The 115,343-nt window shown below is 71.0% G+C and carries 92 protein-coding genes, 2 tRNA genes, 1 pseudogene and 1 riboswitch (2 of these 96 only partly in view); of the genes and pseudogenes, 58 read left to right on the top strand and 37 right to left on the bottom strand.

What is annotated here, in order from left to right; genetic code table 11:
- On the bottom strand, positions 1-130 hold the beginning of the coding sequence (locus OHS71_RS23910; RefSeq protein WP_328481388.1) for a S41 family peptidase. Its footprint begins 3,281 nt before the window's first position; only the first 130 of its 3,411 coding nucleotides appear in the window; the start codon lies at positions 128-130; the stop codon falls past the left edge of the window.
- 182 nt (positions 131-312) lie between these two features.
- On the opposite strand from OHS71_RS23910, the gene OHS71_RS23915 reads away from it, so the two are divergent.
- The 6 genes from OHS71_RS23915 (at position 313) to OHS71_RS23940 (ending at position 6,197) form a co-directional block, all read left to right on the top strand.
- Entirely contained in the window at positions 313-918 is a 606-nt protein-coding gene (locus tag OHS71_RS23915) for a TetR/AcrR family transcriptional regulator (protein WP_328481389.1), read from the top strand.
- A 139-nt stretch (positions 919-1,057) separates the two neighbouring features.
- Positions 1,058-3,292, top strand: coding sequence for an MMPL family transporter (locus tag OHS71_RS23920; protein WP_328481390.1), 2,235 nt, complete (start codon positions 1,058-1,060; stop codon positions 3,290-3,292).
- Between the two features lie 149 nt (positions 3,293-3,441).
- Complete coding sequence (locus tag OHS71_RS23925) at positions 3,442-3,933, top strand: YbaK/EbsC family protein (protein WP_328481391.1); 492 nt, start codon at positions 3,442-3,444, stop codon at positions 3,931-3,933.
- Entirely contained in the window at positions 3,930-4,775 is an 846-nt protein-coding gene (locus tag OHS71_RS23930; protein WP_328481392.1) for an EamA family transporter, read from the top strand. Before OHS71_RS23925 ends, OHS71_RS23930 begins: the two co-directional genes overlap by 4 nt.
- Positions 4,776-4,965: 190 nt before the next feature.
- Positions 4,966-5,850, top strand: a complete 885-nt coding sequence (locus OHS71_RS23935; RefSeq protein WP_328481393.1) for an arylamine N-acetyltransferase family protein — start codon at positions 4,966-4,968, stop codon at positions 5,848-5,850.
- 74 nt (positions 5,851-5,924) lie between these two features.
- Positions 5,925-6,197 (top strand): DUF1876 domain-containing protein, encoded by a 273-nt coding sequence (locus OHS71_RS23940; RefSeq protein WP_328484620.1) that lies wholly within the window; start codon positions 5,925-5,927, stop codon positions 6,195-6,197.
- Between the two features lie 3 nt (positions 6,198-6,200).
- Here the strand turns inward: OHS71_RS23940 and OHS71_RS23945 are convergent, their stop codons facing one another.
- The 6 genes from OHS71_RS23945 to OHS71_RS23970 form a co-directional block, all read right to left on the bottom strand.
- Positions 6,201-7,433 carry a serine hydrolase domain-containing protein gene (locus OHS71_RS23945; protein ID WP_328481394.1) on the bottom strand — a complete coding sequence of 411 codons (1,233 nt, stop codon included), beginning with the start codon at positions 7,431-7,433 and terminating at the stop codon, positions 6,201-6,203.
- A gap of 88 nt (positions 7,434-7,521) precedes the next feature.
- Positions 7,522-7,977: an organic hydroperoxide resistance protein gene (locus OHS71_RS23950; protein ID WP_328481395.1), complete on the bottom strand. Its 456-nt coding sequence runs from the start codon at positions 7,975-7,977 to the stop codon at positions 7,522-7,524.
- Between the two features lie 170 nt (positions 7,978-8,147).
- Positions 8,148-8,615 (bottom strand): MarR family winged helix-turn-helix transcriptional regulator, encoded by a 468-nt coding sequence (locus OHS71_RS23955; RefSeq protein WP_328481396.1) that lies wholly within the window; start codon positions 8,613-8,615, stop codon positions 8,148-8,150.
- Positions 8,612-9,412 (bottom strand): energy-coupling factor ABC transporter ATP-binding protein, encoded by an 801-nt coding sequence (locus tag OHS71_RS23960; RefSeq protein ID WP_328481397.1) that lies wholly within the window; start codon positions 9,410-9,412, stop codon positions 8,612-8,614. Before OHS71_RS23960 ends, OHS71_RS23955 begins: the two co-directional genes overlap by 4 nt.
- A complete protein-coding gene (gene cbiQ / locus OHS71_RS23965) occupies positions 9,400-10,161 on the bottom strand; it encodes a cobalt ECF transporter T component CbiQ (RefSeq protein ID WP_328481398.1) in 762 nt (253 codons plus the stop codon). Before cbiQ ends, OHS71_RS23960 begins: the two co-directional genes overlap by 13 nt.
- A gap of 4 nt (positions 10,162-10,165) precedes the next feature.
- Positions 10,166-11,239, bottom strand: a complete 1,074-nt coding sequence (locus OHS71_RS23970) for an energy-coupling factor ABC transporter permease (protein ID WP_328481399.1) — start codon at positions 11,237-11,239, stop codon at positions 10,166-10,168.
- A 182-nt stretch (positions 11,240-11,421) separates the two neighbouring features.
- Between OHS71_RS23970 and OHS71_RS23975 the strand changes: the two genes are divergently transcribed.
- The gene (locus OHS71_RS23975; RefSeq protein ID WP_328481400.1) at positions 11,422-11,772 is read left to right on the top strand and encodes an SsgA family sporulation/cell division regulator; all 351 of its coding nucleotides are present in this window, start codon (positions 11,422-11,424) and stop codon (positions 11,770-11,772) included.
- Positions 11,773-11,881: 109 nt separating this feature from the next.
- Here OHS71_RS23975 and OHS71_RS23980 read toward each other — a convergent pair whose 3' ends face one another.
- The 3 genes from OHS71_RS23980 to OHS71_RS23990 all read right to left on the bottom strand — a co-directional run bounded on the left by OHS71_RS23980 (position 11,882) and on the right by OHS71_RS23990 (position 17,220).
- Positions 11,882-13,561 (bottom strand): penicillin-binding transpeptidase domain-containing protein, encoded by a 1,680-nt coding sequence (locus OHS71_RS23980; protein WP_328481401.1) that lies wholly within the window; start codon positions 13,559-13,561, stop codon positions 11,882-11,884.
- 144 nt (positions 13,562-13,705) lie between these two features.
- A complete protein-coding gene (locus OHS71_RS23985; protein WP_328481402.1) occupies positions 13,706-15,343 on the bottom strand; it encodes a penicillin-binding transpeptidase domain-containing protein in 1,638 nt (545 codons plus the stop codon).
- Positions 15,344-15,468: 125 nt separating this feature from the next.
- Entirely contained in the window at positions 15,469-17,220 is a 1,752-nt protein-coding gene (locus tag OHS71_RS23990) for a dolichyl-phosphate-mannose--protein mannosyltransferase (protein ID WP_328481403.1), read from the bottom strand.
- Positions 17,221-17,316: 96 nt separating this feature from the next.
- On the opposite strand from OHS71_RS23990, the gene rsmI reads away from it, so the two are divergent.
- From rsmI to OHS71_RS24050, 12 genes are all read left to right on the top strand, one after another.
- Positions 17,317-18,177, top strand: a complete 861-nt coding sequence (gene rsmI / locus OHS71_RS23995) for a 16S rRNA (cytidine(1402)-2'-O)-methyltransferase (RefSeq protein WP_328481404.1) — start codon at positions 17,317-17,319, stop codon at positions 18,175-18,177.
- A 221-nt stretch (positions 18,178-18,398) separates the two neighbouring features.
- Positions 18,399-18,818, top strand: coding sequence for a hypothetical protein (locus OHS71_RS24000; RefSeq protein ID WP_328481405.1), 420 nt, complete (start codon positions 18,399-18,401; stop codon positions 18,816-18,818).
- 109 nt (positions 18,819-18,927) lie between these two features.
- The gene (locus OHS71_RS24005) at positions 18,928-19,818 is read left to right on the top strand and encodes a TatD family hydrolase (protein ID WP_328481406.1); all 891 of its coding nucleotides are present in this window, start codon (positions 18,928-18,930) and stop codon (positions 19,816-19,818) included.
- A 112-nt stretch (positions 19,819-19,930) separates the two neighbouring features.
- Positions 19,931-21,454: a ubiquitin-like domain-containing protein gene (locus OHS71_RS24010; protein ID WP_328481407.1), complete on the top strand. Its 1,524-nt coding sequence runs from the start codon at positions 19,931-19,933 to the stop codon at positions 21,452-21,454.
- 47 nt (positions 21,455-21,501) lie between these two features.
- Positions 21,502-22,464: a 16S rRNA (adenine(1518)-N(6)/adenine(1519)-N(6))-dimethyltransferase RsmA gene (gene rsmA, locus OHS71_RS24015; protein WP_328481408.1), complete on the top strand. Its 963-nt coding sequence runs from the start codon at positions 21,502-21,504 to the stop codon at positions 22,462-22,464.
- Positions 22,461-23,354: a 4-(cytidine 5'-diphospho)-2-C-methyl-D-erythritol kinase gene (locus OHS71_RS24020; protein WP_328481409.1), complete on the top strand. Its 894-nt coding sequence runs from the start codon at positions 22,461-22,463 to the stop codon at positions 23,352-23,354. Before rsmA ends, OHS71_RS24020 begins: the two co-directional genes overlap by 4 nt.
- 167 nt (positions 23,355-23,521) lie before the next feature.
- Positions 23,522-25,330 (top strand): ABC-F family ATP-binding cassette domain-containing protein, encoded by a 1,809-nt coding sequence (locus OHS71_RS24025; protein ID WP_328481410.1) that lies wholly within the window; start codon positions 23,522-23,524, stop codon positions 25,328-25,330.
- Positions 25,331-25,520: 190 nt separating this feature from the next.
- A complete protein-coding gene (locus OHS71_RS24030) occupies positions 25,521-27,341 on the top strand; it encodes an outer membrane protein assembly factor BamB family protein (RefSeq protein ID WP_328481411.1) in 1,821 nt (606 codons plus the stop codon).
- A gap of 85 nt (positions 27,342-27,426) precedes the next feature.
- The gene (locus OHS71_RS24035; RefSeq protein ID WP_328481412.1) at positions 27,427-29,484 is read left to right on the top strand and encodes an outer membrane protein assembly factor BamB family protein; all 2,058 of its coding nucleotides are present in this window, start codon (positions 27,427-27,429) and stop codon (positions 29,482-29,484) included.
- A gap of 263 nt (positions 29,485-29,747) precedes the next feature.
- Positions 29,748-30,449, top strand: coding sequence for a helix-turn-helix transcriptional regulator (locus tag OHS71_RS24040; protein WP_328481413.1), 702 nt, complete (start codon positions 29,748-29,750; stop codon positions 30,447-30,449).
- Positions 30,446-30,901: a hypothetical protein gene (locus tag OHS71_RS24045; RefSeq protein ID WP_328481414.1), complete on the top strand. Its 456-nt coding sequence runs from the start codon at positions 30,446-30,448 to the stop codon at positions 30,899-30,901. Before OHS71_RS24040 ends, OHS71_RS24045 begins: the two co-directional genes overlap by 4 nt.
- A gap of 364 nt (positions 30,902-31,265) precedes the next feature.
- Positions 31,266-31,586 (top strand): hypothetical protein, encoded by a 321-nt coding sequence (locus OHS71_RS24050; protein WP_328481415.1) that lies wholly within the window; start codon positions 31,266-31,268, stop codon positions 31,584-31,586.
- 59 nt (positions 31,587-31,645) lie between these two features.
- Here OHS71_RS24050 and OHS71_RS24055 read toward each other — a convergent pair whose 3' ends face one another.
- Together OHS71_RS24055 and OHS71_RS24060 are read right to left on the bottom strand one after the other, a co-directional pair.
- The gene (locus OHS71_RS24055; protein WP_328481416.1) at positions 31,646-32,038 is read right to left on the bottom strand and encodes a hypothetical protein; all 393 of its coding nucleotides are present in this window, start codon (positions 32,036-32,038) and stop codon (positions 31,646-31,648) included.
- Between the two features lie 36 nt (positions 32,039-32,074).
- A complete protein-coding gene (locus tag OHS71_RS24060) occupies positions 32,075-33,766 on the bottom strand; it encodes a sodium:solute symporter family protein (protein WP_328481417.1) in 1,692 nt (563 codons plus the stop codon).
- A gap of 150 nt (positions 33,767-33,916) precedes the next feature.
- Between OHS71_RS24060 and galT the strand changes: the two genes are divergently transcribed.
- From galT to galK, 3 genes are read left to right on the top strand one after another with little or no spacing between them, the layout of a single operon-like run.
- A complete protein-coding gene (gene galT / locus OHS71_RS24065) occupies positions 33,917-34,978 on the top strand; it encodes a galactose-1-phosphate uridylyltransferase (RefSeq protein ID WP_328481418.1) in 1,062 nt (353 codons plus the stop codon).
- Positions 34,975-35,970, top strand: coding sequence for a UDP-glucose 4-epimerase GalE (galE, locus tag OHS71_RS24070; protein WP_328481419.1), 996 nt, complete (start codon positions 34,975-34,977; stop codon positions 35,968-35,970). Before galT ends, galE begins: the two co-directional genes overlap by 4 nt.
- Positions 35,970-37,127: a galactokinase gene (gene galK, locus OHS71_RS24075; protein WP_328481420.1), complete on the top strand. Its 1,158-nt coding sequence runs from the start codon at positions 35,970-35,972 to the stop codon at positions 37,125-37,127. The genes galE and galK overlap by 1 nt, the downstream gene beginning before the upstream one ends.
- Positions 37,128-37,198: 71 nt before the next feature.
- Here the strand turns inward: galK and OHS71_RS24080 are convergent, their stop codons facing one another.
- Positions 37,199-37,642, bottom strand: coding sequence for a GNAT family N-acetyltransferase (locus OHS71_RS24080; protein ID WP_328481421.1), 444 nt, complete (start codon positions 37,640-37,642; stop codon positions 37,199-37,201).
- 281 nt (positions 37,643-37,923) lie between these two features.
- Here OHS71_RS24080 and OHS71_RS24085 point away from each other — a divergent pair, with 281 nt between their 5' ends.
- Positions 37,924-38,691: a response regulator transcription factor gene (locus OHS71_RS24085; protein ID WP_328481422.1), complete on the top strand. Its 768-nt coding sequence runs from the start codon at positions 37,924-37,926 to the stop codon at positions 38,689-38,691.
- Here OHS71_RS24085 and OHS71_RS24090 read toward each other — a convergent pair.
- A complete protein-coding gene (locus OHS71_RS24090) occupies positions 38,650-39,147 on the bottom strand; it encodes a MarR family winged helix-turn-helix transcriptional regulator (RefSeq protein WP_328481423.1) in 498 nt (165 codons plus the stop codon). The two genes, OHS71_RS24085 and OHS71_RS24090, sit on opposite strands and share 42 nt — an antisense overlap.
- An 89-nt stretch (positions 39,148-39,236) precedes the next feature.
- Here OHS71_RS24090 and OHS71_RS24095 point away from each other — a divergent pair, with 89 nt between their 5' ends.
- The 3 genes from OHS71_RS24095 (at position 39,237) to OHS71_RS24105 (ending at position 40,643) form a co-directional block, all read left to right on the top strand.
- The gene (locus tag OHS71_RS24095) at positions 39,237-40,034 is read left to right on the top strand and encodes a trans-aconitate 2-methyltransferase (protein WP_328481424.1); all 798 of its coding nucleotides are present in this window, start codon (positions 39,237-39,239) and stop codon (positions 40,032-40,034) included.
- A 1-nt stretch (position 40,035) separates the two neighbouring features.
- Positions 40,036-40,404, top strand: coding sequence for a VOC family protein (locus OHS71_RS24100; protein WP_328481425.1), 369 nt, complete (start codon positions 40,036-40,038; stop codon positions 40,402-40,404).
- Positions 40,405-40,469: 65 nt separating this feature from the next.
- Positions 40,470-40,643, top strand: a complete 174-nt coding sequence (locus OHS71_RS24105; RefSeq protein WP_328481426.1) for a CsbD family protein — start codon at positions 40,470-40,472, stop codon at positions 40,641-40,643.
- 250 nt (positions 40,644-40,893) lie between these two features.
- On the opposite strand, the gene OHS71_RS24110 is transcribed toward OHS71_RS24105, so the two are convergent.
- Both OHS71_RS24110 and OHS71_RS24115 read right to left on the bottom strand, forming a co-directional pair.
- Entirely contained in the window at positions 40,894-41,580 is a 687-nt protein-coding gene (locus OHS71_RS24110) for a TetR/AcrR family transcriptional regulator (RefSeq protein WP_328481427.1), read from the bottom strand.
- Complete coding sequence (locus tag OHS71_RS24115) at positions 41,577-42,587, bottom strand: acyl-CoA desaturase (RefSeq protein WP_328481428.1); 1,011 nt, start codon at positions 42,585-42,587, stop codon at positions 41,577-41,579. Before OHS71_RS24115 ends, OHS71_RS24110 begins: the two co-directional genes overlap by 4 nt.
- A gap of 313 nt (positions 42,588-42,900) precedes the next feature.
- Between OHS71_RS24115 and ppc the strand changes: the two genes are divergently transcribed.
- A complete protein-coding gene (gene ppc / locus OHS71_RS24120) occupies positions 42,901-45,642 on the top strand; it encodes a phosphoenolpyruvate carboxylase (RefSeq protein WP_328481429.1) in 2,742 nt (913 codons plus the stop codon).
- 133 nt (positions 45,643-45,775) lie between these two features.
- Here the strand turns inward: ppc and OHS71_RS24125 are convergent, their stop codons facing one another.
- The 6 genes from OHS71_RS24125 to OHS71_RS24150 all read right to left on the bottom strand — a co-directional run bounded on the left by OHS71_RS24125 (position 45,776) and on the right by OHS71_RS24150 (position 50,724).
- A complete protein-coding gene (locus OHS71_RS24125) occupies positions 45,776-46,408 on the bottom strand; it encodes a hypothetical protein (protein WP_443047029.1) in 633 nt (210 codons plus the stop codon).
- Positions 46,409-46,450: 42 nt separating this feature from the next.
- Complete coding sequence (gene pth / locus OHS71_RS24130; RefSeq protein ID WP_328481431.1) at positions 46,451-47,053, bottom strand: aminoacyl-tRNA hydrolase; 603 nt, start codon at positions 47,051-47,053, stop codon at positions 46,451-46,453.
- A gap of 138 nt (positions 47,054-47,191) precedes the next feature.
- A complete protein-coding gene (locus tag OHS71_RS24135) occupies positions 47,192-47,776 on the bottom strand; it encodes a 50S ribosomal protein L25/general stress protein Ctc (protein WP_328481432.1) in 585 nt (194 codons plus the stop codon).
- Between the two features lie 203 nt (positions 47,777-47,979).
- The gene (locus tag OHS71_RS24140; protein ID WP_328481433.1) at positions 47,980-48,954 is read right to left on the bottom strand and encodes a ribose-phosphate diphosphokinase; all 975 of its coding nucleotides are present in this window, start codon (positions 48,952-48,954) and stop codon (positions 47,980-47,982) included.
- Positions 48,955-49,088: 134 nt separating this feature from the next.
- Positions 49,089-50,537, bottom strand: a complete 1,449-nt coding sequence (glmU, locus tag OHS71_RS24145) for a bifunctional UDP-N-acetylglucosamine diphosphorylase/glucosamine-1-phosphate N-acetyltransferase GlmU (protein WP_328481434.1) — start codon at positions 50,535-50,537, stop codon at positions 49,089-49,091.
- Positions 50,538-50,652: 115 nt separating this feature from the next.
- Positions 50,653-50,724 (bottom strand) — tRNA-Gln (locus tag OHS71_RS24150).
- A gap of 291 nt (positions 50,725-51,015) precedes the next feature.
- On the opposite strand from OHS71_RS24150, the gene OHS71_RS24155 reads away from it, so the two are divergent.
- Complete coding sequence (locus OHS71_RS24155; RefSeq protein ID WP_328481435.1) at positions 51,016-52,302, top strand: sensor histidine kinase; 1,287 nt, start codon at positions 51,016-51,018, stop codon at positions 52,300-52,302.
- A gap of 60 nt (positions 52,303-52,362) precedes the next feature.
- On the opposite strand, the gene OHS71_RS24160 is transcribed toward OHS71_RS24155, so the two are convergent.
- Together OHS71_RS24160 and OHS71_RS24165 are read right to left on the bottom strand one after the other, a co-directional pair.
- The gene (locus tag OHS71_RS24160) at positions 52,363-52,857 is read right to left on the bottom strand and encodes an SUKH-3 domain-containing protein (RefSeq protein WP_328481436.1); all 495 of its coding nucleotides are present in this window, start codon (positions 52,855-52,857) and stop codon (positions 52,363-52,365) included.
- A 113-nt stretch (positions 52,858-52,970) separates the two neighbouring features.
- The gene (locus OHS71_RS24165; protein ID WP_328481437.1) at positions 52,971-53,558 is read right to left on the bottom strand and encodes a YwqJ-related putative deaminase; all 588 of its coding nucleotides are present in this window, start codon (positions 53,556-53,558) and stop codon (positions 52,971-52,973) included.
- A 305-nt stretch (positions 53,559-53,863) separates the two neighbouring features.
- Between OHS71_RS24165 and OHS71_RS24170 the strand changes: the two genes are divergently transcribed.
- The 3 genes from OHS71_RS24170 to OHS71_RS24180 all read left to right on the top strand — a co-directional run bounded on the left by OHS71_RS24170 (position 53,864) and on the right by OHS71_RS24180 (position 58,845).
- Positions 53,864-54,871, top strand: a complete 1,008-nt coding sequence (locus tag OHS71_RS24170) for an SMI1/KNR4 family protein (protein WP_328481438.1) — start codon at positions 53,864-53,866, stop codon at positions 54,869-54,871.
- 8 nt (positions 54,872-54,879) lie between these two features.
- Entirely contained in the window at positions 54,880-57,768 is a 2,889-nt protein-coding gene (locus OHS71_RS24175; RefSeq protein ID WP_328481439.1) for an SUKH-4 family immunity protein, read from the top strand.
- A gap of 189 nt (positions 57,769-57,957) precedes the next feature.
- Positions 57,958-58,845, top strand: coding sequence for a cellulose-binding protein (locus OHS71_RS24180; protein ID WP_328481440.1), 888 nt, complete (start codon positions 57,958-57,960; stop codon positions 58,843-58,845).
- A 219-nt stretch (positions 58,846-59,064) separates the two neighbouring features.
- Here OHS71_RS24180 and OHS71_RS24185 read toward each other — a convergent pair whose 3' ends face one another.
- A complete protein-coding gene (locus tag OHS71_RS24185; RefSeq protein WP_328481441.1) occupies positions 59,065-60,084 on the bottom strand; it encodes an aldo/keto reductase in 1,020 nt (339 codons plus the stop codon).
- Between the two features lie 267 nt (positions 60,085-60,351).
- On the opposite strand from OHS71_RS24185, the gene OHS71_RS24190 reads away from it, so the two are divergent.
- Complete coding sequence (locus OHS71_RS24190; protein ID WP_328481442.1) at positions 60,352-60,948, top strand: TetR/AcrR family transcriptional regulator; 597 nt, start codon at positions 60,352-60,354, stop codon at positions 60,946-60,948.
- 138 nt (positions 60,949-61,086) lie between these two features.
- On the opposite strand, the gene OHS71_RS24195 is transcribed toward OHS71_RS24190, so the two are convergent.
- The 3 genes from OHS71_RS24195 to OHS71_RS24205 form a co-directional block, all read right to left on the bottom strand.
- Positions 61,087-62,697: a sodium/solute symporter gene (locus tag OHS71_RS24195; protein ID WP_328481443.1), complete on the bottom strand. Its 1,611-nt coding sequence runs from the start codon at positions 62,695-62,697 to the stop codon at positions 61,087-61,089.
- Positions 62,694-63,122: a DUF485 domain-containing protein gene (locus tag OHS71_RS24200; RefSeq protein ID WP_328481444.1), complete on the bottom strand. Its 429-nt coding sequence runs from the start codon at positions 63,120-63,122 to the stop codon at positions 62,694-62,696. The genes OHS71_RS24195 and OHS71_RS24200 overlap by 4 nt, the downstream gene beginning before the upstream one ends.
- A gap of 397 nt (positions 63,123-63,519) precedes the next feature.
- On the bottom strand, positions 63,520-64,998 hold the full coding sequence (locus tag OHS71_RS24205; protein ID WP_443047173.1) for an MFS transporter: 1,479 nt from the start codon (positions 64,996-64,998) through the stop codon (positions 63,520-63,522).
- 527 nt (positions 64,999-65,525) lie between these two features.
- Between OHS71_RS24205 and OHS71_RS24210 the strand changes: the two genes are divergently transcribed.
- The 3 genes from OHS71_RS24210 to mfd all read left to right on the top strand — a co-directional run bounded on the left by OHS71_RS24210 (position 65,526) and on the right by mfd (position 72,930).
- Positions 65,526-66,314 carry an ABC transporter ATP-binding protein gene (locus OHS71_RS24210; protein WP_328481446.1) on the top strand — a complete coding sequence of 263 codons (789 nt, stop codon included), beginning with the start codon at positions 65,526-65,528 and terminating at the stop codon, positions 66,312-66,314.
- Entirely contained in the window at positions 66,311-68,890 is a 2,580-nt protein-coding gene (locus OHS71_RS24215) for an ABC transporter permease (protein ID WP_328481447.1), read from the top strand. The genes OHS71_RS24210 and OHS71_RS24215 overlap by 4 nt, the downstream gene beginning before the upstream one ends.
- 506 nt (positions 68,891-69,396) lie before the next feature.
- The gene (mfd, locus tag OHS71_RS24220) at positions 69,397-72,930 is read left to right on the top strand and encodes a transcription-repair coupling factor (protein ID WP_328481448.1); all 3,534 of its coding nucleotides are present in this window, start codon (positions 69,397-69,399) and stop codon (positions 72,928-72,930) included.
- A gap of 363 nt (positions 72,931-73,293) precedes the next feature.
- On the opposite strand, the gene OHS71_RS24225 is transcribed toward mfd, so the two are convergent.
- Positions 73,294-73,857, bottom strand: a complete 564-nt coding sequence (locus OHS71_RS24225) for a TetR/AcrR family transcriptional regulator (RefSeq protein WP_328481449.1) — start codon at positions 73,855-73,857, stop codon at positions 73,294-73,296.
- 107 nt (positions 73,858-73,964) lie between these two features.
- On the opposite strand from OHS71_RS24225, the gene OHS71_RS24230 reads away from it, so the two are divergent.
- Positions 73,965-74,879, top strand: a complete 915-nt coding sequence (locus OHS71_RS24230) for an SCO6745 family protein (protein ID WP_328481450.1) — start codon at positions 73,965-73,967, stop codon at positions 74,877-74,879.
- Between the two features lie 224 nt (positions 74,880-75,103).
- On the opposite strand, the gene OHS71_RS24235 is transcribed toward OHS71_RS24230, so the two are convergent.
- The gene (locus OHS71_RS24235; protein ID WP_328481451.1) at positions 75,104-75,289 is read right to left on the bottom strand and encodes an antitoxin; all 186 of its coding nucleotides are present in this window, start codon (positions 75,287-75,289) and stop codon (positions 75,104-75,106) included.
- 190 nt (positions 75,290-75,479) lie between these two features.
- On the opposite strand from OHS71_RS24235, the gene OHS71_RS24240 reads away from it, so the two are divergent.
- The 4 genes and pseudogenes from OHS71_RS24240 to OHS71_RS24255 all read left to right on the top strand — a co-directional run bounded on the left by OHS71_RS24240 (position 75,480) and on the right by OHS71_RS24255 (position 89,280).
- Positions 75,480-76,220, top strand: a complete 741-nt coding sequence (locus OHS71_RS24240; RefSeq protein ID WP_328481452.1) for an HNH endonuclease family protein — start codon at positions 75,480-75,482, stop codon at positions 76,218-76,220.
- 495 nt (positions 76,221-76,715) lie between these two features.
- Entirely contained in the window at positions 76,716-87,671 is a 10,956-nt protein-coding gene (locus tag OHS71_RS24245) for a LamG-like jellyroll fold domain-containing protein (RefSeq protein WP_328481453.1), read from the top strand.
- A gap of 1,041 nt (positions 87,672-88,712) precedes the next feature.
- Positions 88,713-88,802, top strand: a pseudogene (locus OHS71_RS24250) (IS5/IS1182 family transposase); the annotation flags it as partial.
- 94 nt (positions 88,803-88,896) lie between these two features.
- Positions 88,897-89,280 (top strand): hypothetical protein, encoded by a 384-nt coding sequence (locus OHS71_RS24255; protein ID WP_328481454.1) that lies wholly within the window; start codon positions 88,897-88,899, stop codon positions 89,278-89,280.
- Positions 89,281-89,547: 267 nt separating this feature from the next.
- Here OHS71_RS24255 and OHS71_RS24260 read toward each other — a convergent pair whose 3' ends face one another.
- On the bottom strand, positions 89,548-90,264 hold the full coding sequence (locus OHS71_RS24260; protein ID WP_328481455.1) for a hypothetical protein: 717 nt from the start codon (positions 90,262-90,264) through the stop codon (positions 89,548-89,550).
- 194 nt (positions 90,265-90,458) lie between these two features.
- Positions 90,459-90,866 carry a hypothetical protein gene (locus tag OHS71_RS24265; protein WP_328481456.1) on the bottom strand — a complete coding sequence of 136 codons (408 nt, stop codon included), beginning with the start codon at positions 90,864-90,866 and terminating at the stop codon, positions 90,459-90,461.
- Positions 90,867-91,142: 276 nt separating this feature from the next.
- Here OHS71_RS24265 and OHS71_RS24270 point away from each other — a divergent pair, with 276 nt between their 5' ends.
- The 14 genes from OHS71_RS24270 (at position 91,143) to OHS71_RS24335 (ending at position 106,234) form a co-directional block, all read left to right on the top strand.
- Entirely contained in the window at positions 91,143-91,973 is an 831-nt protein-coding gene (locus tag OHS71_RS24270) for a glycoside hydrolase domain-containing protein (protein WP_328481457.1), read from the top strand.
- Between the two features lie 99 nt (positions 91,974-92,072).
- Positions 92,073-92,414 (top strand): hypothetical protein, encoded by a 342-nt coding sequence (locus tag OHS71_RS24275; protein WP_328481458.1) that lies wholly within the window; start codon positions 92,073-92,075, stop codon positions 92,412-92,414.
- A 21-nt stretch (positions 92,415-92,435) separates the two neighbouring features.
- Positions 92,436-93,074 (top strand): hypothetical protein, encoded by a 639-nt coding sequence (locus tag OHS71_RS24280; RefSeq protein ID WP_328481459.1) that lies wholly within the window; start codon positions 92,436-92,438, stop codon positions 93,072-93,074.
- A 156-nt stretch (positions 93,075-93,230) separates the two neighbouring features.
- Entirely contained in the window at positions 93,231-93,875 is a 645-nt protein-coding gene (locus OHS71_RS24285; RefSeq protein WP_328481460.1) for a SurA N-terminal domain-containing protein, read from the top strand.
- A gap of 165 nt (positions 93,876-94,040) precedes the next feature.
- A complete protein-coding gene (locus OHS71_RS24290; protein WP_328481461.1) occupies positions 94,041-95,072 on the top strand; it encodes a nucleoside triphosphate pyrophosphohydrolase in 1,032 nt (343 codons plus the stop codon).
- 237 nt (positions 95,073-95,309) lie between these two features.
- Complete coding sequence (locus OHS71_RS24295; RefSeq protein ID WP_328481462.1) at positions 95,310-96,605, top strand: cytochrome P450 family protein; 1,296 nt, start codon at positions 95,310-95,312, stop codon at positions 96,603-96,605.
- Between the two features lie 204 nt (positions 96,606-96,809).
- Positions 96,810-97,844, top strand: a complete 1,035-nt coding sequence (locus OHS71_RS24300; RefSeq protein ID WP_328481463.1) for a transglycosylase family protein — start codon at positions 96,810-96,812, stop codon at positions 97,842-97,844.
- A gap of 205 nt (positions 97,845-98,049) precedes the next feature.
- Positions 98,050-98,236: riboswitch (cyclic di-AMP (ydaO/yuaA leader) on the top strand.
- Positions 98,237-98,239: 3 nt separating this feature from the next.
- On the top strand, positions 98,240-98,947 hold the full coding sequence (locus tag OHS71_RS24305; protein WP_328481464.1) for a transglycosylase family protein: 708 nt from the start codon (positions 98,240-98,242) through the stop codon (positions 98,945-98,947).
- A 372-nt stretch (positions 98,948-99,319) separates the two neighbouring features.
- Positions 99,320-100,606, top strand: coding sequence for a phosphopyruvate hydratase (gene eno / locus OHS71_RS24310; RefSeq protein WP_328481465.1), 1,287 nt, complete (start codon positions 99,320-99,322; stop codon positions 100,604-100,606).
- Positions 100,607-100,718: 112 nt separating this feature from the next.
- The gene (locus OHS71_RS24315; RefSeq protein ID WP_328481466.1) at positions 100,719-101,195 is read left to right on the top strand and encodes an FtsB family cell division protein; all 477 of its coding nucleotides are present in this window, start codon (positions 100,719-100,721) and stop codon (positions 101,193-101,195) included.
- 46 nt (positions 101,196-101,241) lie between these two features.
- Positions 101,242-101,883 carry a DUF501 domain-containing protein gene (locus tag OHS71_RS24320; protein ID WP_328481467.1) on the top strand — a complete coding sequence of 214 codons (642 nt, stop codon included), beginning with the start codon at positions 101,242-101,244 and terminating at the stop codon, positions 101,881-101,883.
- Positions 101,880-102,827, top strand: coding sequence for a Ppx/GppA phosphatase family protein (locus tag OHS71_RS24325; RefSeq protein WP_328481468.1), 948 nt, complete (start codon positions 101,880-101,882; stop codon positions 102,825-102,827). Before OHS71_RS24320 ends, OHS71_RS24325 begins: the two co-directional genes overlap by 4 nt.
- A 485-nt stretch (positions 102,828-103,312) precedes the next feature.
- Positions 103,313-104,707, top strand: a complete 1,395-nt coding sequence (locus OHS71_RS24330; protein WP_328481469.1) for an NAD(P)/FAD-dependent oxidoreductase — start codon at positions 103,313-103,315, stop codon at positions 104,705-104,707.
- 204 nt (positions 104,708-104,911) lie between these two features.
- Positions 104,912-106,234 (top strand): cyclopropane-fatty-acyl-phospholipid synthase family protein, encoded by a 1,323-nt coding sequence (locus OHS71_RS24335; RefSeq protein ID WP_328481470.1) that lies wholly within the window; start codon positions 104,912-104,914, stop codon positions 106,232-106,234.
- Between the two features lie 126 nt (positions 106,235-106,360).
- Here the strand turns inward: OHS71_RS24335 and OHS71_RS24340 are convergent, their stop codons facing one another.
- Positions 106,361-108,889, bottom strand: a complete 2,529-nt coding sequence (locus tag OHS71_RS24340) for an ABC transporter permease (protein WP_328481471.1) — start codon at positions 108,887-108,889, stop codon at positions 106,361-106,363.
- An 80-nt stretch (positions 108,890-108,969) separates the two neighbouring features.
- Entirely contained in the window at positions 108,970-109,770 is an 801-nt protein-coding gene (locus OHS71_RS24345) for an ABC transporter ATP-binding protein (protein WP_328481472.1), read from the bottom strand.
- A 414-nt stretch (positions 109,771-110,184) separates the two neighbouring features.
- On the opposite strand from OHS71_RS24345, the gene OHS71_RS24350 reads away from it, so the two are divergent.
- The 3 genes from OHS71_RS24350 (at position 110,185) to OHS71_RS24360 (ending at position 112,758) form a co-directional block, all read left to right on the top strand.
- Positions 110,185-110,268, top strand: a tRNA-Leu gene (locus tag OHS71_RS24350).
- 166 nt (positions 110,269-110,434) lie between these two features.
- Positions 110,435-111,610, top strand: coding sequence for a 4-hydroxybenzoate 3-monooxygenase (locus OHS71_RS24355; protein WP_328481473.1), 1,176 nt, complete (start codon positions 110,435-110,437; stop codon positions 111,608-111,610).
- 254 nt (positions 111,611-111,864) lie between these two features.
- Entirely contained in the window at positions 111,865-112,758 is an 894-nt protein-coding gene (locus OHS71_RS24360; RefSeq protein WP_328481474.1) for a Bax inhibitor-1/YccA family protein, read from the top strand.
- Positions 112,759-112,868: 110 nt separating this feature from the next.
- On the opposite strand, the gene OHS71_RS24365 is transcribed toward OHS71_RS24360, so the two are convergent.
- Positions 112,869-113,096 (bottom strand): DUF4287 domain-containing protein, encoded by a 228-nt coding sequence (locus OHS71_RS24365; RefSeq protein WP_069768564.1) that lies wholly within the window; start codon positions 113,094-113,096, stop codon positions 112,869-112,871.
- A 104-nt stretch (positions 113,097-113,200) separates the two neighbouring features.
- Here OHS71_RS24365 and OHS71_RS24370 point away from each other — a divergent pair, with 104 nt between their 5' ends.
- Positions 113,201-113,512, top strand: coding sequence for a hypothetical protein (locus tag OHS71_RS24370; protein WP_328481475.1), 312 nt, complete (start codon positions 113,201-113,203; stop codon positions 113,510-113,512).
- Between the two features lie 3 nt (positions 113,513-113,515).
- Here OHS71_RS24370 and OHS71_RS24375 read toward each other — a convergent pair whose 3' ends face one another.
- Together OHS71_RS24375 and OHS71_RS24380 are read right to left on the bottom strand one after the other, a co-directional pair.
- Complete coding sequence (locus OHS71_RS24375) at positions 113,516-114,316, bottom strand: hypothetical protein (protein WP_328484621.1); 801 nt, start codon at positions 114,314-114,316, stop codon at positions 113,516-113,518.
- 285 nt (positions 114,317-114,601) lie between these two features.
- Positions 114,602-115,343: the 3' portion of an acetyl-CoA C-acetyltransferase gene (locus OHS71_RS24380; protein WP_328481476.1), read on the bottom strand. It continues 479 nt past the right edge of the window; the window shows 742 of its 1,221 coding nt (coding positions 480-1,221); its start codon lies off the right edge, out of view — the gene reads right to left on this strand; the stop codon is at positions 114,602-114,604.

Consider the following 115,343-nt stretch of genomic DNA (forward strand, 5'->3'; position numbering starts at 1 on the left):
CGGATCTGGTGCGGTCGACGGTGAGCCGCCAGGCGCGGCCGGGGCCGTCCAGGGGGGCCAGCCAGAGGTCGTCCTCGGCCACGAAGCACAGCAGGTCACCACTGAGGTGGGGCAGACGCAGATAGCTCACCTCCCCATGCTTTTCCGGCGAAAGGGGCCGGGCAACTCGTGCCCGACGCGCGCGTTCGCCTTATGTCCCCTTCACCTTCGTGAGCCAGCACACGTACGAAACGGTTTCGTTTCGCTGTTGTTCGGGGTATCTTCATGGTGTACGAGAAGAGTGGGCGACGACGGAGCCGGAAGGTGAGTGGCATGACTGAGATCGCGACGGCGCGTCGCAGTCGCATCACGCCCGAGCGCGAGGCCGAGCTGTACCGGGCCGTGCTGGACCTGCTCCGCGAGGTCGGCTACGACGCCCTCACCATGGACGCCGTCGCCACCCGCACCCGATCCAGCAAGGCGACGCTCTACCGCCAGTGGGGCGGCAAGGCCGAGCTGGTGGCGAAGGCGGTGCGGCACGACAAGCCGGGCCCCTCCGAGGGCGGCGTCGACACCGGGTCGCTCAGGAGCGACCTGCACGCCCTCACCCTGCGTTCGGACGACTGCGAGATGGAGCAGAACTCCGCGCTGATGCGAGGACTGGCCATGGCCATCCACGGCAATCCGGACCTCCTGAGGGCGTTCAAGGAACATCTCGTCGAGCCGGAGATGGCGGAGTTCCGCAATGTGCTCCAGCGGGCGATCGACCGGGGCGAGGTCCGTGCGGACAACCCCGCGCTCGACTACGTACCGCACATGATGATCGGCGCGTTCGCCGCCCGCACCATGCTCGACGAGCAGCCGCCGACGCAGGCCTTCCTCCTCTCGTACATCGACGCCGTGGTCCTCCCTGCCCTCGGCGTCTCCACCCCCATCTGACCGTCCCCGCGGTCCACCCCTCCTGACGTCACCGCTCACGTCGTCGGGCCGATCACCCCTGCTCTCCCCACGGGTTGGTCAACCCTGCCCCTGGGGGCCTCGAGCCCCCGCCCCACGACCTGACCGGGAGTACGCCTCCGTGGCCACGTTCCTCTACAAACTCGGCCGGCTCGCCTTCCGGCGCCGCCACTTCGTCGCCCTGATATGGGTGGCGCTGCTGACCCTCGCCGGCGTCGGCGCCGCCTCCGCGCCCGCCGCCGGATCGACCTCCTTCTCCATCCCGGGCGTCGAGGCCCAGAAGGCCTTCGACCTGCTGGAACAGCGCTTCCCCGGGGCCAGCGCCGACGGCGCGACCGGGCGCATCGTCTTCAAGGCCCCCGAGGGCCAGAAGATGACCGACGCCGCCAACCGGGCGACCGTCGAGAAGACCGTCAAGACGCTGGGCGACGGCTCCGAGGTCGTCTCCGTGACCGACCCGTTCACGACCAACGCCGTGAGCAAGGACGGAACGGTCGCCTACACGTCGGTGAAGTACGACGCCCCCGGCATGGAGCTGAAGGACCCCACCCGGGACGCCCTGGAGAAGGCCGGCGACGACGCCAGGGCCACCGGACTGACCGTCGACGTCGGCGGTGACGCCCTCCAGGCCGGCGCCGAGCCCGGCGCGGTCGGCGAGATCGTCGGTCTCGCGCTCGCCGCCGTGGTCCTCGTCATCACCCTGGGCTCACTGGTCGCGGCCGGACTACCGCTGCTGACGGCGATCATCGGCGTCGGGATCGGCGTCTCCACCATCACCGCCCTCGCCAAGGCGCTCGACCTCGGCGACACCACCTCCACCCTGGCGCTGATGATCGGTCTCGCGGTCGGCATCGACTACGCGCTGTTCATCGTCTCCCGCTACCGGAGCGAGCTGGCCGAGGGCCGCGACCGCGAGGAGGCGGTCGGCCGCGCCACCGGCACGGCCGGCTCGGCGGTCGTCTTCGCGGGACTCACGGTCGTGATCGCACTGGCGGGCCTCGCGGTCGTCAACGTGCCGATGCTGACCAAGATGGGCCTCGCGGCGGCGGGCACCGTCGTGGTGGCCGTCCTCATCGCGCTGACCATGATCCCGGCACTGCTCGGCTACGCGGGCAGGAAGATCAGGGCCACCGGCGAGAAGCGCAAGCCGGCCGACGACCAGGGCAAGCAGCAGAAGCAGGGCAAGCAGGGCAAGCCCGGACCGGGCGTCCGCTGGGCGAGCTTCGTCATCCGCCGTCCGGCCGCCGTCCTGCTGCTCGGCGTGGTCGGTCTCGGCACGATCGCCGTCCCGGCCACCCAGCTGGAGCTGGGCCTGCCCGACGACGGCTCGCAACCGACGTCCACGACCCAGCGCCGGGCCTACGACCTGCTGTCGGAGGGCTTCGGCCCCGGGTTCAACGGCCCGCTGATGATCGTGGTCGACGCCCGCGGCAGCGACGACCCCAAGGCGGCGGCCACCACGGTGACCGACGGCATCAAGAACCTCGAGGACGTCGCCACGGTCACCCCGGCGATGTTCAACAAAGCCGGCGACACCGCGACGATCACCGTGATCCCGGGCTCCAAGCCCTCCTCGGCCCGGACCGAGGACCTGGTCCACGCCATCCGCGACCAGGGCACCGACGTCAGGGCCGACACGGGCGCGCAGGTGCTGGTGACCGGCACCACCGCGATGAACATCGACTTCTCGCAGAAGCTCAACGACGCGCTGATCCCGTACCTGGGACTGGTGGTCGGCCTGGCCTTCCTGCTGCTGATCGTGGTGTTCCGCTCCATCCTCGTCCCGCTGAAGGCGGCCCTCGGCTTCCTGCTGAGCGTGCTCGCCGCGATCGGCGCCGTGGTCGCGGTCTTCCAGTGGGGCTGGCTCGGCGGCCTGATCGGCGTGGAGGAGACCGGCCCGATCATGTCGATGATGCCGATCTTCATGGTGGGCGTGGTCTTCGGTCTCGCGATGGACTACGAGGTGTTCCTCGTGACCCGTATGCGGGAGGCGTACGTCCACGGCGAGAGCCCGAGCCAGGCCATCGTCACCGGCTTCCGGCACAGCGCCAAGGTGGTGGCCGCCGCCGCGATCATCATGATGGCCGTCTTCGGCGGCTTCATCAGCTCCAGCGAGGCGATGATCAAGATGATCGGCTTCGGTCTCGCCATCGCCGTCTTCTTCGACGCGTTCATCGTGCGCATGGCGATCGTGCCGGCGGTGCTGGCCCTGCTCGGCAAGAAGGCCTGGTGGCTGCCGAAGTGGCTGGACCGCGCGCTGCCCAACGTGGACGTCGAGGGCGAGGGTCTGCGGACCCAGGACGAGGCCGCCCCGTCCGGGGACGGCGACGAGGACCGGGAACTGGTACGCGCCTGACGTACAGGTTCACCTGCTGAACCGCCGGTGAGGGCTCCGTGGGGACGGGGCGCCCTCACCGGCTTTCCTCGTCCCGGCCCCGGCGGGTGAAATCGCGGCGGGTGAAATTGCGTTCTCGCCGCGCGGGGCGGCCCGCTAGCGTGCCGTCCATGACGACGACAGCCGCGCACCCCCGTTTCGCCGAGGCCCTGGGCGACCTGGGCCTCGACCAGCTGCACAGCCGTGTCCGCCGCTTCCCCGAGGCGACCAGGACCGCCGCCGAGGCCGCCGCCGCGATCGGGTGCGAGCTGAGCCAGATCTGCAAGTCGCTGATCTTCGCGGCGGACGGGGTGCCGGTGCTCGTGCTGATGGACGGGGCGTCCCGCGTCGACGTGGAGCTGGTGCGCAAGGAACTCGGCGCGGACAAGGTGACCCGGGCCGCCGCCGACGTCGTACGGGAGACCACCGGGTACGCGATCGGTGGCGTGCCGCCCTTCGGGCACCGGACGCGGACCCGGGTGCTGGCCGACCGGAACCTGCTCGCGCACGACGTCGTGTGGGCCGCCGCCGGGAACCCGCACGTCGTCTTCCCCATGGCGCCCCAGGACCTGGTCCGGTACGCCGACGCGACCCTCGTGGACGTGCGCGAGCACACCGCGTGACCCCGCTGGTCACCGCGGCCGTCCTGGTCGCCGCGATCACCCACGCCGGCTGGAACGCCATCGCCCACCGGATCACCGACAAGCTCGTCGGGTTCACCCTGATCGCCGGCGGCGGCATGCTCATCGGGCTCGTGCTCGCCGCGTTCACCGCGTTCCCGGCGGCCCGCGCATGGCCGTACCTGCTGTCCTCGGCCGTCGTCCACATCGCCTATTACGCACTGCTGATGCGGTCGTTCCGGCTCGGCGACTTCGGGCAGGCGTACCCCCTCGCGCGCGGCTCCGCGCCGCTCGTCGTCACCGTCCTCGCCGCCGTCTTCGCGCACGAGGTGCCGGACGGCTGGGCAGCCGCCGGAGTCGCGCTGTCGTGCGCGGGGCTTACCGGTGTCGCCCTGTGGGGACTGCGCGGCCGGCGGCCGGACTGGGCGGCGATCGGCGCCGCGCTGGCGACCGGGCTCACCATCGCCGCCTACACCGTCATCGACGGGCTGGGCGTCCGCGCCTCCGGATCCTCCCTGGGGTACATCGCCTGGCTGATGGCGGTGCAGGGAGCCGTCCTCCCGGCGTACGCCGTCCACCGCTGGCGCGGGCGGACCGCCGCCGTCCTGCGCCCCTTCGCCGCCCTCGGCCTCCTCGGCTCCGCGCTGTCCGTCCTCGCGTACGCCCTCGTCCTGTGGGCCCAGACCCGGGCCGAACTCGCCCCGATCGCCGCGCTGCGTGAATCGTCGGTCATCGTCGGCGCGGCCATCGGCGCCCTGTTCTTCAAGGAACGGTTCGGCGCGCCCCGCATCATCGCGGCGGGGCTCCTGGTCGTCGGTATCGGGCTGATGCTGCACACCGGCTGACCCGCTCTCCGTGACCCGCATACCGTGACCCGCTCCTCCTTGAGCTGGGGCCTACGGGGTTGCGGGCCTGCGGCTTGCGAGCGGCGGGTGAGTGTCCCGAAAGGCCGCCGGGCCATGACCGGAATCCGGGTCAGGACCGTGACTGTGACCGAGGCCGACGCCGGGCCGGAGCGCTGGTTAGGGTGAAGTCATGTTCGAGACAACGCCGTTCGCTGCTGACGAGCTCGACTCATACTTCCGGCGGATCGGGTGGGAGGGGGACCGGCGTGCCGACGCGGAGACCCTGCGGGGCGTGCATCTGGCCCACAGCCGTGCCATCCCCTTCGAGAACCTGGACCCGCTGCGCGGCACGGTCCCCTCGCTCGCGCCCTCGGACCTGATCGCCAAGCTGGTCCGCGACGGCCGGCGCGGCGGTTACTGCTACGAGCACAACACGCTGTTCGCGGCCGTCCTGGAAGCGCTGGGCCTCGGAGTGACCCTGCTGACGGCGCGGGTCGTCGTGGGCGCGCAGCGGTTCGAGGAGCGGCCCCGCACCCATATGGCGCTCCTCGTCGAGGTCCCCGGCGAACCGCGGCCCTGTCTCGCCGACGTCGGCTTCGGCGCCCCCGGAGCCCTGCTCGAGCCCGTCCCGCTCACCGCGGACGTCGAGTTCCGCGGCGCGGGCCGCCGCCACCGCCTCGTCCACGCCCCGCACCGCGGCCCGCTGGAGCTGTGGGTGCTGGAGACGCACCTGGGGACGCGTGGGACACGTGGGGAGCAAGGGTCGTCGGGGGAAGACCGGGACGGTGACTGGCAGGCGCAGTACGCCTTCACGCTCGAACCCTTCGAACGGTCCGACTACGAGGTCATCAACTGGCACATCGCCACGAACCCGCGCTCACCGTTCGGCAGCCGCGCCTACGTCCAGCGCCTCACCCCCGACGGACACCTCCTGCTCAACGGCCCGCTCCTCACCGAGAGCCACGCCGACGGCACCGTCAAGCAGCGCGAACTCACGGACGAGGCGGAGGCGCGGCGGGTCCTCGACGAGGAGTTCGGCATCGCCGTTCCGGACGGGACGCGGTTGCTGCCCTGAGCCGACTGGGTGCGTCCGCCCGCTCACGGGAGCACTCTGGAATGAGGACTTCCGGAGGTGACCTCATGACCACTATGCACACCACTGTCGGATGGCATGTCGAGCTGGAGTTCGAGGAGGACGGTCGGCACACGCACGCGGTCGCGCTGGTACGCCTGCCCGACGGGACCGAGATCAGGACCCATGGGCATGCCACCCGGCACAACGTGGACATCGACCAGCCGCGGGTCGGCGAGGAGATAGCCGGCGCCCGTGCCCTCAACGAGATCGCCATGCAGTTGCTGACCAAGGCCCATGTGGAGATCGACGAGGACTCGGGCCGCAGATCGCACTCGATCAACGTGTGAGCGTCAGCGGCCGGCCGCCAGGGCCGTCCGCAGCGCCCGCAGCAGGGCCTGCGCGCGCGGGTCGGCCGTCACGCTCGTCCTGAAGCCGTTGGTGACGTAACCGAAGGCGACACCCGACTCGGGGTCGGCGAGGCCGAGAGCGCCGCCGCGGCCCGGGTGGCCGAAGGAGGTGGGGGAGAGCAGCGGGGACGCGGGGCCGTGCAGCATGTAGCCCAGGCCGAACCGGGTGTGCACGACGAGCACCCGGTCCGGGCCCGACGACTGCTCGCCGCGCGCCAGGGCCACCGTCTCCGGGCGCAGCAGCCTCGTTCCGCCGTCCACGTCGCCGATCAGGGAAGCGTAGAAGCGGGCCAGCCCGTCGGAGGTGGCGATGCCGTTGGAGGCGGGGAGCGCCGCGGCCCGGTAGGCCGGGTCGTTCTCGTCGGGGAGCGGGGTGATCGCGGCGAAGGCGCGGCTGGTGAGGGAGGCGGGATCGGCGTAGGCGGCGGTCACGGCGGGCTTGGGCCGGGTCCTGAGCGCCCCTGTCTGCGCGGGCGCGTCCACCTGCCCCACGCGCCCCACCCGCGCGCGCTGCGCCGGCGGCAGGCCGAGCCAGAGGTCGGCCCCGACCGGCCCGGCGATCTCGTCGGCGACCCACTCGCCGACGGTCCGCCCGGTGACCCGCCGGACCAGCTCGCCGGTGAGCCAGCTGTACGTCTGCGCGTGGTACCCGTGGTCCGTCCCGGGTTCCCAGGCCGGCGCCTGGGCCGCCACCGCCGCCGCGCCGAGGTCGGGATCGGCGGCTTCGGCGGGCGTCAGCGGCCGGTCCAGCACGGGTACGCCCGCGCGGTGCGCGAGCAGGTGCCGCACCAGCGTGCGCTCCTTGCCGGCCGCCTTGTACTGCGGCCAGTACGTCCCCACGGGCGCGTCCAGGTCGAGTTCCCCGCGCTGGTGCAGCAGCAGGAGCGCGGCGGCCGCCACGCCCTTCGTCGCCGAGCGCACGATCTGCGCGGTGCCCTGTTCCCAGGGCGCCCTGCCGTCCGCACTGCCCGTGCTGTCCGGACTGCCCGCGACGCCTGCGCTGTCCGCGCCGGCCCCGCCGTCGACGTCCCGGCTGCCGCCCCACAGGTCGACGACCTTGCGCCCGTCCCGGTAGACGGTCACGGCCGCACCCCGGTCCCCGAGCACCTCGAAGTTCCGTACGAACGCCTCCCGGACCGGCTCGAAGCCCTCGGCCACCGCACCGCTCACGTCCACGCCCGCACTCCCTCTCGGAGATCACCTTCGACTCCTGGGGGAACGCTCCCGCGGACCCCGCGATTCCTTCGCCCCGTGACGACCGCCGCTAGCCGAGGATGATCGTCACATCGATGTTGCCGCGCGTGGCGTTCGAGTACGGGCACACCTGGTGCGCCGCGTCCACCAGCTTCTCGGCGACCGCACGGTCGAGGACGGGCAGCGAGACACTGAGCGCGACGGCCAGCCCGTAGCCCTTGTGCCGGTTCGGGCCGATCCCGACCTTCGCCGCCACCGTCGAGCCCGTGAGGTCGAAGCCCGCGCGGTTGCCGACGAGGATCAGCGCGTTGTGGAAGCAGGAGCTGTAACCGGCCGCGAAAAGCTGCTCCGGGTTGGTCCCGTTGCCGTCCCCGCCCAGCGCCGGCGGCATCGCCACCTTCAGCTCGATCTGGCCGTCCTGACTGGTCACGAACCCGTCGCGGCCACCGTGCGCGGTCGCCTCGGCGACATACGTGATCTTCGTCGGACGGGTGTCGACGGCTTCGACGGCGGTGCCTTCGGTCACGGTGGGACCTCCCCCAGAATTTTGCCCAATTACATCGTGCACAAGGTACCGGCTGGTAGGTCGGCACGCGCCTACCAGGAGGTAGTAACCCCGGGTAACTCGGAGGCGGCGGGCGACGGGCGGGAACCGGACCCGCCGGGCTCAGGAACCGGGCTCGGAGAGGTCCGGCCTCAGCGGGCGCGGTCCGCCGCGTCCTGTGCCCGTTGCGCGAGCCCCCACAGGTCCTCGCGCAACCGCGCGACGTCCGCCGCCTCCAGCCCCGTCGACGCGAGCAGGTCGCCGGGCACGCGCTCCGCGCGCCCCTTCAGTTCCTCCCCGCGCCCGGTGCACGCGACGAGCACCGAGCGCTCGTCCCGCGCCGAGCGCTCCCGGCGTACCAGCCCCGCCGTCTCCAGCCGCTTCAGGAGCGGCGACATCGTGCCGTAGTCGAGGCGCAGGGCCGACGCCAGCTCCTTGACGGTCGTCTCACCGCGCTCCCACAGGACCAGCAGCACCAGGTACTGGGGGTAGGTGAGCCCCAGTTCGTCCAGGAGCGGCCGGTACGCGGCCGTCACCGCGCGTTGGGCCGCGTACAGCGCGAAGCACAGCTGCTCGTCCAGGAGCAGCGTGCCGGCGGCGGTGGGTGCCTCGTTCGTCACGCGCCCATTGTGGCCGAGCGCGGGTCGAACCCGAAGGGCAGCTCCAGGCGATGGGCGCGCATGAGGGTGTCGTCGGCGAGCAGATCGCCGGTCCGGCCGTCCGCCGCGATCACGCCCTCGCTGAGGATCAGCGCCCGCGGGCACAGCTCCAGGGCGTACGGCAGGTCGTGCGTGACCATGAGCACGGTGACGTCCAACGAGCGCAGGATGTCCGCCAGTTCGCGGCGCGAGGCGGGGTCGAGGTTGGAGGACGGCTCGTCCAGGACGAGGATCTCCGGCTCCATCGCGAGCACCGTCGCGACGGCCACCCGGCGCCGCTGGCCGAAGGACAGGTGGTGCGGCGGGCGGTCCTTGAACTCGGCCATGCCGACCTGTGCGAGCGCGTGGTCGACCCGCGCCTCCAGCGCGGCCCCCTTCAGTCCGGCGGCCGCCGGTCCGAACGCCACGTCCTCGCGGACCGTCGGCATGAACAACTGGTCGTCCGGGTCCTGGAAGACGATGCCCACCCTGCGGCGGATCTCGGCCATGTGCTGCTTGCCGACGGGCAGCCCGGCCACCGTCACCGTGCCCGCGCCGCCGGTCAGGATCCCGTTGAGGTGCAGCACGAGGGTCGTCTTGCCGGCGCCGTTGGGGCCGAGCAGCGCGACCCGCTCGCCTCGCGCGACGGCGAAGTCCACGCCGAACAGGGCCTGGTGGCCGTCGGGGTAGGCGAAGGCCAGCCCGGCCACTTCCAGGGAGGGCGCGGGCGTCACGGCGTCGGTCACGGGGTCGGTCACTGGGTCGGTCACAGGGCCCATCCCAACACGCAGACCACGAGGGCGGCGAACGGGAGGGCCAGCGCGTGCGACCACTGCGCCCGCGACGCGGTCACCTCGTCGATCACCGGCATCGAACCGGCGTACCCCCGGCTGACCATGGCCAGGTGCACGCGCTCCCCGCGTTCGTAGGAGCGGATGAACAGCGCGCCCGCCGACTTCGCGAGCACCCCCCAGTGCCGCACGCCCCGCGCCTCGAACCCCCGCGACTCCCGGGCGATCCGCATGCGCCGCATCTCGTCCGTGATGACGTCGCCGTAGCGGATCATGAAGGAGGCGATCTGCACGAGCAACGGCGGCAGCCGCAGCCGTTGCAGGCCGAGAAGCAGCTCACGCAGCTCCGTGGTGGACGCCAGCAGGACGGAGGCGGCGACACCCAGAGTGCCCTTCGCGAGGACGTTCCAGGCGCCCCACAGCCCGTTGACGCTGAGCGACAGCCCGAGGACGTCCACCCGCTCGCCCTGCGCCACGAACGGCATCAGCACCGCGAACGCGACGAACGGCACCTCGATCAGCAGCCGTTTGAGCAGGAAACCGGTGGGCACGCGCGCGTGCTGCGCGACGAGGGCCAGCAGGAGCGCGTACAGGGCGAACGCCCACATCGCCTCGCGCGGTGTCGACACCACGACCACCACGAAGGCGAAGGCGGCGGCGAGCTTGGTGTGCGGCGGCAGGCCGTGCACGGGTGAGTGCCCGTGCCGGTAGAGCCGGTGCGCGTGACCTGCGCCCACGCCGTCAGGCGCTCTCTGCGGCCGTGGGCGACACGTCGCCGGCGGTCCGGCGCCTGCGCACCGCCCAGAACACCGTGCTGCCCGCGACGACGGTCGCGCCGACGCCGATCACGCCCGCGAGGCCGCCGGACAGGCGTGCGTTCGTCACGTCCTTGACGCCGTAGTCGGCGAGCGGGGAGTCGGCGGAGGCGTGCTCCTCGGCCTTCTCGTCGATGCCCTTGTCGGCGGCGACCTTCTCCAGGCCGTCGGGGTTCGCGGAGGCGTAGAAGCTGACGAAGCCGGCCAGGACGAGGGAGGTGACCAGACCCGTCACCCACAGCGTGCGCCGGGAGGTGCGCGCCGCCACGGGCGCGGTGCCCGCGCCGGCCGGCGTCCCCTCGGCCGCCGGGGCGTCGACGAGTTCGCCGTGCACCCGCAGCTGGAGCTTCTGCCGCAGATCGCGCGCGCCGTAGACCAGATCCGGCCGTACGGCGACGACGGCTCCCACGGTCAGCGCGGTGATCACGGCCTCGCCGATGCCGATCAGCACGTGCACGCCGATCATCGCGGTGGCCACCCTGCCGATCGCCACGTCGGTGGTGCCGCCGATCCAGTACAGGAGCGTGAAGGCCACGGCGGCGGCGGGCACGGACAGCGCGGCGGCGACGAAGGACGCGGCCGTGAGGGACCGGCGGCCACGCGGCAGCACCTTCACCAGGGCCCGGAAGACGGCGTACGACACGACCGTCGTGACGATCGCCATGTCGGTGACGTTCACGCCGAGCGCGGTCAGCCCGCCGTCGGCGAAGAGGATGCCCTGCATCAGCAGGACCACGGACACGCACAGGACCCCGGTGTAGGGGCCCACGAGTATCGCGGCGAGTGCGCCGCCGAGCAGATGTCCGCTGGTTCCCGCGGCGACGGGGAAGTTCAGCATCTGCACGGCGAAGATGAACGCCGCGACGAGGCCGGCCAACGGCGCGGTCCGGTCGTCGAGCTCGCGGCGCGCGCCGCGCAGGCTCACGGCGATGGCGCCGGCGGCGACGACCGCGGTCACGGCGGAGGTCGGGGCGTTGATGAATCCGTCGGGTACGTGCACCCGTCGATGATAGGGGCTTAATGCGAATGGTTCGCAAGAGCGAGAGGCTTGTTCATGCCGACCCGTGTATCGCGCAGGTGATATATGCCCGTACAGGAAGCGCGATCCGCAAAATATGCGACATTGGAGGGAAGCGGATTCATGGCTTCCGCACAGATCACCCTGCGTGAGAGGGCCGGTCGATGGACGTAGTCGAGCAGTACGCGCGAGCCCACATCGTGAACGACGCCGGCCGGATCGGGGAAGACGCGGCCGTACCCGTCGTCCTGCGCTACGACCCCGGGGAACCCCGATCGGTCCGCGTCGGGCTGCCCGACCGCCGGGAGTGGACGTTCTCCCGCGCCCTTCTCGAACAGGGGCTGCGCGCCCCGGCCGGTACCGGAGAGGTGCGGATCTGGCCGTGCGGACGGGTCCAGGCCGTCGTCGAGTTCCACTCCGCGCACGGCGTCTCGGTCGTGCAGTTCGAGTCGAAGACGCTGCTGCGGTTCCTGCGGCGCACCTACACGGCGACGGCGCAGCCCGTCACGCACTGAGGGCCGCCCGTTCGGACCGGACCGCAGACGTGTGGGGCACGCGCCTCTGCGGCGAGCCGTCCCGTCGCCTCCTCCGGCCTGATCCGAGAGACAGAACCCCAGCCGGGTCTCAGCCGCCCATCCGCAGCAGCGACGCCACGATCGGACCGGCCGTGTCGCCGCCGTGGCCGCCCGCCTGGACGACACCGGCGGCCGCCAGGTCGCCGCGGTAGGCGGTGAACCAGCCGTTGGGCTTGTCCTGGCTGTCGACCTCCGCCGAGCCCGTCTTGGCGCCGTAGTCGGGGCCCAGACCGGACATGGCCTCGGCGGCGGTGCCGGCCGCGGCCGTGTAGTTCATCAGCTCCCGCAACTGCGACACCGTGGACGAGGACATCGTGCGCGAGGCCTTCGCCAGCGTGCGGCCGTCCACCGACGGGGCGACCAGGTACGGCTGGTGGAAACTGCCCGCCTTCACGGTGGCGGCGACCGACGCCATGTTCAGCGGGTTCATCCGGACGCCGCCCTGGCCGATCAGCGACGCCGCCATCTGGGCCGCCGACTGCACCGGCACCGAGCCGTCGAAGGACGGCACGCCGATGGCCCAGTTGTTCATCGACAGCCCGAACACCTGCTGCGCCTGCTTGGTCAGGCTGTCGTTGCTCAGCTCGGGCGCCTGGCTGATGAAGGCGGTGTTGCAGGAGCGGGCGAAGCTCGCCTTGAACGTGCCGCCGGTGATCTGGAAGTCGTCGTCGTTGTGGAACTTCCAGCCGCCGTAGGTGAACGTCTTCGGGCAGGGGTGCACCTTGTCCGCCGACGCGAGGTCCTTCTCGATGAGCAGCGACGAGGTGATCACCTTCATGGTGGAACCGGGCGCCAGCGAGCCGTTGAACGCGGTGTTGAAGCCGTGACCGGCGTTCGCCACCGCGAGGATCTCGCCGGTCGAGGGCCGCATCACGACCACCGACGAGCGCGCGGTCTTCGCCACCTGCTGCTCGGCGGCCGCCTGGAGGGTGGGGCTCAGTGTGGTCCGCACGGTGCCCGGGGTGCCCTTGCTGAGCTCCAGCAGCGTCTTGTCGGAGGCCTTCTTCGCCTTCGACGCCTTGCCTCGGACCGCCCGGAGCTCCACGCCGGCCTTGCCGCCCGCCTTCTTGCCGTACTTCTCCCGCAGGCCGTCCAGGACCGGCTCCAGGGAGGGGTACGCGGCCGCCGTGAGCTCGCCGCCCTTGCTGTCGAGGGCCTTGACCGGCGGGGTGCCGGACTCTCCGGTGACGAGGGTGTCGCCGTCCTGGAGGTCCGGGTGGACGACGGACGCGTGCCAGTCGACCTGCGCCTTGCCGTTCTTCGGGTTGCGGACGACGGTGAGGGCGCTGTCGTACGCGAGCGGCTTGCTGACGTTCTTGTACTTCACCGTGCCCTTCACGGAGAACGGGATCTTCGTGCCGCTGGGCGTGCCGGCGGTGAGGGTGACGCCCGTGATGTGGGCGTCCTTGGTGTAGCCGGTCAGAAGGGCGGTCGCGGCCGCCGAGTCGTCCGTGGCGGCGGCCGCCCCGGTCACCTTGCCCTGCTGCCAGGCCGTCAGGAACCGGGTGGCCGCGGACTGCGCCTCGGTCGCCGACGGCGCATCGGCCCTGACCCTGGGCACCTGCTTGCCGTTGGCGGCCGCGGCGGAACCCTCGTCGGCCGCCGCTCCGCCGCCGTACAGCGCCCAGACGCCGAACCCCGTCCCGCCGACCACCACGGCGATCATGCCGCCGGCCACGGCGGGCCGCCGCTTCTTGCGCCGTTCCTCGACGCGCCTTCGCTTGCCCACTGCCAGGTCCTCCGGATCCCCAGGGGCTTTCCCCCCAGCCCCGCTGCCCTCGTTGCCCTCACGACCCCAACGACGGCAACCACCCTAGAGTCCCGTGCTGTGAGGGTGACGTCACGTGTGACGTCAGCCACCGTGGCCGTCTGTTCAGCCCGCCCGCAGCACCGCCACGACGATCGGGCCGGACGCGTCGACGCCGTGCCCGCCGTCCTGGGCCATCGCCGCGGCCGCGACGTCCCCCCGGTACCCGGTGAACCAGCTGTCGGACCTCGCTTGTCCGTCGACCTCGGCGGAACCCGTCTTCGCGCCGATCCCACCGCTCAGCCCGGCCATCACCTGGGCTGCGGTGCCGCTGGTCGCGGTGCGGTTCATCATGGAGCGCAGTTGCTGCACGGTGCTCGACGACAGGCCACGCGCGTGTGCCGGTGTACGGCCGTCGAGGCTGAGCGGCACGATCACCGGCTGCCGGAAGGTGCCCGTCATCGCGGTCGCCGTGACCGACGCCATGTTCAGCGGGTTCATCTGGACCTGGCCCTGGCCGATCAGCGCGGCCGCGGTGTCCGGTCCTCCGGCGGCCGGCACGGAGCCGTCGAAGGACGGGATGCCGGTCTGCCAGTCGAGGCCGATCCCGAAGCGCTCCTTGGCCTCCTCGGTCAGCGAGTCGACCTTCACCTCGTCCGCGAACTTCACGAACGCCGTGTTGCAGGAGCGGGCGAAGCTCTCGGAGAGGGTCGCGTTCTCGTTCGGCTTCATGCCGGTGATGTTGTGGAAGGTCTGGCTCTCGGAGACGGCCGAGGGCGGGCAGGGCGCGGGACCGTTCGCGGTGGTGAGCCCGCCGTCGATGAGGGTCGCCGCGCTGACGATCTTCATCGTGGAGCCGGGCGCCACCTCTCCGAGGAACGCGGCGTTCCAGCCGTCCGTCCGGTTGTTCGCGACCGCCAGCACCTCGCCGGTGCTCGGCTTGACCGCCACCACCGACGACTGGGCGTACTTCTCCACCGCCTTCTCGGCGGCCGCCTGCACGCCCGCGCTGAGGGTGGTGGGCAGTTTGCCCGGCTTGCCCTCGGCGAGGGTCAGCAGCGGGGTGTCGGCGCTGTCCGGGGTGACGTGTCTGATCGCCAGCTCGATGCCGGCCGTTCCGCCAGCCTTGGTGCCGTACTTGGCGCGCAGCTGGTCGAGGATGGGCCCGAGGGAGGGGTACTTCTCCTTCGTCAGGACCTTGCCGTCCCGGTCCACGGCCTCGATCGCCGGCGCCGCCGAAGCACCCGTGACCAGCGTGTCGTCCATGGACTTCAGCTCGGGGTGCACCACCGAGGGCGCCCAGTCCACCAGTGCCTTCCCGGTGGTGAGGCCCCGCACGACGGTCAGCTGGCTCCGGTACGCGAGCGGCTTGGACTTCCCCTGGTACGACACCGTCGCCTTGACGCTGAACGGCACCCGGGCGCCGACCGGCGCGCCCGGGGTGATCTTCACTCCGGTGATGTGCGCCGCCTGGCCGTAGGAGGTCAGGAGGGGTTCGGCCTTCGCCGCGTTGTTGGTGAGATCGGCGGCCGCGGCGGCCTGTCCCTTCGTCCAGGCGGCGAAGAATTTGGTGCTCGCCTCCTTCACCTCGGACCCGCTCGGCGGCCCGGTCTTGACGACGGCGGGTTCACCGCCCGCCGATCCGTCGCCCCCGTTGCCGCCGTCGTTCAGCGCGTTCACGAGGTTGAAGGCCCCGTACCCGGCCCCGCCCACCATCACGGCGAACACTGAGCCGACAATGGCCGCTTTGGCCCCCTTGCGCATGGTGTGGATCCTCCCCGTTGTCCCCGTCGCCGCCCTCGCGGGCCATTCTGAACACGTTCAGAAAGTGCGCTCAGCCTCACACTAAGCGGAAAGGGCAACTGGCGGGGCAGGAGTTTCCGCAATCGTTAGACCCATGTATCCAGCCACATACGTGAACGCCAGTCGTCGATCGGGATCGCCTGCCCCGTGTACAGGGGCCAGAAGTAGATGAAGTTCCAGGCGATGAGCAGGACGAGGACGCCCGCTCCCGTGGCGCCCGCCACGCGGCGGGTGTCGCCGGCGCCCGGTGGGCCGACGAGCGCGCCGATCATCATCGCCACCGCGAGGCACAGGAAGGGCAGGAAGACGACGGCGTAGAAGAGGAAGATCGTGCGTTCCTGGTACATGAACCACGGCAGGTAGCCGGCCGCGATACCGCAGACGATCGCGCCCGCGCGCCAGTCGCGGCGGAACAGCCAGCGCCACAGGACGTAGAGGATCGCGAAGCAGGCCGCCCACCACAGCAGCGGGGTGCCGATCGCCAGGACCTCGCGGGCGCACTTCTCGCCCGCGTCGGACGGGCAGCCGTCCTTGCCGGGGGCGGGCGACTCGTAGAAGTACGAGACAGGCCGGCCCAGGACGAGCCAGCTCCACGGGTTCGACTGGTACGTGTGCGGCGAGGTGAGGTGGGTGTGGAACTCGTAGACCTCGTGCTCGTAGTGCCACAGGCTGCGCCACCAGTCGGGGAACAGCCAGGTCCAGTTGCCGCCCTTGCCGTCGGTCGCCGCCCAGCTGCGGTAGTAGCCGCCCTTGCCGTCGGTGGCGGACAGGATCCAGCCCGTCCACGACACCAGGTAGGTGATCAGCGCGACCGGGACCGTGGCGAGGAACGCGATGCCCGTGTCGCGCCTCAGCACCGCCAGGTACGGATGGCGGGCGCCCGCCACCTTGCGCGAGCCGACGTCCCACAACACCGCCATCAGGCAGAACGCGACCAGGATGTACAGGCCGTTCCACTTCGTGCCGATGGCCAGACCCAGCATCAGGCCCGCGCCCCAGCGCCAGGGCCGCCAGCCCAGACCCGTGGTCTGCGCGATGTGCGGATCGGGACGGTGGCGGCCGTCCGCGTCCACGGGAAGCGCGGCGGCGAGTCTCGCGCGCGCCCTGTCCCGGTCGACCACCAGACAGCCGAAGGCCGCCAGCACGAAGAACATCAGCACGCCGTCGAGCAGCGAGGTACGGCTCATCACGAAGGCGAGCCCGTCGACCGCCATCAGCGCACCCGCCAGGCAGCCCAGGAAGGTGGAGCGGAAGATCCGGCGGCCGATCCGGCACAGCAGCAGGACACTGAGGGTGCCGAGCACCGCCGTCATGAACCGCCAGCCGAACGGGTCGAACCCGAAGATCAGTTCGCCCAGCCCGATCACGTACTTGCCGACCGGCGGATGCACGACGTACGCCGCGTCCGCCGGGATCGTCACATGCCCGCCCGTGGAGAGGATGACGTCGTTGGCGTTCTTGTCCCAGTTGACCTCGAACCCGCGGTGGACGACCGCCCACGCGTCCTTCGCGTAGTACGTCTCGTCGAATATCACCGCCTTGGGGCTGCCCAGGTGCCAGAACCGCAGCACGCCCGCCAGCAGCGTGACCAGCAGCGGACCGCCCCAGGGCGACCAGCGCGCGATCCGGTCCGTCCACAGGGGCGGGATCCCCAGGGCCTGCCACAACCGCGGACTGGGCTGCGCGAACGGCGGCACCAGCCGCTCCCGGACGTCGGCGGAGGGCTCCGCGGTGTATCCGAAGCGGCGCAGCCGTTGCTGCCACGACGGCCGCTGGTCGGGCGGCGTCCGGCCTTGCCGGTAGTCCGTGGAGTCCATGGAGGACGCGGTACTGGTCACCGCGCCATCGTAGGGAACAGGTCTGTGTGAGTCCCGTGCATGGGCCCTACCCGGCCTGGTCGACCGAGCCGTGTCCCGCCCTGCGAGGATGGAAACGTGACAGCTACGCCCGGAATCCTCGTTCTCGCCGGCACTCCCATCGGCGACGTCTCCGACGCCCCGCCCCGGCTCGCCGAGGAGCTGGCCGGGGCCGACGTCATCGCCGCCGAGGACACGCGCCGGCTCCGGCGGCTGACCCAGGCGCTCGGTGTGACGCCCAAGGGGCGTGTCGTGTCCTACTTCGAGGGCAACGAGTCCGGCCGTACCCCCGAGCTGGTGAAGGAACTGGTGGGCGGCGCGCGCGTGCTGCTCGTGACCGACGCCGGGATGCCGTCCGTCTCGGACCCCGGGTACCGGCTGGTCGCCGCGGCCGTCGAGCAGGACATCCGGGTCACCGCCGTCCCCGGCCCGTCCGCGGTGCTCACCGCGCTGGCCCTGTCCGGGCTCCCGGTCGACCGGTTTTGCTTCGAGGGATTCCTGCCGAGGAAGGCGGGGGAGCGGCTCTCCCGGCTGCGGGAGGTGGCGCAGGAGCGCCGGACCCTCGTGTACTTCGAGGCCCCGCACCGGCTCGACGACACCCTCGCCGCGATGGCCGAGGCGTTCGGCGCGGACCGGCGGGCCGCTGTCTGCCGTGAGCTCACCAAGACGTACGAAGAGGTGAAGCGCGGCCCGCTCGGCGAACTGGCGGAATGGGCGGCCGAAGGCGTGCGGGGCGAGATCACCGTCGTCGTCACCGGGGCGCCCGAGCGCGGGCCCGAGGACTTCGACGCGACGGAGCTGGTGCGGCGCGTCCAGGTCCGCGAGGAGGCGGGCGAGCGCCGCAAGGAGGCCATCGCGGCGGTGGCGGCGGAGGCCGGGCTGCCCAAGCGGGAGGTGTTCGACGCGGTGGTGGCGGCGAAGAACGCCGGGGGCCTGTGACGGTTGTCGCCGGGTGTTGTGAAGGGGCTCACACCCCCTCTGAGCAGGGCGCATGTCGTCTGAGCGTGCGCCCCATGTGCGGGCAAAGGACCCCGGGTGTTCTGGCAAGGGACGCCCAAATCGACTTCAACAGTGCACAGGTCGAGTGCATTCGACCCGGGGGAGGCGTCCACTGGACGACGGGACTTCAACCGTCCCACCGGCGGACCACAGGAGCGGTCATGAGTGACATCACAGGGCAGACCGGCCTCCGCGGCGGCGCGAGCGCCGTCGTCAACGAGTCGTACTCCTTCGCCTGCATGCGTTGCGGGCACGGCTGGGAGCAGGCCTTCGAGATAGAGCACCACACCGACGCCGACGGCCACCAGTTCGTCCTCTACGTGACGGACGGCCGCATCGTGCCGTCGCCGCTCAGCCGCCCCGCGTGCGTGAACTGCGACGGGCACGTCGTGCGCATCATGCGGGCCGGGCAGGTCTCCTCGGTGCTCAGCGCGGCGCGCCAGCACAAGGCGGCCCCGGCCGGACCGGCGCAGGCGCCGGTGACGTCGGCGGAGGGACAGCCCGAGGCTCCCGCCGAGGGACAGCCGCAGCACCACTGGCACCTGTCCGATCTCCTGCACCCGTTCCGCAAGGCGAGCTAGCCGCAGGACGGGCCACCGCAGGACGGGCAGCCGCAAGGTGAGCCGGTGCCGGTGGACAGCCGGTCGGCAGCCGGCCGACGAGGGCATGTCCCTTCCGTAGGATCGGGACATGCCTTCGAACGCCGCACCACGCGCCGACAAGAGCGCCGCACCGCCGCTTCCGGCTCCCCTGGGGGTGCCGGTCGCCGACTCCCACACCCATCTCGACATGCAGTCGGGCACGGTGGCGGAGGCCCTCGCGAAAGCCGCGTCCGTGGGTGTGACGACCGTCGTCCAGGTCGGCTGCGACGTACGGGGCTCCCGGTGGGCGGCCGAGACGGCGGCGGCGTACGACAGCGTCCACGCGGCGGTCGCCCTGCACCCCAACGAGGCGCCGCGCATCGTGCACGGCGACCCCGACAACTGGTCCCGGCAGGGTGCGCGCGAGGCCGGAGGTGCGGGGGCGCTCGAGGAGGCGCTCGCCGAGATCGACCGCCTCGCCGCGCTTCCGCACGTCAAGGGCGTCGGTGAGACGGGACTCGACCACTTTCGCACCGGCCCCGAGGGCAAGGAAGCGCAGGAGGACTCCTTCCGCGCCCACATCGAGATGGCCAAGCGGCACGGCAAGGCCCTGGTCATCCACGACCGCGACGCCCACGCCGACGTCCTGCGCGTCCTGAAGGAGGAGGGCGCGCCCGAGCGCACCGTCTTCCACTGCTACTCGGGCGACGCCGAGATGGCCGAGATCTGCGCCCGCGCCGGATACTTCATGTCCTTCGCCGGCAACGTCACCTTCAAGAACGCCCAGAACCTCCGGGACGCCGTCGCCGTGGCCCCGCTGGAACTGCTGCTCGTGGAGACGGACGCCCCCTTCCTGACGCCGGCGCCCTACCGCGGACGGCCCAACGCCCCTTATCTCGTTCCCGTCACGGTGCGCGCCATGGCCGCCGTACGGGACATCGACGAGGACACCCTGGCCACCGCACTCGCCGCCAACACCGCACGCGCGTTCGGCTACTGACCGGAGATCGCCCGTCGAACACAACTCTCAGTAGCCGCGCCACTTTGGAGAGTGACCGTCGCTCCGCTAGGTTCTGGGGGCCCGATCCGGACCCCTCCCCTGGAGTGTCGGCGTGAGCAACTCGCAGTACCTCGGCTACGAGCCGTACGGCGGTGGTGAGTCGTACGTCGACCTGCACAACGCCGAGACGGTCGCGTACGGCGTGTATGCGGCGCCCGGTACGTACGACGACACGTACCGGCCCGCCTACGAGGCCTACGAGGCGTACGAGGCGCCGCCCCAGGGCCCCGGGACCCTCCAGCCTCCCCGGACCCTCCAGCTCCCCGAGCCGTTCCAGCCGTCCGGGGCCGCCGCGTGCGCCGAGACGGTCCGGCTCACCGGGACCGCCCGGTTCCCCGAGCCGTTCCAGCCGTCCGGGGTCACGGCATACGCCGAGACGGTCCGGCTGTCCGGCCCCGCGCGGACCGGACTGTCGCCGGTGCCGCGGCAGGAGGAGGGGCGGCGGGCCGCGCGCCGGCGCAGGACCCGCTCCGCCGAGCGCCCGGAGTCCACGATGCGCCGGCTGCTCCCGCAGGCGCTCGTCGTCGCCTTCCTGGCCGGCGGCACCACCGCCTTCGTCGCCGAGGACAAGGCGGTCGAGCTGACCGTCGACGGCAAGCCGCGCACCCTGCACACCTTCGCCGACGACGTGACCGAACTCCTGGCGGAGGAAGGCGTGCCGGTGGGCGCGCACGACGTGGTCGTGCCCGCACCCGGCACCGACCTCGCCAGCGGCGACGAGGTCACGGTGCACTACGGGCGGCCCGTCCGGCTCACCCTGGACGGCCACCGGCACGAGGTGTGGACGACGGCGCACACGGTGGAGGAGGCGCTCCGACAGTTCGGGGTGCGTGCGGAGGGCGCCTACATGTCCGTCTCGCGCTCCCAGCGGATCGGGCGCGCCGGACTCGCGCTCGACGTGCGCACCGAGCGGTCGGTCACGGTCATGGCCGACGGCCGGGCGCGCACCGTCCGCACCAACGCGGCGACCGTGCGCGAGGCGGTGGAGGCGGCCGGGATCATCCTGCGGGGTGAGGACACCACGTCCGTCGAGCTCGCCAGCTTCCCGCGCGACGGGCAGACGATCACCGTGCTGCGGATCACCGGCAGCCAGGAGGTGCGGGACGAGCAGATCCCGTTCGGGGTGCGCCGCACCGACGACCCGTCGCTGTTCAAGGGCACGGAGGTGGTGGAGCGGGCCGGCCGCGCGGGGCTGCGACGGATCACGTACTCCCTGCGCACCGTCAACGGCGTACGGCAGACACCGCGGCGGATCCGCGACGAGATCGTGCGCGAGCCGCGCGAGCAGGTGGTGAAGGTCGGGACGAAGCCGCTGCCGGCGTCCGTGCGAGGGGCCGACGGCCTGGACTGGCAGAGCCTCGCCGCCTGCGAGTCGGGTGGCCGGCCCAACGCGGTCGACTCCTCGGGCACGTACGGCGGGCTGTACCAGTTCGACACCCGCACCTGGCAGAGCCTCGGCGGCAGCGGCCGGCCCCAGGACGCCCCGGCGGCCGAGCAGACGCTCCGCGCGAAGAAGCTGTACGTGCGCCGCGGGGCGAGTCCCTGGCCGCACTGCGGGACGCGGCTGCACGGGTGAGAGGTCCGGCGGCGGACGGTGTCCGTGCGCCCCCGTACCCTTGTCCCGTGAGTACCAGCCCCGCCCCCGACGCCCTTCTGGGCCCCGCCGACATCCGTGAGCTGGCGGCGGTCCTCGGCGTCCGTCCCACCAAGCAGCGCGGCCAGAACTTCGTGATCGACGCGAACACGGTCCGCCGGATCGTCCGCACCGCGGAGGTCCGGCCCGACGACGTGGTCGTCGAGGTCGGCCCCGGGCTCGGCTCCCTCACCCTGGCGCTGCTGGAGACCGCCGACCGGGTCACGGCCGTCGAGATCGACGACGTCCTGGCCGGCGCGCTGCCCGCGACGATCGCCGCGCGCATGCCGGAGCGCGCGGAGCGCTTCGCACTGGTGCACTCCGACGCGATGCACGTCACCGAACTGCCCGGCCCCGCCCCGACCGCGCTGGTCGCGAACCTGCCGTACAACGTGGCCGTGCCCGTGCTGCTGCACATGCTGGAGAACTTCCCGAGCATCGAGCGCACCCTCGTCATGGTCCAGTCGGAGGTCGCCGACCGGCTCGCCGCCGGACCCGGCTCGAAGGTGTACGGCGTGCCGTCCGTGAAGGCCAACTGGTACGCGGAGGTCAAGCGGGCCGGCGCCATCGGGCGCAAGGTGTTCTGGCCGGCGCCGAACGTGGACAGCGGGCTGGTGTCGCTGGTGCGGCGGACCGAGCCGATCAGAACCACCGCGTCGCGGCGCGAGGTCTTCGCCGTCGTCGACGCGGCGTTCGCGCAGCGCCGCAAGACCCTGCGGGCCGCGCTCGCCGGCTGGGCGGGCTCCGCGGCCCGGGCGGAGGCGGCCCTCGTGGCGGCCGGCGTCTCGCCGCAGGCCCGCGGCGAGGCCCTCACCGTCGAGGAGTTCGCCCGGATCGCCGAGGCCGCGCCCGACCGGGACACGCCCGACGGCCCCCCGGTGCCCACCGGGACTCCCGGGTCCCCCGCCTCCCCGTCGCCCCTCGAAGCGCCGAAGCGGAAGGACTCCGAGTGAGCGTCACCGTACGGGTGCCGGCCAAGGTCAACGTGCAGCTCGCGGTCGGCGCCGCCCGCGCGGACGGATTCCACGACCTGGCGAACGTCTTCCTCGCGGTCGGTCTGTACGACGAGGTCACCGTGACCCCGGCCGACGGACTCCGCGTCACCTGCGAGGGCCCGGACGCCGCCCAGGTCCCTCTGGACCGCACGAACCTGGCCGCGCGGGCCGCCATCGCGCTGGCCGGGCGGTACGGCCGCACCCCCGACGTGCATCTGCACATCGCCAAGGACATTCCCGTCGCCGGGGGCATGGCGGGCGGCAGCGCCGACGGCGCGGGCGCGCTGCTGGCCTGCGACGCCCTGTGGGACACCGGCGCCACCCGTGGCGAACTCCTCGACATCTGCGCCGACTTGGGCAGCGATGTGCCGTTCAGCCTGGTCGGAGGGGCGGCCCTCGGCACCGGGCGCGGCGAGAAGCTGACGGCCCTGGAGGTCGGCGGCACGTTCCACTGGGTGTTCGCGATGGCCGGGCGGGGGCTGTCGACCCCGTCGGTGTTCCGCGAGTTCGACCGGCTCACGGCAGGCCGGGACGTACCCGAGCCGGTCGCCTCCGAGGTGCTCCTGGACGCCCTGGCCGCCGGCGACCCCGACGCCCTCGCCGCCACGGTCTCCAACGACCTCCAGCCCGCGGCCCTGTCCCTCTTCCCGGAACTGGCCGACACGCTGGCGGCGGGACGCGACGCGGGCGCACTGGCCGCGCTGGTCTCCGGATCCGGCCCGACGACGGCCTTCCTCGTCCGTGATCCCGGATCGGCCGGGACGGTGGCCGACGCCCTGCGCGCCTCCGGCACCTGCCGCACGGTCCGCGTGGCGACGGCGCCGGCGGCGGGCGCGACGGTGGTCTGAGAACCGGCTCCGCGGCCCGCGCTCGTCGACGGCGGTCGGGCCGACAGCGATGTCGCGGCCGCACACCGGCCACGCCATCACCAAGAGTGACCGCCCCCTCGCGCCAGGCCCCCCACCCCCCAGGCCGTAGGCTAGAAGGCTGACCGACCCCGATGCGCAGGAGTGAAATGGCCGTCAATCTGGTCAATGTCGAGAACGTCAGCAAGGTGTACGGGACCCGTGCACTGCTCGACGGCATCTCGCTCGGCGTGTCCGAAGGGGACCGGATCGGCGTCGTCGGCCGCAACGGCGACGGGAAGACCACGCTGATCCGCATGCTCGCCAAGCTGGAGGAGGCGGACTCCGGCCGGGTCACGCACTCCGGCGGGGTGCGCCTCGGCGTGCTCACCCAGCACGACTCGCTGGACTCGACCGCGACCGTCCGGCACGAGGTCATCCGGGACATGGCCGACCACGAGTGGGCCGGCAACGCCAAGGTCAGAGACGTGCTCACCGGGCTGTTCGGCGGGCTCGACCTGCCCGGGTTCCCGCAGGGCCTGGACACCGTCATCGGCCCGCTGTCCGGCGGTGAGCGCCGACGGATCGCGCTCGCCAAGCTGCTCATCGAGGAGCAGGACCTGATCGTCCTGGACGAGCCGACGAACCATCTCGACGTCGAGGGCATCTCCTGGCTCGCCCGGCACCTGCGCGAGCGCCGCTCCGCGCTCGTCTGCGTCACCCACGACCGCTGGTTCCTCGACCAGGTCTGCACGCGCATGTGGGACGTGCAGCGTGGCGCCGTCCACGAGTACGAGGGCGGCTACTCCGACTACGTCTTCGCGCGCGCGGAGCGTGAGCGCATCGCCGCCACGGAGGAGACCAAGCGGCAGAACCTGGTCCGCAAGGAGCTGGCCTGGCTGCGCCGCGGCGCCCCCGCGCGGACGTCCAAGCCGCGGTTCCGCGTCGAGGCGGCCAACGAGCTCATCGCGGACGTGCCGCCGCCGCGCGACAGCAGCGAGCTGATGAAGTTCGCGTCCTCCCGGCTCGGCCGGACCGTCTTCGACCTCGAGGACGTCACCGTCCAGGCCGGTCCCAAGGTGCTGCTGAAGCACATCACGTGGCATCTCGGCCCCGGCGACCGCATCGGCCTCGTCGGCGTGAACGGCGCGGGCAAGACCTCCCTGCTGCGGGCCCTGGCCGAGGCCGCCCGCACCGAGGGCGAGACGCAGCCCGCGGCCGGCCGGGTCGTCGTCGGCCGGACCGTCAAGCTCGCCTACCTCTCCCAGGAGGTCGCCGAACTCGACCCGAACCTGCGGGTGCTGGAAGCCGTGCAGCAGGTGCGCGAACGCGTCGACCTCGGCAAGGGGCGCGAGATGACCGCCGGGCAGCTCTGCGAGACGTTCGGTTTCAACAAGGACAAGCAGTGGACGCCGGTCGGCGACCTGTCGGGCGGTGAGCGCCGCCGCCTTCAGATCCTGCGCCTCCTCATGGACGAGCCCAACGTCCTCTTCCTCGACGAGCCCACCAACGACCTCGACATCGAGACCCTCACCCAGCTCGAGGACCTCCTCGACGGCTGGCCCGGCTCGATGATCGTCATCTCCCACGACCGCTTCTTCGTGGAGCGGACGACGGACCGTGTCTTCGCCCTCCTCGGCGACGCCGCGCTGCGGATGCTCCCGCGCGGCATCGACGAGTACATCGAACGCCGGCAGCGCATGGAGGAGGCCGCGGCCGCCTCCGCCGCCCCGGCGGTCGCGCAGAAGCCGCTGACCGAGAAGAGCGCCGCCGACCAGCGTGCCGCCAAGAAGGAACTCCAGAAGATCGAGCGGCAGTTGGACAAGGTCTCCGACAAGGAGTCCAGGCTGCACGCCCAGATCGCCGACAACGCCACCGACTTCGAGAAGGTGGCGAAACTCGACGCCGAGCTGCGGGAGTTGACCGGCGAGCGCGAGGAGCTGGAACTGCGGTGGCTGGAACTCGCCGAGGACGCGTGAAGGGTGCGTGAAGGCGCATAACGACGGCATCACAGGCCGGTCCTCCCTTGGAAACAGGGGTGGATCGGCCCCTGGAGCTGTCGGTCACGGGTGATAGAAAGAGCCGTCTGAGAACTTCTGAAGACGGCTCCGGGTGGGTCACTGACCTGGGGGCGTGGCTAAAAATCAGTGACATAGGGGGAACACGCTGATGGCTCAGCCGCCCAATCAGCCGCCGCAGCAGGGTGGTTTCGGAGCACCGCAGGACCAGCCGCACCAGCCGCCGGCACCGCAGGCGCCGCCGCCGTCGCAGGGTGGCTTCGGCGCCCCTCCCGTGCCGCCGCAGCAGCCCCAGGGTCCGCCGGCCCAGCCGCCGCAGCCGGGCTACGGCTACCCGCAGCAACCGCCGCAGCAGCCCGGACCGTACGGGCAGCCCCAGCAGCCCGGTCCCTACGGGCAGCCCGGTCCCTACAACGGTCAGCCCGGCCCCTACGCCCAGCCGGGACCGTACGGACAACAGGGCCCCTACGGCCCGCAGCCCGGTTACGGCTATCCGCAGCCGCCCCAGTTCCCCGGCGCACCCGGTACGCCGCCGGGCGGGCGCAACCCCTTCAAGGGGCGGCCGGCGCTGGTGATCGGGGCCGCGGTGGCGGCGCTGCTGGTGATCGGCGGGACGGTGTACGCCGTCACGGGCGGCGACGACAAGGCCGACAAGAAGCCGGTCGCCGGACCGAGCGACGACGGCAAGGCCACCACCAGTGGGGCACCCGTCAACCCCGGTGACGGCAGCGGCGACGGCGGCGACGACACCGAGGACTTCAACGCGGACCGCAAGTCCGGCGAGGCGAAGGTCCTCTGGTACAAGGAGGCGCCCGACGCACCCGCCTCCGGCGCCGACGCCCCCGGCATGTGGATCACCTCCAAGGCGGCCGTGAAAGCGGCGTACAAGCAGGTCGTCGCGTACAACGTCGGCGACGGCAGGCCGACCTGGGAGACCATCGCCCTGCCGCAGAAGATCTGTGCGGTCACCCCGCAGAAGACGGCGGACGACAAGGTCGTCGTGGCGTACATGAGCGGCACCAGCGACCGCGCCAAGTGCAACCAGCTCCAGCAGATCGACCTCGGCACCGGGGCCCGGGGCTGGAAGGGCGTGGTGGCGGACGGCGCGCTGTTCGACAGCGCCATCAGCGTCGAGCTGTCGCTGACCGGCAACACGCTGATGGTCGGCCGCTCGCAGTCCGGCACGGCGTACGACGTCCGCACCGGCAAGAAGCTGTACGACAAGCAGAAGTACGGCGACGCATGCTTCCCGACGGCGTTCGCGGGCGGGACCCGGCTGTACGCGGTGGCGTCCTGCGACGCGTCCGAGGCAGGCGAGCACGACGAGATCCAGGAGCTGGACCCGGCGACCGGCAAGGCCAGGTGGACCCAGAAGTTCGGGAAGGGCTGGCGGGTCTCGAAGACGTTCTCCGTCGACCCGCTGGTGGTCTACAGCACCAACGAGGACAAGAACAGCTGGAACATCGCGACGTTCAAGCCGGACGGCTCGTACCGCTCGCAGGTCGGCTTCGACGAGGACTTCGCGCCCGAGTGCGACTCCGGATTCCTCCAGCGCAACCTGACGGGCTGCTCGGGCACGGCCTCCGACGCGAACACGCTGTACCTGCCGACCGAGGCGAAGAGCGGCCCCAACGAGATCGTGGCGATCGACCTCTCCACCGGCAAGGAGAAGTGGCGCGTGAAGTCGCCGGCCGACGAGGCGATGCTGCCGGTGAAGGTCGAGGGCGGCAATCTCGTCGCCTACGTCGAGCCGTCGTACGACGCGGCCGGCCGGGTGGTGGGCATCCCGACGGCGGGGTCCGCGCACACGCCGGTGACGCTGATGCAGCTTCCCGAGAGCACGGCCGAGATCGAGAACGGCTTCTTCTCGCGCGACCTGGCCTGGGTCGGCGGGCGCCTCTACCTCTCCTCCACCCGGCTGACGGGCAACGACGAATCGAAGGAGAAGCTGATGCTCGCCTACGGCAAGTGAGGCGTCCCACCGCCTCACCTGCCCCGTCGACGTCTCCGCCCCGTCCGCCCGAGCCTTCCGAGCGTTCTCCCGAGGTATCCACACCATGAGCCAGCCGCCGCCCCCACCGCCGAACCAGCCCCCGCAGCAGCCGCAGCAGGATGGCTTCGGCCCGCCCCAGCCGCCGCAGGACCCGCCCGTGCAGGACGCCGTACCGAAGGACGCGGCTCCCCAGGACCCCGCACCTCAGGACGCCGCGCCGCAGCCCGCGGGCCCCGACCTGACGAAGACCCCGCAGCCGGGCTACGGCTACCCGCAGGCCCCGCAGGCCCCGGCGCAGGGGGCTCAGCCTCCGCAGGCCGCTCCGCAGACGCCCGCGCCGCCGGCCCCGTCCGGGCCCCCGCAGCAGCCCCAGCCGGGGTACGGCTACCCGCAGGCGCCGGGCGGCCCGACGCCGCCGCAGCCCCCGGCCGCCCACCCCGGATACGGCTACCCGGCCCAGCCGGGCCCGTCCGTACCCCCCGCCTACGGTCAGCCCCAGCAGCCGAACCCCTACGGCCCGCCGACGGCCCCCTACGGTCAGCAGCCCGGCTACGGCTACCCGGGTGGGCCGGGGTATCCGACCCCCCAGCCGGGTTACGGCTACCCGGGGCAGCCCACGGTGCCGATGCATCCGCAGGCCGGCGGCCCCGGCCAGGGACCGGGCGGCGGCGCGGGCAGGAAGTTCAACGCGCAGGTGGCGATCATCGTCGGGGCGGTCGTCGCGATCGCGCTGATCGTCGGCGCCGGCGTCTGGTACTCGAAGTCGAACGACGGTGGCAAGAAGGAGGAGGCGGACAGCGCCGGCCCGACCGGCGGCGGAGGCGACACCGGCGGCACGGGCGGGACCGGGGGCACGTCCGCCGGAGGCAGTGAGAAGGTGCCGTCCGATCCCGCCTCCGATGTCCTCTTCAAGGTTCCGATGCCCGTGATCAAGAAGGGCGACAGCGTCGGCGTCAAGGGCTCCTGGGTGACCGACAAGGCGTTCGTGAAGACGGGCGTCAACGAGATCGCGGGCTACGACCCGGACAAGGGCACCAAGCTCTGGACGGTCAAGCTGCCCGGCCCGGTGTGCGAGGCCAGCAGGTTCGCCACCGACGACCACCGCACGGCGGTCACCTTCCAGGCGAGCAGCGCCGAGACGGCCGCCTGCGACCAGGTCGCGGCGATCGACCTCGTGGCGGGCAGGCAACTGTGGAAGAAGACCGTCAACTCCGGTGACTACCCGCTCCGTTTCGACAACGTCACGGTCAGCGGGAACACGGTCGCCCTCGGCAGCACCAGCGGCGGCGCGGCCTTCGACATCGACTCCGGCAAGGTGCTGTGGTCGCCGAAGCCGGCCGACACCTGCTACGACGCCGGCTACGGCGGCGGCCCGAAGCTGGTGGCGGTGCGCAAGTGCGGCGCGTACGACAACCCCGAGCTGCACATCCAGACCATCGACCCGGTGTCCGGGAAGGTGCTCTCCGAGTACAAGTTGGCCACGGGCATCGAGTACGCGTCCGTCGTGTCGAGCGACCCCCTGGTGGTGGCCGCCGACGTCGGCGACAGCGCCGGCGACGGCAGCGGCATCTCGGACTTCTTCTCCATCGACAACAAGACCGGCAAGCTGCGCACCCGTATCTCGGTGCCGGGCGACCAGTACGCGGCCGACTGCGAAGGCATCACCAGGATCGAGGCCTGCACCGGCCTGGCCGTCGGCAACGGCCGGATCTACGTCCCCACCGAGGAGCACGACGGCACCGGCGAGTACAGCCGGACCAACGAGGTCGTCGCCTTCGACCTGGCCACCGGCAAGCAGACCGGCCAGCGCGCCGACGCCGGCGACGGCTACACGATCTACCCGCTGCGCATGGACGGCACCAACCTGATCGCCTACAAGCGGCCGCCGTACGACAAGGGCGGCCAGGTCGTCAGCATCGCCGGGGGCTCCTTCAAGGCGACCACGCTGTTGCAGAACCCGTCCACGGAGTCGGTGCGCGACCTGGAGACCAGTCTGTCCCCGGAGTACTCCGAAGTCCTCTACTCCCAGGGGCACCTGTACATGTCGGAGGTGTACGCCGACGACGGCGGCACCTCGGGCGATCCGCAGTACCTGGCGGTCGCGTACGGCGCGGGCGGCTGACCGTATCGATCGCCCTACGACCCCGTCCCTGTTCAGGGGCGGGGTCGTTCATTTATCGCCCATGACCCTCGAATGTGAGGAATTTCGGCGATCCGGGGCACTTCTCACCGGTAGGGGGAGCGCAACGTCGAACAAGCGTGTAGCTTCCGGGGGCATGAAGAACGGGGTGCCGGGGGGCACCCCTTTGTCGGTCCGCGCGGAGTGCGCGGGTCCGTGAGGGCATCCATGGGGGGACTGGGGGATTGCTCGTGGGAGTGCGGCTGATGGTGGTCGACGACCACCGACTGCTCGCCGAGGCGCTGGCCTCGGCACTCAAACTGCGGGGGCACCGGGTGCTCGCCGCGGCGGCACCGGCCGCGGGCGCGGCGGAGCTGGTGATCACCCGTGCTCCGGAGGTGTGCCTGCTGGGTACGGCGGTCCCGGCAGAGCCGGGCATATTCGACCCGGTGGTCCGCATCAAGCGCGAGCGGCCGCAGGTGGCGGTGCTGGTCCTGGGCCCGGTGCCGAACCCCCGCGGCATCGCGGCGGCCTTCGCCGCGGGAGCCTGCGGCTACGTACGCCACGACGAGCGCATAGAGGGTGTGGAGCGGGCCATCATGAAGGCGCGCGCGGGTGAGGCGGCGGTGGCTCCGCAGCTGCTCCAGGGCGCGTTCAGCGAACTGCTGAACCCGGCCGCCCAGCCGGACGACGAGGGTCAGCGGCTGCTCCAGATGCTCACCCCCCGCGAGGTGGAGGTCCTGGTCCGGGTCGCCGACGGCGAGGACACCCGCCTGATCGCCGCCGGCATGGGCATCGCCCCGTCCACGGCCCGCACCCATGTCCAGCGGGTCCTGATGAAACTCGGCGTCGGCTCCCGTCTGGAGGCCGCGGCCCTGGCTGCCCGCACGGGCCTCCTGGACCGCGCGGGCCCGCTGCCGCACGTCTCGCGGGCCGCCACGGCGACGCAACCGGAGCAGTCGGAGTGAGGGCCCGCGCGGTCGTCCGGCGCGGGGTGCGCCTCGGCGCGATCATCGGTGCCTGGCCGGCCGCGATCGCCGGAGTCCTGTGCCTGCTGGTGGCGTTCGTCTTCCTGGTCGGCGATCTGTACGCAACCGCGCGGGTGCTGACGGCCGTGGCCGGACTCGCCGTGCTGGGCAGCATGGCGGTCGGCCTCACCCTGGGCGCGGCCACCGGTCTCGCCCTGGCGGTCGCCCCCCGGCGGCTGCTCGCCCGCCCGCCGCTTCGCGGGCTGTTGGCGGCACTCACCGCCGGGCTGCCGGTCGCGGTGCTCTACGTCGTTCTCCTGACCAGGTGCGGCTACACCCTGGCGAGTCACCCGCTGTCGACCCACCTCGTCGGCGGGGCGGGGATCCTGACGGTGGCCCTGGTCGCGGCGGCCAGGAGCGGCGAGATCGCCGGGTACGGCACCGACCGCTGATCGGTGACCTGGCCCCACGCTCGATCCGTCCGGCCCGGGCCTCCCGGTCCGCCACCCGGATGCGCAGGGTGAACGGGTGGACGAGCGTCCTCTCCGAGCAGGCCGGGGAGCCGCCCGGTGCCGAAAGCAGGCGGGGGACGGCCCTCGTCCGGGCCTGGTCGGGGCTTGGCCCTGCGCCGATGCCCGGTGCCGGCGGCCGCTGTCCCGCATGGGCCATCCGGGCCAGCTCGTGTGGTACGAGTCGGCGGGGGGCGTAGACACGCGCGGCGTGAAGGTGCGAAACGGGAGGGCGCGGCATACGGTCTGTAATCGTAATGTTGCGTTCCGTAACGGGACGTATCACTCAGCCGGAAAAGGGAATGTAATGCGCAAGCTGCACAAGACCGCTCTCGTGGCTGCCATGATCGGGAGCCTCTGCATGGCCGGGGCCGGAATCGCCTCCGCCGGCGACGACGGACCCTCCAGGCAGTGCCTTCAGGGAGCCGAGCAGGGCGACTCGAACCTCCAGGTAGGTCTCATCAACCTGAACGACGTCCCCCTCCTCGGCAGCCTGACGAAGCAGAACGTCAGCCAGCAGAGCTGCGTCAACGGGGACGACAGCGCCACCTTCACCGGCTCCTCGGTGGAGTCGTCCTCGAACGGGAACGGGCTGCTCAACGGCCTCCTGGGCGGGGTCGGAGGCTGACCGACCGAGAAGCGGACAGCGCCGGGATCCGAGGTCATGGATCCCGGCGCTGTCCGGCGTCATCCCTCGACGCCGCTTTCCCCGCGGCCCTTCCCCTCCACCGCCTCGGGCGGCAGCGTCGGTGTCACCGGCGCAGCGGGCCTCAGCTTGAGCCAGGCCAGGAAGAAGAGGCCCAGGGCCAGCATGCCCAGGCCGGTCCACAGGTTGATGTTGATCCCCTGGGCCTTGTCGATCTCCGCGTCGCTGTCGGTGATTCCGGCGATCGTGACGATCACGCCGTAGACGACGAACAGGCCGCCGATGATCCGGCGCAGGTCGAAGATACGGGCCGCGGTCGCGGACTTCTCCTCGAGTTCCGTGACCTCCCGCTGGACGTCGGCCTCGGAGTAGCCGGCCCGCCGCAGCCGCTCGGCGGCCTGGTCGCGCTCGGACGGTTCGAATTGCTCGGACATGGTCTCTCCAGTCTCCCGCGGTGGTCGCGGCCGGGCTCAGAACGAGAACGGGATGTAGCAGACGGCGGCCAGGATCACCGCGCCCCAGCCGAGCAGGGCCGGGCGCCGGTACCACGCGTCGTCGCCCGCCGCCGGCGGCTCGGCCATGCCGGGGGAGACGGTGCCGTAGACCAGGCCCTGGAGTTCCTCGGCCGGCTTCGGGGCCGTGAACAGCGACACGATCACCATCACGACCGCTCCCGCGACGAAGCCCGCGATCGCCGACACGAAGTTCGCGCCCTGGTCGGTGGGGATGCCGATGATGTCCTGCTTGTAGAGGACGAAGTAGTTCACCATCGCGGCCGTGGTGCCCGCGAGCAGACCCCAGAAGCCCGATTTCTTCGACGCCCGCTTCCAGAACATGCCGACGATGAAGACCACGAACATCGGCACGTTGAAGAAGGAGAACAGCGTCTGGAGGTAGCTCATGATGTTCGAGAAGGACGACGCCAGGAACGCCGTGCCCACCGAGGCGGCCACACCGATCGCCGTGATCAGGCGACCGAAGCGGACGTAGTAGGCGTCGTCCCGCCCCAGCACCACGTACTTCGCCCAGATGTCGGTCGTGAAGACGGTGTTGAACGACGAGATGTTCGCCGCCATGCCCGCCATGAACGCCGCCAGCAGACCCGTCACGGCGATGCCCAGCACGCCGTTCGGCAGCAGCTCCTGCATGAGGTACGGGATCGCGTCGTTGTACTGGAGGTCCGAGCCGCTGGTGCCGATCTTCGGCACCAGGACCGCCGCCACCAGGCCCGGGATCATCACCAGGAACACCATGAAGACCTTCGGGTAGGCCGCGATGAGCGGGGTGCGCTGGGCGGCCGACAGGTTCTTCGCCGACAGGGCGCGCTGCACTTCGGCGAAGTTCGTCGTCCAGTAGCCGAAGGACAGGACGAAGCCGAGCCCCAGCACGATCGTCAGCCAGTTCGCGCCGAGGGGGTTGGCGCTGCCGATGCCCGTGCCGCCCCAGGCGGTGACGAAGTCGTCCCCGTGGGTGGCGGTCAGCTTGTCGGTGAGGCCGCCCCAGCCGCCCACCTTCTTCAGGCCCAGCACGGACAGCGGGATGAGGGCCGCCAGGATCACGAAGAACTGGAGGACCTCGTTGTAGATCGCCGAGGAGAGGCCGCCGAGGGTGATGTACGCGAGGACGAAGAAGCCCGCCACCACGATCGCCACCCACTGCGGCCAGCCCAGCAGCGCCTCGACGACGATCGCCAGCGCGTACAGGTTCACCCCGGCGATCAGGATCGCGGCGAAGGCGAACAGGGCCGAGCTGAGCAGGTGGGCGGCCTTGTCGAAGCGCAGCAGCAGCATCTCCGGCACCGAGCGGACCTTGCTGCCGTAGTAGAACGGCATCATCACCAGGCCCAGGAACACCATCGCCGGGATGGCCCCGATCCAGTACCAGTGGACGGTGTACGCGCCGTACTGCGCGCTGTTGGCGGCCATGCCGAGGATCTCGGTGGCGGCCAGGTTGGCCGAGATGAACGCGAGGCCCGTGATCCAGGCGGGCAGTGAGCGGCCGGAGAGGAAGAAGTCGAGGCTGGTCTTCACCGAGCGCCGGGCGGCGAAGCCGATGCCCAGGACCACGACGAAGTAGATGCCGAGGATCGTGTAGTCGAGCCAGTTCGTCGGGAGGCGTAGCTCTGCCGCCAGCTGTGCTGCCGCGTGTGGGGGGGTTCGCATGCCCTTGCTCACTTCTTTTGGTGTTCTTTGTTTGGTTGTGGTGGTGACTCGCGTGGGGTTTTATGGTTTTATGTGTTTGGTTCTGTTGGAAGCTTCGCTAGGTGTACGAATCTGGGTCCGCGGGTCCAGAGGTACGGAGGAGAGTCGTCGGTGAAGAAGACCTCGACCCGCTTGGCCGACGGTCGTGAGCTGATCTACTACGACCAGCGGGACGACTCGGTGCGCGACGCGGTGGACAGACGTCCGCTGGACCCCACGGTCACCACTTCGGAGGTACGGCGGGACCCGCTGCTCGGCGATTCCATCGCCGTCGCCTCGCACCGGCAGGGGCGCATCTACCACCCGCCGGCCGACGAGTGCCCGCTCTGCCCCTCCCAGGGAGACCGGCTCAGCGAGATCCCGGACTCCTCGTACGACGCCGTCGTCTTCGAGAACCGCTTCCCCTCCCTGGCCGGTGACTCCGGGCGCTGCGAGGTGGTCTGCTTCACCTCCGACCACAACGCGTCCTTCGCCGACCTCGACGAGGAGCAGGTGCGACTGGTCCTCGACGCGTGGACGGACCGGACGTCCGAGCTGTCTCATCTGCCCTCCGTGGAACAGGTGTTCTGCTTCGAGAACCGCGGCGCCGAGATCGGTGTGACTCTGGGTCACCCGCACGGGCAGATCTACGCCTACCCCTTCACCACTCCGCGCACCGCCCTGATGCTGCGTTCGGTCGCGGCGCACAAGGAGGCGACAGGCGGGGAGAACCTCTTCGACGCCGTCCTGGCACGCGAACTCGCGGGCGAGCGGGTCGTCCTGGAGGGTGAACACTGGGTCGCGTTCGTGCCGTACGCGGCGCACTGGCCCTACGAGGTGCACCTCTACCCCAGGCGCCGGGTGCCGGACCTGCTCGCCCTCGACGAGGACGCGCGCACAGAGTTCCCCAAGGTCTACCTGGAACTCTTGAGGCGCTTCGACCGGATCTTCGGCGAAGGTGAACCGCCCACGCCGTACATCTCCGCCTGGCACCAGGCGCCGTTCGGCGCGCTGGAGGAGTTCGAGGGTGTCAACCGCGACGACTTCGCGCTCCATCTCGAGCTTTTCACCATTCGCCGCACTTCCGGCAAGCTGAAGTTCCTCGCGGGCTCCGAATCGGGCATGAACGTCTTCATCAACGACGTGCCGCCGGAGTCCGCGGCCCGGCGACTGCGAGAGGTAGCGAGTTCATGAGCGGCACCACCGGCACGAGCGGCAAGTATCTGGTCACGGGTGGCGCGGGATACGTCGGCAGCGTGGTCGCCCGGCACCTGCTGGAGGCAGGCCACGAGGTCGTCGTCCTCGACAACCTCTCCACCGGTTTCCGCGAGGGAGTCCCGGCGGGCGCCTCGTTCGTCGAGGGCGACATCCGCGACGCCGCCAAGTGGCTCGACGACTCCTTCGACGCCGTGCTCCACTTCGCCGCGTTCTCGCAGGTCGGCGAGTCCGTCGTCCAGCCCGAGAAGTACTGGGACAACAACGTCGGCGGCACCATGGCCCTGCTCGGCGCGATGCGCGAGGCCGGTGTGCGCAAGCTGGTCTTCTCGTCGACGGCGGCGACCTACGGCGAGCCGGAGCAGGTCCCGATCGTCGAGACCGCGCCCACCCGGCCGACCAACCCCTACGGCGCCTCCAAGCTCGCCGTCGACCACATGATCAGCGGAGAGGCCGCCGCCCACGGGCTCGGCGCCGTCTCCCTGCGGTACTTCAACGTGGCCGGCGCGTACGGCGAACAGGGCGAGCGCCACGACCCCGAGTCGCACCTCATCCCGCTCGTCCTCCAGGTCGCGCAGGGCCGCCGCGAGGCGATCTCGGTCTTCGGCGACGACTACCCGACCCCGGACGGCACCTGCGTCCGCGACTACATCCACGTCGCCGACCTCGCCGAGGCCCACCTCCTCGCCGTCGCCGCCGCCGAGCCGGGCGAGCACCTCATCTGCAACCTCGGCAACGGCAACGGCTTCTCCGTGCGCGAGGTCATCGAGACCGTCCGCGAGGTCACCGGCCACCCGATCCCCGAGGTCGTGGCCCCTCGGCGCGGCGGCGACCCGGCCGTCCTCGTCGCCTCGGCGGCCACCGCCCGCGAGCGGCTGGGCTGGAAGCCGTCCCGCGCGGACCTCGCCGGTATCGTCGCGGACGCGTGGGCGTTCGCGCAGCACATCGCAAGCAGCGCAAGGGAGTCGTAGTGGGGGCACAGGAAGTACGCGAGGGTTTCGTCCGGCTGTACGGGGCCGAGCCCGACGGCGTCTGGGCGGCGCCCGGCCGCGTCAACCTCATCGGCGAGCACACCGACTACAACGACGGCTTCGTGATGCCCTTCGCGCTGCCGCACACCGCCGTCGCGGCGGTCTCCCGGCGGACGGACGGCCTGCTGCGGCTGCACTCGGCCGACCTCGACAGCGGTGTCGCCGAACTGCGCCTGGACGACCTGGTCCCGGCGTCCGACACGAACTGGACGGCGTACCCGGCCGGAGTCGTCTGGGCGCTGCGCGAGGCCGGCCACGCGGTGACCGGCGCCGACATCCACCTGTCCTCGACGGTCCCGTCGGGCGCGGGCCTGTCGTCGTCCGCGGCACTGGAGGTCGTCGTCGCCCTGGCGCTGAACGACCTCTACGACCTCGGACTCCAGGGCTGGCAGCTCGCCCGGCTGTGCCAGCGCGCCGAGAACGTCTACGTCGGCGCTCCCACCGGCATCATGGACCAGACGGCGTCCGCCTGCTGCGAGGCCGGCCACGCGCTGTTCCTCGACACCCGGGATCTCTCCCAGAAGCAGATCCCCCTCGACCTGGCGGCCGAGGGGCTGCGGCTGCTGGTCGTCGACACCCAGGTCACGCATGCCCACAGCGGCGGCGAGTACGGCAAGCGCCGGGCCGGCTGCGAGAAGGGCGCCGCCCTCCTCGGCGTCGACGCGCTCCGCGACATCGCGTACGCCGATCTGGACGCGGCCCTCGCCCGCCTCGGCGACGAGGAGGAGGTCCGCCGTCTGGTCCGTCATGTGGTGACGGAGGACCAGCGTGTGGAGCAGGTCGTCGCGCTCCTGGAGTCGGGCGGCGACTCCCGTGCCGTCGGCCCGGTCCTGACGGCGGGTCACGCCTCGCTCCGGGACGACTTCCGGGTCTCCTGCCCCGAGCTGGACCTCGTCGTCGACACGGCTCTCGCGCACGGTGCGCTCGGGGCGCGGATGACCGGCGGCGGCTTCGGCGGTTCGGCGATCGTGCTGGCCGAGGCCACCGACGTCGAGGGTCTCACCAAGGCCGTCGAAGAGGCCTTCGCGGCGGCGGGCTTCAAGGCTCCGCGGGTGTTCGAGGCGGTGCCCGCGGCGGGGGCGCGCCGGCTGGGCTGAGTAGTGCGTGGGGGCGGTGGGGTGCGGCTGCCGCCGTCCCGCCGCCCCTTCCCGTTCCGTCCCCGCGTCACCTACCCCAGTCGCTTCGTCAGGGTGAACTCCGTCAGGCCCGGGGGGTAGTCCTCGATCGTGCACACCACCTCGTAGCCCTGCCGCTTGTAGAACTCCGGTGCCTGGAAGTCCCAGGTCTCCAGGCGGGCGTGGTCGCAGCCGCGCTGTTGCGAGGCGATGTGTTCCGCCTCGGCGAGGAGGCGGGTGCCGAGGCCCGAGCCGCGATGGCGGGCGTCGACCCAGAGATAGGTGACGTGGAGCCAGGCCGTCCAGGTGTGGCCCACCAGGCCGCCGGCCAGTTCACCGCCGGGACCGCAGGCCCAGATGTGCAGAGGCGACTCGCGTTCGGCGGGGGTGCCGCGCAGGGCGCGCAGGACCGGGGAGGCCTCGGTGTTGGCGGCGAGCAGCCGGGAACGAAGAAGATCGCGGCGGTTCCTGTCGACTTCTGTCTCAAGACGAAACATGCGGCACACCATAAACGCGGCGGCGGACCAGTTCTGCCATTTGCCTTCCGCTGTACGCCCGCAGCCCTACCCTGTGAACAGTGCCGGTGGGGGCCGGTGCTGATCAGGGGGCGAGACAGTCGGGTACGGCGCCCGCGGTGGGGGTAACAGTCTCTGCACGGCGGCGGCCGTCGCGGTAGTGGCATCCCCATCGGGCGTCGTATCCGCGCCGGTCCTCGTTCTCCGTCTCCGGACCTTGGGGTATCCCCTGCTCTGTCAAGGAGCCTGGGGAAGGGGGTTTCGTGGTTCGCATTCGTGTACTGGTCGTCGACGACCACCGTATCTTCGCCGAGTCGCTCGCGGCGGCGCTGGCCGCCGAGCCCGATGTCGACGTGTCCGCGGCCGGCAGCGGCCCGGCGGCACTGCGCAGCCTGGAGCGCGCGGCCGCCGAGGGGCGCCGGTACGACGTGCTGCTCGTCGACGCCGATCTGGGCGCCGCCCTGCCGGGCATACGGCCCGCGGTGCCCGTGCAGGAGGTGGGGGAGGACGGGCTCGTCGACGGTATCTCGCTGGTCGTGGGGGTCCGCAGCGCGCAGCCGCAGGTCCGGATCGTCGTCCTCGCCGAGAAGGACGACCCGCGCCGCGCGGCCCTCGCCCTCCAGGCCGGGGCGTCCGGCTGGGTGGCGAAGGACTGCTCGCTGTCCCGCCTGCTGACGGTCATCCGGGGCGTGCTGCGCGAGGAGACCCATCTGCCTCCCGCCCTGCTCACCGGCGTCCTGCGGGAACTGACGGCCGCCCGCAAGCACCGCACCGAGAGCGAACGGCTGGTGGAGTCCCTCACGCCGAGGGAACGGGAAGTGCTGCGCTGCATGGTCGCGGGGCTGGGCAGGAAGGCGGTCGCCGAGCGGCTGTACCTCTCCCCGCACACCGTCCGCACCCATATGCAGAACGTGCTGGGCAAGCTGGGCGTGCACTCCACCCTCGCCGCGGTGGCGCTCGCGCGCCGGGCGGGCGTCGGACCGGTGGACCTAGCCGGGGATGTTGTCGAACGGGGCGGTCAACTGGCGTAGCAGGCCCGCCAGTTCGCCGCGCTGGGCCTGGGAGAGCTCGGCCAGGATGGCCCGTTCCTGGTCGAGTAGCCCGGCGAGCGCCTGGTCGGCGCGGTCCTTGCCGTCGTCCGTGAGGCGGACGAGCACACCCCGGCGGTCGCTCGGGTCCGGCAGCCGCTCCACCAGCCCCTTCTTCGCGAGCCGGTCGATACGGTTCGTCATCGTGCCCGAGGTCACCAGCGTCTGCGTCAGCAGCTGCCCCGGCGAGAGCTGGTACGGGGCCCCCGCGCGCCTGAGCGCCGTCAGGACATCGAACTCCCACGGCTCGAGCTGGTGCTCGGCGAACGCCAGCCGGCGTGCGCGGTCCAGGTGCCGGGCCAGTCTGCTCACCCGGCTGAGTACTTCCAGCGGCTCCACGTCGAGGTCCGGGCGCTCCCGGCGCCACGCTGCGACCAGCCGATCGACCTCGTCCTCCATGACGATCAGTGTAGTGGTTGTGTCGACATGAAGTCTCTTGATATCAAGTCTCTTGACATCAAGATAAATGACGGGGGAAAGTACGGCACATGACGACCAACCCCACCTGGGACCCCGCCCAATACCTGCGTCACGCCGGTCATCGCGCCCGCCCCTTCGCCGACCTCCTCGCCCGCGTCCCCGGCCTCCCCGGCGACCCGCCCCGTATCGCCGACCTCGGCTGCGGACCCGGCAGCCTCACTACCGTCCTCGCCGACCGCTGGCCCACCGCCCGCGTCACCGGGTACGACAACTCGCCGCAGATGCTCGCCGACGCGGCGGCGCACGCGGGGGAAGGCCTCGACTTCGCCCACGCCGACCTCACCACCTGGTCGCCACGGGAGACGTACGACCTGCTCGTCTCCAACGCCGCCCTTCAGTGGGTGCCGGGCCACCTCGACGCCTTCGCCGGCTGGCTGGAAGGACTCGCCCCCGGTGGCACCTTCGCCTTCCAGGTCCCCCACAACATCGACGCGCCCCTGCACGCCCTCATGCGCGAGCTGGGCGGCAGCGCCCGCTGGAGGAGCCGCCTGGGCCATGTCCTGCGCCACGAGGACTCCGTCCACGCCCCCGGCGTCTACCTCGACCGGCTGGCCCGCCTCGGCTGCGCCACCGACGTCTGGACGACCACGTACTTCCATCTGCTCCAGGGCGACGACCCCGTCCTCGACTGGGTCAAGGGCACCGGCCTGCGCCCCGCCCTCGACGCCCTCGCCGACGACCCCGAGGCCCGCGACGCCTTCGTCACCGAATACCGCGACCTGCTCCGCGAGGCCTATCCGGCCGCCGAGTACGGCACCGTCCTGCCGTTTTGCCGCCTGTTCGCGGTGGCCACGAAGGGAGCCTGACGTGCTGACCGCCGTCGATCATGTGCAGCTCGCCGCCCCGCCCGGCGCCGAGGACAGGCTGCGCCGCTTCTACACCGGCACCCTCGGCATGACCGAGGTCCCCAAGCCGCCGGTGCTCGCGGCCAAGGGCGGCTGCTGGTTCCGCGCGGGGTCCGTGCACCTGCACCTGGGGATCGAGCCGGGCTTCCGGCCCTCGGAGAAGGCCCACCCCGGGCTGCGGGTCACCGGCATCGAGGCGTACGCCGCCCGCATCGAGGCCCACGGCACGCCGGTCACCTGGGACGCCGATCTGCCGGGACACCGCCGCTTCTACGCTCGGGATCCGGTCGGCAACCGGCTGGAGTTCCTGGAACCCGACGGCGAGGTTTGAGGGACGCGGGGCGGGCCACCCGTAGTGAGGAGACCACACGCAGACCTGACTGGGAGTGATGGACAGTGGCAGGCGAGCAGAAGTCCAAGGCGAAGATGGAACAGGCCAAGGGCAAGGCGAAGGAAGCGGCCGGCCGCGCCGTGGGCAACGAGCGGCTCGAGGCCGAGGGCCGCGCCGACCAGGCGAAGGGCGACGCCCGGCAGGCCAAGGAGAAGACCAAGGACGTCTTCAAGCACTGAGACGTCTGCGGCCGTCGAGACGTCGTCCGGCGGGGAGACGTCTTCGAGCACTGACGCGTACCGACGCGCCGCAGGCGGCGACAGGAGACACACGAGCGGGGCCCCGACCACGAAGGTCGGGGCCCCGCTCGCGCCTGGGTGGATCGTCTGCGTGGATCCCGTCCGGATCGTCTGTGTGGATCCCGTCCGCCACTCCGCCCGGGCCGGCTGCGCCGGCGCGGACGGTCCTGCGTGATCCGCCGAACGGCGTCTAGGCCTTGCGGCGCCCGATCAGATGCGGCTTGGCCTCCAGTCCGTCCAGCCCGTGCCACGACAGGTTCACCAGGTGTGCCGCCACCTCGGCCTTCTTCGGCCGGCGCACGTCCAGCCACCACTGGCCCGTCAGGGCGACCATGCCGACCAGGGCCTGGGCGTAGAGGGGGGCCAGTTTCGGGTCGAAGCCGCGGTTCTTGAACTCGCGACCCAGGATGTCCTCCACCTGTGTCGCGATGTCGGAGATCAGCGAGGCGAACGTGCCCGTCGACTGCGGGATCGGGGAGTCGCGGACCAGGATGCGGAACCCGTCCGTGTACTCCTCGATGTAGTCGAGGAGCGCGAACGCCGCCTGTTCCAGCAGCTCCCGCGGATGGCCGGCCGTCAGGGAACTCGTCACCATGTCCAGCAGGCGGCGCATCTCCCGGTCCACCACGACGGCGTACAGCCCCTCCTTGCCGCCGAAGTGCTCGTACACCACCGGCTTGGAGACCCCGGCCTTCGCCGCGATCTCCTCCACCGACGTGCCCTCGAAGCCCTTCGCCGCGAACAGGGTGCGTCCGATCTCCAGCAACTGCTGCCGGCGCTCCGCCCCCGTCATGCGGGTACGTCGCACGCGCCGCGGCTTCGCTTCGCCATGGGGACTGGAGGTATTGCTGGGATCGGTGGCCACGCCGTCAATCATGCCGCCTCGGCGGTCGCCTTCTCCTGCCGGGAACCGTCCTCACCCGGGTTGCGACGCGAATCGATACGCGAGCGTGACGGCCAGCGGACGTCGTACGCCCAGCCGAGCATCTCGAACCACCGGATGAAGCGGGCCGAGGAGTCCACCTGGCCCCGCATCACCCCGTGCCGCGCCGATGTGGGGTCGGCGTGGTGCAGGTTGTGCCAGGACTCGCCGCAGGACAGGATCGCCAGCCACCACACGTTGCCCGAACGGTCCCGCGACTTGAACGGGCGCTTGCCCACCGCGTGACAGATCGAGTTGATCGACCAGGTCACGTGGTGCAGCAGGGCCACCCGCACCAGCGAGCCCCAGAGGAACGCCGTGAACGCGCCCCACCAGGACATCGTCACCAGCCCGCCGACCAGCGGCGGGATCGCCAGCGACGCCACCGTGAAGAGGACGAAGTAGCGCGAGATCGCACGGATCGCCGGGTCCTTGATCAGGTCGGGCGCGTACTTCTCCTGCGGTGTCTGCTCCTCGTCGAACATCCATGCGATGTGGGCCCACCACAGGCCCTTCATCAGGGCCGGGAGCGTCTCGCCGAACCGCCACGGCGAATGCGGGTCGCCCTCCGCGTCGGAGAACTTGTGGTGCTTGCGGTGGTCCGCCACCCAGCGCACCAGAGGCCCTTCGACCGCCAACGAACCCATGACCGCCAGCGCGATCCTGAGCGGCCGCTTCGCCTTGAACGAACCGTGCGTGAAGTACCGGTGGAAGCCGATCGTGATGCCGTGGCAGCCGAGGAAGTACATGAACACCAGCAGACCGATGTCCAGCCAGCTCACCCCCCAGCCCCACGCCAGCGGCACCGCCGCCAGCACCGCCAGGAACGGGACGATGATGAAGATCAGCAGCGAGATCTGCTCGATCGAACGCTTCTGCTCGCCACCCAACGTGGCAGAGGGCGTGGTGGTGTCGGGCGCCTTCAAAGGGTCATCGATCACGTTGGAGCTGCCTGTGGTCATGCGCGTCCCCTGGGGGGTCTGGGATTGAGGGAGATGCCGTGCCACGGCAACCGTGGAAGGCCACACGTCGAACCGGTGTGACGCTCCCTACGGGTCCGTAACCTACGGCATCGTAAGTATGGCAGTGCGTTGCCCGGCGGCAAGAGCCCGCCAACCTGCGCGTCCCCGCGGACACCTATCCTTGGAGACAGTCGGACAGCGCGGTCCGCTTCCTTTCCTTCCCGGATGTCCGGCCCCTCATGCGACGCCCGCCTCGGGGCCGACGTCCGGGTTCCCACCCGGACGAGCTTCAACACTGCAAGGAGCCGCACCTGTGAGCAGTGCCGACGACCTTGGCCAGGCCACCACAACCAACAGCACCGACCTGCGCGCCGACATCCGCCGACTGGGTGACCTCCTCGGTGAGACCCTCGTCCGGCAGGAGGGCCCCGAGCTCCTCGACCTCGTCGAGAAGGTCCGCCGCCTCACCCGTGAGGACGGCGAAGCCGCCGCCGAACTGCTGCGGGGCATCGAACTGGAGACCGCGGCCAAGCTGGTCCGCGCCTTCTCCACCTACTTCCACCTCGCCAACGTCACCGAGCAGGTCCACCGCGGCCGCGAGCTGCGCGAACGCCGCGCCGCCGAGGGCGGTCTCCTCGCCCGCACCGCCGACCGCCTCAAGGACGCCGACCCCGAGCACGTCCAGCAGACGGTCCGCCACCTCAACGTCCGCCCCGTGTTCACGGCGCACCCCACCGAAGCCGCGCGCCGGTCGGTACTCAACAAGCTCCGGCGCATCGCCGCGCTCCTCGAGACCCCCGTCATCGAGTCCGACCGCCGCCGCCACGACACGCGCCTCGCCGAGAGCATCGACCTGGTGTGGCAGACCGACGAACTGCGCGTCGTGCGCCCCGAGCCCGCCGACGAGGCCCGCAACGCCATCTACTACCTCGACGAACTCCACGCGGGCGCCGTCGGCGACGTCCTCGAGGACCTGACGGCGGAACTGGAGCGCGTCGGCGTGAAGCTCCCCGACGACACGCGCCCCCTCACCTTCGGCACCTGGATCGGCGGCGACCGCGACGGCAACCCCAACGTCACCCCCCAGGTGACCTGGGACGTTCTCATCCTCCAGCACGAACACGGCATCAACGACGCCCTGGAGATGATCGACGAACTCCGCGGTTTCCTCTCCAACTCCATCCGCTACACGGGCGCCACCGAAGAACTGCTGGCGTCGCTCAAGGCCGACCTCGAACGGCTGCCCGAGATCAGCCCCCGCTACAAGCGACTCAACGCCGAGGAGCCCTACCGCCTCAAGGCCACCTGCATCCGGCAGAAGCTCGAGAACACCAAGCAGCGCCTCGCCAAGGGAACGCCCCACGAAGCCGGGCGCGACTACCTCGGCACCAGCGAGCTCCTCGCGGACCTCACCCTCATCCAGACCTCCCTGCGCGAACACCGCGGAGGTCTGTTCGCCGACGGCCGGATGAACCGCACCATCCGCACCCTCGCCGCCTTCGGCCTCCAGCTCGCCACCATGGACGTCCGCGAGCACGCCGACGCCCACCACCACGCCCTCGGTCAGCTCTTCGACCGCCTCGGCGAGGAATCCTGGCGCTACACCGACATGCCCCGCGAGTACCGCACCAAGCTCCTGGCCAAGGAACTGCGGTCCCGCCGCCCGCTGGCGCCGACCCCGGCGCCCGTGGACGCCGCCGGCGAGAAGACCCTCGGCGTCTTCCTCACCGTCAAGCGGGCCCTGGAGGTCTTCGGACCCGAGGTCGTCGAGTCCTACATCATCTCCATGTGCCAGGGCGCCGACGACGTCTTCGCGGCAGCGGTCCTGGCCCGCGAGGCCGGACTCGTCGACCTCCACGCCGGTTGGGCCAAGATCGGCATCGTGCCGCTGCTGGAGACCACCGACGAGCTCAAGGCCGCCGACACCATCCTCGAGGACATGCTCTCCGACCCCTCCTACCGGCGCCTCGTCGCGCTGCGCGGAGACGTCCAGGAAGTCATGCTCGGCTACTCCGACTCCTCCAAGTTCGGAGGCATCACCACCAGCCAGTGGGAGATCCACCGCGCCCAGCGCAGGCTGCGCGACGTCGCCCACCGCTACGGCGTGCGCCTGCGCCTCTTCCACGGCCGCGGCGGCACCGTCGGACGCGGCGGCGGCCCCTCCCACGACGCCATCCTCGCCCAGCCCTGGGGCACCCTGGAAGGCGAGATCAAGGTCACGGAACAGGGCGAGGTCATCTCCGACAAGTACCTCATCCCCTCCCTGGCCAGGGAGAACCTGGAACTGACGGTCGCCGCGACGCTACAGGCCTCCGCCCTGCACACCGCGCCCCGCCAGTCCGACGAGGCCCTCGCCCGCTGGGACGCCGCCATGGACGTCGTCTCCGACGCCGCCCACGCCGCCTACCGGGCCCTCGTCGAGGACCCCGACCTCCCGCCCTACTTCTTCGCCTCCACCCCGGTCGACCAGCTCGCCGACCTGCACCTCGGATCACGCCCCTCCCGCAGGCCCGACTCCGGCGCCGGGCTCGACGGCCTGCGCGCCATCCCGTGGGTCTTCGGCTGGACCCAGTCCCGCCAGATCGTCCCCGGCTGGTTCGGCGTCGGCTCCGGGCTCAAGGCACTGCGCGACGCCGGGCTCGACCGGGTCCTGGACGAGATGCGCGACCAGTGGCACTTCTTCCAGAACTTCGTCTCCAACGTGGAGATGACCCTGGCCAAGACCGACCTGCGCATCGCCCAGCACTACGTCGACACCCTCGTCCCCGACGACCTCAAGCACGTCTTCGACCGCATCAAGGCCGAGCACGCGCTCACCGTCGCCGAGGTACTGAAGATCACCGGCGAACCGGAACTGCTCGACGCCACGCCCGTCCTCAAGCAGACCTTCACCGTCCGCGACGCCTACCTCGACCCCATCTCCTACCTCCAGGTCACGCTGCTCAAGCGCCAGCGCGACGCCGCGGCCGCCGGCGCCGAACCCGACCCGCTCCTCGCCCGCGCCCTCCTCCTCACCGTCAACGGCGTCGCCGCGGGCCTGCGTAACACCGGCTGACCTACCCGACCGTCACCGGCATGCCGAAGGGGTGCGCCCCCTGGTTCGCACGAACCAGGGGGCGCACCCCTTCGACGTCACGTCCCTTCGCCCGGACGCGGCTCACCCGGACCGCCGGCCCGTCACCGCCGGCTCACACCGCCACGAACGCCGCCGTGAGCAACGCCAGCCCCGACCCCGCCAGCACCCAGCCCGCCCGCACCCGCCCCAGACCGCCCGCGACGACCACCGACGCCAGCAGCAGCGCACCACCGAACGGCACCCACGCGTACAGGACCCCGGCCGGACCCGACCGCACCACCTCGTCACTGCCCGGCTTGATCACCACGGTGTACGTGCCGCCGCTGCGGACCGCCACCGACTTGTCGATCACCACACGCGCGCGTGCCGTCGATCCCGCCGACAACGGCGTGTACGGCCCCGCACACATGTCCTCACCGCACCGCGTCACCTCGACGGTGCCCTGCTCCCGGCCCTTCGTCAGCATCACGTGCTGCGCGGACCCCCAGGAACCCCACACCCCCGCGAGAAGGATCAGCACGGACACCAGACCCATCGCCGCGACCCGACCGAACCGCAACGCGGTCCCCGGGACCGAGCTCCTGGCGGAGCCGGAGGCATGGGCAGAGCTCGGACCACGGACCTCGGGCGATCCCTTGCCCTTGGCCGACCCTGACCCCTTGCCCGGTCTCTTGGCCGATCGCTTACGGGAGTGGGCCCGGCGGCGGTGGGACGAGGCGGCGGTGGCAGGCATGGCGGGGATCATTGGCCATGCCTGAACGACCCGTCAACCTCTGTGGGCGACAAGTCAGGAGTTGTACGTGCTTTGAGCCCGCTCCAACCCCTCCAGCACCAGGGCCTCGACCGCGTCCGCCGCGCGATCCACGAGGTAGTCCAGCTCCTTGCGCTCGGCCGAGGAGAAGTCCTTGAGCACGAAGTCCGCCACCTGCATCCGCCCCGGCGGCCGGCCGATCCCGAACCGCACCCGGTGGTACTCCGCGCCCATCACCTTCGTCATCGACTTCAGGCCGTTGTGCCCGTTGTCCCCGCCGCCCAGCTTCAACCTCAGCACGCCGTAGTCGATGTCCAGCTCGTCGTGCACGGCCACGATGTTCGCCACCGGCACCTTGTAGAAGTCCCGCAACGCGTTCACCGGCCCGCCCGACACGTTCATGAACGACATCGGCTTCACCAGCACCACCCGCCGGCTTCCCGTGCCCGGCGGACCTAGCCGCCCCTCGACCACCTGGGCCTGCGCCTTCCCCGCCCGCTTGAACCTTCCGCCGATCCGCTCGGCGAGCAGATCCGCCACCATGAAACCGACGTTGTGCCGGTTCATGGTGTACTCCGGACCGGGATTGCCGAGACCCGCGATCAGCCAGGGGGCACTGGCATCGGTCGTCACGTCCATGTCTCCTCGACTCCACGCAGGAACTAACTCGCAGGGACTAACTCGCAGGTACCGGCTCGCGGGTACCGCACGCCGGGACCATACGCAGGCCGCCGCTCCCCGGGGGGAGCGGCGGCCGACGGGATGGCGCTACGAGGATCAGGCCTCGGTGGACTCGGCCTCGGCGTCCGCCGGGGCCTCCTCCGCCTGGGCGGCCAGGATCTGGAGGACGACGGCGTCCTCGTCGATCGCCAGCGTGGTGCCCTTGGGGAGCGGGATGTCCTTCGCCAGGATGGAGGCGCCGGCCTCCAGGCCCTCGATGGAGACCGTGACCGACTCGGGGATGTGCGTGGCCTCGGCCTCGACGGTCAGCGTGCTCAGCACGTGCTCGAGCAGGTAGGCGCCCGGGGCCAGCTCGCCCTCGGTGTGCACGAACACCTCGACGTTGACCTTCTCGCCGCGCTTCACGAGAAGAAGGTCGACGTGGTCGAGGAAGCCCTTGATCGCGTCGCGCTGCACGGCCTTCGGGATGGCCAGCTGGGTCTTGCCGTCGATGTCCAGGCTGAGCAGGACGTTCGGGGTACGCAGCGCGAGCTGGAGCTCGTGGCCCGGCAGCGTGATGTGCACCGGGTCGGCACCGTGGCCGTAGACCACGGCGGGAACCTTGCTGGCGCGACGGATGCGGCGGGCGGCGCCCTTGCCGAACTCGGTGCGGGTCTCGGCTGCGAGCTTGACCTCGGCCATGTTCACTCCTCGTGGAACTGGGAAAAGTTGGTCACCAGTCACCCGGCCAAACCATCGGCCTGCTACGAAGAGCGCGTCGATAACGGACCGCCGTACACACGTGCGGAACACGTGTACGGCCTCCCTCGCCGAGCAACTTGGACAGTTTACGCAGCGGGAAGGCCGTACACGAAATCGATCTGTCCGGAACTAGAGAAGAACCGTCACTGCTCGTCGAACAGGCTCGTCACCGAACCGTCCTGGAACACCTCACGCACCGCGTTCGCGATCGTCGGCGCGATCGACAGGACGGTGATCTTGTCGACCTCCAGCTCACCCGGCGTCGGCAGGGTGTTCGTGAAGATGAACTCGCTGACCTTGGAGTTCTTCAGGCGGTCGGCCGCCGGACCCGACAGCACACCGTGCGTCGCGGTCACGATGACATCCTCGGCGCCGTGCGCGAACAGCGCGTCGGCCGCCGCGCAGATCGTGCCGCCCGTGTCGATCATGTCGTCGACCAGCACGCAGACGCGGCCCTTGACCTCGCCCACGACCTCGTGGACCGTCACCTGGTTCGCCACGTCCTTGTCGCGCCGCTTGTGCACGATCGCCAGCGGCGCACCCAGCCGGTCGCACCAGCGGTCCGCGACCCGCACCCGGCCCGCGTCCGGGGACACGACGGTCAGCTTCTCGCGGTCCACCTTGCTGCCCACGTAGTCGGCGAGCAGCGGCAGCGCGAAGAGGTGGTCCACCGGGCCGTCGAAGAAACCCTGGATCTGGTCCGTGTGGAGATCGACCGTCAGGATCCGGTGGGCGCCCGCGGTCTTCATCAGGTCCGCGATCAGACGGGCCGAGATCGGCTCCCGCCCGCGGTGCTTCTTGTCCTGACGGGCATAGCCGTAGAACGGCACGATCACGGTGATCGAACGGGCCGACGCGCGCTTCAGGGCGTCGATCATGATCAGCTGTTCCATGATCCACTTGTTGATCGGAGCCGTGTGGCTCTGGATCAGGAAGCAGTCCGCGCCACGCGCCGACTCCTGGTACCGCACATAGATCTCGCCGTTGGCGAAATCGAAGGCCTTCGTCGGGACGACCCCGACACCCAGCTGGTGGGCGACCTCCTCGGCAAGCTCGGGGTGGGCGCGGCCGGAGAAGAACATCATCTTCTTCTCGCCGGTCGTCTTGATCCCGGTCACAGCACTGTCTCCTCAGAGGTGTCTCAGCTGGATGTCGAGAAACCTCGCCGCTGGGCGCGACGCGGCCGTCTCAGCTGGTGGGGTGCGGGTGTGCACTTATCACGGTACGCCGTGTTCGACGTGCCCGTTTCCGGTCAGCTTTCGCCTTCGGCCTGGCGAGAGGCCGCCTCGGCCGCCTTCGCGGCCGCGCTGCCCGGACGCTTGCGGGCCACCCAGCCCTCGATATTCCGCTGCTGACCACGGGCCACGGCCAGCGAACCGGGCGGCACGTCCTTCGTGATCACGGACCCGGCAGCGGTGTACGCGCCGTCCCCGACCGTGACGGGAGCCACAAACATGTTGTCCGAACCCGTCTTGCAGTGTGAGCCGACGGTCGTGTGGTGCTTGCTCTCCCCGTCGTAGTTGACGAAGACGCTCGCCGCGCCGATGTTGCTGTACTCGCCGATCGTCGCGTCACCGACGTACGACAGGTGCGGGATCTTCGTCCCTTCGCCGATCGAGGCGTTCTTGGTCTCCACGTAGGTGCCGATCTTGCCCTTCGCCCCCAGCCGCGTGCCGGGACGCAGATACGCGTAGGGCCCCACCTTCGCGTCCGCGCCGATGCGGGCGCCGTCGGAGACGGTGTTGTCCACCCGGGCTCCCGCGCCCACCACGGTGTCCTTCAGCCGGCTGTTCGGACCGACCTCGGCGCCCTCGCCGAGGTGGGTGGCGCCCAGCAGCTGCGTGCCCGGCTGCACGACCGCGTCCTGCTCGAACGTGACGGTGACGTCGACCCAGGTCGTCGCGGGGTCGATCACGGTCACGCCCGACAGCATCGCGGCCGTCAGCAGCCGCTCGTTGAGGATCCGGCGGGCCTCGCTCAGCTGTACCCGGTTGTTGATCCCGGCGATCTCCCGGTGATCGGCGGCGACCGACGCGCCCACCCGGTGACCGGCCTCGCGCAGGATCCCGAGGACGTCGGTCAGGTACTCCTCGCCCTGGCTGTTGTCCGTACGGACCTTCTTCAGGGCGTCCGCCAGCAGCTGCCCGTCGAACGCGAACACCCCGGAGTTGATCTCACGGACCGCCAGCACCGCCTCGGAGGCGTCCTTGTGCTCCACGATCGCGGTGACGGCGCCCGAGGCGTCGTCGCGCACGATCCGCCCGTAGCCCGTCGCGTCCGGCACCTCGGCCGTCAGCACGGTGACGGCGTTGCCGTCCGCGTGGTGCGTGGCGGCGAGCTGCACCAGGGTCGCGCCGGTCAGCAGCGGGGTGTCGCCGCAGACGACGACCACCGTCCCGTCGACACCGCCGCCGAGCTGCTCCAGCCCCATCCGGACGGCGTGCCCGGTGCCGTTCTGCTCCTCCTGCACCGCGGTACGCACCCGCGGGTCGATCTCGCTCAGATGCGCGGTGACCTTCTCGCGCGCGTGCCCTACGACGACGACCAGGTTCTCGGGGTCCAGTTCACGGGCCGCGGCCAGCACATGTCCCACGAGGGAGCGGCCGCTGATCTCGTGCAGGACCTTCGGTATGGCCGACTTCATACGGGTGCCCTCACCCGCTGCGAGAACGACGACGGCTGCCGGGCGATTGGCGCTCACGGAAGTTGCCCTTCGGCTGTGGAGTGGGGTGGGACACCCGAAGGATACCGGGGCGTTTCCTGGGGGACATGGGAGCGGGCCCCGACCTTGCGGTCAGGGCCCGATTCGTGTAGAGCTCCCCCGCCAGGACTCGAACCCGGACATATGGCACCAAAAGCCACAGTGCTGCCAATTACACCACAGGGGAACAATATCGGCTTAACCGGACATTCAGTCAGGCTGCCGAACGGCACCTCCTACTATGCCGTACCGCCGGCCTTCGACGCGACGGTGTGGGTCGGCGGTACGGAGCGCGGCACCCGGGGGCAACCGTGGTGCCCCGGGCCGACATTGGCGCGGTTTGTTTTGCGTTTTGCGGTTGTGTCCCCTGAGATGCGGATTCCCGTCCGTTTCGGGGCTGTTCGGTTACGGAGTGTGGTGTGGGGCGGTCGCGGAAAGTCGCCGGAAAAGCCGGGGGGCGCGCCCGTAGGCTGGAGGCATGACCACGACGGGGGAAGAGGACACGGCGGCCCGGGGAGGGCCGCTGTGGTGGCCCAGACGGCGGAGCGCGGCGTTCGACTGGAGCCTGGGGCTCGTGTCAGCCGTGGAGTGCGCGGTGGAGGGGGTTCCGTTCGCGCGGGACGCCGGGATCCCGCCCGGGGTGGGGGTGGTGTTCGGGCTGCTCGCCGGTTCCGTGCTGGTGGTGCGGAGGAAGTGGCCCATCGCCGTGGTGCTGGTGTCGATCGCGATCACCCCGGCCCAGATGGGTTACCTGATGGGCATCGTGGGGTTGTACACCCTCGCGGCGTCGGAGCTGCCCCGGCGGATCATCGCCTCGCTCGCCGGGATGCAGTTGGTGGGCACGCTGATCGTGACGTTCGTGCGGGTGCGTCAGAGCATGGACCAGGGCCGGCTGACCATCGGCGACTGGTTCATCCCGTTCGCCGCCATCACGACCTCGCTCGGCCTCACCGCGCCGCCGCTGCTGCTCGGTCTGTACGTCGGTGCCAGGCGGCGGCTCATGGAGAGCCTGCGGGAACGGGCGGACAGCCTGGAGCGGGAGTTGCAGCTGCTCGCGGAGCGGGCGGAGGAGCGGGCGGAGTGGGCGCGCGGCGAGGAGCGGACGCGGATCGCGCGCGAGATGCACGACGTGGTCGCGCACCGGGTGAGTCTGATGGTCGTGCATGCCGCGGCGTTGCAGGCCGTCGCGCGCAAGGACCCCGAGAAGGCGGTGCGCAACGCGGCGCTGGTGGGGGACATGGGGCGGCAGGCGTTGACGGAGCTGCGGGAGATGCTCGGGGTGCTGCGCAGTGGTGGTGCGGGGGAGCGGTCGGCCTCCGCGCCGTTCGTGGCGGTGGGGGTGGCCGCGGCCGTGGTGGTGGAGGAGGGCGAGGGGCCGTGTCTGTCGGAACTCGATGAGCTGGTGGGACAGTCGGCGGCTGCGGGGATGGTGGTGGAGCTGTTGGTGGAGGGGGAGGTGAGGCCGTACGCGCCGGAGGTGGAGCAGACGGCCTACCGGGTGGTGCAGGAGGCGCTGACGAACGTGCACAAGCATGCGGGGGGCGCCAAGACGCATGTGCGGCTGGCGCATCGGGAGGGGGAGATCGCGATGCAGGTGGAGAACGGGGCGCCGCCGGAGTCGGGGCCGGCGTCGGCGCGGCTGCCGTCGGGGGGCAACGGCCTGGTGGGGATGAAGGAGCGGGTGGTGGCGCTGGGCGGGGTGTTCGTGTCGGGCCCCACCGAGGCGGGGGGTTTCCGGGTGTCGGCGGTCATCCCGGCGTCGTAGGCGTCGTAGGCGCGGGTGGCCGGGGCAGGCGGGGCCGGGCTGGGGGATTGTGCGGGCCGGTCAGTCGGCCGTCAGGCGGACCGGCTCGATGCCGGCGGTGAGCGCGCCGAGGGCCTGGTCGATGTCGGGGCCGAGGTACCAGTCGCCGGTGTGGTCGAGGGCGTAGACGCGGCCTTCGGCGTCGATGGCGAGGAGGCCCTGGCTGTCGGTCTCGGCGCCGAGGGGGGCCACGTCGGTGTCGAGGGCGCGGCCGAGGTCGACCAGGGTGCGGGCCAGGTGGAGGCCGTGGAGGGGGTCGAGGTGGAGCGTGGTGGGGGCCACCTGGCGGCCGGGCCCGGCGGGTGTGATCGTGAGGCCGCCGAATTCGGCCCAGGCCTCGACGGCGGCGGGGAACACGGCATGACGGTGGCCGGCCGGCGAGGTGTGTTCGCGCAGGGTGTCGGCCCAGATCTCGGCCTGTTTGATGTCCCAGCGTCCGGGTTGCCAGCCCGCGGCGCGCAGAGCGGCGTCGACGGGGACGGGGAAGCGGGTGGTGGACGTGCGGTCGGGGTGCATCGGCCCTTCGTTCGTCGAGCTGGTGGTGCGGGGCCCGGTGGGGCCGTCGTGCTGTCGTGCGGCGCCCGATGGGGCCGTCGTGGTGATGTGCGGGTGCGGGTGCGGGACGGCGGTCAGTCGTCCGTCGGGGACGGTTCGACGATGCGGACGCCGAAGTGTGCGCTGAGGGCCGTGCAGGCGCGGCAGGGGGTGGCGAAGCTGCCGTGCAGGGGGTCGCCGTCCTCGCGGATGCGGCGGGTGGTGAGCTTGGCCTGCTTGAGGGTCTTGCGGGCTTCGCCGTTGGTCATGGGGCGTCGTGCGGCGCGTCTGCTGCGGGCGGCGTCGGCCGCGGTGAGGTGGCGGGAGATGAGGAGCGCCTCGGCGCAGCGGCCGGTGAAGCGGTCGCGCTGGGCGCTGGTGAGGGTGTCGAGGAAGTCCTGGACGAGGGGGTGCAGGGACGGCGGCTGGTCGCCGCGCGCGGCGGTGCTGGTGAGGGTGGCGCCGCGGACGGAGAGGGCGGCGGCGACGGTGGGGAGTATGCCGTCGCGGCGGTGGCGCAGGGTGGGTGCGTGGGGGGCCTCGGTGGCGGACCAGCCGATGCGCGGGTCGCCGGACGGACCGGTGCGCGGGTCGCCGGCCGGGCCGCTCTCGTAGGCCGCCGTGCCGCCGGTGCGCAGGCTTTCCGACCTGCCGGTGTGTGACCCCGTCTGTGTCGCGTTCATGATCATCTTCCCCTCCGTGCATCCCCCGGAGGTCACAGGGTGCCAAATGGCGTGGCCGGTGCGGAAGCTGGGGCGCTGCGACACGCCCGGGTTTGGGCGGGCAGTCACGGCAGGGTGACGGCTGGTCACGGAAGCGGAGGGCCGGTGACCCCTGTCGTCGTACCGCATAGGCTGTCGGCACCGTCGGCGCGCGGTTGACGCGCGTTGGAGATTGTTGGAGACAGTCGATACGGGGCGTGGTGGGTGGGTCCGGAAGCGGAACCGGCCGCTGCGGGCCGTACAGAGTGCCGCAGGGGGCAACCGCCATGACGACAGGTCGGCTCGGGCAGCAGGCCGCGCCACCGAACGCGGCTTACGCCGGGCAGGTCGTGCATTTCCCGGACCCGGTCCGGGCGGCACGGCACCCGAGGGGCGTTCGGATGGACGAGCGGGGCTTCCCGGACTTCTCGCCGTATGCGCGTGCCGCCGCGGAGATCGCGGATCCGCCGGAGGGTTTCGGCGTGGACGAGCTGCGGCTGACGGACTACGTGTCGGCGAACGCGGCCCTGGCGGCTTCGGGTCACACGTTGTGGGACACGGTCCCGAGCGTGGCGACGCCGCACGGCTGGACATGGCACCACGTGGTGGGCTCCCGGCGCCTCGAACTGGTTCCCGTCGAGGTGAAGGCGTTGCTGCGGCACCACGGCGGGGTCTCGTCGGCGGTGGTGGACCAGTCGAAGCGGGGAACACGGCCGTTGCAGGAGACGCGTCCGGCGCACTTCGGGCTGCCGAAGTCGGGTGTGGCCGTGACGGAGCAGCAGGTCCAGGGCGTCGAGGAGGACCTCGGATACCGGCTTCCGGGGGCCTACCGTTCGTTCCTGAAGGCGGCGGGCGGCTGTGCGCCGGTGGGCGCGGCGTTGGACGCGGAGCTCGGACTCCTCGTCGACCAGCCGTTCTTCACCGTGCGGGACGAGGCCGCGGTCAACGACCTGGTGTACGTGAACAAGTGTCTTCGTGATCATCTGACGAAGGACTACCTGGGCGTCGGCTTCGTGCAGGGCGGGCTGCTGGCCGTGAAGGTGCGGGGCGAGCGGGCCGGTTCGGTGTGGTTCTGCGCGTACGACGACGTGCGGGACGTGGACCCGGGGTGGTCGCCGGCCCAGCGCATGGAGCGGTTGCTGCTGCCGTGCGGTGAGGACTTCGACGTCTTCCTGTCGAGGCTGGCCGGTAATCCGCCGGAGTTGGCGACGGTGGCGAATCTGATGGTGGACGGCGGCTTCGCGCGTGCCGTGCCGGTGGCCGCGGCGTCCTCGGCGTCCGCGGCGGGGGAGTGAGCTGGACGATGGTGACGTTCGCGCAGGCGCAGGAGCGCGCCGAAGAGTGGATCAACGGGGATGTGCCGGCGTACCAGCATCGCGAGGTGCGGGTGCGGGAGTTCGAGCTCGGGTTCGTGGTCTGGGCCGAGGACCGCGCGGAGGGCCCCCGTTCGGACGGGGGCGCGCAGCGACTGGTGATCGCCCGGGACAGCGGGGAGGCCACCTTGTGGCCGGGGGTGCCGGTGGGCGAGGTGATCCGCCGGTACGAGGAGGAGTACGGCCGTCCCGACGGCCCTGCCGACGCGGTGCCGGCGCCCGCGGCACGGGTGGATCTGAATCAGACGTCGTTCCTGTTGTCGCCGCCGGAGTGGTTGCAGGAGGCGGCGGACAAGCTGGGGATCGCGGATCGGCGGGGCTCCGGTCCCGGGAACGGCGAGGCATCCGGCGAGGCCGCTTCGGGGAACGGCGAGGCGCCTTCGGACGCTGCCCCGGTGCCGGGGCGGGCGTCGGGGCCGGAGGCGCCCTCGGGGGCGTCCTCCGCTTCGGGTCCCGCGTCGGGTGCGGGTGTGTCCTCCGGTGGCGCGCCCGGAAGCGGTGATCCCTCGCTGCCCCGGACACAGGGCGGGGCACCCGGCAACTCCCTGCCCGAGACGCAGGCAGGGGTGCCTGCGGGCCCGGGTGCCGCACCGGCCGGTGGGCCGGCCGCCCCCTCCGCTCCCGCCGGGGCGACGCCGTGGGCGGGGACGGACACCAATGCCGACGCCGGAGACGATCGTTCCGTGCCACTGCCCGCGACCGTGTTCGCGCCGCCGCTGAGCGGTTCCGACGACGAGTCGGTACCGCCGGTGTCCGCGCCCGACGCCAAGACGGCGTTGATCTCGGGCGGCAGCAGGCTCCCGCCGACGGCGGTCTCGCCCGCGCTGGACCCCTCGGGGCGGCCGGGTGGTGCGGGGACGGGGAACACTCCGCCTCCCGCGGCCCCTCCTGCTCCCGCGGCTCCTGCGCCGTCCGGTCCGTCCGGTTCTTCGTACGGTTATCCGCAGGGGCCGGGCGCACCCGGTGGTCCGGGCACGCCGCCCCCGCCCGGCGGGTCCTCCTACGGTCATCCGCAGGGTGCGGGTGTGGGGGCGGGCGCTCCGCCACCGCCGGCCGGTCCGGTCGCGCCGGCGCGCCCGCTCGCGCCGAACGCCGGCGACATCGCCGACGCCGCGACCAGCAAGGCGGCGCCGCCTCCGCGTCGTAACCGGGGTGGAGGGGCGCAGCCGCCGCCTCCGCCGGGCGCTCCCGGTGCGCCGGGCGCGCGGCCGGGGAATCCACCTGTGCCGCCGCCTCCCGGCCCCGGTGCGCCCGGTGCTCCGGCGGGCGGTTACGTGCCCACGCAGCTCGTGTCGGCACTCGGCGCCGACGGTCTCGCGGGCCCGGGCGGGCCCGGTGCGGCGGGCGCTCCGCAGCCTCCCGGTGCTCCTGGCGCTCCCGGTGTGCCGGGCGCGCCCGCCGGGCCGAACCCGCCGGAGGGTACGCCTCCCGGCGGCGTCCACCATGCCGCCACGATGCTTGCCGACCCCGGTCGAATGGGACCGGGCGCGCCGCAGCCTCCGAGCGCCCCCGGTGCCGGTGGTGCTCAGGGCGCTCCCGGTGGGCCCGGCGGACAGGGCGAGCCGGGCGCTGTTCACCACGCGCGGACCATGTTCGCCGGTCCCCCGGCGGGTGGCCCCGGTGCGCCTCCGCCGCCGCAGGCCCCCGGTGCTCCCGGCGGCCCCGGTTTCCCCGGTGCTCCCGGGGCGCCCGGCGTGCCCGCGCCTCCCGGTTTCCCGGGCGCCCCGGGCATGGCTCCGGGCGCTCCCGGTATGGCGCCGGGCGGGGCCCGGCCGCCGATGCCGCCGCCCGGCGGACCGGTGCCCGGGCAGCCGCCCGCGTACGGGTATCCGCAGCAGCAGGGGCTGCCGACGGTCGGCCCGGGCTACCAGGCCGTGCTGCGCTACCGCGCGCAGGACGGCTCGGAGCAGCAGCTGATCCGGCGCTCGGCCCCGGGTACGCCGCACCCGGAGTGGCAGATCTTCCACGAGCTGCGGGCGATGAACGTGCCGCCGGACCAGGTGCTGGAGCTGCACACGGAGCTGGAGTCGTGCGAGCTGCCGGGCGCGTACTGCGCGCGGATGCTCCGCGAGCAGTGGCCGCAGGCGCGGATCACGAGCATCGCGCCGTACGGCACGGATCACGCGAGCCGGCAGCAGGGCATGCAGCAGTTGCTGGCGCATCAGGGCGAACTTCACCAGGTGGCGGACGGGCCGGCGCGTCCGGCGCCCGTTCGTGCGCCGTTGCCGCCGGTGCAGGCGTCGCCGCCGGTTCCGCCGGAGGCGATCGGGCAGGAGCTGGCGGCGGTCTTCGGGCCGGCGGTGTTCCGCTTCGAGCAGGCCGCGGTGTCCCGGCAGGGAGTGCCTCCGGTCGTGGCGCACACGCTGGTGGTGGCGGGTCTGCCGGCGGACATGGGGCCGTTCTTCTGGGCGCAGGCCCAGCCGGGCAGGCCGGTGCCGACACTGGCTGAACTGGCTGCCGAACGGGGTGTGCAGCCTGCGTCGGACGCGGGCTCGTACCTCGTCATGGGCACCGACTTCGGCAAGGCGATCTGTGTGCAGTACGGGACGGCGAACATCGTCGCGGTGCCCGTGGAGGCGGGGCCGGGCGGTGCGCCCGTACCGCCGCAGTTCGTGAACACCGGGCTGCCGGAGTTCGCGCGCTGTCTGGCGCTGCTCGGGCGGATGTGGCGGCTGCGGTTCGGTCTGAACCAGGAGCAGGCGGGCCGCTGGACGGTCGACTTCCAGGCCCAGTTGGCCTCGCTCGACCCGGCGGCGCTCGGTTCGCCCGAGAGCTGGTGGTCGGTGCTGCTGGAGCAGATGTGGGACGGCCTGCTGTGACACGTTCGCCGCGCTGACACCCTGTGTGTCGAGGGCCGGGCCGGGTTGTATGACCGGGCCCGGCCTTTTGTGTACTCAAGTGCCCATGACGTGCGCACGGAGTGTCGCTTTATGAACGCTTAAGCCTGATACATCAAGATATGCCCGAAGTATTCATTTCGCGGCTGTCTGGTGGAGAGGGGCTACAGGATGAGCAGTGCACGGGTGTCACCACCGGGGTTCGTGACCGTTCTCGGGCGCGGCTATCGGCCCAAAGAGGTCGACACGTATACCGCCTCGCTCTCCGCCGAACGCGACGCCGCCTGGGAGAGGGTGGCCCGGCTCACCGTGCTCGCCAAGGAGATGGCGGTGGAGGCCGAGCGGTTGCGTGAGGCCGTGAAAGGGATCGGGCCGCAGGCGTACGGCGCCCTCGGGGAGCGCGCACGGCGCGTGTTCCAGCTCGTGCAGGAAGAGGCGGCGGAAGTGCGCGAGCACGCCCGCTCCGAAGCCCAGGAACAGGTCGCGCAAGCCGAGGCGCGCGCTGCCGCCGTGCGCAGTGTGGCGCAGGAACAGGCGGACGCGATCCGGACGGAGGCCAAGGAATACGCCCATCGGCGGCTGCTCGCCGCGCGTGCCGAGGCCCACGGGATCCGTGTCGGTGCCCGGCGCAAGGTGAAGGAGTTCCGCGCCGAGGCGCTCGCGGCGCTGCGCGAGGTGCGGCAGGCCACCGCGAGCCTGCTCGTCGATCCGAAGAGGGAGCAGGCCGAGCAGTGGGCCGCGGCGGAGCGCGAGGAGGTCGAGCGCGCCGCCGACCTCGACGCGCACCATGCCCGGTTGATGGCCCGTGCCGAGGAGGCCGTGGCCGAGGCGCAGAGGGAGGTCGCCGAGGCCGGGGAGCTGTCCCGTCGGCGCGACGAGGAGGCACGCGTGCGTGCCGCCCAGATCGTCGCCGAGGCCCGCCTCAAGCAGGGCCGCATCGCACAGGAGACGGAACGGGTGCTGCGCAAACACAGCGAGCGCTCGGACGAGGTGAGGGCGCACATGGACCAGGTGCAGGAAAGCCTGGCGGCGCTTACGGGGCGTGCGGTGGAGCAGTGAACTCGTCGGTGACCCGCCGTGCGGCGCCGGCGGGGCAGGGCGCCGGCAGGCCGAGGGTGTGTACCGGAAGCCGGCGTCGATCGCGTCCCGGGTGACGGCGGGCCGGCCGCAGGAGACGGACGCGTGCACCGAGCGGGTGAACGAGGCGGCATCGGGACCGGCCTCTGCGCGGTGACGGTCCAGCGGTCACCGAGTTCCGGGAGGGTCTGTCCGGGGCGGTCAGTGGCGTCGCAGTGACGGGTCCAGCAGCGCGGGGGGCGTGTCGAACTTCTCGTGCGGGGCCAGGTCGGTACCCGGGGCGACGACGGCGTCGATCGCGTCCAGCACGTCGGCGGAGAGCACGGTGTCCGCGGCGGCGAGCTGTGCGCGCAGGTGGTCCGGCGTGCGGGGGCCGATGAGCGCGCTGGTCACCGCCGGATGCGCGGTCACGAACCCGAGCGCGAGCTGGATCATGGTCAGGCCCGCCTCGTCGGCTGTGGCGGCGAGCTGTTCGACGGCGTCGAGCCTGGCCCGGTTGGACGGTACGGCGGTGTCGAACCGTTGCGGCATGAACGTCGAACGGCTGGTGGTGACGGGCCTGCCCTGGCGGACCGCGCCCGACAGCCAGCCCGAGGCCAGCGGGCTCCACGCCAGCACACCGAGCCCGTACTCCTCGGTCACGGGCAGGACGTGGGTCTCGATGCCGCGTTGCAGGATCGAGTAGCTGGGCTGCTCGGTGACGTAGCGGCTCAGACGGTGCTCGCGGGCGGCCCACTGGGCCTGCACGATGCGGTGGGCCGGGAAGGTCGACGAGCCGAAGTAGCGGATCTTTCCGGCGCGTTGCAGGTCGGTCAGGGCGGACAGGGTCTCCTCGTCGCCGGTGCTCGGGTCCCAGCGGTGGATCTGGTAGAGATCGACGTGGTCGACGCCGAGCCGGCGCAGGCTGTTGTCCAGTGCGGTGATCAGCCAGCGGCGCGAGCTGCCCCGGTGGTTGCGCTCGTCGCCCATCGGCATGCCCGCCTTCGTGGCCAGCACGATGTCGTCGCGCCGGCCGGCGACGGCCTTGCCGACCATCTCCTCGGACTCGCCGTCGCCGTACATGTCGGCGGTGTCGATGAGGTTGATCCCGCCCTCCAGGGCGGCGTCGACGAGGGCGGTGGCCTCGTCCTGCGTGGTGCGTCCGATGCTGCCGAAGTTCATGGCGCCGAGCGCGAGAGAGCTGACCTGTACACCGGTGCGGCCCAAGGTGCGGTACTGCATGAGTTTGTTCCTCCATGGCGAACGGGGGGTGGCGGTGTTGCCTTGTGGCGCGACGAGCCGCGTTGTCCGGCCTGGCGTGTCATGGCACGGCATGGCCGTCGGCCCGCCGGTCTGGCATGATGTCCAAACGGAACGTCGTCCCGTTTGAGAATACGGAACGTCGTCCCGTTTAGCAACGGGCGGACCGACGGCCGGGTGGCAGTGCGGGCAGGCAGCAGGCAGGCGGGTGGGCAGGCGGTGGCAAGGCCGAGCAGCGGAGGAGGCGCCATGAACGACGGCGACCAGGGCGCGGGGCCGGGGTCCGCGGCCCGGCCCAAGCGGGCGGACGCCCGGCGCAACAAGGAGACCCTGCTCGACGCGGCCGCCGCGGTCTTCGTGAGGGCGGGCGTGGAGGCGCCGGTGCGTGACATCGCGGCCGCGGCGGGCGTCGGGACGGCCACGATCTACCGGCACTTCCCGACCCGGGCGGACTTGATCATCGCGGTCTACCGGCACCAGGTGGACGCCTGCGCCGAGGCCGGCCCCGCCCTGCTCGCGGAGGGCCCGACCCCGCACGCCGCTCTCGGACGATGGATCGACCTCTTCGTCGATTTCCTGGTCACCAAGCACGGGCTCGCCGCCGTGCTCCAGTCCGACAACACGGGCTTCGAGGCGCTGCACACGTACTTCCTTGACCGCCTCGTGCCCGTGTGCACGCAACTGCTCGACGCCGCGACCGCCTCAGGCGAGATCCGGTCCGACCTCCAGGCCTACGAGCTCATGCGCGGCGTCGGCAACCTCTGCGTCGGCGCGGACAGCGATCCCCGCTACGATCCGCGCCGGCTGGTCGCACTTCTCGTGGCGGGGCTGGGCCGACCGCACTGACCTGCGCACTGACCTCCGTCGGCCGGCCCGCGCGGTCCGACGGCGCCGGCGCCGTTCACGTGCCGGTGTTCACCTGCCGAGGGTCGTCCGCCTCCGCTCGTACACCCCGCTCACTTGTCGCGGATCGCCCGCTCCCGCTCATTTCTCACCGCGCACCGCGCCCGCCAGGATCCGGCCCTCCACCGCTTCGTACTGGTGGCGTTGTTCCTCCGCCCTGTGGCGGCCCGAGACCACCGTGCCCAGCCAGCCGAGGGCGAAGCCGAGGGGGACGGTGACGATGCCCGTGGTGGTGAAGGGGAACCAGTTGAAGTCGGCCTCGGGGAAGGCGGAGACGGGCGAGCCCGAGACCAGGTTGGTGCCCGGCATGAGGAGCAGGACGGACAGGGTGCCGCCGATGAGGGTGGCGAGGAGCCCCGTGCGGGTGTAGCGCCGCCAGAAGAGGCTGTAGACGAGTGCGGGGGCGAGGGCCGAGGCGCCGAGGCAGAAGGACAGGGTGACCAGCGGCTGGAGGCTGCGGTGCTGGACCTGCGTGGCGAGCAGGATGGCCGGGACGCCGACGGCCAGCGCGGACAGCCGGGCCAGCAGCATCTCGCGGCGCGGGCTCATCTTCGGGTCGCGGGCGGCGAAGACGTCATGGGCGAGTGAGTTCGCGCAGGCCAGGATCATGCCGGCCACCGAGGCGAGCACGGTCAGGAAGATCGCCGTGGTGACGGCCGTGAAGAGAAGGGTCTCGGCCGTGGACACGTCGCGGCCGAAGGCGGCCCGGGAGCCCAGCAGATAGGCGGTGTTGCCCTGCGGGTCCGCCTGCGCGATCACCACGCGGCCGACGATCGCCGTCGCGCCGAAGCCGACTACCGTCATGACCAGCACGAACAGTGCGACGCCCGACACGGCCCAGGACATCGACCGGCGTACCTGACGGGCGCTGGAGGCGGTGTACATCCGCATGGTGATGTGCGGCAGACAGGCGCCGCCCAGCACGACCGACAGCTGCGCGGTGATCATGTCGACGCGGGGGAAGGGGCCGTCGGCGAACTCCAGCCCCGAGCGCAGGAACGCGTCGCCGACTCCGCTGCCCTCGGCGGCCGCGTCGAAGAGGGTGCCCGGGTTCCAGTCGAAGCGGTACAGGACGAGTACGGCGATGGCGGCGCCGGAGCCGAGCAGCATCACGATCTTCATCATCTGGATGAGGGCGGTGCCCTTCATGCCGCCGATCGCCGCGTAGCTGATCATCAGCACGCCCATGCAGACCACACAGCCCGTCTTCACCGAGGCGCCGGAGAACCCCAGGATGAAGGCGAGGAGCTGGCCGGTGCCGGCGAGCTGTACGAGCATCATCGGCAGCAGCGCGGCGAGCGTCACCGCGCACGCCGTGATGCGCACCGCGCGCCCCGGCATCCGGCGGGCCAGCGCGTCACCCATGGTGAACCGGCCGGCGTTGCGCAGCGGTTCGGCCAGCAGGAACATCAGCAGCATCAGGGAGAGCGCGGTGCTGAGGGCGAGGACGACACCGTCGTAGCCGCACAGGGCGATCACGCCGCCGGTGCCGAGGACGGTGGCCGCCGAGATGTAGTCCCCCGCGATGGCCAGGCCGTTGCGCAGCGGGGAGAGGGAACGGTAGCCGGTGTAGAACTCGTCGAGGTCGTCGCGGTCGGGACCGGTCATCACGCACAGCAGCAGCGTGATCGTGGCGATCGCGGTGAACGCCACGAGGGACATCGTCTGCGCGTCGTCGCTGAACTCCGTCATCGTCCGGCCTCCTTGGGGCGGCTCCCGCGCGCGTCGCGCTTCGCGTCGATCTCGTAGAGCTTGCGGATGCGGTCCGCGAGGGGGTCCACATGACGGCGGGCGGTCCGCTCGTACAGGGCGATGGCCAGCAGGGTGACCGGGAGCTGGATCAGGGCGAGCAGCAGTCCCGCGGGGAGGCCGGCGGCGACCCTGCCGGTCATCAGCGACGGCGCGAACGCCGAGAGGACCAGGAAGACGACGAAGTAGCCGAGCGCGGTGAGCGTGGCCACCCGGCGCTGGCGGCGGTAGGCGCCGCGCAGGACCCGCAGGTCGCTGTGGCGGCCCAGCGGAGTGTGGTCGGCCGGCCGGCGCCGGGGCGGCTCGGGCGGCCGGGGCGGCGGCTGCCATGGGTAGGTGGGGCCAGGGCGTGACGGGTCGTGGGACATCCCGTGCTCCTTGCGTGGCTCGGATCCGTGGCGGCGGACCGCAGGGAGTGGGGGGTGGTGCGGTGGTGCGAGGGACGCACGTTACTTGGGAGTACGGCGACTGCGAAGGGTTTTCACCAAACTGAGTGGTCGGTATGCGCTTACTGCCCGAAATACCTCCTGACCTGGGGTGTTACCCGCGTTAACCGCACGGTCGTGCGGCTTTCCGGGTGAATCGAACAGTCGAGGACGACCCGTGCCTGTCCGTCTCCTCGCCTCTCCATCTCTCCGCGGGTCCGGCCCATCAGGCCCATCAGGGCCGTCAGGCCGTCAGGCCGTCGGTGCGGCCTCCCGGTAGCCCGGTAGCCGGGTAGCCCGGCGGTCCGGTGGCCCGGCGATCCCCGCAGAGCGCCGCCCGTCATTCCGTCAGGACGGGAAAGCGGCGCGGGGCCACGCACAGCAGGACCAGGAAGGCGAGTGCGGCCGCGCAGGCCGCGCCCAGGTAGACGGCGTGCACGGCGCTCGCGATGGCGTGCCGGGTCGCGTCGGGCGCGGTGCCGGCGTCCAGGGCGCGGGTGACGGAGTCCAGGTCGCCCGCGCCGCCCAGCCGCGCCGCCAGTACGCCGTTGGCGACCGCGCCGAACACCGACGCGCCGATCGTCTGCCCGGTCTGGCGGCAGAACAGCACGGACGCGGTCGTGGTGCCCCGCTCGGACCAGCCCACCGTCGACTGCACGCCGACCAGCAGCGGGAGTTGGAAGAGGCCCAGCGCCGCGCCGAGCAGCAGCATCAGCAGGGCCGGCTGCCAGGCCGCGCCGGGGTACGGCAGGAGCGGGAACGCGAGCAGGATCAGAGTCGCCGTGCCGATGCCGAGCAGCGCGGTGTCACGGAAGCCGATGCGCCGGTAGACGTGCTGGCTGAGAGCGGCGGAGAGCGGCCAGCTCAGCGTCCAGACGGAGAGTACGAATCCGGCGGTCACCGGCTCCAGACCCAGCACCGACTGGGCGTAGGTCGGCAGGAACACCGTCGGGGCCACCATCAGCAGGCCCAGCGCGCCCAGCGCGAGGTTGACCGCGGCGATCGTCCGGCGGCGCCACACCCAGCCGGGGATGATCGGGTCCGCCGCCCGGCGTTCGACGACGACCACGAGTCCCGCCAGCGCCAGCCCGGCGGCGAACAGGGCGAGCGACGGCCCCGACAGCCAGGGCCACGCGACCCCGCCCTGCACCAGCGCGACCAGCAGCACCCCGCCGCACGCGAACACCGCCAGCGCGCCCGCCCAGTCGACACGCGCGCGTGGACGCGAGCCGGTACGCGCGCGTGTAGGCGGTCCGGTACGCGCGCGTGGACGCGGGTTCCGGCCGGGCGGCGACTCGCGCCGAGGCTCGTGCAGGTGACGGACGATCAGCCACAACGCCACCGCTCCGATCGGCAGGTTGACGAGGAAGATCCAGCGCCAGTCCGCGTAGGCGGCCAGGAGCCCGCCCAGGCCGGGTCCCGCCACCGCTGAGACCGCCCACACCGTGGACAGCTTCGACTGGATCTTCGGTCGCTCCTTCAGCGGGTACAGATCCGCGGCGAGCGTCTGCACCGTGCCCTGCAACGCCCCGCCGCCGAGGCCCTGCACGACCCGGAACGCGATCAGCGCCCCCATGTTCCAGGCCAGGGCACACAGCAGCGAGCCGAGCAGGAAGAGGGCCGCCCCGGCCACCAGCACCGGCTTGCGGCCGAAGGTGTCGGACAGCTTGCCGTAGACGGGCAGGGTGACCGTCACGGCGAGCAGATAGCCGGAGAACAGCCAGGAGAAGACGGAGAACCCGCCCAGATCGCCGACGATCTGCGGGACGGCCGTGGAGACGACGGTGGAGTCGAGGGCGGCCAGCGCCATGGACAGCATGAGGGCGGCGACGACCGCTCCCCGTCGGTGCGGTGCCGCGGCCTGCGCGGCCTCGCGTGTCACCGGCTGGACGTCCCCCACCTGATGCCCTCCCGGTAGCTCCCGTGCCCCTTGCACCCATCTGCCGGAAGTCAGCTTCCCACTTGTCCCTCACGTCGCGGGAGGGTGAAGCATGACCGGGCCGACGGGGACCGGAGGAGGGCCGGAGGGTGGAGACGACCCCGAAGGACACTCCACCTGGCGGTGGACGGCCCCTAGGGGTATCTCCGTACTACGGCTGGGGGAGGGTTCGTTCGGTCGGAGGAGGAGAAGGGCCGGGTCCCGTCCTTAACCTGGCTTTATGCCGCTGGGGGGCGGCAGGCACCACGTCCGGGGGGTGGGGTTAACCCCCCGGGAAGACGGGCCCGAGCACCAGCGCGCGGGACCCCCTCCCGCCGACAGACTCTTCGACGTAGCGCCTCACACCACGCATCACCCGTCCGGTGCGCTACCCATCCGATTCTGATATCTGACATAGGAGATTTACCGTGACTTCGGCTGTGACCATTCCCAGGCACGGGGGCACTGGAGGGCGTACGGCCGTAGCCGCGCGGGCGCGGCAGGTCGTCAAGGCGTACGGGTCCGGTGAGACCCGGGTCGTCGCCCTCGACCACGTCGACGTGGACATCGCCCGCGGCCAGTTCACCGCGATCATGGGCCCCTCGGGGTCCGGCAAGTCCACCCTGATGCACTGCCTCGCCGGTCTCGACACCGTCTCGTCCGGCCAGATCTACCTGGACGAGACCGAGATCACCGGGCTCAAGGACAAGAAGCTCACGAAGCTGCGCCGGGACCGGATCGGGTTCATCTTCCAGGCGTTCAACCTGCTGCCCACGCTGAACGCGATCGAGAACATCACGCTGCCGATGGACATCGCCGGCCGCAAGCCGGACAAGGCGTGGCTGGACCAGGTCGTGGAGACCGTCGGTCTCGCCGACCGCCTCAGGCACCGGCCCACCCAGCTCTCCGGCGGTCAGCAGCAGCGCGTCGCCGTGGCCCGCGCCCTCGCCGCCCGCCCGGAGATCATCTTCGGGGACGAGCCGACCGGAAACCTCGACTCACGCGCGGGTGCCGAGGTCCTGGGCTTCCTGCGCCGCTCGGTGGACGACCTGGGCCAGACCATCGTGATGGTCACGCACGACCCGGTGGCCGCCTCGTACGCGGACCGGGTGCTGTATCTCGCGGACGGCCGGATCGTCGACGAGATGTTCAAGCCCACCGCCGAGACCGTCCTCGACCGGATGAAGGACTTCGACGCGCGGGGGCGTACGTCATGACCGTCATGAAGACCTCGATGCGCAACTTCTACGCGCACAAGGGACGGATGGCCCTGTCGGCCGTGGCGGTCCTGCTGTCGGTGGCGTTCGTCTGCGGGACGCTCGTCTTCACCGACACGATGAACACGACCTTCGACAAGCTGTTCGCCGCCACCTCCTCCGATGTGACGGTGAGCGCGAAGGGCGCCTCGGACACCGGCGAGACGACCTCCGACAACGGAAAGCCGCCGGTCATGCCGGCCTCCGTGCTCGGTGCGGTCCGCAAGGCGGACGGGGTGAAGTCGGCGGAGGGGACCGTCTTCTCGACCTCCGTGACCGTCGTCGACGCCGACAAGGACAGCCTGTCGCCCTCCAGCGGCGCCCCCACCATCGTCGGCAACTGGAACGCCAACGAAGCCCGCACCATGAAGATCACCGACGGTGCGGCGCCCCAGGGCTCCGACCAGGTCATGGTCGACGAGGACACCGCCGACAAGCACCACCTGAAGCTCGGCGAGGAGATCGGCGTCATCAGCGCGGTCGGCACGCACACCGCGAAGATCTCCGGCATCGCCGCCTTCCAGGTCACCAACCCCGGCGCGGCGATCTTCTACCTGGACACCGCGACCGCCCAGAAGGCACTGGTCGGCGAGTCGAACGTCTACACCAACGTCAACGTCACGGCCGCATCCGGAGTCAGCGACGCCCAGCTACAGAAGAACGTGGCGGCCGCGATCGGCGCCGACTACAAGGTGCAGACGGCCAAGGAGACCGCGGACGCCAACCGGCAGGACGTCGGGAGCTTCCTGGACGTGATGAAGTACGCGATGCTCGGCTTCGCCGGGATCGCCTTCCTCGTCGGCATCTTCCTCATCATCAACACCTTCTCCATGCTGGTCGCGCAGCGCACCCGTGAGATCGGTCTGATGCGGGCCATCGGCTCCAGCCGCAAGCAGGTCAACCGGTCGGTGCTCGCCGAGGCCCTGCTGCTGGGCGTGGTCGGCTCGCTCCTCGGTGTCGGCGCGGGCGTCGGTATCGCGGTCGGCCTGATGAAGCTCATGGGCATGACCGGCATGAACCTGTCCACGGACGACCTGACGGTCGCCTGGACGACCCCGGTGGTCGGCATGGTCCTCGGCGTCGTCGTCACGGTGCTGGCGGCCTACCTCCCGGCTCGCCGCGCCGGCAAGGTCTCCCCGATGGCCGCCCTGCGCGACGCGGGCGCCCCGGCCGACGCCAAGGCCGGCGTCGTACGGGCCGTCATCGGACTGCTCCTCACCGGCGCGGGCGGCGCGGGACTCTACCTCGCCTCCGCCGCGGACAAGGCCGCGGAGGGCTCGCTCTGGCTGGGCCTGGGCGTGGTGCTGAGCCTCATCGGCTTCGTCGTGATCGGCCCGCTGCTGGCGGGCGCGGTCGTCCGGGTGCTGGGCGCGGTCGTGCTGCGGGCGTTCGGTCCGGTCGGACGGATGGCGGAGCGCAACGCGCTGCGCAACCCGCGCCGTACCGGCGCCACGGGCGCGGCGCTGATGATCGGCCTCGCGCTGGTCGCCTGTCTGTCGGTGGTCGGCTCCTCCATGGTCGCCTCCGCCACCGAGGAGCTCGACAAAAGCGTCGGCACGGACTTCATCATCCAGAGCGACAGCGGTCAGCGCATGACCCCGCAGGCGGTGCAGGCCATCAAGGCCGTCCCGGGCCTGGAGCGGGTCACCGAGTACAAGTGGACCGAGGCCGACTTCACCACCCCCGACGGCAAGACCCTCGACGAGACGGCGATCACGGCGGCCGACCCGACCTACGCGAGCGACCTGCGCGTCGAGACCGTCTCCGGCAAGCTCGCCGACGCCTACCGCCCCGACTCGATGTCCGTGCACGAGGAGTTCGCGAAGGACCACAAGATCACCCTCGGCTCGAAGATCTCCGTCGCCTTCAAGGACGGTTCCACGGCCCGGCTGACGGTCCGCGCGATCACCAGCAGCGACGCCGTCATCGACAAGGGCGCGATGTACACCTCCATCGACACCCTGAAGAAGTACGTCCCGGCCGGCAAGCTGCCGCTGGACCAGCTGGTCTTCGCCACGGCGAAGGACGGGCAGCAGGACGCCGCGTACACCTCCCTCAAGTCCGCGCTGCACGACTACCCGCAGTACAGCGTCCGCGACCAGACCGACTACAAGCAGGAGCTGAAGGACCAGATCGGGCAGCTGCTGAACCTGATCTACGGCCTGCTCGCCCTCGCGATCATCGTCGCCGTCCTCGGCGTGGTGAACACCCTCGCCCTGTCGGTGGTGGAGCGCACCAGGGAGATCGGCCTGATGCGTGCGATCGGCCTCTCCCGCCGCCAGCTGCGCCGCATGATCCGCATGGAGTCGGTCGTCATCGCCCTCTTCGGCGCCCTGCTCGGCCTCGGCCTGGGGATGGGCTGGGGCGCCACCGCCCAGCAGCTCCTCGCCCTCCAGGGTCTGAACGTCCTCGAGATCCCGTGGCCGACGATCATCGGCGTGTTCATCGGCTCCGCGTTCGTGGGTCTGTTCGCCGCACTGATCCCGGCGTTCCGCGCGGGCCGCATGAACGTCCTGAACGCGATCGCGACGGAGTAGCACCGCAGGACCGACGGGGGAACACGGCCCGGCATCGAGGAGGACGGGGGTCTTCTCGATGCCGGGCCCTTTCGTGCTCCCGAACCGTCCGGAGGCGCCCTCTCCGGGGTAGGGAGCCGGAGGGCGATGCCCTTTCGGGGCGACAACGGGGACCTGGCCGCGACGGGGGCCTGGCCGCAGCGGGGATCCGGCAGCAACGGGGGCCCGGCGCGAGCGGGGGTTCCCGGGGCGGTGGCCCCGGGGGACGGTGGGGGTCCTCCGTCCCTCGCCGTGAGCGAAGCCCGCGAGTGGGGAGGGGGCGGGGCGGTGGGGGCGAGGCACCCGTGGGCGCGGGCCCCGTCCACCCCGGGTGTTGTCCACAGCCCCGGCGAACGTCACCGCCCCGACGTACTCTGGACACCCCCGGCCCGTGAGACGCGTCGGGCCCTTCGCGTTGCCCACCCCGGACCCCGGTACGCCCGCCCAGGACGCACCCCGGCCCCTCGGACGGAAAGCCCAAGCCCTCCATGAGTCTGCACGGTCTGCTCGACGCCGTCGTCAAGGACACCGCCCTCGCGGAAGCGATCCCCGCGGCCGCCGACGGCAACCGCATGCACATCGACCTGGTCGGCCCCCCGGCGGCCCGCCCCTTCGCCATCGCGGCCCTCGCCCGGGAGACCAACCGCACGGTCCTCGCGGTGACCGCCACCGGCCGCGAGGCCGAGGACCTGGCCGCCGCGCTGCGCTCGCTGCTCCCACCGGACGGGGTGGTGGAGTACCCCTCCTGGGAGACGCTCCCGCACGAGCGCCTCAGCCCGCGCAGCGACACCGTCGGCCGCCGCCTCGCCGTGCTGCGCCGGCTGGCCCACCCGCGCCCGGACGACCCGGAGACCGGCCCGGTGTCGGTCGTCGTGGCACCCGTCCGTTCGGTACTCCAACCGCAGGTCAAGGGCCTGAGCGACCTGGAACCGGTCGCTCTGAGCACCGGCACGACGGCCGACCTGAACGAGATCGTCGAAGCCCTCGCCGCAGCCGCCTACGCGCGCGTGGAGCTCGTCGAGAAGCGCGGCGAGTTCGCCGTGCGCGGCGGCATCCTGGACGTGTTCCCGCCCACCGAGGAACACCCCCTGCGCGTCGAGTTCTGGGGCGACGACGTGGAGGAGATCCGCTACTTCAAGGTCGCCGACCAGCGCTCCCTGGAGGTCGCCGAACACGGCCTGTGGGCCCCGCCCTGCCGCGAACTCCTCCTCACCAACGACGTCCGCACGCGCGCGCGTGCCCTCGCCGAGCAGCACCCGGAGCTGGGCGAACTGCTCGGCAGGATTGCCGAGGGCATCGCGGTGGAGGGCATGGAGTCCCTCGCCCCGGTGCTGGTCGACGACATGGAACTGCTGATCGACGTGCTGCCCAAGGGTGCGATGGCCGTCGTCTGCGACCCCGAGCGGGTACGCACGCGTGCCGCCGACCTCGTGGCGACGTCCCAGGAGTTCCTCCAGGCGTCCTGGGCGGCCACCGCCGGCGGCGGGGAGGCGCCCATCGACGTCGACGCGGCCTCCCTGTGGTCCATCGCGGACGTCCGCGACCACGCGCGCGAGCTGGACATGATGTGGTGGTCGGTGTCGCCGTTCGCGGCCGACCTGGAGCTGGAGGCGGACACCCTCCAGCTCGGCATGCACGCCCCCGAGACGTACCGGGGCGACACCGCGAAGGCGCTGGCCGACACCAAGGGCTGGCTCGCGGACGGCTGGCGCGTCGCCTTCGTCACCGAGGCGCACGGCCCGGCGGCCCGCACGGTCGAGGTGCTCGGCGGGGAGGGCGTCGCGGCCCGTCTGGACTCCGACCTGACCGAGCTGAGCCCCTCCGTCGTCCACGTCTCCTGCGGCTCGATCGACTACGGCTTCGTCGACCACGCGCTGCGCCTCGCCGTCCTCACGGAGACCGACCTGTCCGGCCAGAAGGCGGCCGGCAAGGACGGTGCCCGCATGCCCGCGCGCCGCCGCAAGACCATCGACCCGCTCACCCTGGAGGCGGGCGACTACATCGTCCACGAGCAGCACGGCGTGGGCCGCTACATCGAGATGGCGCAGCGTACGGTCCAGGGCGCCACGCGCGAGTACCTGGTCGTGGAGTACGCGCCCGCCAAGCGCGGACAGCCCGGCGACCGCCTCTACATCCCCACCGACCAACTGGAGCAGATCACCAAGTACGTCGGCGGCGAGGCCCCCACGCTGCACCGGCTCGGCGGCGCAGACTGGACGAAGACGAAGGCACGCGCGAAGAAGGCGGTCAAGGAGATCGCCGCCGACCTGATCAAGCTGTACAGCGCCCGGATGGCGGCCCCCGGCCACGCCTTCGGCGCGGACACCCCCTGGCAGCGCGAACTGGAGGACGCCTTCCCCTACGCGGAGACGCCCGACCAGCTCACCACCATCGCCGAGGTCAAGGACGACATGGAGAAGACGGTCCCGATGGACCGCCTGATCTGCGGAGACGTCGGCTACGGCAAGACGGAGATCGCGGTCCGCGCCGCCTTCAAAGCCGTCCAGGACGGCAAGCAGGTCGCCGTTCTCGTGCCCACGACCCTCCTCGTGCAGCAGCACTTCGGCACGTTCAGCGAGCGGTACGCGCAGTTCCCGGTGAAGGTCAGGGCGCTGTCCCGCTTCCAGACGGACACGGAGGCGAAGGCCACCCTGGAGGGGCTCCGCGAGGGCGCGGTGGACATCGTCATCGGCACCCACCGGCTGTTCTCCTCCGAGACGAAGTTCAAGGACCTGGGCCTGGTCATCGTCGACGAGGAGCAGCGTTTCGGCGTCGAGCACAAGGAGCAGCTGAAGAAGCTCCGCGCCAATGTCGACGTGCTGACGATGTCGGCGACCCCGATCCCCAGGACCCTGGAGATGGCGGTGACGGGCATCCGAGAGATGTCGACGATCACCACGCCCCCGGAGGAGCGCCACCCGGTGCTCACCTTCGTCGGCCCCTATGAGCAGAAGCAGATCGGCGCGGCCATTCGCCGCGAGCTGCTGCGCGAGGGCCAGGTCTTCTACATCCACAACCGGGTCGAGTCGATCGACCGCGCGGCGGCGCGCCTGCGCGAGATCGTGCCCGAGGCGCGAATCGCCACCGCTCACGGCCAGATGTCGGAGACGGCGCTGGAGCAGGTCGTCGTCGACTTCTGGGAGAAGCGGTTCGACGTGCTCGTCTCGACGACGATCGTCGAGTCCGGCATCGACATCTCCAACGCGAACACGCTGATCGTGGAGCGGGGAGACACCTTCGGCCTGTCCCAGCTGCACCAGCTGCGCGGCCGGGTGGGCCGGGGCAGGGAACGCGGCTACGCGTACTTCCTGTACCCCCCGGAGAAGCCCCTCACGGAGACCGCCCACGAGCGGCTCGCCACGATCGCCCAGCACACCGAGATGGGCGCGGGCATGTACGTGGCGATGAAGGACCTGGAGATCCGGGGCGCCGGCAACCTGCTCGGCGGCGAACAGTCCGGCCACATCGCGGGCGTCGGCTTCGACCTGTACATCCGTATGGTCGGCGAGGCCGTCGCGGACTACCGGCGCCAGCTGGAGTTCGGCGCGATCGAGGAGGAGCCGCCGCTCGAGGTCAAGATCGAGCTGCCCGTCGACGCGCACGTCCCGCACGACTACGCGCCCGGCGAGCGGCTGCGCCTCCAGGCCTACCGGGCCATCGCCTCCGCCAACTCCGAGGACGACGTCAAGGCCGTCCGCGAGGAACTCGTCGACCGTTACGGCAAGTTGCCGGAACCGGTGGAGAACCTGCTGCTCGTGGCGGGGCTGCGGATGCTGGCACGCGCGTGTGGCGTCGGGGAGATCGTGCTCCAGGGCGCCAACATCCGGTTCGCGCCGGTGGAGTTGCGCGAGTCGCAGGAGCTGCGGCTGAAGCGGCTGTACCCCGGGTCGGTCATCAAGGCGGCCGCGCACCAGGTCCTCGTACCCCGCCCGAAGACCGCGAAGGTCGGCGGCAAGCCGCTGGTCGGGCGGGAACTGCTGGCCTGGGTGGGCGAGTTCCTGGCGACGGTGCTGGGGTCGTAGAGCCCTACGGTCGCAGGTCCCGACGGTCGTTGCGCTCTACGGTCGTTGGGCTCTGGGCTCGCAGGTCCCGACGGTCGTTGGGCTCCACGGGCGTAGGACGCGGTCGTCCTCGGGCCACCGGTCGGATTCGTCTTCTGGTGGCCTCGGCCAGTGGCGCCGCGCGAGGGTCGCGGACCGCGACCCGGGCCGCGATCCGCTCGTTCGTGACCGCGGGACGCTGCGCCGGGCCCAGGTTGCGGCCGCTCGGCGGCGACGCCGTCATGTCCCGGTCCCGGGCACGGCAGGAAGACGGGTGCGTCGTCCCAGGTGAGACCCGCTCCACCAGATCACGGACAGGGCCGAGCGTACCCGGGCCCGCTGGGATCAGGCGGAGGGGAACAGCATCATCGGCAGTGCGCGGAGTACCGCTTCGGGGTCCTCGTCGCCCAGCAGGCCGTCGAGGTTGTGGCCGAGCAGGAGGGTGGCGAAGCCATGGGCGAGGGACCATGCGGCGATTCGGGCCAGCCGAGCGTCCGGGCCGTCTCCGGCGGGCGCGCCGGTGGCGACGGCGTCGGTCAGGGCGGCGGCGGACAGGGCGCGAGCCGTGGTCAGCTCCAGGTCGTCGGCGCGCAGCGGTTGGGGCGAGAACATCACCTGGAAGTGCGCCGGGTGCTCGCGGGCGAAACGGACGTAGCGCACGCCCGCCTCCCTCAGATCCGGTGCCCCGGCGAGCGCGGCGGCCAGCAGCCCGTGTCCCTCCGCGGCGATCGCCGTCAGCAGACCGGTGCGGTCGCGGAAGTGGTGGGCCGGCGCCGCGTGCGAGACACCGGCCCGGCGGGCGAGGTCGCGCAGGCTCAGTCCGGTGGGGCCGTCGGTGGCGATGACGTCGAGGGCCGCGGTCAGGATCGCGCGTCGCAGGTCACCGTGGTGGTAGGGGCGGTCGTTCATGGACAGCAGCGTACGCAACATCTAGGCATTGACAAGTTCGGACGGCTCGGGCAATCTTGTCAGTGTCAAGTTGTGGCCGATGTCCGAACGCGACGAGGGGGGACGCCATGTCCGGGAATCACGAGCACCAGGCGACCGAGCAGGCCGAGCGGGGTGAAGAGGTCGCGCCGGCCCAGGCGCGCCGGCTCTGGCATCTGCTGGAGCCACTGCACGCGGTGCTGTACTACGCGCCGGAGGTCTTCGACGAGGCCGGTGCGCTCGGCTACCCGACCGAGGACCGCTGGGGAAGCTACTTCCCCTTCCGTGCCGCTCCGTTGGGCCCGGTGAACACCGAGGCGGTGACCTCGGCCTTCTACAGCTTCCAGCCCGGCATGGTCGCCCGGCACCTCGAGGGCGCCTGGAGGATCGCCACCCCCGACGCCGTCCTCGCGGCGCGACTGAGAGGCATCGACCGGCTGTACCGCAAGCTGTTCGGAGACCTGGTGGACAGTCCCGAGCTGGCCGAGGCCGCGGCTCTCGCCCGCCGCGCGGCCGAGGCGGCCGACACCGCGGGGCGCCCGCTCGCCGCGGCCAACGCCGCGCTGGACTGGCCGAGCGAGCCCCACCTCCAGCTCTGGCAGGCGGCGACCGTGCTGCGCGAACACCGCGGTGACGGTCACCTCGCCGCCCTGCTCCTCGCCGGCCTCGACCCGACGGAGGCGCTGGTGTCCTTCGCTGCGATTGGCGCCGCCTCCGTCGAACGCTTCGGGAGTCGCGGCTGGACCCGCGAGGAGTGGGCGGCGGCGAGCGAGCGGCTGACGGCGAGAGGCCTGCTCGAGGCGGACGGCACGGCCACGGACGCGGGCCGCGATCTGCGCCGCGGCGTCGAGCAGGACACCGACCGGCTGGCCCTCGGTCCCTGGCAGGCCCTCGGCCCGGAGTTCACGGAACGCCTGGCCGCGCTCCTCGGCGACTACTGGGTGGCGGTGCTGGGATCCGGACTGCTGCCCTCGGAGTCCACGCTCGGCATCGGGAAGGTGTGAGTGCCGCCGCTGTCGCGGCTGACAGGGCGAAGCCGCCCGTCGCGGTTCGCTCCGCGCGGACGGCCTCGGATGCCGGGTGATGTCGGTGACTCGGCCCCCAGAGGCGCACGAGCCCGTCCTCGGGCGGTGGTTCTTCGGGTCGGTGGGTCTCTTCGGGCCGGTGAGTCTGGGCCTGCCGGCGGCCGAGTCTGCGGCCGGGTCCGGTTCGAGTCCGCGGGCCGAGGCTAGGGCCGGTCGGGCCGTTCCTCGTCCATGCCCATCCGCTCGTGCATCTTCTGCTGCGCGGAGTCGATCTGTGACTCGTACTTGTCGCCCGTCTTCTCGTTCGCCTTGCGCTCCGCGACGTCGGACATGTCCCGGGCCTTGTCCTGCGCCGCCTTGTTGCTCTTGAACCTGTCGAAGATGCCCATCCAGAGCTCCCTTTCCGGAGGTGACTCTCTATCGACGATATTCCCGTGATGTGCGAGATGCCCACCTGAGTCCGTTGTGGTCTGGACCTCCGGTTGCTTCCGGGCGCCCTCTCGCTACGGTGTGTGCCAGTCCCCGTCAGGGGAATCCGCCTTGTGGCGGGTGGGCAGCGGCCGGACGAGGGAGGGGCGCGTGAGGCGTCTGAGGGGTGGGGCGGCGGTCGCCGTCGCGTTGATGTGTGCCGTGACGGTGGCGGGCTGCAAGGAGCAGACCACCGGTTCGGGTTCTGGATCCGGTGGCGCGGGAGCGACGGCGGGCGCCGGGGCCGGCGGAGCGGCGCTCGCGGCGGCCGAGTCGCTGACCGTGAAGGGGCGGGCCCCCAAGACCGGCTACGACCGGGAGAAGTTCGGCACCGCCTGGGCGGACACGGACACCAATTCCTGTGACACGCGGGACGACATCCTCAAGCGGGACCTGGAGAAGGTGAAGTTCACGGGCGGTGTCTGCAAGGTGTCCTACGGGGTGCTGGAATCGGACCCGTACTCCGGGAAGGACGTGACGTACCGGCGGGGCAGCAGCAAGGTCGACATCGACCATGTCGTCGCCCTTTCCGACGCCTGGCAGAAGGGCGCCAAATACTGGGACGCCGGCAAACGGATAGCTCTCGCCAACGATCCGCTGAACCTCCTGGCTGTCGACGCGAGCACCAACCGTTCCAAGGGGGACGGCGACACGGCGACCTGGCTGCCGCCCAACAAGGCGTACCGGTGCACGTATGTCGCGGCGCAGGTCGCGGTGAAGAAGAAGTACGAACTGTGGGTCACCGAGGCGGAGAAGTCCGCGATGGAGAAGGTCCTGAAGACCTGTCCCGGCCAGAAACTCCCCACCGGGGGCAACCCCACCAAGGCGCCCGACCGTTTCCACGCGGGGTGATCGCACGCGGCGTGAAAGGAGGTGTACGTGGAGCCCAACGTGCGCATGAGGCACCGTCTCTGACGGGGAGACGGGCCTCGCACGGCCGAGATGTTCCGTCCATGACATCACCCGGAGTGTGAAGGCCCGGTGTGGTCCGGCCGATGGGTTCGCAAAGATCCACACCGGCCCTTAACGGATGTGCGACCGTAAATCGGTCAGATTAAAAAACAGCTGGTCAAGGCAGGTGCAAGAGCTCACCGCGAAGCTGTTCATACGTGATCCACAGCAGGCAGGATCGGCGGGCTTCTGTGTCCTTTTCCGATTCGTTGGAGTCCTGCCGTGCTGCCTCCCCGGCCGCTGACCCGTCGCCCGCGCCGTACGTCCCGCGCTCGCCGTACGTCCCGCCTGCGCGGCACGCTCCGACCCCGCACTGTCAGACGGTCGAACGGAGCGTTCCGTTCCCGCAGAACCCTGCGCGCATTCGCCGCGCTCCTCCTGACCGCTCTCGCGCTCATGCTGACGACCGACCAAGCCGTCGCGGAGGGCCTGGAGTTCGGCAGCATCGAACTGCCGAGCATGAGCCTCGCCTCCCTCGCGTCCTGGTTCACGGACCCGCAGTGGGGCAAGCTGCCGCACCAGCAGTCCGGCACCGCCGCAGGCCACCGCCACCAGGTCGGCGCCGCAGCGACCACCGCCCACCGCGGCGCGGGCCACGCCCCCGGCAAGGGCAAGGGCGAACTCCCCGCCTACCAGGCGCACAAGCCGGCCACGAAGGCGGGCCGAAGCGCCGGCGGCGCGGGCTTCGACGCCAAGACCAGCAAGCGCAGCGCCACCAAGTCCACGCGCACGGACACCGTCTACGACAACGCCGACGGTTCCGTCACCCGTCAGATGTCCCAGAGCCCGGTCAACTACCAGACCGGCAAGGGCAGATGGGCGCCCATCGACGTGGACGTGCGGGCCGGTCCCGACGGGCGCTGGCACGAGGCGGCCAACTCCGTCGACGTTGACTTCGCCGCCGAGGCCACCGACCCCGCGCTGACCTCCCTCGCGACCGACACGAAGCACAGCGTCGCCTACGGCCTGAAGGGCGCCGCCCCGGTCAAGGGCACCGCCGACGGCTCGACCGTCACGTACGACCAGGTTCTCCCCGGTACCGACCTGAAGCTCGCGCCCACCGCCACCGGCGTGAAGGAATCCGTCGTACTGGACTCCGCCGACGCGGCCGACACGTGGACCTTCCCCCTCACCCTCCGGGGCCTCACCCCGGTCCGGAGCACCGCCGACGGCTGGATCGACCTGCGGGACTCCTCCGGGAAGACCGTCGAGCGCATTCCCCCGTCGTACGCCTACGACTCCAAGGTGGACCCGCGCTCCGGCGACCCGGCCACCACCCACGCCGTCACCACCGACCTGGTCAGGAGCGGTGACGGCTACGCACTCGAGATCACCCTCGACAGCGCCTGGCTGCACAGCGCCGACCGCGTCTTCCCCGTCACCGTCGACCCCACCGTCACGGACGGCTGGACCACGACCTACGCCGAGTCCGGCACCGGCAACAACATCGACCACTCCTACGAGCAGACCATCAAGGTCGGCTCCTACGACTCCGGCGCCCACGCGGCCAACAGCTTCGTCAATCACTGGGACACCGCCTGGGACGCCAGCGGCGCCACGGTCACCGCCGCGAGTCTGCACCTGTTCGACACCTGGGCCTCCACCTGCACGGCGGAACGTTTCGACGTAGCGCTCGTGACCAGCGCCTGGACCCCCGAGGGCGTCACCAGCTACCCGGGCCCGTCCATGGGCGCCTCCATCGGCAACGCCACCCCGTCCGTCCCCAACGCCTGCGCCAACACGGCCGCCGACCGGACCGTGGGCGACTCGGTGACCGTCGCGCTGTCCACCTCCGCGATCCAGGGCTGGCTCAGCGGCACCACCGCCGACCACGGACTCGCCGTCTACGCCTCCACCTCGGACGCCCTGCACTGGAAGCAGTTCGGTTCGTTCAACGACCCGGGCAAGGGCCCGTACATCACGGTCACCTACACCGGCAACACCGCCCCGCAGCTCTACGAGCAGTTCCCGGCGGACAACGCGGTCGTCGGCACCACCACCCCGGAGTTCACCGCCTGGGCGGGCGGTGCCAACTCCACCTCGGGCAGCACCAACAAGTACCTCTTCCAGGTCTTCGACGCCGCCGGCACCAAGGTCGCCGACTCGGGCCTGGTCGCGACCGGCGACTGGACGGTCCCGGCCGGCAAGCTCGCCTGGGGGAACAACTACAGCTGGACCGTCCAGGCGTACGACGCCACCACGGCGCTCTACTCGCCCGCGGACCCCTACGAGATATCGGTCCAGGTCCCGCAGACCGTCATCACCTCGGGACTCTCGCAGAACAGCAGCGATCACGGCTTCGACGCGTCCATCGGCAACTACACCACCTCCGACACCGACGCCTCCATCTCCACCGTCGGCCCGTCCCTCGACGTCGACCGCGACTACAACTCCCGTGACCCGCGCTGGACGGGCGCGTTCGGATCGGGCTGGTCGAGCATCTTCGACGCGCGGGCGACCGAGCAGTACACGGCGGCCGGCGCGGTCGCGAGCGTGCAGGTCACCTACCCCGACGGCTCGCAGGCGGGCTACGGAAAGAACAGCGACGGCACGTTCACCCCGGGCAGCGGACGGTTCGCCACCTTCAAGACGGTCACCGGCGGCTACACGCTCACCGACAAGGACGACACGCTCTACACCTTCACCCAGTCCCTGGGCGCCGGCGGCTACGGACTGACCTCGGTGACGGACGCCAACGGCCGGGCGCTGAACCTCACCTGGACCGGAACCCCCGCCCACATCACCAAGATGACGTCGGCGGTCTCCGGCCGCTCCCTCGGCCTCACCTGGTCCACCCCGCCCGGCGCGCTCGCCGCGCACGTGGCGACCGTCGTGACCGACCCGGTCACCGCCGGGGACTCGACCACGGTCCAGACCTGGACGTACGGCTACACCGGTGACCAGCTCACCAAGGTGTGCACACCGCTGTCGTCCACCAAGTGCACGGTCTACGGCTACACCACCGGCTCCGGCTACCAGAACGCGGCGCTCGACCTCGACCCGCACACCTTCTGGCCGCTGTCCGAGACCTCAGGCACCAGCGCCAAGGACGCCGTCCTCGGCAACGAGGGCACCACGAACGCGACGTACGAGAACGTCACCGTCGGCCAGAGCGGCGGTCCGCTGACCGGTTCCTCCTCGAAGGTGGCCACGTTCAACGGCACCACCTCCGACGTCTCCCTACCGAAGAACCTCGGCAACGACACCGACTCGGGCGCGCTCTCGCTCTGGTTCAAGACGTCCGCCGGGCCCGGTGTCCTCTACTCCTACGCCTCCCAGCCCATCGGCTCCGGTCAGGCGTCCGGTTTCTACACGCCGTCGATCTACGTCGGCTCGGACGGCAAACTGAACGCCGAGTTCTGGTACAGCGGTGGCATCAACCCGATCGTGACCTCGGCGTCCGTCGCCGACGGCAAATGGCACCACGTCGTGCTGTCCGCGGCCGGCAACTCCCAGAGCCTGTACCTGGACAACGCAAAGGTCGGCTCGCGCACCGGCACCGTCTCCATCAAGAGCGCGACCGCCTTCGGCAAGAACCAGTCCTTCAACTACCTCGGCACCGGTTTCCTCGGCGGCGACTGGCCCGATCACCCGACGTACACCGACGACGCCGGCCACGCCACGTACTTCAACGGTTCCATCGCCGACGTCGGCTGGTACAGCCGCCCGCTCGTCGCGGCCGACGTGAGCGCGCTCTACACGTACGGCACGCACAGCGAGTCCCTGCTGACCTCCGTCAAGCGGCCCTCCGGCAAGACGTACGCGGCGATGACGTACGACACCAACTCCACCGTGCTCACCCAGATGACCGACGAGAACGGCGGCACCTGGACGCTGGGCACCCCCACCGTCACCGGATCGAGCGACACCTACCGGGGCGCGATCCTCGGCGGGGCGCCCAGCGAGTACTTCCGGCTCGGCGAGGCGGCGGGCGCGACCACGGCCGTGGACCAGGTGCGCGGCGGGAACGGCACGTACAGCGCCGTCACCCTCGGCGCCGCGGGCCCCTTCAGTGACCAGAAGGCCGCGACCTTCGACGGGACCACCTCCTCGCTGACCCTGCCCAGCGGTTCGGTGCCCGGCTCGGGCGCGGAGTCGACGAGCATGTGGTTCAAGACGACCACGGCGAACGGTGTGCTGCTCGGTGCGAGCAAGGACCCGCTGAGCGCGGGCACCACCACCAGCTACACACCCGTCCTCTATGTCGGCACCAGCGGCAAGCTGCACGGTGAGTTCTACTTCTCCGGCGGCTCCACCAAGCCGCTGGTCTCCGCCGCCGCCGTCACCGACGGCAAGTGGCACCAGGTCGTCCTCTCCACCAGCGCCACCAGCCAGTCCGTCTATCTCGACGGCGCCCTCGTCGGCACCCAGACCGGCACCGCCGCGATGACCGGACAGCCGAACACCTACGTCGGCGCGGGCTTCAACGGCGGCAACTGGCCGGACGAGGCCCACACCAGCTCCACCTCCAACACCGGGTACGCGACCCGCTTCAAGGGCTCCATCGCCGAGGTCGCGCTGTACCGCTCGCAGCTCTCCGCCGCGGACGTGGCCCAGAGCTACGAGGCCGCGCAGAACTCCACCGGCCTCCTCCCGGTCGAGACGGTGACCGTCACCTCCCCGACCACCGCGGCCCTGAAGTACACGTACGACGTCACCAACAACAACCGCGCCCTCACCGAGACAGACGGCCTCGGCAACAAGACCAGCTTCGGCTACGACTCGGCCGGATTCGAGCACACCGTGACCGATCCGAACGGCGCGATGACCATCACAGGTCATGACGTGCGGGGCAACGTGGTCTCGTCCACGTCCTGCCAGGACCAGGCCGCGAACAAGTGCAACACCGAGTACTACGCGTACTACCCCGACGACACCACGGCCCAGCTGACCACCGCCGACCCGCGCAACGACCAGCTGCTGACCGAGCGCGACGGCCGGTCGGCCTCGGCCACCGACACCACCTACCTCACCTCGTACACCTACGACACGGCGGGCAACCAGACCGCGATCACCGGCCCGGCCGTCCCCGGCTCCCCGGCCGGGCGCTCCACGACCACCGTCTACAGCGACGGCACCAGCACCTACCCGTCCGCCGACGGCGGAGTGGTCCCCAAGGGGCTGCCGGTGAGGACCGTCTCGCCGGGCGGCGCCGTCAACCAGGTGTCGTATCTCAAGAACGGTGACGTCGCCTCCACGACGGACGCCGTCGGACTCGTCACCTCGTACACCTTCGACGGCCTCGGCCAGGTCCTCACCCAGAAGGTCGTCTCCGACACCTACCCGGCCGGCCTGGTGACGTCGTACAAGTACGACACCGCGGGCCAGGTGCTCGAGGAGCACGACCCGCAGCTCACCGACCGCGTCACCGGCGCCACCCACGCCGCCGTCACCTCCTCGGTGTACGACGACGACGGCGACGTCACCTCGCAGACGGTGGCCGACGCGAGCGGCGGCGACCACTCCCGCACCCAGAGCTGGACCTACGACGCCTACGACCGCGTCCTGACCGAGTCCGACGCCAACGCGGCCGAGGGCGCGGGCAACGGCAACACGACGACGTACACGTACGACACCTCCGGCAACAAGACCAAGGAGGTGACGACCGCCGGCACCGAGACCCGGTACACCTACAACGACAACGGCGACCTGCTCACCCAGGGCCTGATGTACACGGGCGACCCGGTGAACCCGCAGCCGACGACGCTGCTCACCGAGTCCTCGCGGGCCTACGACCCCGCCGGACGGCTCGCCTCCCTCACCGACGCGATGGGCAACACCACCGCGTACACCTACACCGACGACGGCCTGACCTCGACCGTGAAGCGGACCAGCGCCGACGGCAACAGCACCTACACGCTGGAGTCGGACGTCTACGACGCGGCCGGCAACCTCACCCAGTCGACCACCGACAACGGCGAGACGGTCACCAAGTACACGCTCGACGCGGCCTCCCGGACCACGTCCACCGAGCTGGACCCGACCGGCGTGGACCGGGTGACGACCGTGTCGTACACCCCGGACGACCAGGTCGCCTCCGAGAACGACCACGACTCGTCCGGCTACGACCGCACCACCACCAACAGCTACGACGACATGGGCAACCTGCTCGCCGAGACGCTGTACGGGGACGCCTCCGGCCACCCGGCCGCCTGGTGGAAGCTGAACCAGACCGCCGGCCGCTCGGTGACGGACTCCTCCGGCACCGGGAACACGGCCACCGCGGGCCCCGGGGTCACCTGGGCGGACGACGCGGCCAAGTTCGCGGGCACGACCACCGGTACGGGTGACGTCGTCGCCACGAACAGCCCGGTCCTGGACACCACCGCCTCCTACACGGTCTCCGCGTGGGTGAACCTCGCCGACGCCTCCGCCTTCCGTACCTTCGTCGCCCAGGGCGGCACCAACCGGGCCTCCTTCTACCTCCAGTACTCCAAGACCGACAACGCCTTCCGCTTCCACGCGGCCAACGCCGACGTGGCCTCCCCGTCCGCGTACTACGACGCCACCGCGTCCACGGCCGCACCGCTGAACACCTGGACCCACCTGGTCGGTGTCTTCGACTCGAGCAACGGCTCGATGAAGCTGTACGTCAACGGCGCACAGGCGGGCTCCGCCACGAACACTGCACCGTGGACCGGCACCGGACCGCTGTCCGTCGGCGGCGCCAGGACGGCCGGCGGCACGACCTCCGACGTCGTCAACGGCGAGGTCGCAGACGTGCAGCTCTACCAACGGGCGCTCTCCGCGACCGACGTGACCTCCCTGTACGGCACGGGCCGCGGCGGCGGCACGGTCGGCTCCTCCGACGCCCAGACCACCAAGTACACCTACGATCAGCGCGGCCTGCCGACGTCCATGACGGACGCCGAGCAGCACACCACGGACTACGCCTACGACGAGGCCGGCAACCTCGCGGTCACCACCGCGCCCGCCGTCCAGGCGGAGCCCGACGGCACCACCGCCTCCACCGTCCGCCCGGTCACCACCAGCGGCTTCAACACCTTCGGCGAGGCGGTCGAGGAGCAGGACCCCAACGGCCTGGTCACGACGACCGTCTACGACGCCGAGGGCAACAAGGTCTCCGAGACGCTCCCCTCGTACACCCCGGCGGGCGCGCCGAGCCCGAACGCGGGCACGTCCGTGTGGACGTACGACAGCGAAGGCAACCAGACCTCGGTCACCTCGCCCGGCGGCAAGACCTCCTCCTACCTCTACGACCAGCTGGGCGACGTCGCCCAGGTCACGGACCCCGACGGCACGAAGACGCACGCCGTCTACGACGCCGACGGCGACCAGCTCTCCGCGACCGACGGCACCGGCGCCCAGGCACAGGCCACGTACGACTACCTCGGCCGCCCGGTCACCTCGACGACGATGGAACGCCGCCCGTCGACGAGGACCCTGACGAGCACCACGTCCTACGCGGTCACCACCGGCAACCCCTACGGGGCGCACGCCTCCTCGACCACCTCACCGGGCGGGGTGACGTCGTCCTACGGCTACAACCGGGCCGGTGACGTCACCTCGGTCACCGACGGCGCGGGCAACACCACCCGCTACACCTACGACTTCGAGGGCAACCAGCAGAAGACGATCCTGCCCGACAACACCTGGACCCAGACCGATTACAACGCCGACGGCGACCCGACGGCCACGCGCGCGTACGACGCGAACAACGTCCAGCTCTGGTCGACCTCGCAGGCCTACGACGGCGTCGGCAACGTGACCGCCGCCACCGACGCCCGCGGCCACACCAGCCACTTCACCTACGACGCGGCCGGCACCGTCACCCAGGAGATCCAGCCGGTCGACGCCTCGACGTCGATCACGACGACCTTCGGCTACGACGCGGCCGGCAACCGCACCCGCTTCACCGACGGCCGCGGCAACTCCTGGCGCTACGCGTACACCCCGTGGGGCCAGCAGGAGAAGATCACCGAACCGAGCACGGCCCAGCACTCCTCGGCCGCCGACTCGACGACGACGTTCGCCTACGACGCCGACGGGCAGCTGACGAACGCCACGCTCCCCGGCGGCACGACGACGTCGATGACGTACGACAGCGTCGGCCAGCTGAAGTCGATGTCGGGCACCGGCGCGGACGCGGCGACCGCGAAGCGCAGCTTCACCTACGACGCCGACGGCCGCGTCCTGTCGGCCGACACGGACGAGGCCGGGATCACCGGCGCCGTAGACCACCAGGACGCCACCCACGACGCGTTCACCTACGACGACCGCGGAGACCTGCTGACCACGTCGGGTTCGGCGGGCACGTCGAGCTTCGCCTACAACGACGACGCGTCGGTCACCTCCCGCACCGACGCGGCCGGCACGACGACGTACGGCTACGACACGGCGGGCCGCCTGTCCTCGTTGAACGATCCGGCGACCGGCAATCAGCTGACGTACACCTACGACCAACTGAACGACCTGAAGACGGTCAAGTACGGCTCGACGGGCCAGACCCGCACCTTCACCTACAACAGCGCGCACCAGCTGACCAACGACGTCCTCGTCCAGGGCGCCTCGACGATGGCGAGCTTCGCCTACGGCTACGACGAGAACGGCAACCTGACGTCGAAGACGACGACAGGTGTCTCGGGCGCGTCGTCGAACACCTACGGCTACGACTGGGCGAACCGCCTCACGTCGTGGAACAACGGCACGACCACGACGCCGTACGCGTACGACGCGTCGGGCAACCGCGTCCGCAACGGCGCCGACGTCTACACCTACGACGAGCGTGACGAGCTGACCTCGGACGGCACCCACAGCTACACCTACTCGGCGCGCGGCACGATGACCCAGGAGTCGTCGACCGCCGGCGGGACGGTCGCGTACAAGACCGACGCCTTCGGCGGGCAGATCGTCGCGGGCGAGCAGTCCTACACGCTGGACGCGACCGGCCGCAACATCACGGACCGCGTCACGTCGACGGGCGCGACCCGCACCTTCTCCTACTCGGGCGCGGGCAACACCATCGCCTCCGACGGGGACGACACCTACACGTTCGACCCGGGCGGCGGCCTGGTGGGCGTCAAGAGCATCGGTGGCACAGGGGTCCTGGCCCTCACCGACCAGCACAACGACGTGGTCGGTTCCTTCACCTCCGGCGCGACGACGCTGGCGGGCTCGGCGTCCTACGACCCGCTGGGCAAGGTCGTCTCCCCGACGAACACGGTCACCGGCCACCTCGGCTTCCAGTCCGGCTGGACCGAACCCGGCACGGGTGACGTGGGCACGGCGTCCCGCTGGTACAACCCCGACACGGGTGTGTTCCTCAACAAGGACAGCATGTCCCTCAACCCGGTCCCGAACTCGGTCTCCGCGAACCCCTTCGCGTACGTCGACGACAACCCGATGGCGGGCACCGACGAGTCGGGCAACTGCTCCTGGTACGACGTGGTCTGCGGGACCAAGAAGGCCGCGCACAAGGTCAGTCACGCCGTGAAGCACGCGGCGCACAAGGTCTACCACGCGGTCAAGCACGCGGCGCGCAAGGTCGTCCACGCCGTGAAGCACGCGGCCCACAAGGTGGTCCACCACGTGCGGGACGTCTACCACGCGACCGTGCGGGTGGTGCGCCGCGTCTACCACTACACGGCACGGAAGGTGAGACGCGCGGTCCACCGGGTGGTCCACGCCGTCCATACCGCCTATCACAAGGCGTCGAGGGTGGTGCACCGCGTCGTCCACACCGTCAAGAAGGCCGCGAAGAAGGTCACGCACGCCGTGACCAAGGCGGCGCACGCGGTCGCTCATGCCACGAGGAGGGCGTACCACGCCACGGTCAAGGCGGCGAAGGCGACGGCGACGTTCGCGAAGAACCACGCGGCGGCGATCACGTCGTTCGTGGTCTCGACGGCGGTGTTCGCGGGCTGTGAGGCGCTGACGGCGGGTGTCGGCTCGATCGGCTGCGCGGCGGCAGCGGGCGCGGTCGGCTCCCTGGTGGAGCAGGGCTTCGCCTGCGCGCAGAACGGCGGCGACGACTGCGACGCGGGTGCCTTCGCGGGTGCGGCGGTCACGGGTGCGATAGCCGGCGCGCTGGGCGGCGCCCTGGGCAAGATCGGCGGCAAGCTCCTCGCCAAGGCGGCACCGAAGGCGATGAAGGTCGTCGGCGGCCTCTTCGGCAAGGGCGCGACGGAGGCCGAGGAAACAGCGGCGACGGACGCGACGGAGGCGGCGGCTTCCCGGGCGGACTCCGAGGGGGCGGGGTCTCGGTCGCAGTCGCATTCGGACGAGTCGGGCGGGGCGGCCAGCTGCCCGATCCCGCACAGCTTCACCGGTTCTACCCGGGTGCTGATGGCCGACGGCACGACCAAGGCCATCGACCATGTGCGGGTGGGCGACAAGATCGCCAACTCGGTGCCGGGCGCGACGGGCACGCAGACCCACAACGTGACCGCGGTCATCGTGACGCACACGGACCACGACTTCGTGGACGTGACGGTGAAGGCGACGGCGACCAAGACCGCTGAAAAGGCCGCTGAGAAGTCCGGCGCGAAGAAGGCCGGGGTGAAGTCTCTCGGCAGGAAGGTCGCGCGTAAGGCGGCGTTCGGCCTGGCGGCGTCGGCGGCGGTGCTGGGCGCACTGTCGGCCGGTCACGGCCACGGTGACGGCAAGGCGCCGGCGACCCAGCCGGTGGCGGCGGTCAGCACGGCATCCGCAGCGGCCGCGCAGGACGCGCACCTCCAGACGACTTTCCACCACCCCTTCTACGACAAGACCCAGTCCGCCTTCGTAGACGCCAAGGACCTCAACCCCGGCGACGTCCTCCAGACACCGACAGGCACGACCGAGGTCACGGATGTCCGGCTGTACCACGCGAACACCACGACGTACGACCTCACCATCGGCGACCTCCACACGTACTATGTGGAAGCCGGGGACACGCCAATACTGGTCCACAACTGCGGCGGGTCGGCCACGCCGGATCCGGTAGCGCTGCAGGCTCGTGTTGATGCCATGACTAAACGAATGGGAGCCGGGGCGTTCAGGAAGACTGTGGGCGGACTCCACGTTCCCGTCTCCGGAGGAGGTCTCGATTTGTTCGCCGTAGGTGCGCAGGCGGATATTTCCGAGGCGCAGATCGGTTTGGCGGATGCCGCCGACGAGGCATTGAGAATCTATCCCAAGCTGCCCAGCCGTGCCGGTGCTGCGAAGATCGATGAGCCATACCTGCTTGGTCGGAATCACGCTGAGGGTAAACTGCTTACTGAAGCAGTTAATCTGGGTGTGCAGCCTCAAATGCTGATCGCTAGCAACCATTTCTGTGAGGAATTCTGTGCACCATTGATTGAGCGGACTGGTGGCAAGATTCTCACCAAGACTTTGGCTGTTTGGAATTAAGAAGGAGGTGCCGTGCCCGAGACGCCTGATGAGCCATCCGTTGTGCGGAGGCGGATCCTTGCGGTCGTCGCCGCAAGCCGAGTGGACTCTGTTGTTTCTCTGCAAGCGGAGATGGCAGGGATGGCGGAAGATGCCTACCCGGCCGTTCAAGTGGTTGAGTCCTACTGGCGCGAGTTCGGAGGTCTTGGTGACGACTCGGATCTTCGGCGGGCTGCTCGGCCGCACGTAGATAGGCTGCGCACGGCTGCTGAGACCTGGGGTGGTCCATGGGCGCGTGCTGTTTTGGCTGCTCTCGATTGCGTCCTTGGCTTGATCGACATGGACGTCGCTATAAACCGATCGCGGGCCCAGGTGATCGGATCCGCGTTCTGCGTGGCCTATGAATTCGATCAGCAGGGAGTGGCTCCCCCCCCTGGGGCAAACAGTTGGTTCTCCTTCGAGGCCGCGGGTCAATCCGCTGCGGTCGACCAACTTGGTTCGTCAGGTGAGTTGCTCTCGCCGGAGGAATTGTTCAGCCTCCGAGTGGGCGCCGGGAGCGATGCTATGCATTATCGCCGGGCTCTGAAGGAGTGGATGCAGACTGCGCCTCGAACGGACTGAGCAGCCGCAGAGGGTGCGCCGTCAACCTGATCATGGTTGGCCTGTTCACTGTCGGCGGCTTCGATCTTTGCAGCATGTCCATTAGTTTGGTGGTGAACTGTTTCGCTTGCCTGCTGCTCTGTTCGGCCAGAGTTCTCGGTCGAGCGAGAGGAGCTGGAGGATCTGTCGTTCGGCGAGGAAGTGTTCATCTTCGTGCACATGGAGAGCTGGAAGGTCGGCGACATGCGCGTAGCCCTGACGCTCGAGCAACTCGGCCCCGACAACACCCGATCGCCGTTTGCCTGTACCTGATCCAAGGGGCGCAGACCGACTCCCCTGGTCCGGCTCGGTAACGCTTTTCACCTGACATCTCGAGTAGGCCTCTTTGAACCCCTTCATAGCCACGGAGGGCACCACCCTCCTTGCCTACTCCACCGTCGCCGTCCCTCGCAACGTCCGTAGTCCTGGCGGCTCCTCCGCAAGCTCCGCTGCGCGACGACCCGGATCACTAGCCTCGTCCAAGCCGTCCTGGTCCTTCAGCTCCGCGTCTCTGCGTGGTGTGGTCAGTTGGCTCACCGGCGCCCTCGAACACCTCGACAGCCGGCTTCGTCCCGGCCCGGCTCGTCGTCGCCGGCAACTCCGGAGGGTGGCCGTGCGCCCCAATGTGGTGACTGTCGAGATCCTGGTCCCGGCGTTCGAGGTGTCGACGGTTTCCCTCGCCGAACTCCCGGATGTGCTGCGGTCGATTCCGGTGAGTTCGTCCATGGGACTCACATTGGACGACGGGGAGGACGACTGTGTCATCGTCACTGTCGAACCGGAGTTCTCCACGGTGACGGCGCTCCGGGACCGGACGTTTTACCACCTTCGGCTCGTCGACGACCCGCAGAACGTATCCGTCATGACGGGTGGCGAGGAGATCAGTTGGCCCAAGGGGTGTCTTCTTCCCCGGGAGATGGGCCTCGAGGTGTTGGCGGAAGCCGAGGACCGCGAAGTGATGTGGGCCCGGCACATCTGGGTCGAACAGTGAGCTGTCGCGGCGTGGCCACAGTGGTGGGGGACGGCGGCCGGGAACCCCACGCACGAGGCTCCCGTGCCGGTGGCCCGTGAGGGAGAGGTCGAAGTCTCGGCTCATCGTGCGGGAGCCTCGGGACTTGCCTGTCCTGGGCGAACGCGTGGGCCTGACCGCCGGTACGGGCGGCGGCCCGGCCTACGTTTCACGCGGTGCGGAAAACGGGAGCAGGCCGGGCGGTCTTCGTGGCGCACGGCCTGCCCGGGGCGCTGTGGTGGGCTGGTCTCAGGCGGCTGTCTTCAGCGACGAAACGACCTGCTCCGCAAGCTTCTTCGCGGCGGCGGCCCCGTCGTCGGCGCCGTCCGTGGAGAGGATGCTGACGACGGCCGTGCCGACTCGGACGGCGACCAGGGTGGTACCGGATTCCCAGGCGTCGTCGGTGAGGGTGATGGTGTAGGCGTCGTCGCCGAGACCGGGGGTGGCCGCGCCGGTGATCTTCACCTTGGACTTGGTGTCGGCGTCGGGATAGCCGGGGCAGGCCGCGACAACCTTCGTCAGGGCCGTCATCACGTCGGTCGAGGTCGTGCCCCGGTAGACGTCGATCTCCTGGTCGAGCTCGGAGGACGTGTTCTTGCCGACGTACGTGTTCTGCGCGAACGACACGCCTTCTATGCCGCTGAGGTCGATCCAGCCGGTGCTGCCGAAGCGCGTGCAGTCCGGCTCGGCCGCGTTGTGGGTGGCCGGGGCTCTGTAGGTGTCACCGGTGTCCCGCGTGGTCTCGGGGTCCACGGTGAACCCGGCTGCGAAGTACGACGCCGGCGCCAGTGCCTTCTTGAGCTGCGTGCCCGTCAGCAGGCCCTCGTTGGGGTCCTTCGCCTTCGTCGGAGCCGGGGAGGCGGTGGTGGCCTCGGCCGTGCTGTCCGACGAACACGCGGTGGCGATCAGGGCAAGAGGGAGAGTCGCTACCGCCAGAAGCTGGGCGGTACGGGACGGGAGTCGCATGGGGATCCTTGAGAGAGGAGTGCCGGCCCGACTGTGACTCGGGCCAGGCCGACCTTAAGGAGGCCAAGGACACAGTAAACTCTCGGTTTGCTCAAAGGATGATCAAAAATCGCACGCCCGTGTGCCGCAAGTGTGCGGGACGGCTCAGGTCCGCCCTTCCGTCACCGCGGCCTCCGTGCGCGACAGGCCCGAGGTCAGCGCCCGTACGGATACCCCTGTTGATACGTCGGCTGTCCCTGGGGCGTGCCGATCGCTCCGTACGCCGACTGGGCGGGCGGGAGCCGTTTGTCGAACATCGCGAACAGCAACATGCCCGTCGCCGTCAGCAGGCTCACCATGATGGCGATGCCGAGATACGGGTCGCCGTCGCCGTCCGCCGTGATCACCGCCCAGGGCAGGGTCACGCACTCGTACAGCGCGAAGGAGGCGAAGGCCGCCCAGTCCGAGGAGTGGCCGCGGCGGATCGCCACGTAGAGGAAGGGCACCCAGACCAGCAGGCCCAGTGAGCCCCACACCAGGAACCCCCAGCCGATCCGCTGGGCCCAGCCGCCCGCGAGCCGTCTCTCCGCGCCCGCCGCCGTCGTTGTCGTCGGCATCGTCATGTCGCCCCCCAAGTAAGCAGAGGGCCAGGGTAGGACACCGGCGGGCCGCTCCACGCCGTCGCTTCTTTACTGTGACATGGGCGAATCTTGTGGCTATGGGGGCGCTGTGTTTCCCGATCACTGGGGTGACGCGGGTTACGGTGCGATCCGCCGGTGCGGACGTCGAGTCGACACCGTATCGTCGCACCGGTCCAGGGGACTTCTGCCTGACACAGGCTTACGCCACAGGCACACACGGCGAGCGCGCCGTACACAGAGACGAACGATGGGGTGGGGATGGCCGAGCACCGGCAGTCCAGGAAGCGCAGATACATCACATGGGGCGTGGCCGGCGCGGCCGTCCTCGCGGGTGCCGGGATAGCGGCGCAGACCTCGATGGCGGCCACCACCTGGCCCGCCCAGAAGACGTACACCGGCCGTGCCTTCGACGCCTGCACCGCGCCCTCGCTGGCCGCGATGAAGGCATGGAAGACCGACGGGTACTACGGCGGCGCCGCCGTCTACGTCGGTGGCAAGAACCGTGGCTGCGCGCAGCCCAACCTGACCGCCTCCTGGGTGAAGTCGGTCAACACGGTCGGCTGGAAGCTGATACCGCTCTACGTCGGCGCCCAGCCGCCCTGCCAGACGGGCTCCAGCCCCGAGAAGATCACCGCCGCCACGGCCACCTCCCTCGGCGCGACCGACGGCGCGGACGCGGTCGCCAAGGCCTCGGCGCTCGGCATGAAGGCCGGCAGCCCGATCTACCTCGACATGGAGGCGTACGACATCACCAACAAGGCGTGCAACGACGCCGTACTGGCGTACGTGCGCTCCTTCACCAAGACGCTGCGCGCCAAGATCTACCGGGGCGGCTACTACGGCTTCAGCAGCTCCAGCGCCAAGGCCATCGCCACCGCGACGAACAAGACGGACCTGCCGGGCAACCTCTGGTACGCGCTGTGGGACAAGAAGGACACCACGACCACCGACTGGCCGTGGGGCGCCACCCAGTTCACCAACCACAGCCGCGGCCACCAGTACCAGGTCAACAGCAAGGAGACCCGCGGCGGGTACACGATCACCGTGGACCGCGACACGTGGGACGCCCCGGTCGCCATCGTCGGCTGAACCTGATCGCACGAGCAGCGACGCGCAGGCGCGCGACGCGTGGCGCGCGATGCGTGAGGCGTGGCGCACGAGGCGCCGCGTAGGAGGGAAGGGCAGGACATGAGGTTGGTCTTCGCGGGGGCGGTCGCGGGCGCGGCGCTGCGCACGCCCGTCGCGCGCGTGGGCTTCGCGTTGCTGCCCGTCCTCAGCCTGGGCCTGCTGTGCCCCGTCCCGTCCCTCGTCCTCGCCCTGCGCAGGCGCTCCCGGGCGGACTGGTCGGCCTTCGTCACCTTCAGCGCGGTGCTGGCGGCTTGGCTCACCGAGCTCGCGCTGACCCCGGTGGACACGCACGGGGCGCTGTTCGCGCTCGACGCGCTGCTGATCGCCCTGTCGACGGCCGGTGCCGCCACGCACGCGTGGCGGGCCTGGCCGTCGCGGCCGGCCGCGACGGCCGGGAAATAGCGGAGCAGGAGAGCGACGGCGGTGAGCAAGCAGGTCAGGCAGGTGTCCCAGGCGCGGGCGGCCCGTTCGGCGCGCGGTGCGGGCGGGGCACGCAACGGACGGGCCTTCGCGCTGGGGCGCGCGGCCGTCACCTGGCTTCGCGCGCTGCGCGGGCGCACCCTCGCCCTCGCGGCCGGTGCGCTCGTGGCAGCGGCGGCCCTCACCGTGGCCGGCGTCCTCCTCTTCTCCCACGACGACCGTCCCGCGGTCCCCGACACCCGTGCCCGCGCCTACACGGACGTCGACGCCTGTCTCCTCACCGGGGACAAGGGCATCACCGCCGACAGCACCGCGGCCACCGTCTGGCAGGGCATGCAGGACGCGTCCCGGAAGACGCACGCGCGCGTGAGCTACGCGCCGGTGACCGGAGAACAGAGCACGGGCAACGCACGCCCCTTCCTCAACGGTCTCCTCCAGCGCTCCTGCGACGTCGTCCTGGCCGTGGGAGACCCCGAGGTGACGGCGGCCCGGGCGACGGCGCCGCAGTACAAGAAGGTCGACTTCGTCCTGGTGGGCGGTGCCACCCACGCGAGCGTGAACGTGCGCACGGTCGCCACGGGCGACGGACTGCGCGCAGGCATCGCGGACGCCGTCGAGCACGCGGTCGACGCGCGAGGCTGAGCCCTCGCACCGACGAGCGGGCGGCGGGCGGGCGCGGCGGTGCCGGAAGTCCTGGTGAATCGTTGGTCGAATGGGTTGGCCCCAGCCGCCCCACTGCCTAACATCGATCACCGCAAGACTTTGTGCACCGTCGCACAATCTCCTCGGGAGGTTCCCTTGCACCGCCGTCGTCGCACCGCGCTCCTGCTGTCCGCCGCGATCGTGGCGGCCCCTCTCCTCGCCGCCTGCGGGAACGACGCGCATCCGGGCGCGGCGGCCGTCGTCGGGGGCCAGCGGATCACCGTCGCCCAGCTGGAGAACCGGGTGAGCGAGGTGCGCACCGCCCAGCGCGCCGCGGTCACCGACGACGCCCAGTACGCGCAGGCCGTCGCCCAGACCGGCACCCTCGCCCGCGACACCCTGCACGGCATGGTCCTCGACAAGGTGCTGCACCGGGCCGCCGAGGACGCGGGCATCTCCGTCAGCCGCCGGGAGGTCCAGGAGATGCGGGCCGGCCTGGAGCAGCAGGCGGGCGGCGCGAAGGGCCTGGAAGCGGCGTGGCTCCAGCAGTACGGCATTCCGCCGCAGCGCCTCGACGAGAACCTTCACCTCCAGCTGGAGGCGCAGAAACTCGCCGCCGAGCTCGGCACGAACACCAGTCAGCCCGCGTTCTGGAACGCCCTGTCCAAGGCGTCCAAGGCACTCGGCGTGGACCTCAACCCGCGCTACGGGAACTGGGACGCGCAGAAGGTCGCCCGCGTCGACGCGAAGACGCCCTGGGTACGGGAGATCTCGGCGGCGGGGACACAGCAGACCACGTGACGGATCACGTGACCGCCCGGTCATCCGGCCGCCCGCCCACGTGACCACCCGGATCTGCGGCCGCCCGGCCCCCTGAGCGGGTGGGCCCGTGTGATCGTATGACCGGCTGACCTGTCCTGTGGACAACTCGGAGGGCCGTCGGCGGGCGTGGGTTACGTTCGGGGTGTGAACGCATCCAGCTCCGCCGTCGCCCGCGCCGAGGACGTCGCCCCCGGCCGTGTCGTCCTGCTCACCACCAGCCACCGGGTCGCCCCCGGCCTGCTGTCCTGGCCCGCCTGGCAGGCCCTGCGCACGGCGGACCGGGTGCTGTGCGCGGACGGCGCGCATCCGCAGCTGCCCTATCTGCGGGACGCGGGCATCACGGTCGAGGACGCCTCCCCGGCCGCCGAGGAACTGCTCGCCGCCTGCTCCGGCGGCCGCACGGTCGTGGTGGTGGCCACCGGCGAGGGCGAACCGGCCCTCACGGACGGCCTGGCCCGGCTGGCCGGCTCCGGCCGCGTGTCGATGCCCGAGCTGGAGCTGCTCCCCGCCTCCTACGACCTTCCCGGCGCCCGGCTCCTCGACCTCGTCCAGGTCATGGACCGCATCCGCGCCGAGTGCCCGTGGTCCTCGCGGCAGACCCACAAGGGCCTGGCGAAGTACGCGGTCGAGGAGTCGTACGAACTGGTCGAGGCGATCGAGGACGGCGACCGCGACGAACTCCGCGAGGAGCTGGGCGACGTCCTGCTCCAGGTCGTCTTCCACGCCCGCATCGCCGAGGAGGACGAGGAGTCCCCCTTCTCCGTCGACGACGTCGCCGGGACGATCGTCGCCAAGCTCATCCACCGCCACCCCCATGTCTTCGGCGACGCCACGGCCACGACCCCCGAGGAAGTCAAGGAGCACTGGCTCCGCACCAAGGCGGCGGAGAAGCGGCGCGAGTCCGTGACCGACGGCGTCCCCCTGCACCAGCCCGGACTGGCCCTCGCGACGAAACTGGTGTCCCGGGCCCGCACGGCGCGACTGGAGGTGCCGCTGCCCGCTGCCGAGGGCATCGGCTACGAACTGCTGGCCCTGGCGGCCCGCGCCGAATCGGAGGGCATAGACCCGGAGGCGGCACTACGAGCAGCAGCCCGGGCGTACCGCGACGCCGTCCGGGCCGCCGAGGGAATCGAGGGAACGGAGCGGGCAGGCGGAGTGGAGGGAGTCGAGGAGTAGCACGGCGGCCTCCTGATCCGGGCGCGCCGTCCCGGTGGGGCAAGCCGTTCCGGCCTGGCGCGCCGTCCCGCCAAGCCGTTCCGGTCGGGCACTTCGCCGGGTACCGGGTCGGGCAAGCCGTCCTGGTCGGGCACTTCGGCGGGTATCGGGTCGGGCAGGCCGTCCTGGTCGGGCACTTCGGCGGGTATCGGGTCGGGCCCTCGCGGAGGCCTCCGGGATGCCCGCTACCGTCAGGGCGTGACCGAGCTGCCTCGCCCCTCGTACGACGCCCCGCCCGCCCCCGAGCTGTTCACCTGGGAATTCGCCACCGACCCCTATCCGGCCTATGCCTGGCTGCGGGAGCACGACCCCGTGCACCGCACCGTGCTGCCCAGCGGTGTGGAGGCCTGGCTGGTCACGCGTTACGCCGACGCGAAACAGGCCCTCGCCGACCAGCGGCTCTCCAAGAATCCCGCCCATCACGACGAACCGGCGCACGCCAAGGGCAAGACCGGTATCCCCGGTGAGCGCAAGGCGGAGCTGATGACGCATCTGCTCAACATCGACCCGCCGGACCACACCCGGCTGCGACGGCTCGTCAGCAAGGCCTTCACGCCCCGCCGGGTCGCCGAGTTCGCCTCCCGGGTGCAGGAACTGACGGACGACCTCATCGACCGGTTCGCCGCCGGGGGCGAGGCCGACCTCATCCACGATTTCGCCTTCCCGCTCCCCATCTACGCCATCTGCGACCTCCTGGGCGTCCCGCGCGAGGACCAGGACGACTTCCGCGACTGGGCCGGGATGATGATCCGGCACGGCGGGGGCCCGAGGGGCGGGGTCGCGCGGTCGGTGAAGAAGATGCGCGGATATCTGCTGGAACTCATCCACCGCAAGCGCGAGGAGCTCCCGGCCGAGCCCGCGCCCGGCGAGGACCTCATCTCCGGTCTGATCCGCGCCTCCGACCATGGCGAGCACCTCACCGAGAACGAGGCCGCCGCCATGGCCTTCATCCTCCTGTTCGCCGGCTTCGAGACGACCGTCAATCTCATCGGCAACGGCACCTACGCCCTTCTCACCCATCCCGAGCAGCGAGAACGCCTCCAGCGGTCGCTCACCGAGGACGGCGGCGACCGCACCCTCCTGGAGACCGGCGTCGAGGAACTCCTGCGCTACGACGGTCCCGTGGAACTGGCCACCTGGCGGTTCGCGACCGAGCCGCTCGTCATCGGCGGACAGGACATCGCGGCGGGCGACCCCGTCCTCGTCGTCCTCGCGGCCGCCGACCGTGATCCGGCCCGCTTCCGGGACCCCGACACCCTCGACCTCTCCCGCCGCGACAACCAGCATCTCGGCTACGGCCACGGCATCCACTACTGCCTGGGGGCGCCGCTGGCCCGGTTGGAGGGCCAGACCGCGCTGGCCACCCTCCTCACCCGGCTGCCCGACCTCCGACTGGCCGTGGATCCGGGCGAGTTGAGGTGGCGCGGCGGGCTCATCATGCGCGGCCTGCGGACCCTTCCGGTGGAGTTCACTCCGGTGCGTTCCGGCTCATGAACGACGCTTTCCGACCGGATGTCGGGCGGAGTGTGACCGTTCGGCGGAAGAAAGGTGACCGACCCTCAACTCTGTGATCTTCACGTGATCTGCGCGGCATTAACTTGTGACAAGTGATCGTCTGCCGATACGTTCACTCGTCGGTGCGACGCATCGGTCCAACCCGCCGCGCCGGTCAGTGCTGTCCAGAGAAAGGCCCCTCGCATGCTCTCCGGGAACGGTCGTCACCGTCGCCCCCGCCAGGCCCCGGCTCTCCTTGTCGCGGCCGGAGTGACGGGCTCCGCCATCGCCATCCCGCTGCTCGCCGCCTCCGGCGCGAGCGCCGCCGACGGCACGGTGTGGGACAAGGTGGCGCAGTGCGAGACCGGTGGCTCGTGGAGCGCCGACCAGGGCGACGGCGCGTTCGGCGGCCTGAGCCTGACCCAGAAGGACTGGGAGACGTACGGCGGCCTCGACTACGCGGCGAGCCCCGACCTGGCCAGCCGCAACCAGCAGATCGCCGTGGCGCAGAAGGTGCTGGCGGCGCAGGGCATCGGTGCGTGGGGCACCTGCGGGCTGACCTCCGGGCTCACCAAGGAGAACGGCGCGCTGAGCGTGGACACCGGCGTGGCGAACGGCTCGTCGGGCTCGTCCGACTCATCCGGGTCTTCCGGATTGTCCGACCTGTCCCGGGGGTTGTCGGGCTCCTCGGGCTCGTCGAGCGATGACGGCGCCTCGGCCGGATCGTCGGGTAAGTCCGACTCGTCCGCCGATTCCCCCAGTTCACCCTCGGCATCCGCTTCCTCCCCTTCGTCCTCTTCCTCCGCCGCTCCCGGAGGGTCCGGCACGGCCGGCGGGTCCGCGAGTGCCCACGGCAAGGGTGGCGCGCAGGCGGGCGGCGGCTCGGTCACGGCGTCTCCCGAAGTGGACGACTCGGACAATTCCGGGCAGGCGGCGGGCTCCTGGAGTCTCGTCGACACCGGCTCCCTCACTTCCGGCCGCCATCGCGGCGCCACCGCCGACGAGGCCGCGCCCAAGAGCGCGACCGGCGCTGCCGTGGACGGCGCCACCGCCGCGTCCGGCGGCCGGCACGCCGCGGCCACCTATCTCGTCCAGGAGGGCGACTCCCTGGAGTCCATCGCCGACTCCCTTGACCTCGACGGGGGATGGCGCGCCCTGTATGACGAGAACAGGGACCTCATCGGGGCCGACCCGAGCGACATCGCCCCCGGTCAGACCCTCGACACAGGGGTGGAATAGGGCGCAAAGCCCAAGAAAAACAGCGGGAGTTCACGTCACGCTTCGCGCCGAATGTCCGGTTTGGTGAAAGTGTGGGATGAGTCTCAGAAGCCCTGATCGTCTTTGAAATTCCGTCGATCGCGTGTCTACGGTCGAGGCCGCTCGGCAACCCGAGCCCCGACCGTCGCAACGCCGAATCCTGCCAGCGGCGGTACGGGAACAGTCGTCGCGTCAAGCGCCGTAGGCAGGAGCGGGGGACCCAAGGTAAGTGCCGGGCCGGGGTGGTCGACCGGAACGGCTCGGGGTGAAGCCACACCTCCCACGGAGCAGTGCTCCGGCGGACGAGGAGTGGCCGGGCAACTCACACGGCCCGAACCCGACAGCTCACCTCGCAGGCGTCGGTGAGGGGATCCACCATGCTGTTTTCCGGTAAGGGCAAGCACCGCCGTCCCTCCAAGGCCACCCGCGTCGCCACGCTCGCCGGCGTCACCGGTGTCGCCATCGCCGCCCCGCTCATGGCGGCCGGCAACGCCTCCGCCGCCACCGCCTCCGAGTGGGACGCGGTCGCCCAGTGCGAGTCCGGCGGCAACTGGTCCATCAACACCGGCAACGGCTACTACGGCGGTCTGCAATTCTCCGCCTCCACCTGGGCCGCGTACGGCGGCACCCAGTACGCCGCGCAGGCCAACCAGGCCTCCAAGTCCCAGCAGATAGCCATCGGCGAGAAGGTTCTCGCCGGCCAGGGCAAGGGCGCCTGGCCCGTCTGCGGCACCGGCCTGTCCGGCGCCGCCTACAACGGCGGCGGCTCCTCGGACACCGGCTCCTCCGGCTCGTCCGGTTCCTCCAGCTCCTCGGACAGCGGCAGCACCACCCGCTCGACCGAGAAGCAGAGCTCCTCCCGCTCGGCCGACCGCCCGGCCGCCTCCAAGACGGTCACCACCCCGACCGGCAAGAAGGTCAAGAAGGGCGACGGCGAGTACAAGGTCGTCAAGGGCGACACCCTCAGCTCCATCGCCGAGAAGCACAAGGTCAAGGGCGGCTGGGAGAAGCTGTTCAAGCTGAACAAGGACATCGTCGCGGACGCCGACCTGATCTACCCGGGCCAGCAGCTGCACCTGAAGTGACACCTGGCTCCCCGAGAAGCCACAGCGCCCTCATATCCGGGGTCGGCACACTGACGACCTCGTGAGGGTCATCCCCCCGTCCCCACGGGCTCCCCGCTCCGGTGCGTGTTCCCCCGTACGCACCGGAGCGGGGTTTCTCTTTGCCTGCGTCCCTTCAGGGGCGTCTCTTCCGCCTGTCGGCGACTTCCTGCCGTCCTTTACCGGCCACCCCCTTTGTTCCGGGCGGAAACAATAGGTACCGTCTGTCTGTCCACGGGACGGTCGGTCGGCTGCCGACGGCCCCGGGGCGGTTAGGCTCTAGTCGCAGGGCTCAGCAAGGGCGCGTCAAGGCCCGTGAGCCCCGCACAACCAGCGTCACATCCCAAGAAGGAGATGCTCGTGCCGTCCATCGACGTCGTCGTAGCCCGGGAAATCCTGGACTCCCGAGGCAACCCCACGGTCGAGGTCGAGGTCGGCCTCGACGACGGCAGCACGGGTCGTGCCGCCGTTCCGTCCGGCGCCTCCACCGGTGCCTTCGAGGCCATCGAGCTCCGCGACGGTGACCCCAACCGCTACCACGGCAAGGGTGTCGAGAAGGCCGTCCTCGCCGTCATCGAGCAGATCGGCCCGGAGCTCGTCGGCTACGACGCCACGGAGCAGCGCCTGATCGACCAGGCGATGTTCGACCTGGACGCGACCGACAACAAGGGCTCGCTCGGCGCCAACGCCATCCTCGGCGTCTCGCTCGCCGTCGCCCACGCCGCCTCCGAGGCCAGCGACCTGCCGCTGTTCCGCTACCTGGGCGGCCCGAACGCACACCTGCTGCCCGTCCCGATGATGAACATCCTGAACGGCGGCTCGCACGCCGACTCCAACGTGGACATCCAGGAGTTCATGATCGCCCCCATCGGCGCGGAGTCCTTCTCCGAGGCCCTGCGCTGGGGCGCCGAGGTCTACCACACCCTCAAGAAGGTGCTGAAGACCAAGGGCCTGTCCACCGGCCTCGGCGACGAGGGCGGCTTCGCCCCGAACCTGGAGTCCAACCGCGCCGCGCTCGACCTCATCCTCGAGGCCATCAAGCAGGCCGGCTACGTCCCCGGCGAGCAGATCGCGCTCGCCCTCGACGTCGCCGCGTCCGAGTTCTACAAGGACGGCAAGTACGAGTTCGAGGGCAAGTCCCGCTCGGCCGCCGAGATGACCGAGTACTACGAGGAGCTCGTCTCCGCGTACCCGCTCGTCTCCATCGAGGACCCGCTGTACGAGGACGACTGGGCCGGCTGGAACGTCATCACCAAGAAGCTGGGCGACAAGGTCCAGATCGTGGGCGACGACCTCTTCGTCACCAACCCCGAGCGCCTCGCCCGCGGCATCGAGGAGGGCTCCGCGAACGCCCTGCTCGTCAAGGTCAACCAGATCGGCTCGCTGACCGAGACGCTGGACGCCGTCGAGATGGCCCAGCGCAACGGCTTCAAGTGCATGATGTCCCACCGCTCCGGCGAGACCGAGGACGTCACCATCGCCGACCTCGCCGTCGCGGTGAACTGCGGTCAGATCAAGACCGGCGCCCCGGCCCGCTCGGACCGCGTCGCCAAGTACAACCAGCTGCTGCGCATCGAGGAGATCCTCGACGACGCCGCGGTGTACGCCGGCCGCTCCGCGTTCCCGCGCTTCAAGGGCTGACGCCGCCGGCCCGAACCGGGTCGAGGCTCCGCCAGTCGTACGTACGTCCCCGTACGCGGTCCCGTACCGTGTGCGGGGACGTACGCACGTGTGAGACGGGAGGCGGGAAACAGTGGCTGTGAAGGACCGGGACCGTTTCTCCACCGCGACCAGGATCAAACTGCTCGGCGAGCAGACCGCGGCCCGGGTCTACCGCTCCCAGACCAAGCGCCAGGCCCGCCGCTCGCGCCTCACCGGCCGCGCCGCGCTCCTCGCGCTGGTCCTGTGCACGCTGATCGTGGCGCTGGCCTACCCGATGCGCCAGTACGTCTCCCAGCGGGCCGAGATCGCCGACCTGGAGCGCGAGAAGCGGCAGGCCGGAGAACGGGTCGAGCAGCTGCGCGACCTCAAGGCGCGCTGGCAGGACGACGCCTACGCCGAGCAGCAGATCCGGCTGCGGCTGCACTACGTCCTGCCCGGGGAGACCGGGTTCGTGGTGATCGACCCGGACGCGGCCAAGCAGTCCCGCGCCGACCTCGGGGCGGCCGACCGCCCCTGGTACTCCAACGTCTGGGACGGCGTCGACAAGTCCGACGCCTCCGACCGGTGAACGCGACAGCGCACCGGCCAGTGAACTGACCGATAGAAAGACAGGCATGGACACGCCCCCGCCGACCACCCCGCGCACCGAGCCCACCGACGCGGACGTCGAGGCCTTCGAGCAGCAGCTCGGACGGCCGCCGCGCGGTCTGCGCGCGATCGCGCACCGCTGCCCCTGCGGCCGGCCGGACGTCGTGGAGACGGCCCCCCGGCTGCCCGACGGCACGCCCTTCCCGACGCTGTACTACCTGACGTGCCCCAAGGCCAACTCGGCCATCGGCACGCTCGAGGCGAACGGCGTGATGAAGGAGATGACCGAGCGGCTGGGCACCGACCCCGAGCTGGCCGCCTCCTACCGTGCCGCGCACGAGGACTACATCCGGCGCCGGGACGAGATCGAGGAGCTGAAGAACTTCCCCAGCGCGGGCGGCATGCCGGACCGCGTGAAGTGCCTTCATGTGCTCGTGGCGCACTCCCTGGCCGCCGGTCCGGGGGTGAACCCGCTCGGTGACGAGGCCCTGGGGATGCTCCCCGAGTGGTGGCGCAAGGGCAGTTGCGTCTCGCTCCCCGCATCGCCGCCGGGCGAAGTGCCGCAGCCGCAGCCGCAGCCGCAGCCGCAGCCGTCGCGGGACGGGGCGGGCCCCGTCCTCTCCGAGCCGGTCGAGCCGGTCGAGCCGGTCGAGGGAGACACCCGATGACCCGCGTCGCCGCGATCGACTGCGGTACGAACTCGATCCGTCTGCTGGTCGCCGACGCGGACCCGGAGACCGGCGAACTCGTCGACCTGGACCGCCGGATGACGATCGTGCGCCTCGGCCAGGGCGTCGACCGCACCGGACGGCTCGCGCCCGAGGCGCTGGAGCGGACCTTCGCGGCCTGCCGGGAGTACGCGGCAGCCATCAAGGAGCACGGCGCGCAGCGGGTGCGCTTCGTCGCCACCTCCGCCTCCCGGGACGCGGAGAACCGCGACGACTTCGTGCGCGGGGTGCTGGACATCCTCGGCGTCGAGCCCGAGGTCATCTCCGGCGACCAGGAGGCCGAGTTCTCCTTCATGGGAGCCACGAGGGAGCTCAAGGGGCGCGACGACCTCGCCAGGCCCTTCCTGGTGGTGGACATCGGCGGCGGTTCGACCGAGTTCGTCGTCGGCGACGACCGGGTGCGCGCCGCGCGCTCCGTCGACGTGGGCTGCGTGCGGATGACCGAGCGGCACCTGGTCGTGGACGGGAAGGTCGCCGACCCGCCCACCGCCGGGCAGATCGCGGCGATGCGCGCCGACATCGAGGCCGCCCTCGACCTCGCCGAGCGGACCGTCCCGCTGCGCGAGGCACACACCCTGGTCGGCCTGGCCGGCTCGGTCACGACGGTGGCGGCGATCGCGCTCGGACTGGACGAGTACGACTCCACGGCGATCCACCACTCGCGGATCGGCGTCGAGCGGGTGAGGGGCATCAGCGACGCCCTGCTGAAGGCCACGCACGCCCAGCGCGCGGCGCAGCCGGCCATGCACCCGGGCCGGGTGGACGTGATCGCGGCGGGTGCGCTCGTACTGCTGGCGATCATGGAGCGGATCGGCGCGCAGGAGGTCGTGGTGAGCGAGCACGACATCCTCGACGGGATCGCGTTCCATACGGCGGCCGGGTAGCGATCCCGACGGCGTCGTCCGGTCGATCGTGTGGCCGTCGGGAGCCCGGTACTTGCACTCTGCTGAGCAGGCGGGATGCGCGTATGAGCAGAGCGGAGGGGCCCTCCGGGGCCCTCGGGCGCGTTCCGGGGACACCCCGCCGGGAAAGTTCGTGAAGTTCTTCACAAGGAATTCGGCCCTGTCGGAGGACGGAGATGTCCTCGTTGACCCTTCCGGGGGCCCAACCCTCGTGTGAACGTGTTCAAAAGACGTGCGGGTGGGCGATTCGCGAAGACGTCGGGAGGGGGTTCCGGACGGTCTCACGGAGGCCCTCCGGGTGCGGAGAGGCAGCTCACGCGGCATTGACAACGCCGGGCCCTACACGCTGGTTCCCCTCTCGCGCCATGACGTGGATCACGCGGGGCGCGGAGGATAGCACACACCCCCGGCAAGCTTGTGAAGGGGCGCACGAGCGACCCCCCTGGAGCGGGTGGATACTCGATGGCATGAGCACCACGGAGCGTCCCAGGATCCTCGTAGTAGGCGGTGGGTACGTAGGCCTGTACGCAGCTCGGCGCATCATGAAGAAGATGCGCTACGGCGAGGCGACCGTCACGGTCGTCGACCCCCGGTCGTACATGACCTACCAGCCCTTCCTCCCCGAAACCGCCGCCGGCAACATCTCCCCGCGTCACGTCGTCGTACCGCTGCGACGCGTGCTGCCCAAGGCGGAGGTCCTCACCGGCCGGGTCACCACCATCGACCAGGACCGCAAGGTCGCCACGATCGCCCCGCTGGTCGGCGAGGCGTACGAGCTGCCCTTCGACTACCTCGTGATCGCGCTCGGCGCGGTCTCCCGCACCTTCCCGATCCCCGGCCTCGCCGAACAGGGCATCGGTATGAAGGGCGTCGAGGAGGCCATCGGCCTGCGCAACCACGTCCTCGAGCAGCTCGACAAGGCCGACTCCACGACCGACGAGGAGATCCGCCGCAAGGCGCTCACCTTCGTCTTCATCGGCGGCGGCTTCGCCGGTGCGGAGACCATCGGTGAGGTCGAGGACCTGGCTCGCGACGCGGCCAAGTACTACAAGACGGTGTCCCGTGAGGACATGCGCTTCATCCTGGTCGACGCCGCCGACAAGATCCTTCCCGAGGTCGGCCCCAAGCTCGGCCAGTACGGCAAGGAGCACCTCGAGGGCCGCGGTGTGGAGATCTACCTCTCCACCTCCATGGACTCCTGCGTCGACGGCCACGTGGTGCTGAAGAACGGCCTCGAGGTCGACTCCAGCACCATCGTGTGGACGGCCGGCGTCAAGCCCAACCCGGTCCTGGCCCGCTACGGTCTGCCGCTGGGCCCCCGCGGTCACGTGGACACGGCGCCCACCCTCCAGGTCCAGGGCACCGACTACATCTGGGCCGCCGGCGACAACGCCCAGGTCCCGGACGTCGCCGCCCGCAAGGCCGGCGTCGAGAACGCCTGGTGCCCGCCGAACGCACAGCACGCGCTGCGTCAGGCGAAGGTCCTCGGCGACAACGTGATCTCCGGCATGCGGGGCTTCCCGCAGAAGGAGTACGCGCACTCCAACAAGGGTGCGGTGGCGGGCCTCGGCCTCCACAAGGGCGTCGCGATGATCGTCATGGGCAAGATGAAGATCAAGGTCAAGGGCCGCCTCGCCTGGTACATGCACCGTGGCTACCACGGCATGGCGATGCCGACGTGGAACCGTAAGATCCGCGTCTTCGCCGACTGGACGCTCGGCATGTTCCTCAAGCGCGAGGTCGTGGCGCTGGGCGCGCTGGAGTCCCCGCGCGAGGAGTTCTACGAGGCTGCCAAGCCGGCGCCGGTCGCCGCGAAGCCGGCCGCCGAGAAGACCGAGAACGAGAAGGCCAAGGCCTCCTGACCTCCGGTCACCGAAACACCCCTGAAGGGGCCGTCCGCCATCCGTGGTGCGGGCGGCCCCTTCGGCGTCCGCCGCCCCACCGCTGGCATGTGTGGGGTACATGTATTTTGCCGAGCCGTAACGGCCGCGCGGGACTGGACCGCGCACCCTGCCGTGTTTACGTGGTGTCAGGACATAGCGGGATCACCGTCACGGAGGTTGATCATGGCTGACGCCGCGCCGCGGCTCCATGCCCTCGTCGAACAGCTGCTGGGTGCCCCCTTCCCGGTGCGCGTCCGCGCCTGGGACGGTTCGCAGGCGGGTCCGCCCGGCGCGCCCACCCTGGTCGTGCGCAACCGCAGGGCCGTGCGCCGGCTCCTCTTCAAGCCGGGTGAACTCGGCCTGGCCCGTGCCTGGGTGGCCGGCGACCTCGACATCGAGGGGGACCTGTACACCGCGCTCGATCTGCTCTCCGGTCTCCTCTGGGAGCGGGGCGAGGACGCCCGCACACTCGCCCAGGCCCTGCGCGACCCGCAGTTTCGAACGGCGGTCCGCGGCCTGGTGAGGCTCGCCGGACCGCCGCTGCCGCCCGCCCCGCCCCGCGAAGAGGTCCGCCGGACCGGACACCTCCACACCCGTCACACCGACCGCCGCGCGATCAGCCACCACTACGACGTCGGCAACGGCTTCTACGCCCTCGTCCTCGGGCCGTCCATGGTCTACTCGTGCGCCTACTGGGAGTCCGAGGACAGCACCCTCGAACGCGCCCAGCACGACAAGCTCGAACTCGTCTGCCGCAAGCTGGACCTCCGCCCGGGTGCGCGGCTGCTGGACGTCGGCTGCGGCTGGGGCTCCCTGGCCGTCCACGCGGCCCGCGAGCACGGCGCGACCGTCGTCGGGGTCACCCTCTCCCAGGAACAGGCGGCGTTCGCCCGCAAGCGCGTCGCCGACGGGGGCCTCACCGACAAGGTCGACATCCGCGTCCAGGACTACCGGGACGTCACCGACGGCCCGTTCGACGCGGTCTCCTCCATCGGCATGGCGGAGCACGTCGGCTCCGAGAGATATCTGGAGTACGCGCGGACCCTGTTCGCGCTGCTGCGGCCCGGCGGCCGGCTGCTCAACCACCAGATCGCCCGCCGCCCGCAGCGCGACGAGTCGACGTACGACGTGGACGCGTTCATCGACGCCTACGTCTTCCCCGACGGCGAACTCGCCCCCGTCGGCACCACCGTCACCCAGCTGGAACGGGCGGGTCTCGAGGTCCGGGACGTGGAGTCGATCCGCGAGCACTACGCCCTCACCCTGCGCCGCTGGGTCGCCCGCCTGGAGGCCGACTGGGACCGGGCCGTCCACCTGAGCAGTCCCGGCCGCGCCCGGGTCTGGCGGCTCTACATGGCCGCCTCCGCCGTCGCCTTCGAACGCAACCGCATCGGCGTCAACCAGGTCCTGGCCGTCCGGACCCCCGAGCCGGGCGGCTCCGGGATGCCCCTGCGCGCCCGCACCTGGAACCGGCCGCTCGACACACCGGGAACCGAGGCCCGCTGAACCCGTCCGGACCTGACGGCCGCCGAACGGAACCGGAGGCGTCGCCCGCCGGGCGGGAGCCGACGGGCGCACGCACGAGGGGCCCCGCCGCAGCCGTGCGACGGGGCCCCGGCCGTACCGCCGCCGCTACTCGGACTTGATCGCGGCCAGCATGTTCAGGCGCGACGCCCGCCGGGCCGGCCACAGCGCGGCCAGGATGCCCACCCCGGCGGCCAGCAGGAGGAAGACGGCCATCCGGGCCCAGGGCACGACCAGTTCGTACGTCGGCATCCTGGTGCCGAGCAGCTCACCGGCCGCCCACCCGAAGAACACGCCCAGGCCGATGCCGAGCACGCCGCCGAAGAGGGAGATCACCAGGGACTCCAGCCGCACCATCCGCTTGACCGAGCGCCGGTCGAGGCCGATGGCCCGCAGCATGCCGATCTCCTGCGAGCGCTCGAAGACCGACATCGCCAGGGTGTTGATGACGCCGAGGACCGCGACGATCACGGCCATCGCGAGGAGTCCGTAGAGCATGTTCAGCATCAGCGTGAACATCTTGGCGACCTCGTTGGAGAGGTCCTTCTTGCTCTGCACCTTGATGGCCGGGTTGGAGCCGAGAGCCTTCTCCAGCCGGTCCTTCGCGCCGTCCGAGGCGCCGCCGGACGTCTTGACCAGGATCCGCATGTCGGTCGGGTCGGCCAGATGCGGGGTGAGAGCGGCGTTGTCCAGCAGGATGCCCTCGATCAGTTCGTTGCCCTCGTAGACCGCGGCGACCGTCAGCTGCTGCTTCTTGCCGTCCTCGTAGTTCACCGTGAAGGCGGACCCGGCCTTCCAGCCGTGGGCCTTGGCGGTGGCGTCATCGACGACGACCTGCCCGCCGCCCACCTTGAACGTGCCGTCTTTCACCTCGAGGTCGGTCAGCTCGCCGATGGTCGAGCCGGTGACCCCGGTGAGGAACTCGGTCGTGCCGTCGATCCGGCCGGGCGCGTTGCGCATCGGGCTGGTGGCGGTCACGCCCCCGGTGGCCCCCAGCTTCTCGTCGATGCCGGCGGAGAGCTCGTTGCCGTTCGCCATCGACACGACGTAGTCGGCCCTGATCGCGGAGGAGGCCATCTTGTCGATGGACTTCTGGAGACTGCCCGCCATCACCGTCATCCCGGTGATCAGGGTGAGGCCGATCATCAGCGCCGAGGCCGTGGCCGCCGTACGGCGCGGGTTGCGCACCGAGTTCTGCCGGGCCAGCTTGCCCGACACCCCGAAGATCCGCAGCAGGGGCGCGGCGGCCGCGATCAGCGGACGGGACAGCAGCGGGGTCAGGATGAAGACGCCGATGATCAGCAGGACCGCGCCCAGACCCATGGGGGCCTGGCCGTCGGAGCCGCTCATCGTCGTCGCGGCCAGCACCACGGCGACGCCCGCCGCCGAGAACAGCGTGCCCAGCGTGTTGCGCAGCACCAGAGACTTGGCGCTCGCGGTGGCGTGCACACTGCTCATCGCCGCGACCGGCGGGATCTTCGCGGCGCGGCGGCCGGGCAGCCAGGCAGCCAGCATGGTGATGACGATGCCGACGGCCATGGCGGCGGCGACCGTGCCGCCCGACACGACGAGCGGCCCGTCGGGGACGGTCGCACCCAGCGTCTCCAGCAGCGACCGCATCCCGGCCCCGATGCCGATGCCGGCCACCAGACCGGTCACCCCGGCCGCCGTGCCGACGACGAACGCCTCGATCAGCACCGACCGCGTGACCTGCCGGCGGGAGGCGCCGACGGCTCGCATCAGGGCGAGTTCCTTGGTGCGCTGGGCGACCAGCATGGTGAAGGTGTTGGCGATGATGAAGGTGCCGACGAACAGCGCGATCCCGGCGAAGACCAGCAGCCCCTGCTTCATCCCGCTCATCGACGCGGAGATCATCACGGCCTGGTCGTCCGCCAGTTGCCGGCCGGTGGTGGTCTCGACCTCGTCCTTCGGCAGGGCGGTGTCCAGCGCGGACTTCAGCGCGCTCTGCGAGGTCCCGGGGGCCGCCTTCACGTCGATCTCGTCGTAGGCGCCGGTCTTGCCGAAAAGCTTCTGCGCGGTCGCCGTGTCGAACAGGGCGAGGCTGCCGCCGGCGGCGACGTTGCCGTCGTCGGTGGTGAAGACGCCGGTGATCTTCGGGGTGAGGACGGGACCGTCGACGGAGATCCGTATCGTGTCTCCGACCTCGTACCCGGCGCGCTCGGCGGTCCGCGAGTCGATGACGACCTCGCCGGCGCCGCTCGGGGCGTGTCCGGAGACGAACGGGTACCGGGCGTCCTTGCCGCCCCAGTAGTTCCCGCCCTGTGACTGGAAGCCGCCGCCGATGAGCTTGCCGTCCTTGCCGGCGATGGCGGTGAAGCCGTTGACGACGCCGACGGCGGACGCGGCGCCCGGTACCTTCGCGCTGCGCTCCAGCAGGGCCTGGGTCAGCTCGGCCGACTTGACGATGCGGTCGCCGACGTCCGGCCGGGACTCGGCGGTGACGGCGACGTCGACCTGGTCGAAGCCCTTTTCGGAGCTTTCCTGAAGGGCGCCGGAGAGGGTGTTGGTGAAGACCAGGGTCCCCGACACGAAGGCCACGCCGAGCATCACGGCGAGCACGGTCATCAGGAGCCGGGCCTTGTGCGCGAGCACGTTGCGCAAGGCGGTACGGAACATGGGTGTTGTCTTCTCAGTCCTGCTCGTCGTCGAGCGGTAGGTCCTGGTCGGTGAGCGGCCGGGCGGTGAGCGGCCGGAGATCAGCTGGTGCTGCCCTTGGGGCCGAACCCGGGGGTGCGGGCGTCCTTCCCGGAGAGACGCAGCATCCGGTCGAGCACCGAGTCGGCCGTCGGGCCGTGGACCTCGTCGACGATCCTTCCGTCCGCGAGGAAGATCACCCGGTCCGCGTAGGCGGCCGCCACCGGGTCGTGGGTCACCATCACCACCGTCTGGCCCAGCTCCCGCACCGAGTTGCGCAGGAAGCCCAGGACCTCGGCGCCGGAGCGGGAGTCGAGGTTTCCGGTCGGCTCGTCTCCGAAGATGATGTCCGGGCGGGAGGCGAGGGCGCGGGCGACGGCCACCCGCTGCTGCTGTCCGCCGGAAAGCTGCGAGGGCCGGTGCCTCAGCCGGTCGGCGAGCCCCACCATCCCGATGACCTTTTCCAGCCACTCCTTGTCCGGCTTGCGGCCCGCGATGTCCATCGGGAGCGTGATGTTCTCGAGCGCCGTCAGCGTCGGCAGCAGGTTGAACGCCTGGAAGATGAACCCGATCTTGTCCCGGCGCAACTTGGTGAGCTGCTTGTCCTTCAGTGAGCCGAGCTCGGTGTCGCCGATGCGCACGGAGCCGGAGGAGAAGCTGTCCAGGCCCGCCACGCAGTGCATCAGCGTGGACTTGCCCGAGCCGGACGGTCCCATGATCGCGGTGAACTCGGCCTGCCGGAAGTCGACCGAGACCCGGTCGAGGGCGACCACCTGGGTCTCGCCCTGTCCGTAGATCTTCGACAGGTCCGTGGCGCGGGCGGCCGCGGTGGTGGTCCGCTCGGCGAGGGGGCTGGTGGTCACGGGCGTGGCTCCTGACGGGACGACGGCATGTCTGGGGGACGTGAACCATCGTCCCGGCCGCTCGCCGTCGTGTAGTCAGCCGTTGTTCCGGTTCCGAAGGCAGACTCGGGTCGGACGGTGGACCGTCGTGTCATACCTGGGGATGACCCGCGCCCCCTACTCGTGTCGGCGCCCGTCCGCCTGGTGGACGTTCGTCAAGAACCGGTGGAGCGCCCTCGTTCGTACGGTGAAATTCCGTCATTCCGCATACGCGAGCGGTTGCCGCGCGTCAGGCTACTGGCAAGTGCGGATGGCGAGTTCCTGGTGCTGATGCACCCTCAGGCGCCAATAAAATAAGACAACATCGGTCCGCTGTTCCGCTGTCCGGGGGACGGATCCCGATAGGGTCTGAAGCTCAAGTGGAGCCCTCGGCCTGCCCAGATGGTGGAATGCAGACACGGCGAGCTTAAACCTCGCTGCCCCTTCGCGGGCGTGCCGGTTCAAGTCCGGCTCTGGGCACTTCCGACGTCCCGGCGGTCGTCGCTCCTCCTTCGAGGCATTGACCGCCGCGGCGGTCGGCCCTCTCCTCGTCCCGACCGTTGACACCCGGTGAACAGGGGCGCAGACTCACGTCCCACAAGAGTGAATAAAACTTCACTGTGCGAACGTCGAAGGGAAACGCCCGATGCGCACCACCGTCGGCATCGTCGGCGCCGGCCCGGCCGGCCTCCTCCTCGCCCGTCTGCTGCACAACGCCGGCATCGACTCCGTCGTGCTGGAGAGCCGCGACCGGGCCTATGTCGAGCAGCGCCAGCGCGCCGGGATCCTGGAGCAGGGCACGGCGGACGTCCTGCGCGCCGCCGGGGCCGGGGCGCGCATGGACCGGGAGGGGATGCGGCACGACGGCATCGAGCTGCGGTTCGCCCGGCAGCGTCACCGCGTCGACTTCCCCGCCCTCACCGGCGGCCGGTCCGTGACGGTCTACGCGCAGACCGAGGTGTGCAAGGACCTGATCGCCCTCCAGCTGGAAGCGGGCGGCCCGCTGCTGTTCGAGGCGGAGGCGCTGGCCGTCGAGGACGCGGGCACCGACCGCCCGCGGGTCCGCTTCCGCCACGAGGGCGTCGAGGACGTCCTGGAGTGCGACTACGTCGTCGGCTGCGACGGCTTCTGGGGGGTCGCCCGCCGGGCGATGCCGGCCGCGCGGACCCGCACCTTCGAGCGGGCGTACCCCTTCGGCTGGCTCGGCATCCTCGCCGATGTGCCGCCCTCGCACGACGAGCTCGTCTACGCCCGCCACGACCGCGGCTTCGCGCTCCTGTCCATGCGCTCCCCGGCCGTCTCCCGCCTCTACCTCCAGGTGCCCGAGGGCACCGACGCCGAGAGCTGGGGCGACGAGGAGATCTGGGACGAACTGGAGCGCCGCCTCGAGACCGACGACGGCTGGAAACTGGAGCGCGGGCCGATCACCCAGAAGTCGGTCACCCCCATGCGCTCCTACGTCCACGAGCCCATGCGGCACGGCCGGCTGTTCCTCGCCGGGGACGCGGCCCACATCGTGCCGCCGACCGGGGCGAAGGGGCTGAACCTCGCGGTCGGGGACGTCGTCACCTTCGCGCGGGCCCTGACGCACCGTCGGGAGACCGGCTCCGCGGAACTCCTGGACGCCTACTCCGAGACCTGTCTGCGGCGCGTCTGGCAGGCCGAACGGTTCTCGTACGACATGACGACCCTCCTGCACACGGCGCCCGACGCCACCCCTTTCGAGGGGCGCCTCCAGCTGGCCCGTCTGGAGCGGATCGCCTCCTCCCGCGCCGCCGGGACCGACCTGGCCGAGGGGTACACCGGATTCCCGTTCGACTGACCGGACGGCGGGTCCGTCCGGGCCCGCGCGCGGGTGCGTCCCGCCTCCACGCGGGCCGCCGCGGTCTCCGTGCGGTACCGGCCAGGTCCCGGCTTGGTCATGAACACAGCCCTCCCGCTCCGGGAATCAGCACGCCGCGTAGCGTGTTGCGCAGCAGCAACAGGGAAAGATCCTCCCCAAGCACTAGGGTCAATCCTTTGCCTACCTATTACCCTTGAGCCCAAGGCCGCGCAGTGTGGCCACGGAGGAGTGCAATGAGGAGCAGAAACCCGGTCTTCTCGCGACGGGGGTTCAGCCGCGACAACGGCTACGCGGGCTTCAACGCCGCGCCGCAGGCCGGGGGACCCGCAGTCGGCACGCAGCCGGGCAACCCGTACGCCCAGCAGGCCGGCAACCCGTACGCGCAGAACCCTTACGCCCAGCAGGACCTCTCGCACGGCGCCCCGCCGCAGGCCCCGGCCGCCACCGGCCGGATGACCATGGACGACGTCGTCGCGCGCACCGCGACCACGCTCGGCCTCGTGGTCCTCACCGCGGTGCTGTCCTGGGTGCTGCTGCCCGTCGACGAGGCCAACATCGGCAAGTCGTACGGCATCGCCATCGTGGCCGGCCTGGTCGCGATGGTGCTGGCCCTGATCCAGTCGTTCAAGCGCCGCGCGGTCCCCGCGCTGATCCTGTCGTACGCCGCCCTCGAGGGCGTCTTCCTCGGCGTCATCTCCAGCGCGGTGTCCACGTACATCGCGGACGGCGTCGTCGCCCAGGCGGTGCTGGGCACCATGGCGGTCTTCGCCGGTGTGCTCGTGGCGTACAAGGCGGGCTGGATCCGCGTCAACCGCCGCTTCTACGGCTTCGTGATGGCCGCCGCGCTCGGCTTCGTCCTGCTGATGATGGTGAACCTGCTGTTCACCGTCTTCGGCGGCGGTGACGGACTCGGCTTCCGCAGCGGTCCGCTCGGCATCGTGTTCGGCGTTATCGGCATTCTGCTCGGCGCCTGCTTCCTCGCCCTGGACTTCAAGCAGGTCGAGGACGGCATCGCGTACGGCGCCCCGCGCGAGGAGGCCTGGCTCGCCGCCTTCGGCCTCACCATGACCCTGGTGTGGATCTACATGGAGTTCCTGCGACTCCTCTCGATCCTCAACAGCGACTGAGCGAGCGCGCGACCGACGGCGTACACGCCGGCGCGCGACAGCGGGAAGGGCCCCGGGATCCGATCCCGGGGCCCTTCTCCGTGTCCGTAGGGTGGTGTGTCGCGTGCGCGCTAGAGGAGTTTGCGCGCGGCCCTCCTCAGGTCGTACTCGTGGATGATCGCCTTGGCGTGGCCGTACGCGAGATTGTGCTCGGCGCGCAGCCAGCTGACCTTCTCCTCGAAGCGGAGAGCGGGGCCTTCGTCGACGGTGCGCAGCCAGTCGGAGACCTCACGACCGGTGCAATGGGGGATACGGGCCAGTATGTTGCGGTGGGTCTCCTCGGAGAGGACATGGGACATCGGCGCCTCCGGTAGCAAAGGGGATGTAAGCCGGTCCTTCAGGTCACGGTGCCTGAGTGTTCGCCCGTTGGCAACAGTCCCGGTGCGACGCGTAGTCTCGCGGCGTGGCTGATACGACGTCCCTGACCCGTGCGGTGGACCACTTCGCCGATCGTCTGCGTGCCGCTCCGCAGAGCCGGCTCCAGAGAAGCGCCGCCGCGGAGGCGCTGTCCCTGGCCAGGGAGTTGGCCCGGCGCGCGCAGCTCATCGAGGAGCCCGAGGCGCCGCCCCGCGAGATGCCGGACGCCGGGATGTTCGCAGCCGCCGACCAGATCACCGTGGCCGCGCACGACTTGGCCCTCGTACTCACGGACGAGTGCCTGATCCAGGAAGCTGTGGAGTTGGTGGCGCAGGCGCAGAAGCGCGCGGGCGTGTGAGCCTCACAGGCTCGCTATGACCCGGTCGGCCAGGATGTAGACGTTCTCCGCGCCGCACTGGAACGTCAGGGTGTACGCACCCGAGATGCCCGAGCCGCCCAGCAGGAACGGCGTCTCGCCCGCGGTCAGGGCGGCGGCGAGGCGTTCCGCCGTCTCGCGGTGGCCCGGCGTCATGCACAGGGTGGTGCCGTCGGCGAAGACGTAGACGTCGAGGGTGCCGAGCGGTCCCGGGCGTACGTCGGTCAGTTCGATCTGCGACGCGGCCAGTTCCTCGAGGGTCGCCACCGTGCGCTCGTGGTCGTTCACGACCGGCGACTGGACCGGTACGAAGTCCGGGTGCGAGGGGTGGCGGCGGCGGGCCGCGGCCAGTTCCGCGGAGTCCGCGGCGAACTCGTCGGCCTCCGAGGACGACTCCGACACCGGCTCCAGGGGCTCCAGGCCCACGAAGTCGGCCTGCCGGGGCAGGAACAGCTCACTGTCCGGGAGACCCAGCAGGGAGGGCGCGTCGGAGGCGTCACGGGCCTCCTGGGCGGCCCAGAACGCGCGCGCCTCGGCCAGCTCCCGCTCCCGCTCCTCCGCGAGCGCCTCGGCGACGGCGGCACGTATCTCAGCCGCGTCGGCCGTGGTGCGGGCGGCCGGGACGAAGCCGCGCAGTTCGGCGGTCGCCTCCTCGGCGTTCCTGGCATCCCTGGCCAGCTGGTGGTGCAGGGCGGCGACCTGTCGGCGCAACTGCAGAAGGGTGCGCAGGACGGCGACGCCCACGGCGCCCGTGGCGGCCGTGGTGACCAGCAACGCGATCGGCATGGCGCTCACTGACGTACTCCCGGTTCAAAGTCGACCCCCGACTTCCTACATCAGCTTGAAGGGCGGACTATCCAGCTGTCAGTGCGTAACGTCACGAAACGGGCAGGACTTTCGGCCTGGGGTTCGCTGCCGAGCCGCGCTGAGCTGGGTAAATCCCTCCGGGGAGGGAGATAGGTCACATCCTGGAAGAGATTGAATCACCAAAAGGCCCGGAGTCCGGGGGCTTTCCGGACTCCGGGCCGATCCGTCACATCAGGTGCTGAAACGGTTACGCAGAGGCTCGTTTCAGCTCAGGCGCTCGATGACCATCGCCATGCCCTGGCCGCCGCCGACGCACATCGTCTCCAGGCCGAACTGCTTGTCGTGGAACTGGAGGGAGTTGATGAGCGTGCCGGTGATGCGGGCGCCCGTCATGCCGAAGGGGTGGCCGACGGCGATGGCGCCGCCGTTGACGTTCACCTTGTCGAGGTCGATGCCGAGGTCGCGGTAGGAGGGGATCACCTGGGCGGCGAACGCCTCGTTGATCTCGACCAGGTCGATGTCGCCGACGGTGAGGCCGGCGCGGCCCAGGGCCTGCTTGCTCGCCTCGACCGGGCCGAGACCCATGATCTCGGGGGAGAGTCCGGAGACGCCGGTCGACACGATGCGGGCGAGCGGGGTGAGGCCGAGCTCGCGGGCCTTGGTGTCGCTCATGACGACGAGCGCGGCGGCGCCGTCGTTCAGCGGGCAGCAGTTGGCGGCGGTGACCATGCCGTCGGGGCGGAAGACCGGCTTCAGGCCCTGGACACCCTCCAGCGTGACGCCGGCGCGCGGACCGTCGTCCTTGCTGACGACCGTGCCGTCGGGGAGCGTCACCGGGGTGATCTCCCGCTCCCAGAAGCCGTTCTTGATGGCTTCCTCGGCGAGGTTCTGCGAGCGGACGCCGAACTCGTCCATGTCCTGGCGGGTGACGCCCTTGAGGCGGGCGAGGTTCTCGGCGGTCTGGCCCATCGCGATGTAGGCGTCGGGCACGAGGCCGTCCTCGCGC

It is taken from the genome of Streptomyces sp. NBC_00377, from assembly GCF_036075115.1.
In the GTDB taxonomy this organism is placed as follows: domain Bacteria; phylum Actinomycetota; class Actinomycetes; order Streptomycetales; family Streptomycetaceae; genus Streptomyces.

What these genes read in the sequence shown, in the direction of transcription:
- OHS71_RS24170 (WP_328481438.1), top strand. Translation starts at nt 53,864, where the DNA reads ATGACGACAGGTCGGCTCGGGCAGCAGGCCGCGCCACCGAACGCGGCT.
- OHS71_RS23960 (WP_328481397.1), bottom strand. Translation starts at nt 9,412, where the DNA reads ATGGGCCCTGTGACCGACCCAGTGACCGACCCCGTGACCGACGCCGTG.
- OHS71_RS24185 (WP_328481441.1), bottom strand. Translation starts at nt 60,084, where the DNA reads ATGCAGTACCGCACCTTGGGCCGCACCGGTGTACAGGTCAGCTCTCTC.
- OHS71_RS24190 (WP_328481442.1), top strand. Translation starts at nt 60,352, where the DNA reads ATGAACGACGGCGACCAGGGCGCGGGGCCGGGGTCCGCGGCCCGGCCC.
- OHS71_RS24005 (WP_328481406.1), top strand. Translation starts at nt 18,928, where the DNA reads ATGCCTTCGAACGCCGCACCACGCGCCGACAAGAGCGCCGCACCGCCG.
- OHS71_RS24275 (WP_328481458.1), top strand. Translation starts at nt 92,073, where the DNA reads ATGAGGTTGGTCTTCGCGGGGGCGGTCGCGGGCGCGGCGCTGCGCACG.
- galE (WP_328481419.1), top strand. Translation starts at nt 34,975, where the DNA reads ATGAGCGGCACCACCGGCACGAGCGGCAAGTATCTGGTCACGGGTGGC.
- OHS71_RS24095 (WP_328481424.1), top strand. Translation starts at nt 39,237, where the DNA reads ATGACGACCAACCCCACCTGGGACCCCGCCCAATACCTGCGTCACGCC.
- OHS71_RS24375 (WP_328484621.1), bottom strand. Translation starts at nt 114,316, where the DNA reads ATGCCGATCGCGTTGCTGGTCACCACGGCCGCCACGGGCGCCGTGGGC.
- OHS71_RS24040 (WP_328481413.1), top strand. Translation starts at nt 29,748, where the DNA reads ATGGTGGTCGACGACCACCGACTGCTCGCCGAGGCGCTGGCCTCGGCA.
- OHS71_RS24360 (WP_328481474.1), top strand. Translation starts at nt 111,865, where the DNA reads ATGAGGAGCAGAAACCCGGTCTTCTCGCGACGGGGGTTCAGCCGCGAC.
- OHS71_RS24320 (WP_328481467.1), top strand. Translation starts at nt 101,242, where the DNA reads ATGGACACGCCCCCGCCGACCACCCCGCGCACCGAGCCCACCGACGCG.
- mfd (WP_328481448.1), top strand. Translation starts at nt 69,397, where the DNA reads ATGAGTCTGCACGGTCTGCTCGACGCCGTCGTCAAGGACACCGCCCTC.
- OHS71_RS24160 (WP_328481436.1), bottom strand. Translation starts at nt 52,857, where the DNA reads ATGCACCCCGACCGCACGTCCACCACCCGCTTCCCCGTCCCCGTCGAC.
- OHS71_RS24035 (WP_328481412.1), top strand. Translation starts at nt 27,427, where the DNA reads ATGAGCCAGCCGCCGCCCCCACCGCCGAACCAGCCCCCGCAGCAGCCG.
- OHS71_RS24355 (WP_328481473.1), top strand. Translation starts at nt 110,435, where the DNA reads ATGCGCACCACCGTCGGCATCGTCGGCGCCGGCCCGGCCGGCCTCCTC.
- OHS71_RS24165 (WP_328481437.1), bottom strand. Translation starts at nt 53,558, where the DNA reads ATGAACGCGACACAGACGGGGTCACACACCGGCAGGTCGGAAAGCCTG.
- eno (WP_328481465.1), top strand. Translation starts at nt 99,320, where the DNA reads ATGCTCGTGCCGTCCATCGACGTCGTCGTAGCCCGGGAAATCCTGGAC.
- OHS71_RS24225 (WP_328481449.1), bottom strand. Translation starts at nt 73,857, where the DNA reads ATGAACGACCGCCCCTACCACCACGGTGACCTGCGACGCGCGATCCTG.
- OHS71_RS24205 (WP_443047173.1), bottom strand. Translation starts at nt 64,998, where the DNA reads ATGCTGTCCATGGCGCTGGCCGCCCTCGACTCCACCGTCGTCTCCACG.
- OHS71_RS24305 (WP_328481464.1), top strand. Translation starts at nt 98,240, where the DNA reads ATGCTGTTTTCCGGTAAGGGCAAGCACCGCCGTCCCTCCAAGGCCACC.
- OHS71_RS24055 (WP_328481416.1), bottom strand. Translation starts at nt 32,038, where the DNA reads ATGTCCGAGCAATTCGAACCGTCCGAGCGCGACCAGGCCGCCGAGCGG.
- OHS71_RS24125 (WP_443047029.1), bottom strand. Translation starts at nt 46,408, where the DNA reads ATGATCCCCGCCATGCCTGCCACCGCCGCCTCGTCCCACCGCCGCCGG.
- OHS71_RS24335 (WP_328481470.1), top strand. Translation starts at nt 104,912, where the DNA reads ATGGCTGACGCCGCGCCGCGGCTCCATGCCCTCGTCGAACAGCTGCTG.
- OHS71_RS23975 (WP_328481400.1), top strand. Translation starts at nt 11,422, where the DNA reads ATGGACGTAGTCGAGCAGTACGCGCGAGCCCACATCGTGAACGACGCC.
- OHS71_RS24330 (WP_328481469.1), top strand. Translation starts at nt 103,313, where the DNA reads ATGAGCACCACGGAGCGTCCCAGGATCCTCGTAGTAGGCGGTGGGTAC.
- OHS71_RS24025 (WP_328481410.1), top strand. Translation starts at nt 23,522, where the DNA reads ATGGCCGTCAATCTGGTCAATGTCGAGAACGTCAGCAAGGTGTACGGG.
- pth (WP_328481431.1), bottom strand. Translation starts at nt 47,053, where the DNA reads ATGGACGTGACGACCGATGCCAGTGCCCCCTGGCTGATCGCGGGTCTC.
- OHS71_RS24155 (WP_328481435.1), top strand. Translation starts at nt 51,016, where the DNA reads ATGACCACGACGGGGGAAGAGGACACGGCGGCCCGGGGAGGGCCGCTG.
- OHS71_RS24110 (WP_328481427.1), bottom strand. Translation starts at nt 41,580, where the DNA reads ATGATTGACGGCGTGGCCACCGATCCCAGCAATACCTCCAGTCCCCAT.
- OHS71_RS24115 (WP_328481428.1), bottom strand. Translation starts at nt 42,587, where the DNA reads ATGACCACAGGCAGCTCCAACGTGATCGATGACCCTTTGAAGGCGCCC.
- OHS71_RS24200 (WP_328481444.1), bottom strand. Translation starts at nt 63,122, where the DNA reads ATGTCCCACGACCCGTCACGCCCTGGCCCCACCTACCCATGGCAGCCG.
- OHS71_RS24260 (WP_328481455.1), bottom strand. Translation starts at nt 90,264, where the DNA reads ATGCGACTCCCGTCCCGTACCGCCCAGCTTCTGGCGGTAGCGACTCTC.
- OHS71_RS24195 (WP_328481443.1), bottom strand. Translation starts at nt 62,697, where the DNA reads ATGACGGAGTTCAGCGACGACGCGCAGACGATGTCCCTCGTGGCGTTC.
- OHS71_RS23985 (WP_328481402.1), bottom strand. Translation starts at nt 15,343, where the DNA reads ATGCGCAAGGGGGCCAAAGCGGCCATTGTCGGCTCAGTGTTCGCCGTG.
- OHS71_RS23915 (WP_328481389.1), top strand. Translation starts at nt 313, where the DNA reads ATGACTGAGATCGCGACGGCGCGTCGCAGTCGCATCACGCCCGAGCGC.
- OHS71_RS24235 (WP_328481451.1), bottom strand. Translation starts at nt 75,289, where the DNA reads ATGGGCATCTTCGACAGGTTCAAGAGCAACAAGGCGGCGCAGGACAAG.
- OHS71_RS24090 (WP_328481423.1), bottom strand. Translation starts at nt 39,147, where the DNA reads ATGGAGGACGAGGTCGATCGGCTGGTCGCAGCGTGGCGCCGGGAGCGC.
- OHS71_RS24265 (WP_328481456.1), bottom strand. Translation starts at nt 90,866, where the DNA reads ATGACGATGCCGACGACAACGACGGCGGCGGGCGCGGAGAGACGGCTC.
- OHS71_RS24175 (WP_328481439.1), top strand. Translation starts at nt 54,880, where the DNA reads ATGGTGACGTTCGCGCAGGCGCAGGAGCGCGCCGAAGAGTGGATCAAC.
- OHS71_RS24230 (WP_328481450.1), top strand. Translation starts at nt 73,965, where the DNA reads ATGTCCGGGAATCACGAGCACCAGGCGACCGAGCAGGCCGAGCGGGGT.
- OHS71_RS24215 (WP_328481447.1), top strand. Translation starts at nt 66,311, where the DNA reads ATGACCGTCATGAAGACCTCGATGCGCAACTTCTACGCGCACAAGGGA.
- OHS71_RS24180 (WP_328481440.1), top strand. Translation starts at nt 57,958, where the DNA reads ATGAGCAGTGCACGGGTGTCACCACCGGGGTTCGTGACCGTTCTCGGG.
- OHS71_RS24270 (WP_328481457.1), top strand. Translation starts at nt 91,143, where the DNA reads ATGGCCGAGCACCGGCAGTCCAGGAAGCGCAGATACATCACATGGGGC.
- OHS71_RS24325 (WP_328481468.1), top strand. Translation starts at nt 101,880, where the DNA reads ATGACCCGCGTCGCCGCGATCGACTGCGGTACGAACTCGATCCGTCTG.
- OHS71_RS24050 (WP_328481415.1), top strand. Translation starts at nt 31,266, where the DNA reads ATGCGCAAGCTGCACAAGACCGCTCTCGTGGCTGCCATGATCGGGAGC.
- OHS71_RS24030 (WP_328481411.1), top strand. Translation starts at nt 25,521, where the DNA reads ATGGCTCAGCCGCCCAATCAGCCGCCGCAGCAGGGTGGTTTCGGAGCA.
- OHS71_RS24060 (WP_328481417.1), bottom strand. Translation starts at nt 33,766, where the DNA reads ATGCGAACCCCCCCACACGCGGCAGCACAGCTGGCGGCAGAGCTACGC.
- OHS71_RS24340 (WP_328481471.1), bottom strand. Translation starts at nt 108,889, where the DNA reads ATGTTCCGTACCGCCTTGCGCAACGTGCTCGCGCACAAGGCCCGGCTC.
- OHS71_RS23935 (WP_328481393.1), top strand. Translation starts at nt 4,966, where the DNA reads ATGTTCGAGACAACGCCGTTCGCTGCTGACGAGCTCGACTCATACTTC.
- OHS71_RS24000 (WP_328481405.1), top strand. Translation starts at nt 18,399, where the DNA reads ATGAGTGACATCACAGGGCAGACCGGCCTCCGCGGCGGCGCGAGCGCC.
- OHS71_RS24300 (WP_328481463.1), top strand. Translation starts at nt 96,810, where the DNA reads ATGCTCTCCGGGAACGGTCGTCACCGTCGCCCCCGCCAGGCCCCGGCT.
- OHS71_RS24135 (WP_328481432.1), bottom strand. Translation starts at nt 47,776, where the DNA reads ATGGCCGAGGTCAAGCTCGCAGCCGAGACCCGCACCGAGTTCGGCAAG.
- OHS71_RS23925 (WP_328481391.1), top strand. Translation starts at nt 3,442, where the DNA reads ATGACGACGACAGCCGCGCACCCCCGTTTCGCCGAGGCCCTGGGCGAC.
- OHS71_RS24080 (WP_328481421.1), bottom strand. Translation starts at nt 37,642, where the DNA reads ATGTTTCGTCTTGAGACAGAAGTCGACAGGAACCGCCGCGATCTTCTT.
- OHS71_RS24365 (WP_069768564.1), bottom strand. Translation starts at nt 113,096, where the DNA reads ATGTCCCATGTCCTCTCCGAGGAGACCCACCGCAACATACTGGCCCGT.
- OHS71_RS24245 (WP_328481453.1), top strand. Translation starts at nt 76,716, where the DNA reads ATGCTGACGACCGACCAAGCCGTCGCGGAGGGCCTGGAGTTCGGCAGC.
- OHS71_RS23940 (WP_328484620.1), top strand. Translation starts at nt 5,925, where the DNA reads ATGCACACCACTGTCGGATGGCATGTCGAGCTGGAGTTCGAGGAGGAC.